Annotated in this window: 86 protein-coding genes and 5 pseudogenes; 56 read left to right on the top strand and 35 right to left on the bottom strand. The window is 62.3% G+C overall.

Annotation, left to right across the window (positions count from 1 at the left end; translation table 11 throughout):
* From P3G66_RS28695 to P3G66_RS28640, 12 genes are all read left to right on the top strand, one after another.
* The coding region (locus tag P3G66_RS28695; RefSeq protein WP_276117453.1) for a molybdopterin cofactor-binding domain-containing protein at nucleotides 1–820 on the top strand (820 nt) is incomplete at its 5' end.
* Nucleotides 821–838: 18 nt separating this feature from the next.
* Complete coding sequence (locus P3G66_RS28690; RefSeq protein WP_346349166.1) at nucleotides 839–1,909, top strand: FUSC family protein; 1,071 nt, start codon at nucleotides 839–841, stop codon at nucleotides 1,907–1,909.
* A gap of 36 nt (nucleotides 1,910–1,945) precedes the next feature.
* Nucleotides 1,946–3,454 carry a YhjD/YihY/BrkB family envelope integrity protein gene (locus P3G66_RS28685; protein WP_276117452.1) on the top strand — a complete coding sequence of 503 codons (1,509 nt, stop codon included), beginning with the start codon at nucleotides 1,946–1,948 and terminating at the stop codon, nucleotides 3,452–3,454.
* Nucleotides 3,451–3,696: a DUF3618 domain-containing protein gene (locus tag P3G66_RS28680; RefSeq protein ID WP_276117451.1), complete on the top strand. Its 246-nt coding sequence runs from the start codon at nucleotides 3,451–3,453 to the stop codon at nucleotides 3,694–3,696. Before P3G66_RS28685 ends, P3G66_RS28680 begins: the two co-directional genes overlap by 4 nt.
* A 192-nt stretch (nucleotides 3,697–3,888) precedes the next feature.
* Nucleotides 3,889–5,037: a glycosyltransferase family 1 protein gene (locus P3G66_RS28675; RefSeq protein ID WP_276117450.1), complete on the top strand. Its 1,149-nt coding sequence runs from the start codon at nucleotides 3,889–3,891 to the stop codon at nucleotides 5,035–5,037.
* Nucleotides 5,034–6,128 carry a glycosyltransferase family 4 protein gene (locus P3G66_RS28670; protein ID WP_276117449.1) on the top strand — a complete coding sequence of 365 codons (1,095 nt, stop codon included), beginning with the start codon at nucleotides 5,034–5,036 and terminating at the stop codon, nucleotides 6,126–6,128. Before P3G66_RS28675 ends, P3G66_RS28670 begins: the two co-directional genes overlap by 4 nt.
* Nucleotides 6,125–7,132: a glycosyltransferase gene (locus P3G66_RS28665; protein WP_276117448.1), complete on the top strand. Its 1,008-nt coding sequence runs from the start codon at nucleotides 6,125–6,127 to the stop codon at nucleotides 7,130–7,132. Before P3G66_RS28670 ends, P3G66_RS28665 begins: the two co-directional genes overlap by 4 nt.
* 124 nt (nucleotides 7,133–7,256) lie before the next feature.
* The gene (locus P3G66_RS28660; protein WP_346349165.1) at nucleotides 7,257–7,979 is read left to right on the top strand and encodes a galactosyltransferase-related protein; all 723 of its coding nucleotides are present in this window, start codon (nucleotides 7,257–7,259) and stop codon (nucleotides 7,977–7,979) included.
* Nucleotides 7,980–8,055: 76 nt separating this feature from the next.
* Entirely contained in the window at nucleotides 8,056–8,244 is a 189-nt protein-coding gene (locus P3G66_RS28655) for a hypothetical protein (RefSeq protein ID WP_047272420.1), read from the top strand.
* A 47-nt stretch (nucleotides 8,245–8,291) separates the two neighbouring features.
* Complete coding sequence (locus tag P3G66_RS28650; protein WP_276117446.1) at nucleotides 8,292–8,861, top strand: type 1 glutamine amidotransferase domain-containing protein; 570 nt, start codon at nucleotides 8,292–8,294, stop codon at nucleotides 8,859–8,861.
* Nucleotides 8,862–9,040: 179 nt separating this feature from the next.
* Nucleotides 9,041–9,619, top strand: coding sequence for a DUF6230 family protein (locus P3G66_RS28645; protein ID WP_276117445.1), 579 nt, complete (start codon nucleotides 9,041–9,043; stop codon nucleotides 9,617–9,619).
* On the top strand, nucleotides 9,613–10,011 hold the full coding sequence (locus tag P3G66_RS28640) for a DUF6114 domain-containing protein (protein WP_047272425.1): 399 nt from the start codon (nucleotides 9,613–9,615) through the stop codon (nucleotides 10,009–10,011). Before P3G66_RS28645 ends, P3G66_RS28640 begins: the two co-directional genes overlap by 7 nt.
* A 195-nt stretch (nucleotides 10,012–10,206) precedes the next feature.
* Here P3G66_RS28640 and P3G66_RS28635 read toward each other — a convergent pair.
* From P3G66_RS28635 to P3G66_RS28620, 4 genes and pseudogenes are all read right to left on the bottom strand, one after another.
* Nucleotides 10,207–11,692: pseudogene (locus tag P3G66_RS28635) on the bottom strand (UDP-N-acetylmuramoyl-L-alanyl-D-glutamate--2,6-diaminopimelate ligase).
* A gap of 48 nt (nucleotides 11,693–11,740) precedes the next feature.
* Complete coding sequence (locus P3G66_RS28630) at nucleotides 11,741–12,265, bottom strand: CinA family protein (protein ID WP_276117444.1); 525 nt, start codon at nucleotides 12,263–12,265, stop codon at nucleotides 11,741–11,743.
* Nucleotides 12,266–12,567: 302 nt separating this feature from the next.
* Entirely contained in the window at nucleotides 12,568–12,876 is a 309-nt protein-coding gene (locus P3G66_RS28625) for a 50S ribosomal protein L11 methyltransferase (RefSeq protein WP_276117443.1), read from the bottom strand.
* A gap of 167 nt (nucleotides 12,877–13,043) precedes the next feature.
* Nucleotides 13,044–13,970 carry a LacI family DNA-binding transcriptional regulator gene (locus P3G66_RS28620; protein ID WP_047272429.1) on the bottom strand — a complete coding sequence of 309 codons (927 nt, stop codon included), beginning with the start codon at nucleotides 13,968–13,970 and terminating at the stop codon, nucleotides 13,044–13,046.
* 120 nt (nucleotides 13,971–14,090) lie between these two features.
* Between P3G66_RS28620 and P3G66_RS28615 the strand changes: the two genes are divergently transcribed.
* Complete coding sequence (locus P3G66_RS28615; RefSeq protein WP_276117442.1) at nucleotides 14,091–15,536, top strand: MFS transporter; 1,446 nt, start codon at nucleotides 14,091–14,093, stop codon at nucleotides 15,534–15,536.
* Nucleotides 15,537–16,538: 1,002 nt separating this feature from the next.
* Nucleotides 16,539–16,673, top strand: coding sequence for a hypothetical protein (locus P3G66_RS28610; RefSeq protein ID WP_276117441.1), 135 nt, complete (start codon nucleotides 16,539–16,541; stop codon nucleotides 16,671–16,673).
* A 329-nt stretch (nucleotides 16,674–17,002) separates the two neighbouring features.
* Here P3G66_RS28610 and P3G66_RS28605 read toward each other — a convergent pair whose 3' ends face one another.
* Nucleotides 17,003–17,299 carry a hypothetical protein gene (locus P3G66_RS28605; protein WP_020971354.1) on the bottom strand — a complete coding sequence of 99 codons (297 nt, stop codon included), beginning with the start codon at nucleotides 17,297–17,299 and terminating at the stop codon, nucleotides 17,003–17,005.
* 349 nt (nucleotides 17,300–17,648) lie between these two features.
* On the opposite strand from P3G66_RS28605, the gene P3G66_RS28600 reads away from it, so the two are divergent.
* The 14 genes and pseudogenes from P3G66_RS28600 to P3G66_RS28535 all read left to right on the top strand — a co-directional run bounded on the left by P3G66_RS28600 (nucleotide 17,649) and on the right by P3G66_RS28535 (nucleotide 31,717).
* Nucleotides 17,649–18,788, top strand: a complete 1,140-nt coding sequence (locus P3G66_RS28600) for a glutathione-independent formaldehyde dehydrogenase (protein WP_024487877.1) — start codon at nucleotides 17,649–17,651, stop codon at nucleotides 18,786–18,788.
* A gap of 85 nt (nucleotides 18,789–18,873) precedes the next feature.
* Nucleotides 18,874–19,005 (top strand): annotated as a pseudogene (locus tag P3G66_RS28595) (DJ-1/PfpI family protein); the annotation flags it as partial.
* Nucleotides 19,002–19,415 carry a heme-binding protein gene (locus tag P3G66_RS28590; protein WP_064074379.1) on the top strand — a complete coding sequence of 138 codons (414 nt, stop codon included), beginning with the start codon at nucleotides 19,002–19,004 and terminating at the stop codon, nucleotides 19,413–19,415. The pseudogene P3G66_RS28595 and the gene P3G66_RS28590, both read left to right, overlap by 4 nt.
* 1,063 nt (nucleotides 19,416–20,478) lie before the next feature.
* Entirely contained in the window at nucleotides 20,479–22,353 is a 1,875-nt protein-coding gene (gene dnaK / locus P3G66_RS28585; protein WP_276117440.1) for a molecular chaperone DnaK, read from the top strand.
* A gap of 8 nt (nucleotides 22,354–22,361) precedes the next feature.
* Nucleotides 22,362–22,886, top strand: coding sequence for a nucleotide exchange factor GrpE (locus P3G66_RS28580; protein WP_007735553.1), 525 nt, complete (start codon nucleotides 22,362–22,364; stop codon nucleotides 22,884–22,886).
* 6 nt (nucleotides 22,887–22,892) lie between these two features.
* Nucleotides 22,893–23,828 carry a J domain-containing protein gene (locus P3G66_RS28575; protein WP_276117439.1) on the top strand — a complete coding sequence of 312 codons (936 nt, stop codon included), beginning with the start codon at nucleotides 22,893–22,895 and terminating at the stop codon, nucleotides 23,826–23,828.
* Nucleotides 23,825–24,136, top strand: a complete 312-nt coding sequence (locus tag P3G66_RS28570; RefSeq protein WP_276117438.1) for a chaperone modulator CbpM — start codon at nucleotides 23,825–23,827, stop codon at nucleotides 24,134–24,136. The genes P3G66_RS28575 and P3G66_RS28570 overlap by 4 nt, the downstream gene beginning before the upstream one ends.
* Nucleotides 24,136–26,769 (top strand): ATP-dependent chaperone ClpB, encoded by a 2,634-nt coding sequence (clpB, locus tag P3G66_RS28565; RefSeq protein ID WP_276117437.1) that lies wholly within the window; start codon nucleotides 24,136–24,138, stop codon nucleotides 26,767–26,769. The genes P3G66_RS28570 and clpB overlap by 1 nt, the downstream gene beginning before the upstream one ends.
* A 16-nt stretch (nucleotides 26,770–26,785) precedes the next feature.
* A complete protein-coding gene (gene trxA, locus P3G66_RS28560) occupies nucleotides 26,786–27,238 on the top strand; it encodes a thioredoxin (protein ID WP_007735549.1) in 453 nt (150 codons plus the stop codon).
* Nucleotides 27,235–27,501 carry a UBP-type zinc finger domain-containing protein gene (locus P3G66_RS28555; protein ID WP_007735548.1) on the top strand — a complete coding sequence of 89 codons (267 nt, stop codon included), beginning with the start codon at nucleotides 27,235–27,237 and terminating at the stop codon, nucleotides 27,499–27,501. Before trxA ends, P3G66_RS28555 begins: the two co-directional genes overlap by 4 nt.
* Nucleotides 27,479–29,206: an FAD-dependent oxidoreductase gene (locus P3G66_RS28550; RefSeq protein WP_276117436.1), complete on the top strand. Its 1,728-nt coding sequence runs from the start codon at nucleotides 27,479–27,481 to the stop codon at nucleotides 29,204–29,206. The genes P3G66_RS28555 and P3G66_RS28550 overlap by 23 nt, the downstream gene beginning before the upstream one ends.
* A 13-nt stretch (nucleotides 29,207–29,219) precedes the next feature.
* Nucleotides 29,220–29,660 (top strand): DUF1931 family protein, encoded by a 441-nt coding sequence (locus P3G66_RS28545; RefSeq protein WP_024487875.1) that lies wholly within the window; start codon nucleotides 29,220–29,222, stop codon nucleotides 29,658–29,660.
* Between the two features lie 1,065 nt (nucleotides 29,661–30,725).
* Nucleotides 30,726–31,187, top strand: a complete 462-nt coding sequence (locus tag P3G66_RS28540) for an Hsp20/alpha crystallin family protein (RefSeq protein ID WP_031331396.1) — start codon at nucleotides 30,726–30,728, stop codon at nucleotides 31,185–31,187.
* 179 nt (nucleotides 31,188–31,366) lie between these two features.
* On the top strand, nucleotides 31,367–31,717 hold the full coding sequence (locus P3G66_RS28535; protein WP_276117435.1) for a hypothetical protein: 351 nt from the start codon (nucleotides 31,367–31,369) through the stop codon (nucleotides 31,715–31,717).
* A gap of 253 nt (nucleotides 31,718–31,970) precedes the next feature.
* Here P3G66_RS28535 and P3G66_RS28530 read toward each other — a convergent pair whose 3' ends face one another.
* Nucleotides 31,971–33,071 (bottom strand): hypothetical protein, encoded by a 1,101-nt coding sequence (locus tag P3G66_RS28530; protein ID WP_276117434.1) that lies wholly within the window; start codon nucleotides 33,069–33,071, stop codon nucleotides 31,971–31,973.
* A 519-nt stretch (nucleotides 33,072–33,590) separates the two neighbouring features.
* Between P3G66_RS28530 and P3G66_RS28525 the strand changes: the two genes are divergently transcribed.
* Nucleotides 33,591–33,857, top strand: a complete 267-nt coding sequence (locus P3G66_RS28525; RefSeq protein WP_276117433.1) for a nitroreductase family deazaflavin-dependent oxidoreductase — start codon at nucleotides 33,591–33,593, stop codon at nucleotides 33,855–33,857.
* Nucleotides 33,858–34,535: 678 nt separating this feature from the next.
* The gene (locus P3G66_RS28520) at nucleotides 34,536–34,724 is read left to right on the top strand and encodes a hypothetical protein (RefSeq protein ID WP_276117432.1); all 189 of its coding nucleotides are present in this window, start codon (nucleotides 34,536–34,538) and stop codon (nucleotides 34,722–34,724) included.
* Between the two features lie 657 nt (nucleotides 34,725–35,381).
* Here P3G66_RS28520 and P3G66_RS28515 read toward each other — a convergent pair.
* A pseudogene (locus P3G66_RS28515) lies at nucleotides 35,382–35,592 on the bottom strand (toxin).
* 32 nt (nucleotides 35,593–35,624) lie between these two features.
* A pseudogene (locus P3G66_RS28510) lies at nucleotides 35,625–35,760 on the bottom strand (ribbon-helix-helix protein, CopG family); the annotation flags it as partial.
* Between the two features lie 203 nt (nucleotides 35,761–35,963).
* Here P3G66_RS28510 and P3G66_RS28505 point away from each other — a divergent pair.
* Nucleotides 35,964–36,491 carry an AAA family ATPase gene (locus tag P3G66_RS28505; RefSeq protein ID WP_007735561.1) on the top strand — a complete coding sequence of 176 codons (528 nt, stop codon included), beginning with the start codon at nucleotides 35,964–35,966 and terminating at the stop codon, nucleotides 36,489–36,491.
* Nucleotides 36,492–37,007: 516 nt separating this feature from the next.
* Here the strand turns inward: P3G66_RS28505 and dnaB are convergent.
* From dnaB to rpsF, 5 genes are all read right to left on the bottom strand, one after another.
* On the bottom strand, nucleotides 37,008–39,665 hold the full coding sequence (dnaB, locus tag P3G66_RS28500; protein ID WP_276117431.1) for a replicative DNA helicase: 2,658 nt from the start codon (nucleotides 39,663–39,665) through the stop codon (nucleotides 37,008–37,010).
* A gap of 508 nt (nucleotides 39,666–40,173) precedes the next feature.
* Nucleotides 40,174–40,629, bottom strand: a complete 456-nt coding sequence (gene rplI / locus P3G66_RS28495; RefSeq protein WP_007735531.1) for a 50S ribosomal protein L9 — start codon at nucleotides 40,627–40,629, stop codon at nucleotides 40,174–40,176.
* A gap of 18 nt (nucleotides 40,630–40,647) precedes the next feature.
* Nucleotides 40,648–40,890 (bottom strand): 30S ribosomal protein S18, encoded by a 243-nt coding sequence (gene rpsR / locus P3G66_RS28490; RefSeq protein WP_003941245.1) that lies wholly within the window; start codon nucleotides 40,888–40,890, stop codon nucleotides 40,648–40,650.
* A gap of 39 nt (nucleotides 40,891–40,929) precedes the next feature.
* On the bottom strand, nucleotides 40,930–41,454 hold the full coding sequence (locus tag P3G66_RS28485) for a single-stranded DNA-binding protein (protein WP_276117430.1): 525 nt from the start codon (nucleotides 41,452–41,454) through the stop codon (nucleotides 40,930–40,932).
* Between the two features lie 64 nt (nucleotides 41,455–41,518).
* The gene (gene rpsF, locus P3G66_RS28480) at nucleotides 41,519–41,806 is read right to left on the bottom strand and encodes a 30S ribosomal protein S6 (RefSeq protein ID WP_003941237.1); all 288 of its coding nucleotides are present in this window, start codon (nucleotides 41,804–41,806) and stop codon (nucleotides 41,519–41,521) included.
* Between the two features lie 210 nt (nucleotides 41,807–42,016).
* Between rpsF and P3G66_RS28475 the strand changes: the two genes are divergently transcribed.
* From P3G66_RS28475 to P3G66_RS28465, 3 genes are read left to right on the top strand one after another with little or no spacing between them, the layout of a single operon-like run.
* Nucleotides 42,017–43,372 carry a hypothetical protein gene (locus P3G66_RS28475; RefSeq protein WP_276117429.1) on the top strand — a complete coding sequence of 452 codons (1,356 nt, stop codon included), beginning with the start codon at nucleotides 42,017–42,019 and terminating at the stop codon, nucleotides 43,370–43,372.
* Nucleotides 43,372–43,956: a GNAT family protein gene (locus tag P3G66_RS28470; RefSeq protein WP_003941251.1), complete on the top strand. Its 585-nt coding sequence runs from the start codon at nucleotides 43,372–43,374 to the stop codon at nucleotides 43,954–43,956. Before P3G66_RS28475 ends, P3G66_RS28470 begins: the two co-directional genes overlap by 1 nt.
* Nucleotides 43,957–44,001: 45 nt before the next feature.
* Complete coding sequence (locus tag P3G66_RS28465; protein WP_003941240.1) at nucleotides 44,002–44,781, top strand: DUF4190 domain-containing protein; 780 nt, start codon at nucleotides 44,002–44,004, stop codon at nucleotides 44,779–44,781.
* Nucleotides 44,782–44,787: 6 nt separating this feature from the next.
* Here the strand turns inward: P3G66_RS28465 and P3G66_RS28460 are convergent, their stop codons facing one another.
* A complete protein-coding gene (locus tag P3G66_RS28460) occupies nucleotides 44,788–48,630 on the bottom strand; it encodes a helix-turn-helix domain-containing protein (protein ID WP_276117428.1) in 3,843 nt (1,280 codons plus the stop codon).
* Nucleotides 48,631–48,816: 186 nt separating this feature from the next.
* Here P3G66_RS28460 and P3G66_RS28455 point away from each other — a divergent pair, with 186 nt between their 5' ends.
* On the top strand, nucleotides 48,817–49,116 hold the full coding sequence (locus P3G66_RS28455; RefSeq protein ID WP_003941253.1) for a LuxR C-terminal-related transcriptional regulator: 300 nt from the start codon (nucleotides 48,817–48,819) through the stop codon (nucleotides 49,114–49,116).
* Between the two features lie 2 nt (nucleotides 49,117–49,118).
* Here the strand turns inward: P3G66_RS28455 and P3G66_RS28450 are convergent, their stop codons facing one another.
* From P3G66_RS28450 to P3G66_RS28440, 3 genes are all read right to left on the bottom strand, one after another.
* Nucleotides 49,119–50,696, bottom strand: coding sequence for a glycosyltransferase 87 family protein (locus P3G66_RS28450; protein WP_065456454.1), 1,578 nt, complete (start codon nucleotides 50,694–50,696; stop codon nucleotides 49,119–49,121).
* Nucleotides 50,697–50,735: 39 nt separating this feature from the next.
* Nucleotides 50,736–52,883, bottom strand: coding sequence for a transglycosylase domain-containing protein (locus P3G66_RS28445; RefSeq protein ID WP_007735524.1), 2,148 nt, complete (start codon nucleotides 52,881–52,883; stop codon nucleotides 50,736–50,738).
* A gap of 562 nt (nucleotides 52,884–53,445) precedes the next feature.
* Nucleotides 53,446–53,865, bottom strand: coding sequence for a DUF5318 family protein (locus P3G66_RS28440; RefSeq protein ID WP_042448217.1), 420 nt, complete (start codon nucleotides 53,863–53,865; stop codon nucleotides 53,446–53,448).
* A 128-nt stretch (nucleotides 53,866–53,993) separates the two neighbouring features.
* Between P3G66_RS28440 and P3G66_RS28435 the strand changes: the two genes are divergently transcribed.
* From P3G66_RS28435 to P3G66_RS28410, 6 genes are all read left to right on the top strand, one after another.
* Nucleotides 53,994–54,833: a DUF1707 domain-containing protein gene (locus P3G66_RS28435; protein ID WP_276117427.1), complete on the top strand. Its 840-nt coding sequence runs from the start codon at nucleotides 53,994–53,996 to the stop codon at nucleotides 54,831–54,833.
* A gap of 9 nt (nucleotides 54,834–54,842) precedes the next feature.
* The gene (locus tag P3G66_RS28430; RefSeq protein WP_276117426.1) at nucleotides 54,843–55,664 is read left to right on the top strand and encodes a DUF1707 domain-containing protein; all 822 of its coding nucleotides are present in this window, start codon (nucleotides 54,843–54,845) and stop codon (nucleotides 55,662–55,664) included.
* Nucleotides 55,665–55,673: 9 nt separating this feature from the next.
* Nucleotides 55,674–56,444 (top strand): DUF1707 domain-containing protein, encoded by a 771-nt coding sequence (locus P3G66_RS28425; RefSeq protein ID WP_054827438.1) that lies wholly within the window; start codon nucleotides 55,674–55,676, stop codon nucleotides 56,442–56,444.
* A 116-nt stretch (nucleotides 56,445–56,560) separates the two neighbouring features.
* Nucleotides 56,561–57,124 carry a PadR family transcriptional regulator gene (locus P3G66_RS28420; protein WP_003946014.1) on the top strand — a complete coding sequence of 188 codons (564 nt, stop codon included), beginning with the start codon at nucleotides 56,561–56,563 and terminating at the stop codon, nucleotides 57,122–57,124.
* Entirely contained in the window at nucleotides 57,117–58,220 is a 1,104-nt protein-coding gene (locus tag P3G66_RS28415) for an inositol-3-phosphate synthase (RefSeq protein WP_003945979.1), read from the top strand. Before P3G66_RS28420 ends, P3G66_RS28415 begins: the two co-directional genes overlap by 8 nt.
* Nucleotides 58,221–58,364: 144 nt before the next feature.
* Nucleotides 58,365–59,423, top strand: a complete 1,059-nt coding sequence (locus tag P3G66_RS28410) for a 2-oxoglutarate and iron-dependent oxygenase domain-containing protein (RefSeq protein WP_223304565.1) — start codon at nucleotides 58,365–58,367, stop codon at nucleotides 59,421–59,423.
* Between the two features lie 7 nt (nucleotides 59,424–59,430).
* On the opposite strand, the gene P3G66_RS28405 is transcribed toward P3G66_RS28410, so the two are convergent.
* Together P3G66_RS28405 and P3G66_RS28400 are read right to left on the bottom strand one after the other, a co-directional pair.
* Nucleotides 59,431–61,548, bottom strand: coding sequence for an FAD-dependent oxidoreductase (locus P3G66_RS28405; RefSeq protein ID WP_276117425.1), 2,118 nt, complete (start codon nucleotides 61,546–61,548; stop codon nucleotides 59,431–59,433).
* Nucleotides 61,549–61,607: 59 nt separating this feature from the next.
* Complete coding sequence (locus tag P3G66_RS28400; RefSeq protein ID WP_003945997.1) at nucleotides 61,608–62,993, bottom strand: PLP-dependent aminotransferase family protein; 1,386 nt, start codon at nucleotides 62,991–62,993, stop codon at nucleotides 61,608–61,610.
* A gap of 97 nt (nucleotides 62,994–63,090) precedes the next feature.
* Here P3G66_RS28400 and P3G66_RS28395 point away from each other — a divergent pair, with 97 nt between their 5' ends.
* Nucleotides 63,091–63,798: a pyridoxamine 5'-phosphate oxidase family protein gene (locus P3G66_RS28395; protein WP_162114429.1), complete on the top strand. Its 708-nt coding sequence runs from the start codon at nucleotides 63,091–63,093 to the stop codon at nucleotides 63,796–63,798.
* A gap of 65 nt (nucleotides 63,799–63,863) precedes the next feature.
* On the opposite strand, the gene P3G66_RS28390 is transcribed toward P3G66_RS28395, so the two are convergent.
* The 4 genes from P3G66_RS28390 to P3G66_RS28375 all read right to left on the bottom strand — a co-directional run bounded on the left by P3G66_RS28390 (nucleotide 63,864) and on the right by P3G66_RS28375 (nucleotide 67,311).
* On the bottom strand, nucleotides 63,864–65,102 hold the full coding sequence (locus tag P3G66_RS28390; RefSeq protein WP_276117424.1) for an HNH endonuclease signature motif containing protein: 1,239 nt from the start codon (nucleotides 65,100–65,102) through the stop codon (nucleotides 63,864–63,866).
* 58 nt (nucleotides 65,103–65,160) lie between these two features.
* The gene (locus tag P3G66_RS28385; protein WP_050656912.1) at nucleotides 65,161–65,976 is read right to left on the bottom strand and encodes a slipin family protein; all 816 of its coding nucleotides are present in this window, start codon (nucleotides 65,974–65,976) and stop codon (nucleotides 65,161–65,163) included.
* On the bottom strand, nucleotides 65,973–66,443 hold the full coding sequence (locus tag P3G66_RS28380) for an NfeD family protein (RefSeq protein WP_007735511.1): 471 nt from the start codon (nucleotides 66,441–66,443) through the stop codon (nucleotides 65,973–65,975). The genes P3G66_RS28385 and P3G66_RS28380 overlap by 4 nt, the downstream gene beginning before the upstream one ends.
* 118 nt (nucleotides 66,444–66,561) lie before the next feature.
* A complete protein-coding gene (locus P3G66_RS28375; RefSeq protein WP_030537941.1) occupies nucleotides 66,562–67,311 on the bottom strand; it encodes an IclR family transcriptional regulator in 750 nt (249 codons plus the stop codon).
* Nucleotides 67,312–67,558: 247 nt separating this feature from the next.
* On the opposite strand from P3G66_RS28375, the gene P3G66_RS28370 reads away from it, so the two are divergent.
* From P3G66_RS28370 to P3G66_RS28330, 9 genes are all read left to right on the top strand, one after another.
* Nucleotides 67,559–68,611 carry an NrtA/SsuA/CpmA family ABC transporter substrate-binding protein gene (locus tag P3G66_RS28370; protein ID WP_054187223.1) on the top strand — a complete coding sequence of 351 codons (1,053 nt, stop codon included), beginning with the start codon at nucleotides 67,559–67,561 and terminating at the stop codon, nucleotides 68,609–68,611.
* 4 nt (nucleotides 68,612–68,615) lie between these two features.
* Nucleotides 68,616–69,473: an ABC transporter permease gene (locus P3G66_RS28365; protein WP_003946011.1), complete on the top strand. Its 858-nt coding sequence runs from the start codon at nucleotides 68,616–68,618 to the stop codon at nucleotides 69,471–69,473.
* Nucleotides 69,470–70,312, top strand: coding sequence for an ABC transporter ATP-binding protein (locus tag P3G66_RS28360; RefSeq protein ID WP_204855189.1), 843 nt, complete (start codon nucleotides 69,470–69,472; stop codon nucleotides 70,310–70,312). Before P3G66_RS28365 ends, P3G66_RS28360 begins: the two co-directional genes overlap by 4 nt.
* The gene (locus P3G66_RS28355; RefSeq protein WP_007735503.1) at nucleotides 70,296–71,336 is read left to right on the top strand and encodes an ABC transporter substrate-binding protein; all 1,041 of its coding nucleotides are present in this window, start codon (nucleotides 70,296–70,298) and stop codon (nucleotides 71,334–71,336) included. Before P3G66_RS28360 ends, P3G66_RS28355 begins: the two co-directional genes overlap by 17 nt.
* Complete coding sequence (locus tag P3G66_RS28350; RefSeq protein WP_050656907.1) at nucleotides 71,333–72,442, top strand: LLM class flavin-dependent oxidoreductase; 1,110 nt, start codon at nucleotides 71,333–71,335, stop codon at nucleotides 72,440–72,442. The genes P3G66_RS28355 and P3G66_RS28350 overlap by 4 nt, the downstream gene beginning before the upstream one ends.
* Nucleotides 72,439–73,593 (top strand): LLM class flavin-dependent oxidoreductase, encoded by a 1,155-nt coding sequence (locus P3G66_RS28345; RefSeq protein ID WP_003946051.1) that lies wholly within the window; start codon nucleotides 72,439–72,441, stop codon nucleotides 73,591–73,593. The genes P3G66_RS28350 and P3G66_RS28345 overlap by 4 nt, the downstream gene beginning before the upstream one ends.
* On the top strand, nucleotides 73,590–74,297 hold the full coding sequence (locus P3G66_RS28340) for a class II aldolase/adducin family protein (protein WP_054187225.1): 708 nt from the start codon (nucleotides 73,590–73,592) through the stop codon (nucleotides 74,295–74,297). The genes P3G66_RS28345 and P3G66_RS28340 overlap by 4 nt, the downstream gene beginning before the upstream one ends.
* Nucleotides 74,298–74,339: 42 nt before the next feature.
* Nucleotides 74,340–75,281, top strand: coding sequence for an ABC transporter substrate-binding protein (locus P3G66_RS28335; RefSeq protein WP_003946000.1), 942 nt, complete (start codon nucleotides 74,340–74,342; stop codon nucleotides 75,279–75,281).
* Nucleotides 75,282–75,521: 240 nt separating this feature from the next.
* On the top strand, nucleotides 75,522–76,772 hold the full coding sequence (locus tag P3G66_RS28330) for a reverse transcriptase family protein (RefSeq protein WP_276117423.1): 1,251 nt from the start codon (nucleotides 75,522–75,524) through the stop codon (nucleotides 76,770–76,772).
* Between the two features lie 13 nt (nucleotides 76,773–76,785).
* Here the strand turns inward: P3G66_RS28330 and P3G66_RS28325 are convergent, their stop codons facing one another.
* From P3G66_RS28325 to P3G66_RS28315, 3 genes are read right to left on the bottom strand one after another with little or no spacing between them, the layout of a single operon-like run.
* Nucleotides 76,786–77,172, bottom strand: a complete 387-nt coding sequence (locus tag P3G66_RS28325; RefSeq protein ID WP_003946047.1) for a RidA family protein — start codon at nucleotides 77,170–77,172, stop codon at nucleotides 76,786–76,788.
* Between the two features lie 42 nt (nucleotides 77,173–77,214).
* Entirely contained in the window at nucleotides 77,215–78,027 is an 813-nt protein-coding gene (locus P3G66_RS28320) for an alpha/beta hydrolase (RefSeq protein ID WP_007735499.1), read from the bottom strand.
* Nucleotides 78,028–78,029: 2 nt separating this feature from the next.
* On the bottom strand, nucleotides 78,030–78,806 hold the full coding sequence (locus P3G66_RS28315; RefSeq protein WP_007735498.1) for a helix-turn-helix domain-containing protein: 777 nt from the start codon (nucleotides 78,804–78,806) through the stop codon (nucleotides 78,030–78,032).
* Nucleotides 78,807–79,001: 195 nt separating this feature from the next.
* Between P3G66_RS28315 and P3G66_RS28310 the strand changes: the two genes are divergently transcribed.
* From P3G66_RS28310 to P3G66_RS28290, 5 genes are read left to right on the top strand one after another with little or no spacing between them, the layout of a single operon-like run.
* Nucleotides 79,002–80,006, top strand: coding sequence for an ABC transporter substrate-binding protein (locus P3G66_RS28310; RefSeq protein ID WP_054187227.1), 1,005 nt, complete (start codon nucleotides 79,002–79,004; stop codon nucleotides 80,004–80,006).
* Between the two features lie 10 nt (nucleotides 80,007–80,016).
* Nucleotides 80,017–80,799: an ABC transporter permease gene (locus P3G66_RS28305; protein ID WP_180279665.1), complete on the top strand. Its 783-nt coding sequence runs from the start codon at nucleotides 80,017–80,019 to the stop codon at nucleotides 80,797–80,799.
* A gap of 2 nt (nucleotides 80,800–80,801) precedes the next feature.
* Nucleotides 80,802–81,584: an ABC transporter permease gene (locus tag P3G66_RS28300; RefSeq protein WP_218959922.1), complete on the top strand. Its 783-nt coding sequence runs from the start codon at nucleotides 80,802–80,804 to the stop codon at nucleotides 81,582–81,584.
* Nucleotides 81,584–82,393 carry an ABC transporter ATP-binding protein gene (locus P3G66_RS28295; RefSeq protein WP_276117422.1) on the top strand — a complete coding sequence of 270 codons (810 nt, stop codon included), beginning with the start codon at nucleotides 81,584–81,586 and terminating at the stop codon, nucleotides 82,391–82,393. The genes P3G66_RS28300 and P3G66_RS28295 overlap by 1 nt, the downstream gene beginning before the upstream one ends.
* Before the next feature lie 22 nt (nucleotides 82,394–82,415).
* Nucleotides 82,416–83,426: a YdcF family protein gene (locus tag P3G66_RS28290; protein WP_276117421.1), complete on the top strand. Its 1,011-nt coding sequence runs from the start codon at nucleotides 82,416–82,418 to the stop codon at nucleotides 83,424–83,426.
* Between the two features lie 6 nt (nucleotides 83,427–83,432).
* Here P3G66_RS28290 and P3G66_RS28285 read toward each other — a convergent pair whose 3' ends face one another.
* The 9 genes and pseudogenes from P3G66_RS28285 to P3G66_RS28245 all read right to left on the bottom strand — a co-directional run.
* A complete protein-coding gene (locus P3G66_RS28285) occupies nucleotides 83,433–84,266 on the bottom strand; it encodes an NmrA family NAD(P)-binding protein (RefSeq protein ID WP_003945973.1) in 834 nt (277 codons plus the stop codon).
* Nucleotides 84,267–84,280: 14 nt separating this feature from the next.
* Entirely contained in the window at nucleotides 84,281–86,224 is a 1,944-nt protein-coding gene (locus tag P3G66_RS28280; RefSeq protein ID WP_276117420.1) for a hydantoinase B/oxoprolinase family protein, read from the bottom strand.
* Nucleotides 86,224–88,323, bottom strand: a complete 2,100-nt coding sequence (locus P3G66_RS28275) for a hydantoinase/oxoprolinase family protein (protein ID WP_007735491.1) — start codon at nucleotides 88,321–88,323, stop codon at nucleotides 86,224–86,226. Before P3G66_RS28275 ends, P3G66_RS28280 begins: the two co-directional genes overlap by 1 nt.
* Nucleotides 88,324–88,604: 281 nt before the next feature.
* Nucleotides 88,605–89,276 (bottom strand): carbon monoxide dehydrogenase subunit G, encoded by a 672-nt coding sequence (locus P3G66_RS28270; RefSeq protein ID WP_007735490.1) that lies wholly within the window; start codon nucleotides 89,274–89,276, stop codon nucleotides 88,605–88,607.
* Nucleotides 89,273–91,795 (bottom strand): aerobic carbon-monoxide dehydrogenase large subunit, encoded by a 2,523-nt coding sequence (cutA, locus tag P3G66_RS28265; RefSeq protein ID WP_019746089.1) that lies wholly within the window; start codon nucleotides 91,793–91,795, stop codon nucleotides 89,273–89,275. The genes P3G66_RS28270 and cutA overlap by 4 nt, the downstream gene beginning before the upstream one ends.
* Nucleotides 91,792–92,436, bottom strand: a complete 645-nt coding sequence (locus P3G66_RS28260; RefSeq protein WP_003946048.1) for a (2Fe-2S)-binding protein — start codon at nucleotides 92,434–92,436, stop codon at nucleotides 91,792–91,794. Before P3G66_RS28260 ends, cutA begins: the two co-directional genes overlap by 4 nt.
* A 2-nt stretch (nucleotides 92,437–92,438) precedes the next feature.
* Entirely contained in the window at nucleotides 92,439–93,341 is a 903-nt protein-coding gene (locus tag P3G66_RS28255) for an FAD binding domain-containing protein (RefSeq protein ID WP_276117419.1), read from the bottom strand.
* A gap of 89 nt (nucleotides 93,342–93,430) precedes the next feature.
* Complete coding sequence (locus P3G66_RS28250; RefSeq protein ID WP_276117418.1) at nucleotides 93,431–94,870, bottom strand: solute carrier family 23 protein; 1,440 nt, start codon at nucleotides 94,868–94,870, stop codon at nucleotides 93,431–93,433.
* A 292-nt stretch (nucleotides 94,871–95,162) separates the two neighbouring features.
* Nucleotides 95,163–95,314: pseudogene (locus P3G66_RS28245) on the bottom strand (aspartate aminotransferase family protein); the annotation flags it as partial.

Here is a 95,314-nt window from a genome sequence, read left to right as displayed (position 1 = left end):
CATGGCGGCGGCAACCTATCCGGCAATGACCAATCCTGGTTCGAAAGCGCGCATCGTCTTCGGAACCGATCGAATCTACACCGTCCAGATCGGCGCGGCGGACATCGGTACGGGAACCTGGACAGCTCTGACGCAGATTGCCGCCGATGCTCTCGGATGCCGTATCGAGGAAGTGCGGCTCGAAATCGGCGATACCAAGCTTCCTTTCGCGACAGTTGCCGGTGGATCCGCCGGCATCTCGTCGTGGGGCTCTACCGTCGTTGCAGCTGCCCGCCAGTTCCGCACGAAGCACGGCTCAACTCCCGCTGCCGGCGCGGAGACGACAACTGAAACGCCGAAGAATCCGGATGAGGACGATTACTCCATGCATTCGTTCGGTGCTCACTTCGTAGAGGCCCGCGTCCATCGCGACACCGGCGAGATCAGGATCCCCCGGATGCTCGGTGTGTTCTCGATCGGACGTGCAATCAATGCGAAAACGCTTCGCTCGCAACTCATCGGCGGAATGACAATGGGATTGTCGATGGCGTTGCACGAGGAGAGCTTCCGGGACAACAGATTCGGCCACGTGATGACTCACGACTTGGCGAGTTACCACATCAGCACAAACGCGGATGTGCAAGACATCGAAGCCTTTTGGCTCGACGAGGTCGACACACACGTCAACCCGATGGGATCGCGGGGTGCCGGCGAGATCGGGATCGTCGGGGCTGCAGCCGCAGTGGTCAATGCGATCTACGATGCTACCGGCGTGCGAGTACGCGACCTGCCGGCAACAGCGGACAAGGTTTTGTTCGGACGAAGTGTCGGACAACCGTAGAAGGCTAAGGAGCAAGGAATTCTCGAGCATCCCCTGATCCGGCGATGTGAAAGCATAGGCCTGGTCACAGCTCTGAAAGGCGCAGTAGCCGTCGTCATCGCGTGGGTGATCGCGAACAGCGTCTTTCACAGTCCTGAAGCATTTCTCGCCCCGTATGCTGCACTCTTCATCATCGGGAACACGGTGCGCAACTCGATGCGGGTAGCCGCCCGCCAGGTGAGCGTGGTCGTCCTCGGTGTGGTTGTGGCCGCCATTGCAGCGGTGACACTCCCGACCGTTGCCGCGTTGGCCCTCGCAACGGGTGCAGGAATACTCGTCGGCCGCATTCCGCGGTTGTCACCTGACGGGATCTGGGTGGCCGTCACCGCCGTACTGGTTCTTCTGTACGGAACCGCGACGAATCCGTACCTCGTCATGCACCGTATAGGCGACGTGGTGCTCGGAGTGTTCGTGGGCATCGCCGTCAATGCCGTGTTGGTCCCGCCCGACCATCTCTCCGATGCCAGAGACCTTTTGGTCTCGCGTACGCATGAGGTCTCGGACATTCTCCGACAAATGGCCGAGGACGTGAAAACTGGTGCTGGAGCTAGCGATCTCTGGCGTCGACGGGCACTCTCGGTGAACAAGTCCGTCGCTGCGCACGCCGCAGTGATGGAAGGTGAAGCCAGCCTGGTCGGAAACTTTCGCAAGCGCGGCTGGTTGCGCGTCGGTGGCTCCGATCTGTTTCGTCCCGCCGCCGAAGCACTCGACCGAGCGACGTTACATCTCATGGCGCTGATCCTTGCCGTCGAGGACAGCGACTTCGCCGAGAACGAGACCTTGCAAGGAGCCGTCTCCGACTTGCTCGAAGCGATGGCCGGAGCATTTGCCGATGCGGGAAAAGGCCCGGTACACGATCCCACCGACGATCACGCGGTCACAAGTTTGCCTCTCGCCCAGCGGAGGTTGAAGGAACTCGAAAAACTGTTGCAGCAGGGAAAAGTCACAACGGCCGCCGCGCCTTCGATAATCTTGTCCAGCCGCGGGCTACTCGCGGCGCTCGCTGTCCTCGACCGAGAAGAGTACAAAACCGAGACTGCTCACGACTGAGTTTCGACAGCGGACCATTGGGGTAGCAACCCGAGCATGGCGACACACACGGTTGATGCGGACGACCCGCACAAGCCTTCTGACCCGACCGATCTGACGGCACAGTCGTGGAAGTTCGTAGCGCGGCGCTCGGCCCGCGAGTTCACGCGCGATCAATGCACAGATCTAGCAGCGGCATTGACGTATTACGCTGTGCTGTCACTGTTCCCAGCACTCCTGGCACTCGTCTCCCTGTTGGGCGTTGTCGGCCAGGGACGTGCCAGCGTCGACACGGTGATGGAGTTGGTCGCCGCTGTCGGCCCGGACTCGGCGGTGGACACGATGCGTGGCACCGTCGAGCAACTCGTGGCGGCCCCCACGGCCGGTTTCGCCTTAATAGTCGGCCTCGCGGGCGCATTGTGGTCGGCCTCCGGTTATGTCGGCGCGTTCGGGCGTGCGATGAACCGCATGTACGAGGTGGACGAAGGGAGACCGGTCTGGAAACTTCGTCCTCTGCAACTGGCCGTCACCCTCGCCGGCCTTTTGCTGGTTGCTGCGGTGATTCTGATGCTCGTCGTCAGCGGCCCTGTCGCCAAGGCGCTGGGCGATCAGTTGGGAATCGGCGACGGCGCTGTGACAACCTGGAACATTGCGAAGTGGCCCGTCATTCTGATCTGTGTGACGCTGGCCGTGGCCGTGCTGTACTACGTGACTCCCAATGTGAAGCAGCCGAAATTTCGGTGGATCAGTGTCGGAGCAGCACTCGCTATTGCAGTGTGGATCGTGGCGTCCGTCGGATTCGCTTTTTACGTGAGCAATTTCGGTAGTTACAACAAGACGTACGGTTCGTTGGCCGGGGCGGTCATCTTCCTCCTCTGGTTGTGGATCACCAACCTCGCGTTGTTGTTCGGGGCAGAAGTTGATGCGGAACTCGAACGCGGCCGGCAACTGCAGGCCGGGATCGAAGCCGAAGAATTCCTCCGCTTGCCTCCGCGGGACACCAGCGTTTCGGACAAGAACGCTCGTCAACACGCACAAGACATCGCCGCGGGTCGCGAGCTTCGCGAAACGCACGGCGGCGAAGACAACGAAGGGATTTCGACCATGACCGAGCGATCCGATACCCGGGCACCCGTTACCAGCACCTCTCCGCCGAAACATGTCGACGCCGATGCGGTAGACCCGCATTCCCTCTCGACCGTACAACTCGTCGAACGCCTCACCGAGCAGATGTCAGACCTCGTACGCGCCGAGATGTCGCACGCCGTAGCCGAAGTGAAGACGAAGAGCACCCGATTGGGTGTGGGACTCGGTATCTCCGGCGCGGGCGCTTTGCTTCTGCTGTACGGATTCGGAGTACTGCTTGCGGCAGCAGTACTCGGGTTGGCGACAGCACTCGAACCGTGGCTTGCAGCTCTGATAATCGCGGCAATCGTGATCGCTGTAGGTGCAATCACCGCACTCGTGGGTGCCAAACGAGCGAAGTCCGCGGCGCCGCCTGTTCCGGAAGAGACGGTCGAAAGCGTCAAGGCTGACATCGCCACTGCAAAGAAGGGACTGAAATGAGCACTGCCACAGACGGGCCCGACGAGAATGTTCAAGGGCAACGTGAAGCCCTGGCCGCGACCGTGGGCGCACTCGCCGAAAAGGCCGACGTCCCGGCCCGCGTGAAAAGCGAAGTGTCACGGGATATCGAACGTGTGAAGCAGCAACCAGCAGCCGTTGCGGCCGCGCTCGGCTTCGCGCTGGTGTTCGTGCTCATCCTCCGTCGCCGCAAGCGACGTTCCCGCTCCGCCAAGGGCAACTGAGCCAGGCGCCTCCGATGTTTGTGGAAGCTAGGCCGTGGGCATCTGCCCTCTGCATCCTGAGAAAGGGTGTGGTGGATCGGCGCTGGTGGGCTTCCCGATTCACAGGACCGTCGCCTTGTGCTGCAGGCTGGGCTGCCGCCCGTCACAGGGCGACGGTCCACACGACGCCACCAACCGAATACAAGGAGAGAGATGAACTGGGAAGCCAGTCCCGGGGAACCGCTGACGACCTCGACGGGCATCGACTCCTCCACGAGAGCTTCCGTCATTCGTGTCGCGTCAGTGCCCGCATCGCACGTGTACGTCCGGCACTTGGCACCACCGTCGGGAAACGACAGCACACCCGAGCCGGGAACCGACAGCATCATTCGCCTCGACGATCCCATCCCCGAGGACGGCCGCAAGGTTCCCGGCGGATGGTGGCCACCGGTGATGCTGGATCCTGCGTGGATTCGGGACCATCACCACCTGTTCGATCTCTTCCACGTTCACTTCGGTTTCGACGCGATCGCACCACGCGTGATGGAGGACATCGTCCACGAATTACGCAGCCACAGAGTTCCTCTCGTTTACACGGTGCATGATCTGCGCAATCCGCATCAGCCGGAACCCGAGCAACATCGCGAATTGTTGGACGTATTGATTCCCGCAGCGGATTCGCTGATCACCCTGACGCCGGGTGCGGCGGCGGTGGTCGCGAACAATTGGGGCCGGGAATGCACAGTGCTGCCTCATCCCCACGTGATCGAGTTGGAGAACTTCGATCGGGAGCGACCCCCGGCAACGGATTTCACGGTGGGAGTCCACGTGAAAAGCCTGCGTCCCAACATGGATCCCTTTCCGGTGTTGGACACGCTCTGCGCGACGATTGCGACGTTGCCGGGAGCGCGATTGGTCGTGAACGTCCACGACGAGATCTTCGATCCGGATAATCATTGGTATGCACCCCAGGCAGCGAACAGGCTGACGGAGTATGCGCGTCGACGGGACGTCGACGTAGTGGTACACCCTTACTTCAGTGATGACGAGCTGTGGACTTACCTTATGTCCCTGTCAGTTTCGGTGTTGCCATACCGCTTCGGGACGCATTCTGGATGGCTGGAGGCGTGTTACGATCTCGGCACAGCTGTCATTGCGCCCAGTTGTGGGTTCTACTCGGAACAGCAGGACTGCAAGGTTTACGGGTTCGACGAGCATCATTTCGATGCCGAGTCGCTCGATCGATGCGTCCGCAAATTGTATTCGGAAGAGCCGGTGCGTCTTTCCGCCGCAATGCGTACCAGGCAGCGCCGATTGTCAGCTTCTGCCCACCGCGAGATCTACGAGAAGGTTCTCGCGTGAGGGCTCTACGCATAGCTCTGATCGCTTCGAGTCGTTATCCAGTCATCCAACCATTCGCCGGCGGTCTCGAGGCCCATGTATGGCATCTGGCTGCGGCACTGCGAAAAGCCGGCCACGATGTCACCTTGTTTGCCGGACCAGGATCGGATCCGGAACTCGCTTGTGAGCTGATCGACGTCCGTCCAGCCCCGATCAGCACGGCTGCCCGATCTGATATCTCCATGCCGGCAGAGCATTTCATGCAAGAACATCATGCCTATCTCGACCTCATGCTCCGCCTGTCGCGAGACTACGCGGAGAGCTTCGACGTCATCCACAACCACAGCCTTCACTATCTGCCGGTGGCCATGACGTCGACGCTGAACACTCCCGTGCTCACCACTTTGCACACGCCACCGACGCCCTGGCTGGAATCAGCGATCGCGGCCGGCGGGTCCCCCGGCCGGTTTGCCGCCGTGAGTCGCTACACCGCCGAAGCATGGAGACACGCTGCCGGAGATGTCGATGTCGTACACAACGGAGTCGACACGGATCAATGGCATCAGGGCCCTGGCGGGCACCGTCTGATCTGGTTCGGTCGAATCGTGCCGGAAAAGGGTGCCCACCATGCGATTACCGCGGCCAGGGCGGCCGGTATGCCGTTGGTACTCGCCGGCCCGGTCAGTGACCATGCCTATTTCAGGGAACGAATCGAACCCGAACTCGACGGTACCATTCGCTATCTCGGCCATCTGGTGACCGACGATCTGGTCTCTGCGGTAGGAATGTCTGCGGTTGCTCTTGTCACTCCGCAATGGGACGAGCCGTACGGTTTGGTGGTGGCCGAGGCTCTTGCCTGTGGCACACCGGTCGTCGCCTACGGCAGGGGCGGCATACCGGAGATCCTCACGCCCGACTGTGGACGTTTGGTCCCGGCCGACGACGTGATCGCACTGACTGCCGCAATCGGCGATGCGATGCAGTTGGCTCGGCCGAGCGCACGTGTGCGAGCGGTAAGCCACTGCTCGGAACGGCGGATGGTGGACCGCTACCTCGAGTTGTACGACGAAATTGCCTGTGCGTCGACAACTACGCGACGAGCAAGTTTATGATCGGTTACTACATCCACCATCACGGCCGAGGGCACCTCACTCGCGCCGCGTCGATCGCAGCGCATCTCTCCTCCGACGTCACTGCGCTCACCAGTGCCGATTCGGTTGCCGTGCAGGACTTCGACGACCATGTTCAGTTGCAACTCGACAACGACGAAGACCACCGGCTCAACCCGGCCGCGAACGGGGCATTTCATTGGGCGCCGATACACGAACCCGGGCTTCGCTCTCGAATGGCTCGCGTGGCGGACTGGATAGCGACCACGCGCCCGGAGGCCGTGGTCGTGGACGTATCGATCGAAATTGCGACCTTTGTTCGCCTGATGGGCGTCCCGGTCATCGTCTTGGCGATGCCAGGAGACAGGACCGACGCCGCGCATCAATTGGCGTATCGCCTTGCAGATCACATTATTGCGGCCTGGCCACAGGAGGTTTACGACCCGCACTGGCTCCACCCGTATGCGGACAAGACCACCTATGTGGGCGGTATCAGCCGATTCGACGGCCGGGCGTGCTCATCTCAGTCGGTCGGTAATCCCGCAACACCCCGCGTCGTTGTGCTGAGCGGCGCCGGTGGGTCAACGGTAACCGCTGCCGACGTACAAGCTGCTGCGGCACAGCATGATTCCTTTCATTGGAAGGGGCTCGGCTTACCAGGAGGGACGTGGGTTGCAGATCCCTGGTCGGAAATCTGTGCGAGCGATGTCGTGGTCTCCCACGCGGGCCAGAACGCGATTGCCGACATCTCGATCGCCGGCAAGCCGGCTATCGTGATTGCGCAGAAACGTCCGTTCGGAGAACAGACTGCGACCGCCGGCGCATTGTCGATGCACAATCTCGCAGTGACGTTGCCGGGCTGGCCGGCGCTCGACAAGTGGCCCGAATTGATTTCAGAGGCAAAAGCTCTCGATCGTGGAGGTTGGACAAAGTGGCAGAGTGCGGGTGCCGCTGCTCGGGCAGCGAGAATGATCGAGTCGGTCGCGAAACGGCATATGGACCGCTGACATGAAAACAGCCGTGATCACGATCGTGCGCGGTCGCCACTCACACTTGAGAATGCACGTCCGTGGCCTCGCTGTCGACACAACCACACCGTTCTCACATTTCATCGTCGCCATGGGAGACCCTATGGTCAAAACTGTTTTGGCGCAGGAAGAAAGCGCTGCCCGCACAATCGAGATCGACGTTCCCGCGGGAAGCGCGCTTCCGCTGGCTCGCGCGCGAAATATCGGGGCCGCCGAAGCTCTACGCCATGGTGCCGAATTGCTCGTGTTTCTCGACGTCGATTGTATTGCAGCGCCGCTACTTCTGACGAGGTACCTCGTAGCCGCAAGTTCGGAGGCTTCCACTCCCGCATTGTTTTGCGGGCCGGTCACCTACCTGCCCCACCCCGTCGCCGACTCGACCAGTTCGGACTCGTTGGCATTGCTGCACAACCCGCATCCAGCGAGGCCGGTGCCCCCAGACGGAAAAATCTTGGACGGGAACGACTTCGATCTCTTCTGGTCGTTGTCCTTCGCGGTCACTGCTCCGACGTGGCGTGCACTCGGTGGATTCTGCGAGGAGTACCTCGGGTACGGCGGGGAAGACACCGATTTCGCACGGGCGGCCCGAGACAAGGGTGTGAAACTGGCCTGGGTCGGTGGCGCAGACGCATACCACCAATTCCATCCGGTATCGGATCCACCTGTCGAGCACCTTGACGACATTCTGATCAATGCACGAGTGTTTCACCGACGATGGGGGGAGTGGCCGATGCAAGGATGGATCGATGCATTCGAAAGTGCTGGCCTCATCGCGTATCAACCAGACCATGGTTGCTGGGAGCGGGTACGGCCAAGCGTCGTGTAAGTCGCGCTGGCCAAGAATCTTTCACCACCGAAACGAAGCATGATTAGAGAACCGCCACTTTGGGAAGCCGAACCGAATGGCTACTTACAGAGTGATCAATCCCGCAGGCGACGTTACTGACACGCGCGACATCGAGAGCGCCGACGACGCACATGCTTGGTTTGTGGACACCCGTGCCGACAATTCGGAACTGGGGTGGCGAATGGAAGTTCGTCACGACGACGAATGGTCGTTCTTCGACGACACCGAAGGCGCCTCCAGCTGAGCAATTGCTCAGCGGTCACGATGACAGTCCAGGAAGGACGATCAAGCATGAGCCAGAAACTCGCAGGAAAGAAAGTTGCATTCCTCGTCGCGTCGGAGGGCGTCGAACAGGTCGAACTGACGGATCCGTGGGACGCCTTGCTCGCGGAACACGCTCAGCCGTCGATTGTTTCGACAGATCCGGGAACTGTGCAGGCATTCAACCATCTCGACAAAGCTGACGTCTTCGACGTGGATGCGGTACTCGGATCGGCGTCGTCGTCCGATTACGACGCTCTGGTACTTCCTGGCGGGGTGGCCAACCCCGACTTCCTCCGAATGAGTCCTGAAGCGGTGGCTTTCGCCCGTAGTTTTTTCGACGACGGGAAGCCTGTAGCAGTGATCTGCCACGGGCCGTGGACGTTGGTCGAAGCCGGGGTGGTTGCCGGTCGCACTCTGACTTCGTGGCCGAGTCTGCGCACGGATATCACCAACGCGGGCGGCACTTGGGTAGACGAAGAGGTGGTCGTCTGCACTTCCGGACCGAATACTTTGGTATCCAGCCGTAATCCCGGTGATCTTCCAGCATTCTGCGCCAAGCTGATCGATACAGTGGCTACTGTCCGGAGACAGCGTTAGATCCTGCGGCGTCTCAGCAAAGCTCGGCGACTTGGTTACGCCGGCAGCACTTCTCGCGGTCGGGATAGTGCTTTACGCACTCTCTCGCCGAACCACGAAGATGGACACTACGAGCCTCAGTGCGTGACCTCAGTGTGAACTACCGAAATGCAGGACACAGCAATGAGAGGCGCAGACCAGTGAGTTCGGTTCACAAGGGGCGCTTTGTGGTCATAGTCGGTCTGGGTCTGTTGGCCGTCGTGACTCTGGGTGGCGGCATCGCGCAGGGAAAACTGCCCATGAATATCGTGGTGTCCGGGCAGCGATTCACGGGAAGCGTTTCCGCTGTCGAAGCCCAAGGCATTCAGGTTTATCCCCGAGCTGCGGAGACTGCCGCAGACGCATCTGCGAGCATCGCCGTTCATATCCAACAGGTTCGCCTGACCGATCTGTGCTTGTCGACTGTCGCTCACGGAGTACCATTCCTGGGTGACGTCACCATGGGCATTCGTGCCCCCGGCGACGGAACGACCGCTTCCGGCATCACTTTGGACGCAGCGTCTCTCGGCGGCGCCATCACTGCACACGATGCACGATTGGGTGCTGAAGTCTCTGCACTCGGCGAGGTATCCGAACTCGATCCGCCTCACGCATCAGCCATAACCGCCGGCGACTCGAGTTTGGCACCGGCTCGTGTCGAGATCATTTCCTTGACTGCAACACAAGTCGCCATCGACAAGCTGGCCATGAGTGTCGAGAAGGGGGCTGTCGGATGTTGACGAAGCGAGCTGCCTTCGCCGCATGGCGAAGGCAGCGGCCTTTTGCCGGATCAATTCTGCTGGGAGTTTCGGCCGGCTTTCTGTTGCTACCCGCCGTCGTGTCCGTGCGCCTGGGCGACGTTCTGATTTCCATCAGTACCATCGCCGGGGTTTCCACACTGCTGTTGGCCGCGCTCATGGCCCTGTGCGCAGCTTCCGCGCTACTACGCGTCGACACCCGGCTACCTGCTGGGGTCTGTGCGATGATTCTCTCGCTGGTGGCCCTCCCGGCAGCGAACTTCGGCGGTCTGATCATGGGAACCTTGACGGGGGTCGTGGGCTCGGCTTTCGTATTAGCTTGGATACCAGTAGATTCGACTGTCGTTTCGAGCCCCGACAGCAGATCTGACTAGGTTTGACAGAAATGAGAGGATTGACCGACCAACCCAGTGCCACCGCAGAAATACAGCACCGCTCGGTTAGGTTCCCGGCGGGCGCCGACAGGTCTCCCAGTCGGTTTTGTCGTTCCAGACGCCCAGGTCCCCTACAGCTTTGAAGGTAAGCGAGTCCATGATCGTCGAAGGCACGGCCAAGTCCACCTTCAAGAGCTACACGCGCTCGATCACCGCGCGTTCGAGCGCGTCGCGATCGTCGAACGGTATCTCAACTCCGCCGTAATTCATCGAGTGATCATGTCCTCTACCGGCGACGAGGACGATATCGCCTGATCGTGCCCGCGAGACGGCAAATTCAATAGCCTCACTGCGGTCTGGAATGATAACCGTTTCAGCATGTTTCGATTCACGAGACCCTGAAGCAACATCGTTTCTCAGACCAGCAGCATCATCGTGACACGGACCTTCATCGGTCACGATGACTACATCTGCAAATGTCCCGGCTATGTACCCCAACGGCTTACGCTTTCCTGAGTCCCGACCTCCGGTGGCACCGACGACGACGATCAATCTTCCGGTTGTCAGCGAGCGCAAATAGGGAAACAGTCGGCTTTGAGCCGATGGATTGTGTACGTAGTCGACAAATGCTAGGTAGTTCTGTCCGAGGTCTACACGTTCCAGCCGTCCGGGAACGGCATCGAGTTCCTCGATACCGTCGAGAGCCGTCGCCATGTCCACCCCGCCCAGTCGCAGAGAAGCAATTGCCGTCAAGGCGTTGTCGACTTGGTGACCGCCGAGCAGACGTAGTCGGATTCGCCTACTCCACTCCTCGAGGTGCACGGTGAAGGCAGTGCCCGTCCGACCTGTGTCAATGGCGGTCGCGAAGACGTCTGCAGCGCCACCACACGAAGAAACGGTCAAGTGAGGAACCGTGACACGGGCAGCCAAGGTTCTTCCATAGGCATCGTCGATGCCGATTACGGCCGCGGCGCACCACTCGTCCGTGAAAAGCGTTGCCTTCGTCTCGAAGTACTCCGCCATCGTGTGATGGAAGTCGAGGTGATCACGCGAAAGGTTGGTGAAGGCGGCGACTCGGAAGTACGTGCCGTCGATTCGGTGTTGCGCCAGGCCGTGACTGGAGACTTCCATTGCAACTCCGTCGACCCGATCGCGGACGAATGCTGCCAGTTGTCTGCAATTCGCTTGCTTCAGGCGTGGTGTGCCGCGCCCGCTGCGACCCTTTCGGTCCACGAACACACACCCCGCTGACGAGGCCCGCCCGTTTGCCTGCCGCACGCAGCCCGGCCTCGACCATGAACGCAGTGCTGGTCTTCCCATTCGTGCCGGTCACTCCATACATGTCAAGCAACGAGGACGGCTGTCCGTGCATCCAGGCCGCCAACGGACCCAATGCTTTTCGGGGGTTCTCGACCACCAGCGTAGGCAGAATCTCGGTGGGGCGATCGCTGACCACGGCCACGGCGCCCCGAGCAGCTGCTTCGGCTACGAACTCACCGCCATGATGCTCGACGCCCGGCAGCGCCGCATAGACGTCGCCCGGCCGTACCTGCCGTGAATCCTGGCAGATACCGGTCACCACCGGGGTGTTGGATCTGAAGGGTTCGTAGTCCACACCGAGAAATTCGGATATGGCAGCTAAAGACCAGTTTGGCTGCGCGTCAATACTGTTCGACGTCATTCATGGCCCGCCAGGAACGAAGAGCTTTCGAAAACGGAGTCCTGAAGATCACGATGTAACTCGACCGGATGTGGCGTCTGCTGAGGCGTGCTGCACGAGAAGTCGAATCGCGTGTTCGATCGTGTGGGCAAGGACATCCTCCGGATCGCCTGAGAAAACGCGCTTCTCGGTCTCCGCCCGTCCATGATCGACAACTCCGAACCACACCGTCCCCGGGGCCACGTCCTCCTGAGTCTGGGGCCCGGCCTCCCCTGTGACGGCGAGAGCCAGCGTAGTGCCCATCAGGGTTGCGATGCTGTGCGCCATGACGCGTGCGGCTTCTTCGCTCACAACGGGGCCGTCGGGAACATGAAGCACGGACTGCTTGACCTCCCGGTTGTAGGCGACGATCCCGCCGCTGAACCACGAACCAGCGTCAGGGGCCTTCCCGAGTTGGGCGGCGATATTTCCCGCCGTCAGCGACTCTGCCGTTGACACTGTCAATCCGCGTTCGGCTGCAACGGATGCCAGCTGCCTGCACATCTCGTCGACGTTGGTGTCGACCGGCAGTTCAGGCCGGGGGTGGTCACTCATTTCCAGTCCTTTCCAACGTGTGTCGAGCACTCGGATCGTCTTGGTTCAGGAACGATCGGGCCAGGGGCCCGGCACTGATCCTCACTACATGTGAAATGTTCTCCGGTAAGTGTTTTCGCAAGTAGTCCGCAACTTCGCATCCCACGTATTCGATCTGCAGACTCACCTCGATCCCGCTGTTGCATGGATCGAGCAGGACGAGGACGCGTCCTTCCGGTACCAGAGTGAAAACCTGTCCGATTCCGACATCAGCTCGAGCGGGAACCGTATTCCTAATTCCGAATCCCATTGCGAGCAGCAATTCACGCAGCTTCCCGACGGTGTCGAAATAGAACTCCGTGTACTGCTTCAGTGAGGTCTCCGCGACGTGCCTCGACGCGTGCCTTGTTGAAAACCCCGTTGAGTCTCACGTTCAAAATCGCGCGGCGCGAGATGTCGATCGCGAGGACGCGGCCTGCTCCTGCTTTGGCTGCCGCAATCGAGAGTGCTCCCGTACCGGAGCACAAGTCGAGCACGCGCGAGGCCGCTGTGACCGTTTGACTGGACAGTGCGTCGATCAACAACGACGTATCTTCCTGCGGTTTGTAGACACCTGGCAAAGAAACGATCATCGTCGACTCCTGAGTTCGAGGGGGTTGAGCCCCGGACAGGGTTACTTACCCGAAGGGCGGTGAAAACATGCAGGAGGACTCAACTGACGAAACAGAACGGCACCTGGCCGGAAGACAACTCTCGTGACGCACTGCGAGGCGATAGTGCCATGACCGGCAGCGGAACCTCACGCTGTCGCCCTCTCAATTACCCGCCCGGGGATGAGATCTACGTCCGAGATATCGATCCCGAGGGCACCGCGTGCTGCGAGACGCCCGTGGGCTTCGGCGTCGGTGTGGACGGTTGTCAGTGGTGGGGTTGCGAGTGCCCCGTATTCGGTGGCGTCGAACCCGATGACAGCCAGGTCTCGAGGCGCTGTGAGTTTCAGATCTCGCATCGCTGCCAGAGTTCGCAGCGCGACGTCGTCGTCGAAAGCCGCGACCGCTGTCACTGTGGGGTTGGACGCGCGAAACTCCTGCAGTGCATCGGTTCCGGCGTCCCTCGGTGACGGCATCGTGAAGGATGTGAGCGGTGCCAAGTCGAGCGCTGCAGCGGACTCGCGTGCGAACCGTAGACGGACGTCACGCAGGTCGGTGCCAGGACTGGGCAGTGCCATAGCGATGTTGGTGTGGCCGCGGCTGGCCAGATGGTTGATCTGTAGCGCAGAAGTCGCGGCCAGACCTCCTGTCCAACTGCCATCGTCGCGTTCGTCGCCGTTCAGATATGCCTCCCCGAATGTCAGGACGGCGCGCGGTGTTATCGCGTCGACAACCTGCCGGGTCGATTCCGCGGAGGAGTGCCCGAATTTGACAAGCAGAACGTGCTGGTGGGCGGCGAGTTCGTCGTCGAGGCCGCGAATGTAGCTACGTGAATAGTTGCTCTCTCGTCCGATTGCGATGTTGAGGACGACGATGCGGGACGACCCCTCGCGGAGAGCGCGAGCGGTCCCATGTGGCACGTAGCCGAGGTCGCGCGCGGCTTTCTGGACGCGCTCCCGTGTGGCGATCGGGATGGTCTGCTTCGGATTGTTGTTGAGCACGAAACTCACAGTGGTCACTGATACTCCACTGGCCGCAGCGACGTCACGCAAGGTCGTCCGCGTCGTACTTCGCATTTCCAGCTCCTATCGGCAACCCTCACTGTATCGGTCTGCGGCCGACCCATCTGTTACCTTTTCACTATATCGATTTACTATATCGATTTAGTTCGCGTCCGAGAAGGAGTCACACCCTCAATGTCGTCATCCACCGCCGAGCATGCGGAAGACATGTCCGGGACTATCGACGAGCACCGCAGCCGGGAAATGACCATCGGTCTAGCCGTGCTTGGCGTGTTCGTCACGTACGTCCCGATCACTGCTGTCGCCGTTGCGCTCACCACTATCGGCAACGCCACCGGTGCCAGTACCTCAGACCTCCAATGGGTCTCCGACTCCTACGTCATTCCCATGGCCGCCGCAGTCCTGTCAGCCGGAGTCTTCGGCGACCTCTACGGACGGCGACGCATCTACCTCATCGGTATGCTGCTGACGATCCTCGGAGCTGCCATAGCGGGAGTCGCGGGAACCTTGGCCGACGTCTCGACTATTCACCTCCTGTGGGCCGGGCAAGCCGTATCCGGGCTGGGCGCAGGTATGTTGCTGCCCACCACGCTCGCGCTCATCGGGCACGCTGTACCCAACCCTCGTGAACGTGGCAAGTTCATCGGAATCTGGGCTACCGGCATGATGCTTGGCCTCGCACTCGGGCCACTGGTGGCCGGCGGCATCCTGGAGTTTGCAGAGTGGGGATGGATCTTCGCTCCGACTGCGGTTCTGGCAACCGGAGCGGGCGTGTTCGCGATCGCCAAACTGCCTGAATCCCAGTCACCCGAGGGTCGCCACCTGGACTGGCCCGGACAGATCTCGGCGACGATCGCGATCGCTTCCTCGATCTACGGCATCATCGAGGGTGGCGCGAGCGGGTGGACCTCACCTCACGCGATAATCGGCCTCGGGGTTGCAGGGGTCGCCTTCGCTACATTCGTCATCATCGAACTCCGTGCCACCACGCCGCTGATGAATTTAGCGCTGTTCCGTGCGCCCACGTTCTCGGCAGCGGGCTTCTCAGCGTTCATCGCGCTGTTCTCGATTGTCGGCAGCATGTTCCTTCTCAGCCTGTTCCTTGGGTCCGTTCAGCAGCTCTCGCCGCTCGAAATAGGCTGGCGGCTACTGTTTGTCACCGGCGTCGGCGCCCTGATCAACCCTCTTGTGGGCTTGACGATGCATCGGTTCAATGCAATGACACTCCTTGCAGGCGGACTGGCTTTGGCTGCGGTAGGAATGCTGCTCCTGACCGTAGTCGACGAGTCGACCGGGTTTGTCGACCTCGCGTGGCGCCTTGCGATTTACGGCATTTCGGTTGCCGTCATGATGACCTCGGTATCAACTGCAGCAATCAACGCTGTGCCTTGGCACCTCGCAGGCATGGCTGCAGCCGCGAATACCGCCATGAGACAGTACGGCGGGGCACTCGGACCGGCCGTTCTCGGTGCCGTCTTCGCGATCCGGGTCAACGGCGGCGCCAATCCGGCGGGCGCGTTTCATACCGCATTGATCCTGACAGCAGTCTTACTGGCCATTGCTGCCATCGGCTGTTTAGTCGCTTCCCGCAGTTCCGCCAATCCCACCAACCATCTCTGAGTGTTCTGCCCGGACCGGCGCTCCGCATTTACCCGATGTGGAGCGCCGGCCCACCATGCAGGAGAGATAACGCGGCTCGGCACTCAGGGCCCAGTAGACGCGTCGAACACGAAAAAACGGCCTGAAACCAACCCCTTCACACAGAGTGTCGAGTGTCCGCCAAGAACACGAAAGTGCCACGGCAGGTCGAACTCATCGGAATCGGCCTTTCACGTAGTACCCACGGGTGGTGCAAGGAGGAAAGCGATTTCAAACCGCCGGGATCGGGCGACCGCGCACATCCTCGCCGTCAACCGGATCCGGGGCAGAGACGAGGGCCCGGACATCGGCACAGACTTTAATCCTCCACCGCGAGCGGACGAAAACCATGGGTACCACAGCTGCCAGCTACGCCGCACCTTCCGACACCCCTGGCAGCGACCCCACAGGTAACCATCGCCATGGTTCGACGACAACGAATGTGACCGCGACTTCCCCTAGCCTTCCGAGCACCCCTAAGGGCACCACTCACCCGTACACATTTGCCCGCAAAGATCGTCCATGTCGTATCCAAGTTCAGCTGTCGCTGATGTAACGAAACAAACACTGACGCTTTGCGACAACGACATCATGATGTGTTCGGCAACACACCAATCCGCAAACAACCAAAAAGAACGACGAAAATATCACGGCTGCAACAATATTCAGCCCACCGAAATCGGAGCACACCGCTCCGACGCCAACCCCGCATGGACGTGTCATCACCGCTTTTCAAACCTGAAACAGCCATCCGAAATCCAATCCTTCGCTTAGGGTTTCGATGCGCTCAACAAGAACACGAACGAACTGCGGCAGGTCGAACTCATCGGTTTCGCCGCCGGGATGATGACGTACTCGATCGCAAGTGGTCTCATCCTGGCCGGACCGATCGCCGGGTAGATCGACAGTTCACTGGCGACCGGCCGTGTAGTGGGGAGTCTTCACCTTCCCGATCGGAATCGGGCTTGCAGTCAGTACCTATGAATGACGCTGGGAAGAAAGCGATTCCGGGCCATCGGTATCGCAGCGACTGCAGAAATTTTCGCCGTCAACCGCATCCGGGACCTCAACGAGGGCACCTCTGCCATCGTCTACGACCATCTTTTCCAACAGGACTAGCACCAATCGTCCTTGCTCGATGATCCGTGGTGCTCCACTAAGCCCTCCTCCAAGAACAAGGAGTCCTACTTCACTCCAGGCAGGTCACTTCAAACTCGAAACACTTTGCAATGAAACGAGTTTGAAATGCTCTTTCTACACGGGTAGCGAGTTGGCTCGACTGAGTGCCCTGCTCGTGATCTACCGATACCTGGGCCGAAGCGAGCGACGGACAGTACGCCACAGCCGCACACGCCGGCAAAGCTACCGTGATTCGGGCATGGCTGTGGCACAACTGTATTCACAACCGAATGTGACCGCCATCGACAAGACATTTTCCAGTCGGCTGTTCAGACTTTTTCAGCGAGAACGTCAAGGTAGCTGATTTCGGGCGGCGCAGCGAAGAGTTCGTCGGCGCGTTCGCCGAGGGCCTTGCCGACCGGACCATTGAGATGTGTCTCGCGGGCAGCTTGGTCCGGGAATGCGTCGATGATGCCGAACGACGAGGGCCCGAACCGCACCGCGAACCAGGGTTTCGTGCCGGGCTCCTGCTCGACGAGCGGCAGTGCCGATCGGAGGAATTCCTCGACCGCTTCTTCCTTGCCGGGCTTCGCTTCAAGTCGGACCAGCAGCGCCTTGGTGGCCATATCGGATCTCCTCTTCGAGGTGGTGAACACTGTCAAGCATCACACCATCCATCGGTTAATGGAAGGTACCCAGACCCACCGTTCGAGGAAACCGATCCCAACCCCTAGCGATCGTAGAGCCGAAGGAGGAGACTCCATGGTGAGGGAATGCGATGCCTGAATGCAGCCGCAGTTGCGTCGATGGCAGGAAAAATGTTGGTGCGCCGACATTTTGGTGCGGTCTTCACTTCCGCGCGCCGTGGACCTTCCCCGAACAGCACGATTCATTCGGTCGGTCGCTCACGCGTGGACGCCTGCGGCCGGCGAGATCAACCGGAAAGCCGCAGCTACAAGACAAGGGAGTGCCGCGATGAAAGCGCTTGTATACGACGGGCCTCGAGAGGTCCACGTCAAGGACGTGCCCGATGCGCGGATCGAGAATCCGACAGATGTGCTGGTGAAGATCACGAGCACCAACATCTGCGGGTCGGATCTACACATGTACGAAGGCCGCACCGATCTGGAGCCCGGAATGGTCCTCGGTCACGAAAACTTGGGCATCGTCGCCGAAGTCGGCAATGCAGTGGTCAAAGTATCGCCAGGGGATCGAGTGTGCTTGCCGTTCAACATCGGCTGCGGCTTCTGCCGAAACTGCGAGGAAGGGTTGACCGCATTCTGCCTGACGGTGCACCCCGATCCGAAGATGGCCGGCGCTGCATTCGGTTTCGCGGGGATGGGCCCGTTCTGGGGCGGACAGGCGGAATATCTGCGAGTGCCGTTCGGCGACTTCAACTGTCTGCGACTGCCCGAGGATGCCCAGGACAAGGAAACCGACTACGTGATGCTGTCGGACATCTTTCCCACCGGATGGCATTGCACCCGCCTGGCCGACATGCAACCCGGCGATTCGATGGTGGTCTACGGCGCTGGCCCAGTCGGTTTGATGGCCGCGTATTCGGCGATGATCCAGGGAGCGAGCAAGGTGATGATCGTCGACCGCCACCCCGACCGACTACGCCTGGCCGAAGAGATCGGCGTCGTCCCCATCGACGACTCGAAGGGCGACCCCGTCGAGCAGGTCCTCGAGCAAACCAACGGGAAAGGCGCAGACAAGGGGTGCGAGTGCGTCGGCTATCAGGCACACGACCCGCAAGGCCACGAGGACGCCGCCATGACGATGAACCGGCTCGTGGATTCGGTGCGCTTCACCGGCCACATCGGGGTGGTCGGCATCTTCCTTCCCCAGGACCAGAACGGCCCCGACGAACTCGAGCGCAACGGCAAGATCGCCTTCGACATGGGCAAATTCTGGTTCAAGGGCCAGAAGATCGGCACCGGACAAGCGAACGTCAAACACTACAACCGGCAACTGCGCGACCTCATCCACGAGGACCGGGCAAAGCCCTCCTGGATCATCTCCCACGAACTCCCGCTCGCCGAAGCCGAATCCGGCTACCAGCACTTCGACGCTCGCGACGACGGCTGGACCAAAGTCGTCCTGCATCCCTGACACGGCCAGAACCGAGAGGAGCACAACGATGCCAATGCCACTGCAGGGCAAGCAGATAGCGATATCGACTGCCGACGGGGCCGGAGGAGCAGAAGTCGTAGACGAACAGGTCGCGATCGACGGGAACCTGATCTCGAGCCGCTCGCCCGACGACCTTCCTGCGTTCCGTCAGGCCATCGTCGAGCAGTTCGCGAAGCTCGGGGCAGGTGCGTCATGACCGTGAACCAGACCTCGGTGTCCCTCGACGATGCGCAGCGGGTCATCGCCGCAGGACAGGCCAAAGCCACCGAGATCGAGTCGCCGTCGAACATTGCGGTGGTCGATGCCGGCGGCAACCTCGTGGCTCACGTGCGGATGGACGGTGCCTGGATCGCCAGCATCGACATCTCGATCAACAAGGCGTTCACCGCGCGGGCATTGGACGTCTCGACCGAGGACCTCGCGGCCAACGCGGGTCCGGGCGAGCAGTTCTACGGGATACACGCCTCCAACGCCGGGCGCATCATGATCTTCACCGGCGGTGTGCCTCTGCGGCACAACGGCCAGGTCGTGGGCGCTGTCGGCGTCAGCGGCGGCACCGGGGAGCAGGACAAGACCGTCGCCGAGGCGGCCGTGGCGGCGCTGTGAGCGGTGGACTGCGTCGTCAGGTCAGAGAACGCATCGACAGGGCAACGTCGAACATTCCGACGTTGCTTTAAAGCTAGTCGCGGCCCCGCGACTGCGACTGGACCGAAGTCGTCCCGCATCCTTGACGCGGCCAGGACCGAGACAAACATAACGACGAGCGGACGTGCACATCCGCGCGCCGCGTCAGGGGCAAACCGAGCCCTCGGCCGAATGATGCCGCAAGGAATAGACGATAATTACGCAAGTCCAGCGATATCGGTGTCCAAAAAATGTTGATTTGCAATAAATTCCGCCTGAGCGGTCTGTTGACCAGCCACAGAACGGGACGTTGAACCGTGCAGCACGCGGGTGTGCGCCACCTACTCGCAACCAATTGGAACCGGCCAGCGGTGGCTCATTACCTTTCTGTCACAAGGAGATTCGATAGAACTACAATGAATCTCGTCCGGGTTCAACGGAGCTGCTGTTCACTGACTGTGACGATCTTTCGCAAAGGGAGTTCTCCTTTTGCATGCGCCGCGGTAGTGTGGACGTACCGCAGTAACGGCCGACACTCGAGTTTTCGTGTAGCGGCCGACACTCGGAGTTTCGTGCGATGGCCGCGGCGATCGGGTTCGGGCGGGCATCTTCGACCAAGGGCAGGCGTGGTCACCGCTGCCCCGTTTCACACCGCCCATCAGGCGAATGTTGTTGACGCCCTTTAGGTGGACGAAAAGACTCATCATGGCTGGGTGGTTCGTGAGCTCAACCGGTTGACCGGCGATCGGGCCCTGTCAGTACGCACACGCCCGGCGAACCCCACAACATCAACGCTGAGGGGCGTGATGTCAAAACTCAGCGATGTCAAAGCGCAGTCGCGGAAATCCTCGGCTGCTGTCAAGCCTCACGCCCGCCATCCACGGATTGGTGTCGGGCGCCGTTATCGGCGCCCTGCTCGGTCTCCGTGACTTCACCCAATCCACTCGCCAAAACCAGGGAACTACGAAGTCCTTGCCGACATCGAGCGAGTTGCGGGCGGAATCGCACTTGCTCAACGGCCGGGCCGATCGAAAGGAATTGAGTCATGACAACTGCTGTAGGCATCGACTTGGGCACAACCAACTCGGTCATCGCAAGCTGGCAAGGCGGCGAGCCGGTGGTGATCTCCAATGTGGAGGGAGCACGGACGACGCCTTCGGTGGTGGCGTTCACCGAGAACGGTGAGCGTCTGGTGGGCCAGCTTGCCCGACGGCAGGCGATCTTGAATCCGAAGGGCACGATCTACTCGGCGAAACGCTTCATCGGACGTCACTACGACGAGATCTCCGAGGAAGCCAAAGCGGTCAGCTTCGACGTCGTAGCGGGTGACAACGGTGAGGCCCGCTTCGACGTGCGCGGCAAGAAATACGCACCAGAGGAGATCAGCGCTCTCGTGCTGCGCAAGCTCGTCGACGACGCGAGCAAGTTCCTCGGTGAGAAGGTGAAGGAAGCGGTCATCACTGTTCCTGCCTACTTCAACGACGCGCAACGAAACGCCACCAAGGACGCCGGCCGTATCGCAGGCCTCGAGGTTTTGCGGATTATCAACGAACCGACCGCTGCGGCACTCGCGTACGGCATGGACAAACAGACCCATGAAACCGTATTGGTCTTCGACCTCGGCGGCGGAACCTTCGATGTGAGCCTGCTGGACGTCGGAGAGGGGGTAGTCGAGGTTCGTTCCACGGCCGGCGACTCCCACTTGGGCGGCGACGACTTCGACCGACGCATAGTGGACTACCTCGCCGACGAATTCCAGCGCGCGGAGAACATCGATCTGCGTAAGGATGCGCAGGCGTTGCAACGACTGTTCGAAGCCGCGGAGAAGGCAAAGGTTGAGCTGTCCTCGGTGACCCAGGCCCAGGTAAACCTGCCTTTCGTCACCGCTGACGCGAATGGTCCCAAACATCTCACCACTACGATCATGCGATCGAAGTTCGATGATTTGACTGCCGATCTGGTGGAACGGTGCCTCGGCCCGGTGAAGCAGGCCATGAGTGACGCCAAGGTCGCCGCCAACGACATCGACGAAGTGATACTGGTCGGCGGTTCGACACGTATTCCGGCTGTACAGGCGCTGGTTCGCCGGCTGACCGGCGGCAAGGACCCCCACATGGGCGTCAACCCGGACGAGGTCGTTGCCCTCGGAGCCGCAGTCCAGGCAGGCGTGCTCAAAGGCGAGGTTTCCGATGTGTTGTTACTCGATGTCACCCCACTGTCCCTCGGAGTCGAGACGCAGGGCGGGGTGATGACGAAGATCATCGAGCGGAACACGACGATCCCGGCACGGCGCAGCGAAGTGTTCTCCACGGCGGAAGACAATCAGTCCGCCGTAGACGTCGTGGTGTTGCAGGGCGAACGCGAACGTGCGGCCGACAACCGGGTGCTGGGCCGGTTCCGGCTGGAAGACATCCGCCCCGCGCCACGTGGCGAGGCCCAGGTGGAAGTCATTTTCGACATCGACGCCAACGGCATCCTGAACGTCACCGCTCGCGACAAGGATACCGGCAAGGAACAGAGCATCACGATCAGTGAACAGGGCAACCTGGATCAGGGTGAGGTCGAGCGCATGTTGGCGGAGGCCGAACGGAACCGGGGTGAGGACGAGGCGCTGCGCAAGGCGGTCGACGCGCGCAACGGGCTCGATTCGGTTGCGTATCAAGTGGAGCGGCGACTCGCCGAACTCGGTGACAGTGCCCCGCCGCATGAGAAGGCGCGGGCCGAGATGCTGGTTGCCGACGCCCGAAAGGCCGTGCAGGACGGCGCTTCACCCGCGGAGGTTCAGCCACTCACCTCGGAGCTGCAACAGCTGCTCTACGGACTTGTGCCGGACCAGTCGGACGACGGCCAAGCAGGCGGCGCTGATGCTGCGTCGTCGAATGACGGCGACGTGATCGACGCCGAATTCGATCGAAGCTGAGGCGCACGATGGAAATGTCTGCAGATCATTCGACGACTGAGCCGACTACCAACAGCGCCGACACGGATCAAAGCAAGACCGAGTCCGATCGCGCCGAGACGGCAGACGAGCTGTCTCAACTCGAGGACCGTTGGCGCAGGGCCGTCGCAGATCTGGACAACCTGCGCAAGCGATACGCCAAAGATCTGGACCGTGAACGCGCCGCGGAAGTAGCGAAGGTTTCGGCGGCGTGGCTGCCGATACTGGACAACTTGGAGCTTGCGCTTGCACACGCAGGCAGCGATCCGCAGGCCGTCGTCGAAGGTGTGAAGGCGATCCGGGACCAGGCGGTACAGGTGCTCTCACGACTCGGCTTCGAGCGCCACGACGAGGCCGGTGTGCCGTTCTCCCCGGAACTCCACGAAGTGGTCAGTGTGGTAACCCGACCCGACCTTCCGTCCGGGACCGTGGTCGAGGTCTTGCGCCCGGGTTATGGAGAGGACGGGCGACAGTTGCGGCCCGCCGCGGTGGTCGTCAGCCGCCCAGAGGGGTGAGCACCGATGGCCCGTGACTACTACGAAGTACTCGGCGTACCGAAGGGCGCCGGCACCGACGAAATTCAGCAGGCGTACCGCAAGCTGGCCCGCAAGTACCACCCCGATGTGAACAAGGATCCCACTGCGGAGGACAGGTTCAAGGAGGTCAACGAGGCCTATCAGGTGTTGTCCGACCCGGACACCCGGAAACGCTATGACCGATTCGGTGACGACTTCCGGCATGTACCCGAGGATTACGACGAACGGGTGCGGGCAAACGCCGCCGGGTACGGCGGTGGCGGGTACGGCGGTGGCGGGTACGGCGGTGGCGGAAGAAGGGTGCACTTCGGCCACGGTGTCGGTGGTGAGGGTGCCGTCGACTTCGAAGACCTCTTCGGGCAGATGTTCGGCGGAGGCGGTGGGTTCGGACCGATTCCCGGTGCCGACCAGGAAGCCGAACTGGAACTGGCTCTGGAGGAGGCCTACCAGGGCGGGAAACGCACTCTCAGACTGGACGGACGGCAGTATGACGTCGACATTCCAGCCGGCGTCCTGGACGGCCAGCGAATCCGGTTGGCCGGGCAAGGCGGCCGAGGCAACGGTGACGCGCCGCCTGGGGATCTGTACCTCGTGGTGCGGATCAAACCGCATTCACGGTTCCGCGTACAGGGCCGGGACATCTACGTCGATCTGCCCGTATCGCCATGGGAGGCGGTGCTCGGGTCGACAGTCGTCGTTCCCACACCGGGCGGAGAGGCGAAAGTCAAAGTGGTGCCTGGCTCTTCGACTGGTAGGAAGCTGCGCTTGCGCGGAGAGGGTATGCCGAATCCGCGCGGCGCCAACGGCAACCTCTACGCCGAGATCAAGGTGATGGTTCCGTCGAAACCAACAGCACGCGAACGTGAACTGTTCGAACAGTTGGGTGCCGAATCGAACTTCAATCCGAGGAAAGAGACATGAGCACCTCAACGCCAATCACTCAGTACGTATTGGTTCGCCGTACCGGATTGTCGCCGGACGCCTTCGCCGAACGTACTGGGCTGCACCCGGATCTGGCACGAAAACTCGTGGCTCTCGGGCTGCTCGACGCCAACCACTACGCCGGCGGTGAGATGTCGTTCGACCCATCCGAAGTGACCCACGCCGCACGCATCCAACGGCTGCGGACAGGTCTGGGCCTCAACTACACGGCAATCGGGCTCGTGCTCGATCTGTTGGATCGAATCGAAAAACTCGAAGCAGCGGCCCACAGAAGGAGGACGTCCTGATGGACACCGGCAGCTTGACTGAAAAATCACGAGAAGCCTTGCAGGAAGCCCAGAATGTAGCGACCAGAATGGGCCACACCGAGGTAGACGGAGAGCATCTGCTGCTCGCATTGGTCGATCAGCAGGATGGGTTGGTGCCCCGACTGCTCGAACAGGCCGGCGCGAACGTCGACGCACTGCGATCCGATCTGGATCGTGAACTGTCGCGTAGGCCGAAAGTCAGCGGCCCCGGCGCAACTCCCGGTCAGGTGATGATCACCCAGCGTCTGGCCAAGCTGCTCGACGCCGCAGAACGGGAGGCGAAGAGACTCAAGGATTCCTACGTCTCGGTGGAGCATCTTGTGATGGCACTCTCCGAGGAAGGATCGGCCAGCGCGGCCGGGCGGGTCCTCGCCAGTCACGGGGTCACACGGGACGCCTTCCTCACAGCGCTGACGAAGGTGCGCGGCAATCAGCGTGTCACGTCGGCAACCCCGGAGGGCGCTTACGAGGCATTGGAGAAGTACGGGCGCGACCTCGTCTCCGAGGGGCGGGCAGGCAAACTCGATCCGGTCATCGGTCGGGATGCCGAGATACGCAGGGTAACTCAGATCTTGAGCCGAAAAACGAAGAACAACCCGGTGCTGATCGGCGACCCCGGTGTAGGTAAGACTGCGATTGTCGAGGGTCTCGCCCAGCGGATCGTCCGCGGCGACGTGCCCGAGGGCCTACGCGACAAGACGATCTTCTCGCTCGACATGGGTTCTCTGGTGGCCGGTGCGAAGTACCGCGGCGAGTTCGAGGAGCGACTGCAGGCCGTGCTGTCCGAGGTGAAGGCTGCCGAGGGGCGCATCCTGTTGTTCGTCGACGAGTTGCATACCGTGGTCGGAGCGGGCTCGGTCGGCGGCGAGGGGTCTCTCGATGCCGGCAACATGCTCAAACCGATGCTCGCACGCGGCGAACTGCACATGATCGGTGCCACCACTCTCGACGAGTATCGCAAGCACATCGAATCCGATGCGGCACTGGAGCGTCGATTCCAGACCGTTCTCGTCGACGAGCCCAGTGCCGAGGATGCGATCTCGATTCTGCGCGGACTTCGAGAACGCCTCGAGGTGTTCCACGGCGTGAAAATTCAAGACGGTGCATTGGTGGCCGCCGTGACCCTCTCGCACCGGTACATCACCGACCGCTTCCTTCCGGACAAGGCGATCGATCTCGTAGACGAGGCATGCGCTCGGCTCCGCACCGAAATCGATTCGATGCCTGCCGAACTCGACGAGCTCACCCGGAAGGTGACCCGTCTGGAGATCGAAGAGGCCGCACTGTCCAAGGAAACGGACGCGGCCAGCAAGGCGCGCCTCGAAGAATTGCGCAAGGAGCTGGCCGACCTGCGGGCCGAGGCAGACGCCCGGCACGCTCAATGGGAGGCGGAGCGGCAGGCGATCCGGCGGGTGCAAGAACTGCGAGGAGATTTGGAACGGTTGCGCGTCGAGGCCGAGGCCGCCGAACGCAACTACGACCTCAATCGGGCAGCCGAGTTGCGATACGGCGAGATCACCGAGCTCGAACGCCGGCTCGAGGCGGCGGAGGAGCAACTGGCCACCAGACAAGGCCGAAATCCGTTGCTGCGTGAAGTGGTCACCGAAGACGAGATCGCAGAGATCGTGGCCGCATGGACGGGTATCCCGGTCGCCCGGCTGCAAGAAGGTGAGCGGGAGAAGTTGTTGAAGCTCGACGAGATCCTGCACGAGCGGGTCGTCGGTCAGGACGAGGCGGTGCAACTGGTCGCGGACGCTGTGATCCGGGCGAGGTCCGGTATCCGTGATCCTCGTCGACCGATCGGTTCGTTCATTTTCCTGGGCCCGACGGGCGTCGGAAAGACCGAGCTTGCAAAGACATTGGCCAGCGCCCTATTCGACAGTGAAGACAACATGGTGCGCCTCGATATGAGCGAGTACCAGGAACGGCACACGGTGAGTCGGCTCATCGGTGCACCTCCCGGATACGTCGGGTACGACGAAGGTGGCCAGCTCACCGAGGCGGTGCGGCGTAAGCCGTACTCCGTGGTGCTCTTCGACGAGATCGAGAAGGCCCACGCCGACGTCTTCAATACCCTGCTGCAGGTGCTCGACGACGGCCGGATCACCGATTCTCAAGGGAGGCAAGTCGATTTCCGGAACACGGTGATCATCATGACCTCCAACATCGGATCCCAGCATCTCCTCGACGGGGTCACAGCCGACGGCGAAATCAAGCCGGACGCCAGGGAACGGGTGATGGCAGAACTGCGCGGGCATTTCCGCCCCGAATTCCTCAACCGGGTCGACGACATCGTGCTGTTCTCCCCACTCACCCTGCCCCAGATCGAGTACATAGTGGAACTGCAACTCACCGACCTTCGAAACAGGTTGTCGGAGAGACAGATACACCTGGAAATCACGCCGGAGGCACGCCGACTGATCGCCGAACACGGGTTCGACCCTGTCTACGGTGCGCGGCCGCTGCGCCGATACATCGCACACGAGGTCGAAACCAAGATCGGCCGTGCACTGTTGCGCGGCGAGATCAAACCGGACGGCACCATCAGCGTCACGGTGGACGGCGGCGAGCTTGCCGTCGCGTATGCCGAACCCGCCTTCGCGGCGGCCTGAGAAGAGGTAACTGGTCATGGGATCCGAAAAGGTGAAGTGCCCGAACTGCGGCAAGACCAACAACATCCCGGCAGCAGGGGAAGGAAAACCTCGCTGCGGCAACTGCCACGAGCCGCTGCCCTGGATCGCCGCGGCGGGAGACGGTGACTTCGCGGAGATCGTCGAAAAATCCTCGGTGCCTGTGCTCGTGGATCTGTGGGCGACGTGGTGCGGCCCGTGTCGCATGGTCAGCCCCGCGCTCGAGCAGCTCGCCAGAGAACACGCCGGCCAGATCAAGCTGGTCAAGGTCGACGTCGATGCTGCACCCCGGACGGCTGAACGATTCACCGTCCGCGCCGTGCCGACTCTGCTGGTGATGGACCGGGGTGAGGTTCTCGCTCGCCAGTCGGGCGCAGCTCCGGTCCCCCAGCTGCGCACGTGGCTCGATCAGGCGCTCTCGGAAAATGCCGGCGAGGAGGCGAAGTCATGAGTCCTGTCCATGCGGACCCACATGTAACCGCGATCCGGGCCGTGGTGCCCCGTACCCCGCAGGGCTGCGAGGAATGTCTTCGCCTCGGCACCCCGTGGGTGCATCTGAGGCTGTGCCTGACGTGCGGACACGTCGGTTGCTGCGACTCTTCGCCGGGCAGGCACGCGAGTGCTCACGCTCACGCCATCGGGCATCCGATCGTCCAGTCGATGGAGCCCGGCGAGGATTGGCGGTGGTGTTATGTCGACCAGAACTTCGTCTGAGGGCGCCTCACCCATCGGGTACAGCCCGCCGGTCGACGACGAGACCCCGGACGAGGAGGGCGCGTTCCCGCGGCTGACGGACGACCAGGTCGCGAAGCTCGAGGTCGGTGGCTCGCGTCGACCGGTTCACGCCGGCGAGGTGCTGATCCGAGAAGGCGCGCCTGACAACGATTTCGTCGTCGTCCTTTCCGGAAAGATCGCAGTCGTCGACGAAGGCGACGCGGACGGCGAGCGCCGGATACTGCGCGTGCACGGTCCTGGGCGTTTCCTGGGCGAGCTCGGACTCCTGGAAGGTCAGGTGGCGTTCTTCACCGCCGAAGCGATCGAAGACGGCGAGATACTCGTCGTCCCGGCCGAGCAGGTACGCGAGCTGATTGCCCACGATCCCGTGCTCAGCGATTTGATCCTGCGCGCCTACCTTGTGCGTCGGCACTTGCTGATCGGGCTCGGCTCCGGATTCCGGATCATCGGCTCCTGCTTCTCCCCGGATACGTTGCGGCTTCGCGAGTTCGCGATGCGAAACCGTTTGCCCCACAAGTGGTTCGACTTGGAACAGGACGAACGAGTGGAGCAGCTGCTACGCAGCCTGAACGTCGCACCCGAGGACACACCCGTCGTGATCTGGCACGGCGAGAAGGTGCTGCGCAATCCGACGAATGCGGAACTCGCACGCGTCGTCGGGCTTCCTGTCCCGGCATCCGTCGCGGACGCAGCCAAGGACGTCTACAACCTCGTCGTCGTGGGTGCCGGACCGGCCGGCCTGGCCGCATCGGTGTACGGCGCCTCGGACGGGTTGAACACGGTGACGTTGGAGCGGATCGCTGCGGGCGGCCAAGCCAGTACCTCATCCCGGATCGAGAATTATCTGGGATTCCCCGCCGGGGTCTCCGGCTCCGAATTGGCCGAGCGAGCCGTGCTCCAGGCCGGGAAGTTCGGCGCCCGCATCCTGGTGTCGGCAGAAGTGACCGGTTTGGGATCCGAGGCCGGGAACCATGTGCTCCGACTGGCGGACGGCGGGTCGGTGCACGCCCGGGCCGTTGTGCTCGCCGCCGGGGCGCGGTACCGCAAGTTGGCCGTTCAGGGGATCGAGGCGCTGGAAGGAACAAGCGTGTACTACGCCGCAACGCATCAGGAAGCGCGGATATGCGGCACCGACCCGATAGCCATCGTCGGTGGCGGCAACTCCGCCGGCCAGGCCGCCGTCTTCCTCGCCGAGCACGTCTCACAGGTGCACCTGCTCATCCGCGGCGATGACCTCGGGAAGAGCATGTCCCGATACCTGGTCGACCAGATCGAACGCCATCCGCGGGTCACCGTGCACCGGCACACCGAGATTCGTGCGGTCCACGGCGAGAAATACCTCGAAGCAATTGCGGTCGAGGACAATCGCACCGGCGACCAGGACACGATTCGGGTGCGCGCCCTGTTCGTCTTCATCGGGGCGGTACCGCACACCGGGTGGCTTGCCGACGCGATCGCACTCGACGACCACGGCTTCGTCCTCACCGGCATGGACGCGATCCACGCCCGAGCAGACGGCAACCTGCATATCAACGGCGGCCTGTCCAGGACGCTCGAAACCAGCCTGCCCGGCTTGTTCGCGGCGGGCGACATCCGCCGCGGTTCGGTGAAACGAGTCGCATCCGCCGTCGGTGAAGGAGCGATGGCCGTACGCCAAATCCATGAATACTTCGAAAGGAGCTGACGACATGCCAGTAATGGGCACCGTGAAATTCCAGCGGTTCTTCAGGGCAGCGGCCGGACTGCAGGTCGACCGGAACGATCTCAAGCGCTATACCGATTTCATCGACGACAAGATCTACGACGTGATCCTGATCGGGAAAGCCTCCGCGAAAGCAAACTTGCGCGACGTGATCGAACCGTGGGACCTGCCGATCACCAAGGGATTACAGGAGAGCATCCACCGGTTCGAAAAACTCGACGAGGAGATCGAACTTCAACCGCTGCTCGATCAGCTCACGGCCCGCCCGCCCTTGGACGTGGCCCTCTCAGAGGAGACAGAGCAACGACTGCCGCTGATCGCAGGAGGGTTGAGCGTAGCGCTGGCGCAAACTTTCGCCACGGTCGAGCCGGACCGCAAGAACCCCGGCACAGCCCAATGGACAGTCGCCTTCGACATCTTCCACCTACTTCTGTGATTACCACCCGTCCCGGCTGACAGCGCGTCCGAGTTCGAATATGCTGTCCGGCTGCGAAAATGCCGGTGCGATTCAGAACTGCCTGTCAGTTGGCGTCGACGACGGAGGATTTCCGGCGAGAGGTGCGGTTTCCGCGCTCGATTCTCGAGCAACGAGAACTCCAGTGAGGGACTCGATTACAGCCCTCAGATCTTCTGCCGTGAGCGAGTTCGGCTTACACGCCGAACCTCTGACACCGATAGTCCGCGTGGCCAGGCGGCGAGCAGAACTTGTCGATCGCCGATCGCTCCTTCGGCTCATCTGAGAACCTTTCGTCTTCGCTTTCTCGATCCCCGCATCGGGCGGGCCCTGAGCACTTCTGGGCGCCCACAGCTCAAGGCCCGGCAAGGAGACCAGTGAGGGTGATATGGCCTTGCCTTGACGAACACCCGCCCGATTGTTTGCCCCCTCGAAAGGAACGGGTGCCCCCGACCCGACGAAGGTTATTGCGCACTGCTTGTAGACGACAGGGTCGAAAGTCCCAGTTCCATTGTGATGAGCAAGCTTTGACGGTGGCCGAAGTGTTCTCCCTTACAGCCGGTTCGGTGTGTGCACGAACACCGACATCGGTCGCAGCGACTCCGACGAACCAGCACCCGCGATGTTCGATGCCCGATCCACCCGCAAACATCGGGAAAAGACCTATTGTGCAAAAGCATTCGGAACAGCATCTGCAAACCAAATACCAGGCACGGCCACCTTTCCAGCCGCCACGGCTACTGCGCGGCTAGCGTGACCACTTCTTGGCATCGAAGGCGACAGAGCCGGCGGCTCCATTACCGCACCGCCACTACTGACGAAGTGCCGTACCGCGCCGCCCGCTTCGAATCGAGGCCGAAGGCGGCCGCTTTTGTCGGGACCAGACAAAGCAGCGATCTTCAGGGACCGAAACACTTCCCCAAAGCTTCTGGCACTCTCGGTTGCAGAGTGCTAATTCGTGTGGTTATCATGTTCTCGCACAGTGAGTTCGGTCAACCGCCACAGTGGCGGTGACCTTTCTTTTCACGACATGGGAGGTGTGTTGCTGTGCTTCGTTTCGATCCTTTCACCGACATCGACGCGATCACCAAGTCCGTACTCGCCGCGGGAACCGGCAACGGACGCAGTCCACGGTTCATGCCGATGGACCTCTACAAGGTCGAAGACCAGTACGTCCTGCACGCCGATCTTCCCGGCGTCGATCCAGGCTCGGTGGACGTTCACATCGACGGCTCGACTCTGACGTTGACCGCGCATCGCACCGCTCTTTCCGAAGAGGGTGTGAGCTGGCTGGCGAGTGAGCGTTTCGCTGGAACATACAGACGGCAACTGTCCATCAGCGACGACATCGACGCCGAACAGATCGTCGCCTCATACGACAACGGCGTGTTGACGGTGACCTTGCCGATCGCGGAGAAGGCGAAACCGCGGCGGATCGAGGTCTCCTCCGGACCGCCCTCACGTACCGAAACCATCGAAGCGACAACTCAGGTCCAGGTCGAAGCCTGATCCTACTGGCCCGGACAAGCGTTCCACGGTGGGGTGAGTTCCGAAGACACGCGATGCGTGCTCGGGACTCACCCCACCGCCCTTTCGATCCCCACCGCCGTTCGGTCCTCTCTGCACCCGTATGGCCGATCGGCCCATCCACCACACGAAAGAATCAGCACGAGAACCCTTTAGCTGTCATGACTGCATCCACCATCCCCCCGCACGAACAATCCGACAACACCGGCAACGCCGAATCCCGAGCGCACACCCCACCCGATTGGTGGGATCAGCACCGTCCTGTCACCAGCGACGAATACAGCGACATGGCGTTGATGTTCGGTGCCCTCTCGATACTGACGTTCTGGATGTTCGGCCTCGGCATCCTCCTCGGTGCCGCCGCCATCGGAACCGCCCTGGCAGCGCGTCGACCCGACACCCCCGGACACGATCCGGGAGACAGCAGCGCCGGTATCGTCGGGATCCTCACCGGCATTGCCGGAATCGCCTTCGGCGCCGTCTTCCTCACCGCAGCACTACCCCACCTGTAGACAACCCGAATTCGGCGCTCGTGAAATCGGATTCGGTTGGGCCGTCACGTGATCACGGTACGCGCTGGCCGGTGTCGCGGTCCGAGCCCCGATCGCTGTGGTCCTCCACTTCGTGCTGCGTTCGATCATCACGAGAGGATGAGGACTGCACTGGTCAGCCGCACATTCCCATCACGAACCGTCGGCAGGGATCACGACGTCGCCCGCGGTCGCGAACGCCACCGGCAGTAGCACCTACGAAGCCCTCTCGCGATCATTCATCCGCCTCGTTCGACCGCGTTCGGGTCTCCTTGATGCGTTGCCGCTGCCTGACCCCGTACGTCGCTTCCGTGACGGCGTCGTCGTCCTCGAGACCCGACCCGAGAGCACCACCTATCGTGGCGATCGACGCCAGCAGCCAGGCGAGCGTGAGGTAGTCGGAGAAGTTCACCCCGTGTCCGAGAGTGCGCGCCAGCAGTTCCGGGGGAAGTGTGAGACACGCAGTGAACAACAGTAGACAGAACAGGGCCACGTGGAGGACAGTCACGCCGATAAACAGGGTGACCACGGTCGAAATGTTGTACAGCACCGATCGATCGCGCTCTTCCGACGACTTCGGCCGCTCCCACAGTTCGTGATCGACGATCAGCCAGAGAATCATCGCCACGATCGACAGGACCGTAGCCGCGCTCATACGCCAAGGGCCCATCGTGTCGGCGAACAACCAAATCGTGCTCGTAGCCAGCGCGATCGCACCCGTGGCGAAGGCACCGACGAGCACCTTCGACAGTCCGGCGACCAGCCGCCACGGACGGTTCGCCCGCACCATCCCCGACAACAGTCGTAACCGCCGCAGTCCTGATGGCGCGAAGTAACGGCTGCCATTCTCCGTCTGCACACACGGGAACCGTCGCGCCGCGCCCTGCGGCATGAGTTCCGGTTCACCAAGGATGCGGGCTATCGCGAGTTCGGTAACAGCGCGGACGCGGCGCTCGATGTGGATCGCACCCACCCCGGCGACAGAGACAAGCGCGAAGCAATGGTCGGGGCTGACGTCGGCCACCACCGGCAGCGTATCTTCGCGGCGTGGTAGATCAGTGAGGTATACGACGATGTCCTCCCCTTCGGAGGACGGATCGACCGCCTCGATGACGTCTGCGAAGTCTGTTTGCTCATCCGAGAGGTAGGGCTTGCTACGTACACAGGTCGTCCACCGGCGCTCGAGGCGGTCACGGCTTCGCAGCCGTTGCGGCAGATACTTCGCGATGCGTTCGGCGAGAGCCGCAGCTTTGCCCGGTTCCGCGATCAACAGCACCGAGGCCCGCTCACCTGCGGCGCCGGATCGCTTTCCCTGGAAGTGTTCATTTGTCTTCACCGCCTTCACCTACCCGCCCGGAGTTCCCCCAAACTCCTCGAATCCGTTGTCACTCCGAATCAGTGTCGGGCGGGAGGTCGACCGCCGGATGTACCAGGGGAAGCGTCATTGGCCGGGGCAACGAGACACGCCGCGCACCAAGACACACGTGATCATCCCGAGTCGACACCAACCCGCCAATCCCCAACTACAACACTCCGCAGCGGTCCGCCGACCGAGCGCATTCAGTAGGCGGTGTACACAGAGAAGCGCCGGAGAGACAATCAACTATGGACACCAACGCTTTCCCCGATATTCGGTGGGGTCACGATCGGCGATTGCTCAAGAAGCCACTCAATGCCTTCGTATCGTCGCGGATCGGGTCTTGGTATCTCCGGAAGTTGACGCCGATCGACCGAAAACTGCTCGCGCACAGCAAAGGCCGACGAACGATCTTCGGTCCGATGGGGGTACCGTTGCTGTTGTTGACCACGACCGGAAGGAAAAACAGGGCAGCCCCGGACGACGCCTCTCACCTACATGCGCGAAGGGGACCGATTATTTCTGGCCGGTAGTAATTTCGGGCGACCCCATCACCCCGCGTGGTCCGAGAACCTGTTGGCCAATCGGGAGGCGACGGTGACAATCGGAGGGGCCGAGATCCCTGTGAACACAACCTTGTTGACAGGGCAGGAGGCGGACAGCGCCTTCGAACAGTTCGTCGAAAACAACCCTACGTACTCGGTGTACAAGACTCGCACTGCACGAAATCTTCGTGTGTTCGCTCTCGAACGGCGCCTAACCTGATTCCCCGCAACGAGGGCACTGTGACGGCCTTAGCGATTGCGGAAGGTCTCGAAGTACTCGAACGTGGAGTCGGCCAATTCGGTCCTCGTTTTCCGCCGTTCTCGATTCATGCGTTCGATTGCATTCTGCCCCAAAAGATTCGATCACACCGTTGTCATAGCAATCGCCGATCGATCCCATCGACGGGACCAGCCCTGAGTCGTGCGGGGTACATCAGTCCCCGGAAACTACGGTGCGATTCAGTGACACGGGTGCCGACGGTGATGGAGGCGGCGGCCGCGGAGCGGTGTGTGTGTGTGTGGCTCATCGGTTGGACGTGTGCGTGCTGCCCGATGAGCCGTGCGCCCGTGGCCGGCAAGGAGTGAGCACCCGAACAGCATGAAGGACCGGCCGTCCGTGTTGTGCGGGCTGTCAAGGGCTAGCTAGAAGTGTTGTGCAGCCGGCGAAGCGAACGCATCGATGTCGACGGGGGACCGAGTGGGTTGAGCAGCGGATCATCCGGCACGCGCTATTCGACTCTCGTCGTGCTTGTGTTCGGATCGGATTCCGGCGAGCCTCGATAGCTGGAATAGTCCCAGGTAGTGCGATTCGGCGTCTCCATGTCGTACAACTTCACATGCTTCACGTTTCCAACGAACGTGATCTGGGTAACAAACCGAGGTCGATGAGGAGACAGTGATGGATGTAGTTGTGTGGGCTGAATCCGAGGAACGTGAGCGGTGGTGGCGACAGGTCATGGGCGTCGGGCCGGTAGGCGAGCGTGACGTGGGGATGGAGCCCAGAAAGTTGACCACAAGTGGTTTTTCGGCGATGCCGAGGACACGCGAAGCAATAGTGCGATCAATTCGTGCCGTGGCGGCTGCCTGAGCACAGCCGCCGGGTGCGCATGCTCGGCATGCTTCTGAGAATTGCATCTTGTGCTGTGTTGTTCTGTGCGAGTGAGTAATTCGGTTTCGGAAGGAGTAGTGAGACGTTGGTGAACGTGGTTTTGTTGCTAGTTATGCTGGGTGTGAGTCTGATCGTCGTGATGTACCTGGACTTCCAGTGGCTCCGAACGTCCTCGCGTGGCGAGCGTCGGCGACATGCTCGGCATACGCGGGGGGAATTGGCGAGCTGTAGACCTTCCCGTGGAACCTTGCGCCGATAGTCGGTCGTCTCGTGGTTGCTGGCGTCTTTCCTGCTGCAGTAGCTTTCTCGGGCGTGCCCAACTGAATCCTGGGTCCGGTGAGCGATTTTTTGTGAGAGTGCGGGTTTGAAGTTCGTTCGTGGACCGGCGGTTATTGGGACGCGGCGAATACAGTCCGAGCCTGCATTTGGCGTTGCGAATTGCCGCGTACTTCGAGGTAGGGGTTGTGTTCTCCACCGAGCCCTTTCCCGAGCTGGGGTAGGCCTCCGATACCGCATGTCACCATCCGCAGCCCTAACCACAAGCGCACCGTTGTGTGCCTCGCCGCTGTGTGGGAGCGCGGCCAGTCAGCGATCACCGAGCGACGGGGCGGTGCCCCTCACCGCGAACGAGGTCGATTACAGGAGATCAACGTATTGAGATCGGGCCTTCATGGCGTGTATGAGTAGCTCGTTTCCGCTGTCGAAGCGCAGCACAACCAGCTACCAGCTCCGGGAGACGCCCGTTCGGGTCGACGCCCAGCCGGAACTAACGGGCAGGATTGTCGTGGTCCAGGTCGGCGACATAGACGTGGTGCTCTGCGGCGTAGATGCCGGTGTCTTCGCTGATTCAGTGTTTAAGTGCCGACTTATGTGCTTACACGCGGCCTGGTTCCAGGCACGCACTGCTTCTCGGATCGCTTCGGACCGGGAGACGCTCTTGTTCTGCGCGCGCGTTCAACGCCGCGAGTAACGCGGCGTCCATTCGTACGGGCACTTCGGCGCCGGGTTCGCCATCTACGAGCACCACTGATCTTCCCGCACGTGGTGAACTGTCGGTATCGTCCGCAACCTCGGCGGCCCCACTTATGACTGTCGACTCTCCAGGTGCAAGGAGAATTGGTGGCGGGCCCAGGCGTCCAGGGGTCGGTATCGAGCCGGCGGTCGACGGGTGCTCAACTGACGGGTAGTTCCGTAACTTTCTTCGAGAGGGCCCCACTAATGCGTATTGGAGTGTCCGGCCCGCACGGGACCGGCAAGAGCACGCTGGTCGACGAGTTGTGTGGCCGCCTCGCGGGGCACATTCGGGTCGATGAACCGTATTTCGTGCTCGAAGAGGAGGGGCGCGAGTTCGAGTTTCCGCCCTCGGCTGATGATTACCGTGCGCAGCTTCGTCGTTCACTGCGCTTGCTGACTACACCTTCTTCTGGTGTTGTATTCGATCGCACGCCGCTCGACTTCCTGGCGTACTTGTCGGCGTGTGGTGTCGATCCGGAGGCAGAAGTCGAGGCGGCGATTGTGAGGTCCGCGCTGTGTACTCTCGACGTGCTGGTTGTGGTGCCGATTACCGTCGAAACAGTGCAGAAGTTGCCTGCGGTGGGGATGCCGGAGCTGCAGCGCGCGGTGAACGACGCGTTGCTGGATTTGGTGTACGCCGATCCGATGCAGGTGTGTGACTCCCTGGTAGTTGTCGAGCTTGACGGCCCACTCCGTGGTCGGGTCGACACGGTTCTCTCGGCTTTGCAGTGACACCGGAATCGTCGAGCTGGGTGCGTTCGAAAGATGCTGGCACTGATCGTTACTCGTGAAGATCGACCTGATGAAACTTCGGTTTATGGCTGGCCGGTCTCTAAAATCGCAAGGGATGTACGACTTCTCGGGTGAACTGGTGCTGCCGCCCCTTCAGTTTGCCGCCCCGCAGAGCGCTGCTCACCAACGCGCGTTCCCGGACTCACTCTCTGGCGGAGGGTATCGAAAACAGGCATCTCGTGGCTGAGAGGAATTCTGAGAGCCGGTTGTCCTGGCGATTTTCGCGAAACCGAGGAAACGGAGTCCAGCGTGGCAGTCGCCGCGTACCCATCCTTTCTGTTGCGATTCTCGCTACGGTCGCACTTTTCGTGGCCGGATGTTCGTCGGGCTCCGAGACTGATTCGACAAACACCGTAACCGCCCGGCAGCCGCCCAACATCGACATAATCGCTGGTGCTCACCCCGAATCTCACGAAGACCGATTCTTGTCCCACCTTCAGGCGATGGCGGCAGCCACTATCCCCGGGCCATGTCGACAAACTTGGAGAGGTGAAGCTGGTGCGCCACAGTGATTGTCGCGGTCGGGCCGTTACGGTGCTTACCCAGAATCAGGTCGGCTTCACCGCCACGGGGATCGTCTCGCTCGGTCGCGTCGGGGCGGTACAGCAGAATCACCATGTCGGCGTCCTGCTCGAGCGATCCGGACTCACGAAGGTCGGCGACCTGCGGACGCTTGTCGGTTCGCTGCTCGGGACCACGGTTGAGCTGACAGATCGCGACAACCGGAACTTCGAGCTCCTTCGCCAAAAGCTTTAGGCTACGGGAGAATTCGGAGACTTCCTGCTGACGGGACTCGACCTTTTTACCCGAGCTCATCAGCTGGAGGTAGTCGATGACGATCAGGCGAATGTCGTGTTTCTGCTTGAGCCGCCGCGCTTTTGCGCGGATTTCCATCATGGTGAGGTTGGGGGAGTCATCGATGAATAGCGGCGCCTCACTGATCTCACTCATGCGACGCGCGAGCTTGGTCCAGTCGTCGTCAGTCATCTTTCCGGAGCGCATGTCGCCGAGCTTGATCTTTGCCTCTGCGGACAGCAGACGCATGACGATCTCGGTTTTGCTCATTTCCAGGGAGAACATGACGCTGGCCATGCCGTGCGTGATGGAGCAGGAACGCAGGAAATCCATTCCGAGCGTGGAATTGTGCGTCGGGACCATCGAATGACCGGCCAGGTACATGTGGTCGGCGTTGTCGACCTCGACGCAGCGAACCGGAACACTCGCAATTGGTCGAACATCGACAATGTAGCGCGATCCGCTGCGCGCAGTGCTTTTACTCGCTCGACGCTCCTTGTGCAGCATCGCTTTCCGCGTAAGACCGAACACTTCGTCATCAGTCGAGAAGGTCAAGGTGAATGCAGTCGACGAAGCCTCGGTGCGACCGTTGACTCGCTTTGTGCTCATTTGGCAGCGATAGCCAAGACTGACCACTAATTCCTGGGCGTCGCGGACGAGGCGCTCGTTGGTTACCGAAAACTGAACGGAGCCACCGGCAGTCACAGTTCCATCAGTGTCGAGAAGCCCGGCAAGAACCGCACGACGCTGTGCCTCGGACCCACGGAGATACTGGACAGGGATGTGCTTGTTGCCCAGAACACCGATCGTACGTAGGCGTCCTTGAACCGTGCCGTACTCATTGCGGCACTTCTGGCACAGTCGCAGCCCGATCGAAGGTCCACCACAGTGTGAACAGGTTGGCGCAGGTACAGGGTCAGACATGAAACGTGCTTTGCCGCCGCATGATTGACCGCACGTTCGCACTTGACTGGTGAACGGCACGAAGCTCTTTCCGCACACAACGCAATCGCGCGGAGCGACGGGATCTTCCGGGGCTAATTGAAGGCTGTAGCGCAAATGCGCCGACTTGGACGGAACTGCAACCAGGCCTTCGGCCTCGATCAACATGATGATCTCGGGATCAGCAGTGGTGAATTGTGCGCAGGCAGTAGAACCGTCACCTAGCCAAGCGCCAAGTGTGTAGGGCGGGACAAGGAGATCCTGCGTTGGTAGGTCGAGCGGCTTGGCATTCACGACAGAGTGATTAACGCGGCCATCCGCCGTTGCGCATCGCACCGTCGATGCGATCTCCGCCGTGGTTCGGACCTCGGCGAATGTCTTTTGATTCTTATAGCGGTTGTAACCTGTCTTGGCGTTCTGCGCTGAACGGCGCGAAGCACGCGTCTCCGTCAACCACTGATGCTGCTCGTCGGCCACCAACACAGTTCCATCGGAAAACTCGACCTCGTAGCAAGGGCGGTCAACCATCACGTCGGTAGCGGCAACAACCCGCGTCGGCTTGCCGTGGTTGTCGATCAACAGATCGCCGACAGCAACGTCACCCATCGTGGTCCAGCCACTGGGCGTCGCGAGGGGAGTATCGAGGGCAAGCGCCTTGCCCACACCAGGACGGGCCGCGACGATAATCATCTGACCAGCGTGAAGGCCGTTGGTGATCTCGTCGAGATCCTTGAATCCGGTGGGCACACCGAGGGAAATTCCGCCGCGGCTGGCGATGGAGTCGATCTCGTCCATCGTGGGCTGGAGGAGCTCGGTGAGGGGTACGAAGTCCTCGGTGGTTCGACGCTCGGTGACCTCGAAGATCTCGGCCTGCGCGCGGTCGACAACCTCGGCCACGTCCTGGCCCTCGGTGCCGGCGTAGCCGTACTGGACGATGCGAGTACCGGCGTCGACCAGACGACGCAGCACGGACTTCTCGGCCACGATCTCGGCATAGAAGGCGGCGTTGGCGGCTGTGGGCACTGTCTGGGTCAGAGTCACCAGGTAGGCAGCACCGCCGATACGGCGGAGCTCACCTCGACGGTCGAGCTCGGCGGAGACCGTCACCGGGTCGGCGGGCTCGCCACGGCTGTAGAGGTCCAGGATCACGTCGTAGACGGACTGGTGGGCGGGCCGGTAGAAGTCACCCGGACGCAGTACCTCGAGGACGTCAGCGATGGCGTCCTTGCTCAGCAGCATGCCGCCGAGCACCGACTGCTCGGCAGTCATGTCCTGAGGTGGCTGGCGTCCGAACTCCTGGTCGGGCTCGGCCTCGGGAGGGCCCGGGTAGTCCGGCCCTGAGAAGTCGGAAGGTCCTCGATCATCTACAACAGCCACAAGCGAGACCTTCCCGTAAAACACTCGACGACACTGCCAGAAACCGCAGCGCCCTCATCATTTGTACCTGCCCCCACCGACATCCCCTAGCCGCATTCGGCCGGGCTGTAGATAGACGCCGAGATGACGTTAGGGACTAGTAGGTCCGCATACAAACCGGACTGTGGATAAAGCTGTGGATGCTTTGTGGAAACTCCCGCCCCACGGTGTGCACCGCCTGTGGAGCATTTGGGGACTACTTTGCATAGTAACTACATAAGACCAGGTAGATGGCTATCCACAATTTCACAGGCCTGTTGATGAAAATAGTTTTTCCACAGTCGGCGCGTCGGCGTGTCGGGCGTGTTGCCTCGCCCGATTCGTCACTGATCACCAAGTCGAACATCACAGTGTGAGAGTTATCCCCAGGTCCGATTCGGGACGCTGTCAGGGGGCACATCGCACCCCGAAACAAAACGTCGGGCCCCACACACCGAAGTGTGCGGGGCCCGACGAGACGAACAGTCGACTATGCGCCGACGACGTTCAGGTTGAACTTGGCAACCACATCGGGGTGCAGGTTCACGACCACGGCGTGCTTGCCCGTGTTCTTGATGTGAGCCTTCGGCAACACGATGGAGCGCTTGTCGACAACCGGTCCACCGGCAGCCTTGATCGCAGCAGCGACGTCAGCGACGGTAACCGAACCGAAGAGCTTGCCCGAGCCACCGGCGGTCTTGACCGTCAGCGTTACGGACTCGAGGCCCTCGATAGCTGCCTTGAGCTCCTTGGCGTGATCCAGGCCGCGCACAGCGCGCGCTTCCTGTGCACGACGGATGCCCTCGACCTGCTTCTCGGCGCCACGGGTGGCGACGATTGCCAGTCCGCGGGGGAGCAGGTAGTTACGGCCGTAGCCGTCCTTGACCTCCACGGTGTCGCCAGGCGCACCGAGGTTGTCCACGTCAGCGGTGAGGATGAGCTTCATGTTCTTTCCTCCCTTTCCTTAGCGAGCCACGGTGGCGTAAGGCAGCAGTGCTACCTCACGTGAGTTCTTGACGGCAATGGCAACGTCGCGCTGGTGCTGGACGCAATTGCCGGTGACACGGCGAGCACGGATCTTTCCGCGATCGCTGACGTACTTACGAAGCAGCGTCGTGTCCTTGTAGTTGATCTGCGTGTTCTTCTCTTTGCAGAAGGTGCAGACCTTCTTCTTCATAACCTTGTCGCGCAAGGGCGGCTTCGGCATGTCTTTGCTCTTTTCTGGATGTTCCTGATCAGGTACGGATCAGAAGGGCGGTTCGTCGCTGCCCGCACCACCGAAGGAGCCCGAAGCCTGAGGCGCACTGCCCCAAGGATCGTCTCCACCCGAAGGTGCAGCGCTCGAACGTCCGCCACCCGATCCGCCGGAGGAACCGCCGAAGTTGCCGCCTCCACCGCCGCCACCACGGTTGGCCTTGTTGACCTTTGCCGTGGCGTACTTCAGTGAAGGACCGATTTCATCGACTTCGAGCTCGACGACAGTTCGCTTTTCGCCCTCGCGAGTTTCGTACGAACGCTGCTTGAGCCGGCCGCTCACGATTACTCGTGAACCACGGGTCAAGCTCTCCGCGACGTTCTCGGCTGCTTCGCGCCAGATGTTGCAACGCATGAACAGCGCATCGCCGTCTTTCCATTCATTGGAATTACGGTCGAAGGTGCGGGGCGTGGAAGCAACCGTGAAGTTTGCAACCGCGGCACCCGCCGGGGTGAAACGAAGTTCAGGATCAGCCGTCAGGTTTCCGATGACGGTGATGATGGTGTCGCCAGCCATGTGGTTCCTCCTGCATTGATGTAAGACCGTTGGGCGCGAGAGTAGAGCTCGCTACCGACAGTAATTACTTGTTGTGGCGCAGAACCTTCGTGCGCAGAACCGACTCGTTCAGACCGAGCTGACGATCGAGCTCAGCGACGGTGGCGGGAGTGGCGTTGATGTCGATCACCGCGTAGATACCTTCAGCATGCTTCAGGATCTCGTAGGCGAGACGACGCTTACCCCAGACATCGACCTTGTCGATCGTGCCGCCGTGCTGGCGCACAACATTGAGGAACGTATCCAGTGAAGGAGCGACAGTGCGCTCGTCCAGGCTGGGGTCAAGGATGACCATCAATTCGTAATGACGCATAAGACCTCATCACCTCCTGTGGACTAAGTGAAAACGGCCACGGACTATCCGTGGCAGGAGGGTCGTTGCGTCAGCAACCCTCGTAGGTTACACGAGGGGCCTTGACCAGGGAAATCGTCCCGGTCCTCCGGGAAGACCACCAGATCGATGCGCGACGCGTGGCGCAGACGCATCACCCCGCGAGCCACTGCGCCCCCTAGGGTGAGAATCATGCGAACAGACCGCAAGACCCCGGCGTCGATCCTGGCGTTGGTCGTCGGATTGTGCGGGCTGACGATGGCGCTGGGCTATTTCAACAAGGCCAGATGCGGCGGTGCACCGTTCGCGCCCGACGGCCGAAGCCTGAACTTCGACGTCAACAAGAACATCGACGTCTGCTACTCCGATATCCAGTTGCTCTGGCTCGGACGAGGAATCGATCAACATCTGTTCCCCTTCGTCACCGGAGGGATAACGCCCGAAGGATTCCTGACCGGCGGAACCGTCGAATACCCGGTGCTCAGCGGAATTCTGATGTGGCTGGGCGGTATCGGCTCACACACCGACACCGATTTCCTTCTGCACTCGGCCCTGATCCTGGCTCCTTTCGGACTGCTCACGGCGTGGATGCTCGGCAAGATGAGCGGCGCGTACGCGCTCGTGTGGTCGGCGACTCCGCCTCTGGTTCTGTACGCATTCCACAACTGGGAGCTCCCGGTGGTGGCCACCAGCGTCGGCGCGATCTTCCTGATGACGTTCGAGCGGATCCCGCTGCGAACTCGCGCGGTTCTGGCGGCCGTCATCCTGGCGATCGGTTTCTGTTTGAAGCTGTACCCGGGAATGTTCGTGCTGCCGCTCATGGCCTACGTGCTTCTACGCGGCACCGAAGGCAAGCGCTACGACGTTCGTGGGGCGCTGATGACGGCGGGCGCGGCGATCGTCACCGTCGTCCTCGTCAACCTGCCGTTCGCCCTCATTTCCTACGAAGGCTGGCGCGCGTCGTTCAGCTTCCAGGAGAAGCGAAGCGCGGACATCACCACCAACTCGGTGTGGTTCTGGGGTTTGCGCCCGTTCTACGGTTTCGGAGTTCGCGAACTCAACGCCGACTACGACGCACTGGTGAGCATCCTGTCTCCGGTGATGATCCTGTTGTCGTTCGCGCTCGCGATGTATCTGGGTGGGCGCCGCTACGTCCGCGACGGCTACTTTCCGTGGATTGCGGTCAGTGCCGCGATGCTGTGCGGATTCGTGTTGCTGCACAAGGTCAATTCACCGCAGTACACACTGTGGATCCTGCCTTTCCTCGTGCTGTTCAAGATCCGGTGGTTCTGGATCGTCGCCTATCTGATCGCCGACGCAGCGTTGGGTATCGGCATCTTCCGGTACTTCTACCAACTGGACATGAATCTCGATCCGAGCAAGTATGAGGCCGTCGTCCAGGCGAGTGTGTGGGGCCACGTCGTCCTGCTCGCCGTGTTCTTCTTCTTGTTCCTGCGAGTCCCGTTGCGGTATCCGCTTGCCGGTGGGACCGATCAGATTGCGAACTCCGACAACAACCTTCCGACTCACTCACGGGAGCACGCCTGATGACTGCATCATGGTTCGAATCACCGACGCTGACCGGTGATCGTGTCCGACTCGAACCCCTGGGCGTCGCGCACACCGACGCTCTGCTCGCTGCTGCCGACGACCCGGCGATCTTTCGTTGGACCGCATCGCCCATCACCGATCGGGAACAGGCACAGAAGTACATCGCTGCAGCAACCGACGACCCTAATCGGATCGCCTTCGCGCAGGTGAACATCGCGACGAACGCCGTGGTCGGCACCACGTCCATGTACCAGATCGACCCGGTAAACCGCAGTCTTGCAATCGGATACACGTGGTTGTCGCGATCGGTTCAGGGAACCGGGATCAATCCCGAATCGAAGCTGCTCCTGCTTCGTCACGCCTTCGACCAGCTCGAAGCCGTACGCGTCGAGTGGCACACGGACGAGTTCAACGAACAGTCCAGGGCCGCGATCGCAAAGCTCGGCGCTCAGTTCGAGGGCCTGCTGCGCAAGCACCGACGCCGCGCCGATGGCAGTTGGCGTACAACAGCGCTGTTCGCGATGACCGACGACGATTGGCCGACCATCGCACCTCAGCTCGAGACACGTACCCGAAACTAGCGATCACCTGCACTCTTCGGCCAAGTCCATGCCAAGATTCACCTCATGAGCGATCAGGGTGGGTACGGGTACCAGGGCAATCAGAATTGGCAGCCGTCTCCGTACGGGCAGCCCGATCCGTACGGCAGGCGGCCGACGAACACACTCGCGGTGCTCGCCCTCGTCTTCGCGTTCCTCATCGCGCCGTTGGGGATCGTCTTCGGGCACATCGCTCGCGGCCAGATCAAACGGACCGGCGAAGAAGGCGACGGACTCGCCCTTGCCGGACTGATCATCGGCTACATCTTCACCGCACTCGGCATCCTGGCCGTGATCGTGTGGATCGCGTTCTTCGGGCTGCTCGCCGCCGCTTTCGGCAACGCCGCCAATGAAGCGAGTTCGCGGAGTCTCACCTATACGACGCCGTACTCGTACTCCACGACCACGACTCGGGCGCCGAGTGCACCCACCACAGCGCCGAAAACGACGACGCCCCCACGCGTCACAACCTCGATCGGACCAGCGCCGACCGTCTCGGGCACCAACCGTCAGGGCTTCATCTCCGGCGGCCCCAGCTGCAACTCCACCAATCCTGCCGTCGCCATCGCCGTCACGACCGGATCACGAATCGTCATCTGCGAAACCGGAGTCGGGCGTTACTACTACAAGGGTCAACGGCTGAGCGACGGCGCCACCATCGAACTCGACGATCCGACGCCCACCGGCAACGGATTCACCGTCACCAACAAGGACGTGACGTACAAGCTCACCTCCGCCGGACTGGTGATCACCGGCAGCGGAGGCGAGCTGGGTCGGGAACCGGCGCTCGAGTTCTGGATGAACTGAAGCGCGTCAGCCGGCACACGGATCCTGATAGGGAACACCGGGCAGGTACCGCTCCCATTCGGCTTCCGTGATGGGAGATCCTGCGGTGCGGCACAATCGATCAACGACGCCGTCGGGGTCGATTCCCCACAAGCGAACGGTCTTGTCCGACCCGCTACCCGCGATCATGTCACTCTCGCCGGCGAACTGAGCGTCGTTGACGCGACCCGGGTAGGCGGACAGCGTCGCAAATCGTGTTGCCTGCGAGGGAGTCTCGATGTCCCAGAGCCAGACGGTTCCGTCGCCGACACCGGCAGCGAGCCGATCACCGGCGCGGTTGAACGAGATCGAATAGATTGCGCCCTCGGGGCCGACGAGACGAGCGAGTTCCTCGGGTGCCGACGGTGTGCGTACGTCCCACACGGCGACACCGTGATCCGCACTTCCAGCGGCCAACAGCGTTCCGTCGGCGCTGAAAGACACTGCTAATGCGTAGCTTTCGAATCCACCCACCGTCGCCGCCACCCGGGGCGACGCTGCGTTCGACACGTCCCACAGATCCACTTCGTTCTTGGCGTTCGCGATCGCCAAGATGTCGGTGCCCGGTTGAAATGCCATCATCTGCGGGTAAGAGCCGACATCGGTCGACGACAGCAGCTTCGGTTCCGATGGATCGGAAACGTCGACCAACGCAATGCTGTTGTCGTCCTGCGAGGACACCGCCAGCAGATCTCCGGCGGGATTCAACGCGACGACCGCCACGATGCCCTTCACGTACACCGCGGGTTCGCTGTAGATCCGTGGCGACGCCGGATCACTCAGGTCCCAAAGATAGGCACCGCCGCCGCCGGTGCCGCTCACAGCCAGGTTCCCGTCTGCCGACACCGCCGATGCACCGCTGAAAGAGTCGGCCCCTTGCGGTTTCAACTCCGGCATCACCGCGGGGCGATCGAGATCCTCGGTGTTCCACGCCAACATCGCGCCACCCCTGGCACCGACGCCGGCCACCAGACGCGAGCCGTCCGCGGCAAAGGGACTGGTGAAGATCGTGTCCCGAGCTCCCGCCCAGACCGGACCCGGAAGAGCCCACACGCGAGTCACACCGTTGAGTCCCCCGGTGACCAGATTGCGGCCGTCATCGCTGTAGTCGACGGTGGTCACCGCCCCACTGTCCGGAAGTGTTTCGATCAATGCCCCGGTTCGGGGGTCCCACACGCGCACGGAGTTGTCGGAACTTCCTGCGGCAAGACGTGTTCCGTCTTTGCCGTAGTTGAGTTCGTTGACGTAGCTGGAAAATCCCGTCAGTGCCGGCAGGGGAGTGGGGCGCGCCGGATCGCTCATGTCCCACCGAACCACCTCCCTGCCAGTGGTTCCCGCCGCGAGCTCGCGTCCGTCCGGACTGAAGGCGACGCCGAGGTAGTGGACGGTGGTGCCGTTGGGCTCGGTCGCGAAGATCGGCGCCGATTCCTCACCCCACTTCGCGACGTCCCACACGCGCAGAGTCGCTTGACGCCCGCCCGCCACGAGGAAACGTCCGTCGGGGCTGAACGTCGCGGTGACAATGCCGTCAGCTGGATGCGGAAGAGCAGGCAAAGCAACGGCATTCGTGGAGGTGTCGATGTTCCATCGCAGAACGTCGGGCGTCGAGGTACCGGCGACCAGCTTGGTTCCGTCTGGGCTGAACTCCATGTCCTGCACTACGCGTTCACCGTCGACGGGAAGTGTTCCACGGACCGGATTCTTCGGGTCCGACACATCCCAGAGTGCAGCGCCGCCGGCACCACCGGTCGCAAGGAGCCGTCCGTCCGGGCTGTAGGCGACGGCAAAGAGGGCCGTGCCCTCCGAGACTCCGAGGAACTCCGCCTGCGGAACAGCTGAGGCAACACCGTCCACCATCGGATAAAGCCTGACTTTTCCGTCCGAACCACCCACCGCCACAACAGTTCCAGCTGGGTTGATCCGGGCCTTCATCGCGCCGGGCGGCCCGATGATGCGGGTAGCCGAATGAACGCCCGACGCATCCAGCAACGCCGAGCGGGCTTCGGTCGTTTCGTTGACCGCAAATGCCGCCAGAGCAAGCTGCGACGCCAGCGACGGATCCCGCTCACGCATCCTGATCGACTCGGTGGCCACCTGACGCGACATCGCCTCGTCGCGCGCGGTATCTGCTTGGACACGTTGACGATTGGCGCCGATACCGGCGACGGTGGCAACCACCGCCAACACCAGAGCGATCACCGACGCGGCTGCCAGCGCAGTCACGAGCCGTCGTAGCACGCGTGTACGTCGGCGATCGGCAAATTCCTGCTGATCACGATGCTCGATGCTCGCGGCGAGGTACTCCCGCTCGGTGGCATTGAGGTCGGCGGCGCGGGTCCGACTCGGTTCCAGTGGGAGCCCGAGTTCGCCCGAACGCAGCCATTCTTCCGTCAGATGAAGACGTGCGGGTCCGAGCAGCGCACCGGGGTCGCGTCCACTGTCTTCCCACACCTGCGCCGCGTAGGTGAACCGGCGATGCACCGCCAGGCCGGCGCGGTCCGAGTCGATCCAATCGCGAAGCCGACTCCACGCGGACAGCAAGACCTCGTGCGAAACCTCGACGGTCTCCTCGTCGACGGTGAGAAGGCGGCACAAGGCGAACCGGTCGATGACGGTATTCACGTCGTCGACGTCGTCACCGAGGAAGAGTTCGGTGCGCGGTGCCCGCCGACGCGTCTGCGTCACTTCGTCGACGTTGACCAATCGCAGGAAGATCCTGCGCGCCAACTGCTGCTGCCTCTCTGTGAGCTCGCCGTACACTTCCTCCGCGCTTTGCTGGACAGCTCCGGCGATCCCGTCGGTGGCGTAGTAATCCGAGACGGTCAGAGTTTTACGCGTCGACCGTTGCCAGGTCCCCAACAGTGCGTGTGACAGCAAGGGCAAAGCTCCGGGGTCGCTCGCCGTGCGCGAGCCGCGTGGTGTCAGCTCGGAGACCAGAACCTGAACCAATTCGCTCTGCACGGTCATCCCGGCCTTGACCGCCGGCTCGACGATCACCTCGCGCAATTGTTCGTCGGTCAGTGGCCCGACCACCATCGGCGAATCGTCGAGCAGCGGCACCAAAAGCGGTTCCTCCGCCGCGAGCCCGTAGAAGTCGGCGCGCATTCCGATGACGGCGATGGTGTTCTCACCGAGTTCCGCGAGTGTCCGCAGTATTTCCTCGCGCCGATCACCATCGCACTGCGTCCACAGTTCCTCGAACTGGTCGAGGATCAAGACCGTTGGTTCGTCGGAAATCGACGACGGGATTCCTCCTGTACCCGGCTGCAGGGTTTCCACCCGCCAACCGTCGAACCGTGGATCGTCCCCGGCAACCTTGGGGGCGAGCCCGGCCCGCAGCAAAGACGACTTACCCGATCCGGAAGCACCGATCACCATGAACTGACGGCGGCCGACACCCCGTATCGCCGACGCCACCCGCTCGACCAAGTTGGCAGTGAGTTCGTCTCGACCGAAGAACCACTCGGCATCCTCCTGCCGGAACGACTCGAGACCTCGATACGGAACGGTGGCGTCGCCGCGTCGTCTGGCCGTCAGCTGTCTCACTCGTTGCACCGCACTGATCCAGCGCTCCCGCTCATCCTCGGAATCGACGCCGCAGGCCTCGAGGAGCGCGAAAAACATCGGGGTACTCGCCGGCGTCGGCAGGTGTTGGCCGGCAAACCATCCGCTGACGGTTCCGTGCAAACCACCCGAACGCTCGACGGCTTCGCGGACCGTCAGTCCGGCTGCGTTCCGCAGTGCAGTGAGCGTCTCAGCAAACTGCCCACGCGACTCGATCCGGGCGGGATCGACCTGATTGTGCGTACCGGCTTCCGCCTTCGAGTTCATAGCGACGCACTCTATCGGAGCAGGTAGGGGATTTGTCCGTTGTATGGACTCTGTATCGAGAGAGTTGCACCCGTTCCACTGAGACACCTCGATCGAAATACTCGTCTCAGTCGCACCCTGAGCCAGCAGCCCTTCTGCAAATACGGCAGTCGACGCCCATCCCCTCCGTCGAAAGGCGCTACTCGCATGTCTTCAATCGGCATTTCTCCGAAGATCGAGGCAAACGTGTCCCGAGTCGGCAACCCCAAGCACGGCAAGCACAAGCCGAAGCTGAGCGTCCGTGAGATCGAAGTACTTCTTGCCTGGCTACGTTCGGATTCCAAGTCCGAGGTCGCCGAGACACTCGGCCTACGCGTCTGCACCGTCAACACACACATCACTCGGATCCGCACGAAGTACAGCGACGTCGGGCGGCCGGCTCCCACGAAGGCAGCGTTGTTCGCCCGCGCGGTTCAGGACGGGTACACCACCCTCGACGAGTGGTGACCTCAGACCGCGACGGTTTCCGGTTCCTTCGCCTTGGACGGCTTCAACCAACCGGGTAGCCAGGCGGGTTGTTTGTCCGGTGCTTGATCGAGAACACCGCCCGCCGGATCGTCGATGAACCCGTACCGCACGAGATCCTCCGACGGCCGGTAGATCTGCCGGAGCACCAGCGCGCACAGAACGAGTACCGCGATGTCCCGGATCACGACGGTTCCGGTGAACCACTGCTCGGGCAGCCCCTTGTTGGACACACCGAGGTAATACATCATTCGTGGAACCCAGACCAGGGCGTCGATGGTCATCCACGCGAGCAGGAGTCTGCGGTGCGGCAAGGCCAACACGGCCAGCGGCACCAGCCACAGAGAATACTGCGGGCTCCACACCTTGTTCGTGAGCAGGAAGCCCGCCACCAACAGGAAGCACAGCTGCGCAACTCGCGGACGACGCTGCGCCGTCAGGGCGACGTATCCGACACCGATGCAGACGGCCACGAACAAAAGCAGAGAGACGGCGTTGAGATTCGACGGCGACTCACCCTGTGCGAGAGGACCGTCGAGGCCCTTCCACGACGTGAACGACGCGATCACGTTGTAGAGCGAATCCGGATCGGCCCCGCGTTCGGAGTTGAGCCGGAAGAACTCGTACCAACCATGGGGGTACAGAGCGGCAATGGGCAGGTTCACCGCAAGCCATGCCGCGACCGCGCTGAGAGCGGTCACCAGCCAGTCCCTCGTCTTGCCCGCGCGCAGACACAGGACCAAGAGCGGTCCCAGTAGGAGCAGCGGGTAGAGCTTTGCGGCGCCGCCCAGGCCGAGCAGGATTCCCGCGAGCACGGGCCGCTTGCGTGCCCACGCCAACAACCCACCCGCCGCGAACGCCGTCGCCAGAGGATCGAAGTTCGTGAACACGTGCACGATCACCAAAGGGGAGCACGCGATCAGAGCGCCGTCCCACACTCGTCGTCCGGCCAGCAGGGTGCTCGCCCACACGGTGACCAGCCACGCCAACGCCAACCCGAACGCCACGACGTTGAAATAGAGCGCCACCTGAATCGCGCCCGGCAGCCAGGTGATCGAATCCCACGTCTTGGCGACTTTCATCGCGCCGTACTGATAGAGCCCCGAGATGACCGGATACTCCATGTACCGCATCTGGATCGAACCGTCGCCGCGTACTTCTTCCCACGACGTCTTGTACGGGAATGCTCCCTGATCGAGGCGCTCGGCTCCGTACAGCGGAACGGTATCGGAGTAACACATCGCCACGTACTGACGGCTGCCACTCCAGTCGAGGCCGACCTGCCCGCTCTCGCCGACCGGCGCCTGCTGAATACAGCCCGCCTTGGCGAACCAGCCGAAAGCCAAGAACACCACGGCGAGCAGAAGGATCACTCGCATCGGTGTGAAGAAGCGAGTGCGCCCGATCAGTGCGTGACGACCTACCGGACCGCCGACGGTTCCCGACAGCGCAGACACCATCGCGTCGTTGCGACTGGGAACGTCCCGCCAATCCGCCGAACGAAGATCTTCGGCCAGCGGAGCGGGGGAGGTCGGTTCGGCATCATCAGCATTCGCGGCCACTCCGCGAGGTTACCGTCTTTCGAACCGACCACCCTCCAACTACTGGCCGGGGCTCACACCTGCCGGTTCTTCCTCGGTGGTCTCGCCTGCCCCTGGTACCTGTGGCGTGGTTGTCGTCGGCCGGGAGATGCCCGGAATCGGGATCGTGATGCCCGGCAGAACCTCGACCTGCGTCGTTGTCACCACGGGCGGCGGAGTGGTTTCCGTCGTAGTCGGCGCAGTGGTCGGCGGCGCCGACGTCTTGGGCGGTGCGGGAGCCGTGTACTCCGGAACACCACCGGCTTGACCGTTGATCTTGCCCGGCGTCGGGAACTTCTCGTTGTCGGTGCCCTCGAGGGCGCCGTCCATCGTGTCCTTCCAGATGTCCGAAGGCAGACCCGAGCCGTAGATCATCGCGCCGCCCGAGTTGGTGATCGCTTCACCGTCGGGAGTTCCGACCCAGACCGCGGTCGAGAGAGACGGCGTGTAGCCGACCATCCACGCGTCCTTGTTGGCTCCGGTGTCACCGAGCTGCGCAGTACCTGTCTTCGACGCCGACAGACGTCCGCCGGCCAGGTTGTGGCCGCGCGAGTACGCCGCGATCGGCTGCATCGCAGCCGTCACGTTGTCCGCCACGGCAGCGTCGATGCGGTCTTCACCGGCGGGCGCGCCGCGGTCCAGCAGCACGGTGCCGTCGGCCGCGACGACCTTCTGCACGAAGTGCGGTGCGTGATACGTACCGGACGCGGCGAGTGTCGCGTACGACGACGCCATGTCGAGCACGCGGGCCTGGTACTGGCCGAGCACGATGCCGTTGTTGGGGCCGGAACCGTCGGCCTCGGTGAGCGACGGGCCGACGCCCGGGATGTCCTTCGGGATGCCTGCCTTGTGAGCGATGTCCGCGATTTCCTGCGGGCCGTTGCCGTCGAGGCTGAGCATCTGACGGTAGAAGCTGGTGTTCAGCGAACGCTTGAGCGCCTCTGCGATGGTGCAGGTGCCGCAGCTTTCACCTTCGACGTTGCCGATGGAGATGCCGTTGACGGTCAGCGGTGAGCTGTCGTACATCTGCGAGAGCGGGATTCCCTGATCCAGGGCGGCTGCGAGGCCGAACACCTTGAACGAGGAACCGGTCTGAAGTCCGGCATTCGCGAAGTCGTATCCCGCGCCGTCCTCACCGCCGTAGTACGCCTTGACGGCTCCGGTCTTCGGATCGACCGAGACAACTGCGGTACGCAGGTTCTCCGGCTCACCCTCCATGTTGGAACGGGCTGCCTCGACCGCTGCGGCCTGAGCCTGCGGGTCGATGGTCGTGGTGATCTGCAAGCCCTCGGTGTTGAGCAACTGCTCGCTGATTCCAGCGTCGCCGATCTCCTTGAGCACCTGACGCTTGATCAGGCCTTCGGGTCCGGTCGAGCCCTGGCTGCTGTTGTCGACCTGGGCGAGCGGGATGTAGGCGGGGTACTGCATCGGCGTGCGCGCGGCCTGATCCAGCGTGCCGGCGGACACCATGCCGTCGAGCACGTAATCCCAACGGGACTTCGCGCCTGTCGGGTTGGTCTCGGGATCGAGGAGCGACGGAAGCTGGATCGACGACGCCAGGACGGCGCCTTCTTCGATGGACAGCTGGTCGACGGGCTTACCGAAGTAAGCCTTGGATGCTGCGCCGATGCCGTATGCGCCGCGACCGAAGTAAATGGTGTTCAGATACGCGGCGAGGATGTCGTCCTTGGACCACTCGTTGGCCATCTTCGAGGAGATGACGAGTTCCTTCATCTTTCGCGTCAGCGAACGCTCCGAGCCGACAAGCGCCTTCTTGACGTACTGCTGCGTGATGGTCGAGCCACCACCGGCGCTGTCGCGACCGAGGACGTTGTCTCGGGCCGCGCGTGCGAAACCGGAGATCGAGAAGCCCGGGTTCGAGTAGAAATCGCGGTCCTCTGCGGCCAGAACAGCGTTGCGAACGTGCGGCGGTACCTGATCGAGCGAGACCTCGACGCGGTTGCCATCTGGCGGGACGACAGTGCTGATCACCGTGGTGCCGTCGGCGGCAAAGACCGTCGCCACCTGATTGGTCTTGAGGTCACCGGGCTTGGGGACGTCCTGCACGATGTACGCCGCCATGAAGGCAAGGACGGGCAGAACAAGACCGAGCGCCACCAAGACGTAGGCCGAGCGGCGAACTGTGCGCCACTTGGACTTCTTCTTCACGGTGCTCTTTCTTCCCTTCGGGGGTTGTCCGTCGTTGCCACCGCCACCGGAGCCACCTGTCGGTGGCTTCGTCGGTGGAGGTCCGACCGGCGGGCGGGTGCCCGCGTTGCTACGGGTGGTCGCTGCTGCTGCCGCGACGCGCTGGGTCGGTTCGTTCGCCTGAGCGCCTACGGCGCGATCTCGAGGCGGCGGGCCGGCAGGTCGGCCTTGCGGCGGACGACCCTGAGGAGGGGGACCGGCGGGGCGGCCCTGAGGAGGCGGGCCCGAAGGTCGGGCTTGCGGCGGACGACCCTGGGGCGGGGGTCCCATCGGACGACCTTGCGGCGGACGACCCTGAGGGGGCGGACCCATCGGAGGGCGTCCCTGCGGTGGTGGGCCCATGGGACGTCCCTGCGGCGGACGACCCTGAGGAGGTCCGGCGGGACGGTTGGGACCGACGGGACGGCCACCCGGGTTGTTGCCGCCCGGGTTGTTGTTGCTGGGGGAACTCACGAATCAAATCTCCAGTGGTCACGGACCGATCACGTGCAGACTTCGATCGGGCCCTTCTTCGGGTGTGGCGTTACTCGCTGGCGGTGCGCCGGCTTGGTGGGCGTGCTCGCCGCGGTCGCGGCGGCGCAGGTACTGCGCCGAGCACATAGGACTGCACCAAGTGGTTCCAACTGCAGGTACGGCACACCTCTACAACGTGCACCGTGAACTCCTCTGCTGTTTCCGCAAGCCGAGCGAGCTCGTCCGAGGTTCGGGCCGATCCCGAAACCTGACCGAGCTTGTCGCCGAACACCCAGGACACGAGCGTCAACTGTTCCTTGCGGCAAATGGGGCAGACGACGTCGCTGCCCCGGCCGTGGAACTTCGCGGCTCTGAGTAGGTACGGATCGGCGTCACACACCTGCTTGACGTCGGTCCGACCCGCAGACACTTCGGCCAGCACAGACCGACGCGCGAGCGCGTAGTCCACAACTTGCCGCTGTATCCGCACCTGACCAGCGTACGTGCGTCCGTGCCGCGACGGACGGTTCGGGAGGGTCACGATGAACACATTTCGGGGGCTGGGGGCATGGCGACCAGCCATTACGATCACTTCCTGTGAAGTCTTCTCGTTCTCCGATGACGCGTGCTCGTGATCTTGATCGCGTCGAAACGTGCAATGTGTTGGACGCCGCGTACGCCGAAGGGCAGTTGAGCGCGGAGGACTACTTCGACCGGACCGAGAAGGCGAAGTCCGCGAAGACCCTGCTCGCACTCGCACGCCTGGTCAACGATCTGCAGGTGCCGAAGATCGAGACCAAAACGGTGCCTCGGACGTCGACGACACGAAAGGCCGTGTTCGTCGGTGCTGCTGCTCTGATCGTCGTCGGAGCGATCGCAGCAGTGGCGTGGAGTCGGTCACCGTTGACGCCCTCGGAAGACATCACTGCCAGTTATGCCAGCACTACTTCCCTCGCTCCGCCGTTGCCGACCACCACCCCGGTGCCGGAGCCGACCGTCGAACCGATCCTGATCGCACACATCGACACGTTGACCCCGGAAGGAATCGGCGCATTCATCGAGAGGTATCGAGACGAGTACGGCGACATGTTCGTCGACAGCGCGAGCTTCCACGAGAAGCATTCTTCGGTCCAACGCGCAGCACCCGGTGCACCGGCTCAGACCCAGCGCATCAGCTTCTGGGGTGGATTCCAGATCGAGCCGAACAACACCCCTCGCAGAAGCGATCAGCCGACGTTCGACCTCGGCTCCATCGAGATCGACAAACTCACGCCGTTCATGGAAAACATCGGCGAATTCATCAAAGTGCCGGACGCGACGATCACCGCCGTGATCCTCGACGCGAACTACGGTGTCCCGGAGATCGCGATCTACGCGGAGAACATCCGCGGCGAGGATGGACGCATCGAGGTCACCCCGTGGGGCGAGATCTCTCGTTCCTACCCGTACGGGAGCTAGGGTGAGCCGGTGAGTGGGTCCCCGACTACTACCTCTACGCGCACCCGCGCGCGCGACGTCGACCGTTCCGACACCTGCGCCGTTCTCGACTCCGCCCTGTCCGACGGACAGATCACGGCGGACGAGCATGCAAACCGAACGGCATCGGCCATGACCGCGACCACCCTCGGCCAGCTCGATCTGCTGGTCCGCGATCTGCAGAAAGCAACGCTGCGCAACGCCGTCGCCAAAGTTCGCCGTATCGACAAGATCTGGTACCTCGCAGCCGCATCGACTATCTTCGCCGGCCTGATCGGGTACCTCACCTTGTCCGCCGACCCTTCACCCCCACCGCCTCCACCGGCTGCAGCCGAACCGGTCGAACCGCTTGCCCCCATTGTGAGTTCGACGCTGAACACGGTCACTGCAAGCGGGATCGGGGAATTCATCACCAGATACAGCGCCAAGTACGGCACGACGCTGATCGATTCCGCCAACTTCTACGACGGCCATGCAAGCGTCACTCGCGCCGCCGCTGTCTCGCCGAATCTGGAGGAGGACATCGACTTTCGTGGAGGTTTCACACCAAGCGAGAGCTCCACATCCCGGGCGGCCAGCACGACTACCTTCGACCTCGCCTCGGTCGACATCGACAAACTCGCCGGATACCTGGCCGGAGCGTCCGCCAATCTCAACGTCCCCGACGCCAAGGTCTCACACATCAGCATGAGTTCGTCGGGCCAAGATCCACGTATTTCCATCTACGTGGACAACGAACTCGGCGCGAGCGGTTCGATGGAGCTGACCCCGGATGGCCGCCCGATCCGCTTGTCTCCCTTCACTCCTCGATAGGCCCCGGACATGCCGAACGATCTGACCAGGACCACCCGCGCTCGCAATGCCGATCGCGAGGCTACCTGCGCAGTGCTGGACTCCGCCTTCGCCGACGGACAACTCACGGCGACCGAGCACGACGAATTGACCGAACTCGCCGCGGTGGCAGTCACTCTCGGCGATCTCGAAGATTTGACGTCCGATCTGCAGACCGAGGCGTCCCTACCCATTCTTCGGAAAGAACCTTCGCTCGACACGCGTTGGATCGCCGTTGTGATCATCGCGCTGTCACTGGTCTCGGCTGTCGGTTTCGGAATCAAATACGCCGCGTCCGACGTCACGATCTTCTCGAGCCCCGAGCCACAGTTACACACCGTCGACGGCCTGGGGGCGATGTTCCATGCCATCGAAACGGAGTACGGCAGCGGACTGGTCGACGAGATGACCATCTATCCCACTTATGCACGCGTAACGCGCGCCGATCCTGCCGCGCCGCGCAAGAGCCTGGACAGCTACTACCGAGGCGACCTCGAGGACACGACTTCAGGAGGATCACGCGAACCCGACGTGACACAGATCGACGTCAGACAGCTCGATCCTCGCATCGTGATCGCCCTGCTCGACGGCGCCGGAACAACGACGTCGGTGCAAAATCCGACCACTCGGTACGTCTCTGTCGACAGCACCGAAAATGTTCCGACCATCCAGATTCACGTCGGCAACGACCTCGACGAGAGCGGGTACCTGACCGCTGCCCTCGATGGCGAAATCATGTCGATCTACCCGTTCACCCCCTGATCTAGCCGTGACACCTTGGTACACGTATCGGGCCGCAGTGTGGTTTTATATATCGGCGCGATATAGTTGGTTATCGCATCAAGCGGTTAGGTTCAACGACTCGGGAGGTTTGTCAGTTGCTCGAACTCGCAATCCTCGGGCTGCTCCTCGAGTCACCGATGCACGGATACGAGCTGCGTAAGCGGCTCACTGGTCTGCTCGGCGCATTCCGCGCGTTCTCGTACGGATCGCTGTACCCGGCATTGCGGCGCATGCAAGCCGACGGATTGATCTCAGAAGACGTCGACACTGCCACCGGCACGCTCAAGCGTCGGGCGCGTCGCGTCTACCAGCTCACTCCGGAAGGTCGGCAACGGTTCACCGAACTGGTCGCCGACACCGGGCCGCAGAACTACACCGACGACGGTTTCGGCGTTCACCTCGCCTTCTTCAGCCGCACCCCCGCAGAAGCGCGGATGCGGATCCTCGAAGGCAGGCGACGCCAGGTCGAGGAGCGCCGTGAGGGGCTCCGCGAGGCCGTCGGTCGGGCCAGCGGATCGCTGGACCGCTATACCCGTCAGCTCCATCAGCTCGGACTCGAATCGAGTGAACGCGAAGTGCGTTGGCTCAACGAATTGATCGCAGCCGAGCAATCGACAACAGGAACATCCCGGAAAGAAGGAGAACCCGACCATGGGTGAGAACAGCACCGCGGTGCGCGTAGCCATTGTGGGCGTGGGTAACTGCGCCTCGTCCCTGGTTCAGGGCGTCCACTACTACAAGGATGCCGACGAGACCCAGACGGTCCCCGGCCTCATGCACGTCAAGTTCGGTAAGTACCACGTCCGCGACGTGCAGTTCGTCGCTGCGTTCGACGTCGACGCCAAGAAGGTCGGCTTCGACCTCTCCGAGGCGATCCTCGCGAGCGAGAACAACACCATCAAGATCGCCGACGTCCCGCCCCTGGACGTTCCCGTTCAGCGTGGCCCGACCCTCGACGGCATCGGCAAGTACTACGCCGAGACCATCGAGCTGTCCGACGCCGAGCCCGTCGACGTCGTCAAGGCACTCAAGGACGCTCAGGTCGACGTCCTCGTCTCCTACCTGCCCGTCGGTTCCGACGACGCTGACAAGTTCTACGCACAGTGCGCGATCGACGCAGGCGTGGCATTCGTCAACGCTCTGCCCGTCTTCATCGCTTCCGACCCGGAGTGGGCTGCCAAGTTCAAGGACGCCGGCGTCCCGATCGTCGGTGACGACATCAAGAGCCAGGTCGGCGCCACCATCACCCACCGCGTGATGGCGAAGCTGTTCGAAGACCGCGGCGTCGTGCTGGACCGCACCTACCAGCTCAACGTCGGTGGAAACATGGACTTCAAGAACATGCTCGAGCGTGATCGCCTGGAGTCGAAGAAGGTTTCCAAGACCCAGGCCGTGACGTCCAACCTGACCGGCGCACTTGCCGGCAAGGTTCACGACCGCAACGTCCACATCGGTCCCTCGGACTACGTGGAGTGGCTCGACGACCGCAAGTGGGCATACGTCCGCCTCGAAGGCCGCGCCTTCGGTGACGCTCCCCTGAACCTGGAGTACAAGCTCGAGGTCTGGGATTCGCCCAACTCTGCCGGCATCATCATCGACGCCGTCCGCGCAGCCAAGATCGCCAAGGACCGCGGCATCGGTGGACCGGTTTACCCGGCTTCCGCTTACCTGATGAAGTCCCCGCCGGTCCAGATGGCCGACGACAAGGCTCGCATCGAGCTCGAAGCCTTCATCATCGGAGCCGACGAGGCCTGATTTAGGTTCACGCTGATTCGGGGTCTTGCGCCAACGGCGCAAGGCCCCGATTCTGTTATCCGCAGGGTGTTTCCGCATCCGCGCGGGTAATCACGCCTGCGGCTGCCGAATTGCCGTGCGGGTCCGGGTGCCGCTCAGCGTGGAATGATGGACATCAGAACCATCACACGGATCGAGGACCCCATGTCGATTACGTCGCTGCCAGTGCTCGATCTGTCGCTTGCGCAGAACCCCGACACCGCCGAGCAGTTCCGCACTCAGCTCCGCGAGGCCACCCACGAGGTCGGATTCTTCTACCTGGTCGGCCACGGAATTCCCGACGAACTGCAGCGACGCCTCCTCGACGTCGCCCGCGAGTTCTTCGCGCTTCCCACTGCCGAGAAGCTCGCGATCGAGAACGTCCGCAGCCCGCACTTCCGTGGGTACACCAGGCTCGGCGGCGAACTGACCGAAGGCAAGCAGGACTGGCGCGAGCAGATCGACATCGGGGCCGAACAGCCCGCGGCCGAGCGCACCGACACCTCACCGGCCTGGGAGATCCTGCAGGGCCCCAACCAGTGGCCCGACGCCCTTCCCGAACTTCGCGACGTCATCACCGAGTGGAACGACACGCTCACCTCGATCGCATTGAGCCTCTTACGCGAATGGGCGGTAGCCCTGGGCCAGGATGCGAACATCTTCGACGACGCGTTCGCTCACGATCCGTCGATCCTCATCAAGGTGGTGCGTTACCCGGGCCGCCCGAAAGGTGCCGGCTCCCAGGGCGTCGGCGGACACAAGGACGCGGGTGTGCTGACTCTGCTCTATGTCGAACCGGGCAAGGGCGGTCTGCAGGTCGAGCACGACGGCGACTGGATCGACGCGCCGCCGATCGACGGGGCGCTGGTGGTCAACATCGGCGAACTGCTCGAGGTCGCTACCGGCGGATACTTGAAAGCGACTGTGCACCGGGTAGTTTCACCCGAGGGCGACGGCGAACGTATCTCGGTGCCGTTCTTCTTCAACCCGAACTACGCAGCGCAGATCCCGGAGTTCGACCTACCGCCCGAGCTGGCGGCGCGCGCCACCGGCGTCACCGTGGACGCGAACAACCCGATACACGATTCCTACGGGGCGAATGCCCTCAAGAGTCGACTACGTGCGCACCCCGATGTCGCGGCCCGCTGGTGGCCGGACATCGTTGCGGCACAAAGCGCTACCTGATGCTGAACTACAGATCCATCGCGACTTTCCACGCCGTGTGCATCGCGCCCTCGATGTAGTCGACGTTCACCGCGTCACCGACCACATGTACGTCGGACACGACACCGATCAGAGAATCGGCCAGTGGCGCCTGCGCCGACACTCCCGACGCGACGACAACCATGTCGGCTGGAGCGGTCCGTGTCTTGTCACCGGAACGGAATTCGACGTGCTCCTTGGTGATTCGCTGCACCGTTGAATTGCGGTGAATGTCCACACCGACATGCTTGGCGTGGCGCACCGCCGTCCAGCGGCGCGGCATCGCCATCGGAATACCCAACTGCTGGCCTTCTTCGATCAGCGTCACATTGCGACCTCGCTCGGCCAGGAACTCCGCAAGCTCGAGTCCGACAAGCGAACCACCGATCACGACAACGTCTTTACCCATGGGCAGGAACTTGCGGGTCACAGCTCGGATCGCCGCGGGGCTCTTGGTAATACCGGACAGCTTGCCCAACTTGGCCATCGTCCGCAGGAACGGCGGTACCTGTGAGACGTCTCCAGCTCCGGTCATCAACGCGCGCAACGAATCACCGGTGTGCACGTGCGGCAAGTCGCCGCCCGGAACACTAGGCCGCTCACGGACTGCACCGGTGGCCACGACTACGGCGTCGGGGTTCAGTGCCCGGATCGAAGCAACCGAGACTTCGGTCTTCAGTCGAACATCGACACCGAGACGCTCGATTTCCACTTTCAACCAGCTGAGCAGACGCCCGTTGTCCGGGGTAGTGAGGCTCGAGAACCACAGGGTGCCACCGAGGCGATCGGACTTGTCCAACACCGTGACTCGGTGCCCACGTTCAGCGGCCACGCGGGCCGTCTCGAGACCACCGGGGCCCGCTCCGACCACAACAACGTGTTTCGGAGTGCTGGTCCGAACGAAGGGGAGAAGCGCTTCGTTGCCGAGCGCGGGATTGACAGCGCACAGCGGCGTCTCGTCCCAGAAGTTCTCCTGCACGCAGACGTAGCAATTGATGCAAGGCCGAACCCGCTCGGGTGCACCGTCTTTGAGTTTGTTCACCAACTGTGGATCGGCCAGGAGCTGACGGCCCATTGCGGCGAAGTCCGTGCGACCTTCCGCGATCATCTTCTCGCCAACCTCGGGGAGCATACGTCCGACCGTGATCACGGGGATCGATATCGCCTGCTTGATTCGCGTTGCATTGTCCGTGTAATAGCCGACCTTGTCGGGCAGGGGGCCGTCGGTGAAGTTGGCAAAAGCATTCAGCGCGGTACCGGTGACGTGAATGGCGTCAGCGCCGGCCTCTTCGAACATCTTGGCAGCCGCAGCAGCCTCGTCGACGGTCAGCCCGTCGGTTTCGCCGTACTCTTGACCGGCCAGACGCACGATGACGGCGAGCGCACCGCCGACCTCCTCCTTGACCGCTCGAATGACCTCACAAGCCAGGCGAGCACGGTTCTCCATGGAACCTCCGTACTCATCGCTGCGCTGATTCGTGTATCGACTCAGGAACGCTCCGAGGACGTAGTTGTGGGCACAGTGAATCTCGACGGCGTCGCCGCCCGCCGCCTTCACCCGTCCGGCAGCCTCGGCGAACATGCGAACCAGCCAATCAAGATCTTCCTTGGTTGCCTCGTGGTACGTAGCCCTCTTGCCCTCGTTGATGGCAGCCATCTTGCCCAGTTCTTCTGGCGTGCAATCGGCCATCGCGCTCATGTCACCCGGCGGCTTCGGCGTGGACGGGACCAACTGCGGTCGGCCGTCGAGGGTATCGATGCGCGCCACCTTGCCGTGGTGTGTCATCTGCACACAGAGCTTGCTGCCTGCGTCGTGCACCGCGTCGGCCAGCGCTTTGAGTCCGGGGATGAACCGGTCTTCGGAGAGCCCCGGTTCCTTGCGGCTGGTGCAGCCCAGCGGGTACGCAACAGCGCAGCAACCGGTGATGATCAGACCCGTTCCACCGGCCGCACGAGACACGAAGTGGTCGATGTCGCCCTTTTCGATTTCCCCGTCTTCACACAGGTTCATGTCCATCGCAGGGAGAACCACGCGATTGGGCACGGTCATCGGGCCGATGGTGCCTGGTGCGAGCAGGTGCGGAAAGGTCTGGCTTCGGATCGTCACGAGCAGACGCTAGAACTGGACCACGCCCATCCGTTGCCGCACTCCCGATCAACGAGACTTCAAGCGCTGTGACGTGCGAGGCACTCGGCTATCACCTCGAGCGCATATTCGAGGTCCGCGGATTCCACCCGTCCGTAGCCGATGACCAATCCGCCGGGGTCTCCGTGCGTTCGGGTGGACTCGACCAGGGTGGGCACTTCGACGCCGTGTTCAAGTGCCTCGCGAGCGACGGTGGCTGCCAGATCCGCGTCGAGCATGAGCGTCGTGTGCATGCCGGCGCCGAGACCCCGCAGTTCACCGAACGATGACAGTGCCTCCTCGACCGCCCGATCGCGCTCGCGGTACCTGCGCCGGGCGGTACGTACCGCTCGATCCCATTCGCCGTCACGGAGCAGGGACAGGAGTGCTTGCTGCAGCGGAACCGACGGGAAGTCGCCGATTCGCTTGCGGTGTACTGCTATGCGGTCGACCAGGTCGAGGGGAGCTACCAACCAGCCCAATCGAATTCCGGCGCCGAGCGTCTTGGCAACCGTTCCGAGATACACCACCCGATCAGGAGCCAACTGGGCAAGCGCAGGCAAAGGCGCTACGTCGTAACGGAATTCGGAGTCGTAGTCGTCCTCGAACAGGACGACGTCGCGGACGCGGGCGAACTCGATCAACTGGTTGCGCCGACCTACCGGAAGCAGCCCACCCGTCGGATACTGATGGGACGGTGTCACATACACGCCACGGACGCTCTCCGACGCAGTTTCGAGTTGGTCGACACAGAGACCATGAGCGTCGACGGGCACGTCGAGCAGCGACCATCCACAGGCTGTAGCGGCCGAGGACGCATACCGGTATCCGGGATCTTCCATCGCCAGAACAGCACCACGGGTACGCAGAGCCGACAGGGCGAGGCCGAGACCATGCGTGGCACCTGAGGTGATCAGGATTCTCTCGGGTTCAACCGACATTCCGCGGGCTCTTGCCAGTAATTCCGATAGTGCCGAACGCAATTCGTAGTCACCCGCAGGATCGGGATCCTCGAAAGGTGGCGGTTTGGACCCGACGTCACGCCACGCCCGCCGCCACGCTGCCGATGCACGCGGTGGCGTCCACGGCACGCCCGGCCGGAGCTGCACCCTGGGTGACATCTTGTCGGCGGCCTTCTTCGGTGTAGTCGTGGGAGTGACCATGGGGGAGGGCGCCTCGGCAACGAAGGTGCCTGAGCCGTGCACAGCGACAAGCCAACCCTCGGCGATCAACTGCTCATACGCCCGTTCCACGACGCCCCGCGCCACCTCGAGCTCCGCCGCCAGCTTCCGGGAACTGGGTAACCTCAGACCCACTGCCGCCTTACCACTGCGGATATCAGCTCTGAGGTGGTCGGCAATCTGGACCGGGAGCGCCCGCCGATCTGTCCGGTCGAGGACGACGGCTACCGCCGAAGGCAGAAACATTCAGAACCCTCCCGGAAGTGGCAAATCGCAGTGGCCTATCGAAGTCTCCACTGATTGGACCATGACTTGAAGCCACTTTGCCACCAGCATTGTCTGCATGACAGATTCCGTTGTCTTTGCTGCCCCTGCTCCTGCCCCCACTGCACCTATTCCGCTGTCCCCGACAGCACGTACGACGCACAAGCGCGCCCGCCACCACGGCGTCGCAGAACGCGCGGCACTCGTCGACGTCTTGCAGTCCGCGAAGCTGTGCCACATGGGTGTGACCGTCGGCGGAGTTCCCATGGTGTTTCCCACCGCCTACGGGTTCGACCTCGACGGCCCCGACCGCGGCGGATCTATTTATGTTCACGGTTCAGTCGCTTCACGGAGCTTGGCTCCCGACAGCGAAATCTGCATCACCATCACGATCCTCGACGGGCTCGTGTTGGCTCGGTCGGGCTTCCACCACTCGATGAACTACCGCAGCGGCGTCATCATCGGATCACCTCGAGTCGTGACCGACGGCGACGAGCGCGTGAAGGCTTTGAATCTGATCGTCGACCAGGTGGTTCCCGGACGTTCCCAACACCTTCGGGATCACACGCGCAAGGAAATGGCGGCAACCATCGTTCTTGCACTGCCGTTGTACGAGGCTTCCGTCAAGGCCCGCACCGGCGGCCCCGGTGACGATGCCGCCGACATCGGTATCGAAACCGTTTGGGCTGGAGTAGTTCCCGCAGCTACGCACTTCGGTGAACCGATCCCGTCCGAGGATCTCGACTCCGGTGTCGCGCTGCCGGAACATATCTCGACGATGCTCTGACCGCACACGCCGTACACACCGGGGCATGGCTATGCCCCGGTGTGTACGTATTCAGTTGCGCCCGTTCAGGCTGCTGTGGGTGGGCTGTTCCCGCCGATCGGATGCTGGTGCGGATCAACAGACATCGGCGGATAGAACACCGATTTCCGATCCGGCCCGATCTCCACCCGCCATTCGGTGTGGTGCATCGTCCGGTGGTGATGACCGCACAACAAGATCAGGTTGTCGAGATCTGTTGGGCCACCATCGTTCCAGTGAACAATATGATGGGCATCGCACCACCCCGACGGAGTCCCGCATCCCGGAAACGCACACCCACCATCACGAACCGCCAACGCCCGCCGCTGGGGTACCGTCGCGGTCCTTGCTTCTTTGCTGCAGTCGAGCGGAACACCGTTCTCGTCCAGGAGGATCCGGGTGACGGTGCAGTCGCACGCCAGCATCCGCGCGGTATCGATACTGATCGGGCCCACCCAATCCGCCCACGCGAACCCCAACTCCTCGGTCGACGGCAGCAAGTCCTTCAACGCTTGGAGGTCGGTCATGTCTTTCGCCGACGCGGTCACCGTGATGTGCGGTTTCACTCCGCCCTCGATCGGACCCAACCCCGCCCGCTCGTACCGCCGCAGTAGTTCGCAAAACCCATCCGCCCGCCGTAGTGCCGGAGTACGCGTGTCCTTCACACCGTCCTTCTCCGGTGTCGGCGCGGACAGGCTCGACAGCAACGTGATCAGACGGGCCCCATTCACAGCATCCAAGTCACCCTTCACAGACACACGCCCGTACAAGCCTTTCGAGGCGTAGAACTCGTTACGTTCGGAATCCTCGCCGACCGGAACACCGTCCTCACGCTTGCCGTACTGCTTCTCGATCCGCCGAATCGCTGCCCGCACCGCATCACAATCGGCGATGTTCTTCGACGCCAAACCCAACAGAATCCCGCGAGCCTTGTCCACATCCGCCAGGGTCATGTTCTTCGGCGGATGCTGACAAAACGACGCCACCTGACGGGCTTTCAACGCGTCCACGTCACCACGGTGAAACGCATCGCCGACAACGGGTTCGAGCATCAACAACCGCGCCAACCCGACCAGCAGACTGCACTCACCGATCTCCAGATTCGTCGAACCATGCAACCACTGCGCGATCGCCCGAAAACCCTTCCCACCGAGAACCTCCCGGGAAAACATCTCCACGATCAGCAACACCATCCGCGACTGCAACTCGTGCCGGACACGCACCAGATCCAGAACCTCACCCTTGAGGTCCTCGCCATCCAGTTGCCACGCATCCCGACTGTCCATGCTCAAAGTTTAATCGAACAAAGTTTCGAATACAAGGGATGGTAACCGAAACTATATGCTAATCAACAACTTTCGCATTCCAGACGAAACGGGCAGGTTCTTGGGTCGCGGGAGTTGCCGCAACTCCGCCACCGATAAAGGGCCGGACAAGATCCAGCGGCAAGGGGAAGACAACGGTGGAGTTGTTCTCACTACCGATCTCGTGAAGCGTCTGTAGATAACGCAACTGCAGGGTGGTCGGATTGCGGCTGATCACCTCGGCCGCCTCGGCGAGCTTGGCCGAAGCCTGAAACTCGGCGTCGGCGTTGATGATCTTGGCTCGCCGCTCTCGTTCGGCCTCTGCTTGCCTGGCGATGGCGCGCTGCATGTTGGCCGGAATCTCGACGTCCTTGATCTCGACGGTCGTGACCTTGACTCCCCACGGCTCGGTCTGCTGATCGATTACCTTCTGCAAGTCCTCGTTGAGCCGTTCACGTTCGGAGAGCAGCGAGTCCAACTCAGCTTTACCGAGAATGGAGCGCAGTGTGGTCTGGGCGATCTGTGAGGTGGCGGCCAGAAAATCCTCGACCTCGACTATCGAACGGTCAGCGTCGACGACCCGAAAGTACGTGACGGCGGTGACCTTCACGGGGACGTTGTCGCGAGTGATCACTTCTTGGACCGGTATCTTCAGCGTGACGGTTCGCAGACTGACCCGCTCCATGCGATCGATCGCCGGCACCAGAATCACCAGACCAGGACCCTTCAAGGTGATCAGTCGACCGAGGCGGAACACCACCGCGCGCTCGTACTCGCGCAGAACTCTCACCGACATGCCCACAAGGACTGCAATCAGCACGACAAACACGGACAACACGACAAGCACGGTGGTCATAGCGGCAGCTCCCACGGTTCACGACGGCGCACTTTCAGAGTCAGGCCTCGAACCTGCTCTACGACGACGGATTCGCCCACGGCAGGCACAGAATCGTCGTACCCGAATTCCATTCGAGCACGCCATAATCCGCCGTCGAGCTCGACCTGACCCTGCGCACCGGTCCAACTGCGAACGGTCGCGTCCGAGCCGACAAGAGATTCCGTCCCCGTACGCACGGGAGCGCGGCGCGCGGTAAGCGCTTTTCGACTCGCTACCGCCACCACGCCCAGGCCGACTACCGCGACCCCCGCCGTCACAGGGATCGCGATCAATTGGCCGATACCGTCGGATGTGAAGAGCATCCAGACGCCGGCACCGATCATGAGTGCTCCAAGCGCACCGAGCACCCCCGCGGTTGGGGCATGCGCCTCGACCACAATCAACAGGACGCCCAGCAACAGGGCAACGACACCGATCGTCGTCATCACTCGTCTCCACGCTCGCGAGGACGCGGTCACGTCGCGTAGCCATTGTGCGATCGCGCCCTCGACTTCAACGGTAATCACGTTCGGCCGGATCTGCCACAAGCGCTTTCACATCACGTCAGAGAAGGACCTCACCGATCTGTCGTGCAGTCACCTTGGCAAGGTCCGCGAGAAACGGAATCCGTTCGTCGATCATCAGCTCGACCGGACCACGAAGCCCGAGAGCGTAACGCACAGTGCCGGATCCATCGATGATCGGAATTCCGATCGTTCGGAAATCCGGGGTCAACTCCTCGTCGTTGAATCCGTATCCTCGCTCACGAGTCAGTTCCAGTTCCCGGCGGATACCGGCGACATCGGTGATCGCACGCTGAGTGGTCGCTTCACGTGGCAGCGCAGCCAGCTCGGAATCGTCGACATCGGACCAAGCCAGAAAGGCTTTCCCCAGTGCGCTCGCATGCAAGGGAAGGCGGACACCCTGCAGCACGTGCCCGTCGGCCTCGCGCCACCGACTGAATCCGAGCAACACCACCTCACTTCCGCTTCGCACTGCCAGGGAGGCGGATGCTCCTGTCGTCGCGGCCAATTGCTCCAAATAGGGCTCGGACAGATAGATCCGATGCTGCCGGTAGGAGACCTGTCCGTAAGCCGCCAGCGCCGCGCCGATGCGATACCGACTGGTTGCGTCGTCCTTCTCGAGAAATCCCGCGTCGACGAGCGACTGCAGCAATCGATGCGTGGTGCTGACCGCAAGCTCTTGTCGCCGCGCAACTTCCGAGACTCCCAGTTCTTCGCCACTGCGAAAACATGTGAGCATGGTCAGGGCACGGGTTACCGTCTGAACTCCCGCGCCGCGTGCGTCCGTCACGAACGATCCTTTCGCTGTGGCCTGATCGACCTGAGAATCGGACGCTAACACGGACCCAGCAGTCCGGCCATCCTTTCCATCAGATGGAAAGCAACCGAACGTGGACTTGCAAAAGCCCAGATGAACAGACTTCCGATGTTGTCAAGATTTCCAATCTCCAGAAAACAAACGGGGGCAAAACGGACAGGCACCCAATAGCGTCATCGTCGTCAGTTCTGACGATTCAACGCCTGAAGGAGCCACATACATGTCCCGCTTCCGCCGACTGCCACGAGCTGCCGCTGCGCTCGCCATGATCCCGCTGGCCGGGTTGGCGGTGGCGTGTGGGTCTTCCGATTCCGACAGCGCCGCAGGCAATTCCAGCGCAGACTTCACGCTCAAGGTCTTCGATCCCGGAAACTCCGGTGCCATCGCCGTCGGCAAGCGTGACGGAACCTACGACGAGGCTCTGGCACCGCTGGGCGCAAAGATCGAATGGGTCAAGACCACACCGGGATTCAGCTCCAACCTCAAACTCTTCAACAGCGGTGAACTCGACATCCAAACCGGCGCATACAGTCCCGTCGTCGGCGCACTGTCCAAGGACGTGGGTGTCCGCATCTTCGCCACGTCCGACCCGTACAACAAGGACCAGGCCGGCATCATCGCCACTCCGGAGTCCGGCATCAAGACCGTCACAGATCTGGCCGGCAAGCGCATTGCCGTCAACCCTGCAGGCAAGGGCGAGTACATCACGCTCAAGGCCCTGACGCAGGCCGGAGTGCCGATCGATTCCGTCGAACGTGTTCCGCTGCAACAGGCTGACGCGGCGTCGGCGTTCTCCACCGGGCAGGTCGACGCCTGGGCATCGTTCCTGATTCCGTATCAGGAGGCCAAGGCCAAGGGCGCGGTCGAGATCGCAACCGAGGCGAGCATCGACTCAGTGGACAGCACCATCATTGCCGGCCGCACCGTAGTACTCGAAGAGCATCCCGAAGTGGTCCAGAAGTTCCTCGAGGTCACCCAGGAACTCACCGCGAAGCAGCAGGCCGACCCGGCAGCATTCGAGAACGTCTTCGAACAGACCGGTCCGCGCGCACTCTCCGGACAGCGACTCGACGACGCGATCACCCTGGGCGGCCAGATCACCAACTTCCGCTACCCGACTGCAGCCGACGCTACCGACCTCGAATCGATCTCCACGTTGTTCGCCGACAACAAGGTGATCCAGCAGCCGATCAAAGGCAGTGACGTGATCTTCGACCTCCAGGGTGCTGTGGCAGGTTCGGCAGCGGCAGCACCCACCACTGAGGGGAAGTGACCCGATGGTGACGCTGACCCGGCCCGCACGAACTGCGTCGCCGTCAGTGGAGCATCCGCAACTCGAAACGCCCCGCTACCGCCGCAATCGCAGCAGGCCCAAGTGGGTCTCGATCCCACTCCGCTTCCTCGTGCCCGCGCTGCTGGTTGCCGGATGGTGGATCGGATCCGCTACCGGACTGATCCGCGAAGAGATCCTGGCCGGACCTCCGGCGGTATGGACGGCATTCGCCGAGCTGTACCAGTCGGGTCAGTTGGTCGACTTCGGTCTCGCGTCGCTTCAACGTGCCGCACTCGGTGTTTCGGTCGGTGTGATCGTCGGATTGGTGCTCGGGGTTCTGTCCGGTCTCTCCTCGCTCGGCGAAGAACTGATCGACTCGACCATGCAGATCAACCGCGCGGTTCCGTTCCTCGCGCTCGTTCCGTTGTTCATCGCCTGGTTCGGTATCGACGAAACCTTCAAGGTAGTCCTGATCGCCGTCGCGACCGTCGCCCCCATGTACGCGTACACCTACCTGGGAGTGCGCGGAGTCGATCGCAAGATGGTGGAAGCGGCACAAGGTTTCGGCTTGACGGGTTGGCGACTGGTGTTCGGAGCGATTCTTCCGACCGCCCTCCCCGGTGTTCTGATGGGGCTTCGAATCTGCCTGTCGCTCAGCATCACTGGATTGATCGCCGCCGAGCAGGTCGGCACACGTGAGGGCATCGGATATCTGGTCACCCTGGCGCAGGAATACAACCGCACCGACTACATGGTTCTGTGCATCGTCATGTACGCGGCACTGGGACTCATCTTCGACGCAATCGTCAGACTGATCGAGCGGTACTCCATGCCGTGGCGGAGATTGTCGGTGGCGCGATGACGAATACAACCATCGGCTCGCTGCCAACCACCGAAGCACCTCTGCCGCCGTTGGCAGCCCGTGAGCGGACCGGCACCACTGCGGCCGAGCGACGTGCCGGATCACCGGTAGCGGTCTCGCTCACCGGAGTGCGTAAGTCGTTCGGTGACAAGACTGTTCTGGGCGGTATCGACCTCGAGATCACGCGCGGCGAGTTCGTCGTTCTCCTCGGCCCCAGCGGTACCGGCAAGACGACCCTGTTGCGAGTGCTCTCCGGTTTGGAAGCACCGGACAGCGGAGAGGTGCTGGTTCCGCGCGACCGCACGGTTGTCTACCAGGAACCGCGACTGATTCCGTCGAAGCGAGTTCTGGCCAATGTCACAGTCGGACAGAAGCGGTCACGTCAGGTGACCGACAATGCACGCAACGCACTCTCCGAGGTCAACCTCGCGGACAAGCACCGTGCCTGGCCGGCCACCCTCTCCGGCGGCGAGGCCCAACGCGTCGCATTGGCTCGCGCTCTCGTTCGCGAACCTGAACTATTACTGCTCGACGAACCGTTCGCAGCCCTCGACGCTTTGACCAGACTCCAAATGCAAGACTTGGTAGGCGATCTGGTCGCCCGCCACCGTCCGGCAGTACTGCTCGTCACGCACGACGTCGACGAAGCCGTACGACTTGCCGACCGCGTGCTCATCCTCGACAAGGGCGGGTTTGCCGTGGACGTCGACATCGACCTGCCACGCCCCCGCGATCGGAACGATCCCGAATCTTTGCGCTACCGAGCGAGTTTCCTGAAGGAACTCGGTGTCGGCCGCACCTTCCCCGACGGACAGGACAGTCATGACATTGATCGCTGATTCCGCAATCGACACACTCTGGTACACCCGCTGCCCCGTTCCCACCGCCAGCGGTCTCGCCAACAGTCTCGGTTGGCTCGACCGGACGGCAAACGAATCCGGAGTGCGCTTCGGCGTACTGCAAGATGCCGGACCGGAATTGGCAGTGCGCCATTTCGATCACCATCTCTCCGGACTCATTCGCGAAGGCGGCAACGTCCCTGCACTGGCTGCGCGTGCCAGTGGTTCTCCGACGAGGCTCATCGGGCTCACCTGGATCGACGAGGCCCAGGCAATCCTGGTGCGCGGAGACTCCGACATCCGCGAAGCCGGTCTTCTGGCCGGCGCTCGGATCGGTATCCCGGCCTGGGCGGCAGATCAGGCCAGGAGCTTTCCTCGTGCCATGGCCCTGCACGGCTTCGCCTCCGCACTTCGACTCGGCGAGTTGAGTTTTGCCGACGTCACCCTCGTCGAGGTTGCGACGACGGCAGCCCCCGAGGTCCGCACCGCCTCGTCCACCCGCAACACGACGTGGGGCGTCGAATCCCTGCTACGCGGCGACGTCGACGCCATCTACGTCAAGGGTGCCCGCGCCCAGGAAGTTGCCCGCGAACACGGTCTCGCGGTGGCCGTCGATCTCGATTCCACTGCTTCCCTGCGTGATCGCGTCAACAACGGCACCCCACGACCGATCACAGTTCACGCCGATCTACTCGAACAGCGCCCGGACATCGTCGTGGGTTTCCTTGCCGAGAGCCTGAGAGCGGCGGACTGGGCCGCAGCCAACATCGACGAGGTCCGAGCCGTTCTGCAAACCGAAACACAGTCGGGGCCCGAAGGTGTGGTGGCAGCGTACGGCGAGAACTTCCACACCGGACTGCATTTGAGCCTGTCTGACGAGCGTGTGGACCTGCTCGGCGTGCAGAAACAATTCCTGTATGCGCACGGCTTCCTTGCCGCCGACTTCGACCTGCAGTCCTGGGTGGCGCACGAACCACTGGAACAGGCACGCAACCTTGTTGCGCAGAAGGGCACAGCAGAATGACGGACGTCTACTGGGAGCTACCGTCTCGCGGTGACGGACGCCGGGCGGTGGCCGCACTGAACAGTCGCGGCGGCTTCGGGCCGCAGCGACCGACTACCGTCGCGACCGATGTTCGTCCCGGAAACTTCGGGCCCTTCGACGAATTGGCACAGATCGTTCTCGCCGCCGAACTGTCGGGCGTCGACGGCGTTGTCGCACCGTACGATCCGAATGGCGAAGAATCCTGGATCGTTGCAGCCGCCGCCCTACGTCAGACGCGTCATTCGCGAGTGGTCGTGGAGTTTCACCCCACTTTCGGCACCCCCGTCTACGCCGCCAAAATGTCGGCGACACTTCAGCGCCTGTCGGCAGGTCGTCTCGAATGGCGAGTGAAGGTAGAGACGGACCCCGAAGACGCCGCTGCTCGCGGCGACGTGGTTCGAGGAGCCGACCGCTACGCGCGCGCCGCGGAGTTCCTGACCGTGGCCCGTGGCGTATGGAACGAGGAGCAGATTCTCCCTGGCGGATTCGGCGGTACGGGTTACGACTTCGACGGCGAATACTACGACGTACTCGGCGGCGGATTCCGAGGCATCTTGTCGGGACTCCGTTTTCCCCGAGTACATCTGACCGGGGACTCGCCGGAAGCTCTGGAACTCTCGGCCCACCATGCCGATGTCCATCAGTTCACCCTTGCCGGCGACGAGTTGTCGACACGGATCACCACCCTCGACGACCGAGCATCCGAACTCGGCAGGACCGTCGAGAAGGTCCTGCGCATCCCGATCATCGCGAGGGAAACAGCGGACGAAGCCTGGGCTCGCGTCGAACGGCAACTGAGAGAAGCCGATTCCGCTGCACTCGAGATCGATCGGGGCGGCATCCTGTGGTCCGGATTCGACCGCATCGGCTACGAGCACAGTATCGGCCTCGTCGGAAGCTACGAGGAGGTGGCGCAGCGATTGTCGTCGTATCGCGATATCGGCGTGGACGGTTTCGTCTTGTCCGGTCGGCCACACATCGAAGAGCTGCACCGGGCGGGCGAGCATCTCCTGCACCTGGTCGATCCCGAGGGTCGGATTCGCAAGGAAGAGAAGGCCACCACAGAAGAGAAGGCCACCGCATGAGCATCGATTTCTATTGGCGGATCGGGATGGAAGGCGACCACGCGTCGCTGCGTACTCCGCGTCGCTACAACCGCGGCGATGCCGGTGGATACGGGCCGGGCAACATTGCTCCCGCGATCCGCGGCGGCGAATTGGACGGATACAGCTACATCGACCACATGGCCGCGGTGGCAAAGGCTTCCGAGTCCGCAGGGTTCCTCGGTGGACTTCTGCCGTCTTTCCCGATGACCGAGGATCCGTGGGCGACCGCAGCAGCGTTGGCCGCCGAGACCACCACATACCGTTTCATGGTCGCGTTCCAACCGGGGTTCCTTCACCCGGTACAGGCAGCGCGGATGTCGGCCAGTCTGCAGCGAGCAACCGGCGGACGTCTGGTTTACAACATCATCAGTGGTGGAGGTGGAGCGCCTCAGCTGTGGTGGGGCGACAAAGTCGACCACGACGATCGCTACACCAGGACGTCCGAGTTCCTCGATGTCCTCAAAGGTGTGTGGGACGGTGAACCTTTCGACTTCGACGGTCGCTTCTTCCAAACCCACGGCGCTGCACTGCCACCCGGGCTTGCCGGCCAACCGTTTCCCGAGGTGTACTTCTCCGGATCTTCGGCCGCAGCCGTCGCCGCCGCCGGACTGCACTCCGATTACTACCTTTCCTGGCTGGAACCGTACGCCGATCTGAGAGCCAAGATCGACGGCGTGCGGGAGAACTCGGCCAAACTGGGACGCACGCCGAAATTCGCCGTACGCATCGACGTCGTAGCCCGGCACACCGAAGAAGCCGCGTGGGCCGAGATCGAGAAAGGCTGGGCCTTCGTCGACAAGGGGGCCGCCGACCGTGCAGCCCAGGGTGACTCGGTGGGCGCCGCCCGCATCAAAGGCTGGGTACCCGAACACATCACCGGCTACCGAGATCTGGAAGTGCAACCCAACGTGTGGTGCGGCTTCAGCCTCATCCGCGGCGGACCGGCGTTCGGACTGGTCGGCAGTTACGAGCAGGTCGCCGAAAGACTCGACGAGCTGCGCGAACTGGGCGTCGACGCCTTCATCCTCGCCGGTAACCCGCATCTCGAAGAGGCATACCGCGTCGGCGAAGAAGTTCTTCCCCTCCTGCAGCGCACCCCGATCACACCTTCTGGACTGGAGACTCGATGACCACCACCGAAACTCGACTCGACACCGAAACCGCAGCATTCGTCGAAGAAGCGCGCAAAGCAGCAGACAAAGCATTCGACGTCTTCCGCAAGACCGGAACCGTTGCAGCCAACGGGACCGTCAACTTCGTCGAACGAGTACCCGGCACCGAAATCGCGGTCGCCCTGAACGATCCGGGACCGTGGGCGAACGATCCGTCGGTGTCACCGGTTGTCGCCACCTTCGATGGAGAGGTGCTGTCCGGCAACGGATCGGCCGGATTTGTCACCGGCTACGCATCGGTCTTCCGTCAGCATCCGGAAATCACCAGCGTTGTCCACATCCACACACCGTGGCTCGGCGGTTGGGCACAGACACATCGGACGCTACCCATCCGCTATGCGGCTTCGCAGAGGCTGACGCTCTCCCGAGAGATTCCGCCGCACATCGATCGGTCCCGTTCTGCAGGCGATTTCATTCTCGAGCGTCTCGAACACGATCCCGATCTGGTGGCGATCTTCGAAGCCAACGGCGGGGTCAACGTCATCGGCCGCAGCGGGTTGCTCGACCTCGCGAAGTTCGTCGTCCTCCTCGAGGAAGGCGCCCAGTTCCAGGCGATCGCCGAATCCCTCGGCGGTTCGGTTGAATTCGATCCATCCAACCTCGTCGTGCAGTGGGGCCGTAGCGGACTCGCCGACGAGGCGCGTCGACGCGGCCTCATCTAGCCACCCCCAATCACTGATTCAGAACAGGAAACCGTAGATCTCATGACCGTTCGCGTCGGATACTTCCCACACAACAATTCGCTGTTCGTACTGCGCCACACCGGAATCCTCGAACGCCGTCTCCCCGATGTCGAGTGGGTGGACCTGCGTGAGCTTCCCGCCAAGCCTGCAGTGAACCCGGAAAACGCCTTGCCGACCCTGCACTCGGACTGGCTGTTCGAGGAGGGCGGATACGACGTGATCGGAACCGGATTCACGCCGCCCGTCACCGGATTGGCCCAGGGCCGCGATCTCGTCTACATCGGAATCTCCGGCCCCCGCGTGGAGAACGGGCGCCTGGTAGTCAAGGCAGAGTCCGAGATCAACACGGTTGAGGACCTGCGTGGCAAGCGCGTCGGCATCGCGCACGGATCGTGGCAGACCACACTTCTGTTGTTCGCCTTGGATCAGGCGGGGCTGACCTGGTCCGACATCGTCCCTGTCGACACCGACGTACGCGGTGGTGGAGCGGACCTCGTCGACGGCACCATCGATGCCTGGGTTGGCGCGTACCCGGGGCTGACGGACATCGAAGCGAACCACGAACTGCGCACGCTGATCGCCACCGACGGACTCTTCAGCCACCCCTCACTGTGGTTCACCCGGCGCGATTTCGCGGATACCAATCCGGAGGCCCTCCAGGCGATCATCGAGGCCCTGCAGGAATCCGACGCCTGGATCGAAGCCAACCCCCGCGAAGCCGCCCAGGTCTTCGTCGACGACGTCGAGAAGCGTGGCGGGTCCGCGAGCCTCGATGCCTGGGAAGCTGCACTGCGCGGACGTCCTTTCGGTGTCAACCCTGTCACCGACGAGTTCCTGGACGAGCAGCAGCGCGCGGCCGATCTCCTGCTGAGCAACGGACTACTGCCGAAAGCGGTCACCGTCCGCGAAGCAGTCGTGCCGTGGATCAGCGAGTTCGTCGGTTCGGATCGTTCGTCGATCTGAGGACCCACTCCTGACAGATCCGCTTCACACGTGACAGATACCGAACGGTCTGCCATTGTGAAGGAATGCGGCGGCGCGTGGGTGAGAGTTGGTCCACGCGACCAGTCTCAGGGGTAACCCCTGGGTCGGCCAGAAGAATTGGATACTGCGTCCACCGGCGTTCGGCACGCTCCGCGTGCTTGCCGCCGCACCGGACAAAGGATTTGGTCACCCCGCCCCGTCGCATCCCGGAGTCGAATCATGCGTGACTTCGAGCTCGATCCCGAGTTGGCGCGTCGTCTGGCCGTTGCGGCCGCTGACGCTCCGTGGACCCTCAGCGGCCTCGAGGAGGCATTCGGAACCGTCTTCGGCGTTTCCCCGACGCTCCTGGCCGTGCGCGTTCTCGACCTCATGCCCGCTCCACCGTTCGAACCGCAGACTCTGTATCGATTGCTTCGCGAACTACCTCGCCTGCGGCCTGTTCCTCTCTCACTGGACACCAATGAAACCTCGGTGTGGCGGTTCGACGTTCCCCGCTACAACACCAGTGTGGACCTGGCTCGTTCACTGGATCTGACGATCTCCGAACTCGAGTGGTTCGCCGACCGAGGGGAATGGCTCCGCACGAAACCCCGACCGCTACGCCACTACCGGCCGATGCAGATCAGCAAGAAGGCCGGTGCTCGCCTCCTCGAGGTACCGAAACCCCGATTGCGCGAAATTCAGCGGAAGATCCTGCGCCGCATCCTAGACCTGGTGCCCCCGCACGACGCGGCACACGGATTAGTCCGTGGTCGAAGCCCTCTGACTTTTGCAGCGCCGCACGCACAGTCGGAAATCGTGATCGGCGCGGACCTCGCGCAGTTCTTCCCTTCGATCAGCGGCAGCCGCGTTCATGCCGTCTTCGCCGCCCTCGGCTATCCACCCGCAGTGGCAGGCGTTCTCACCGGATTGTGCACTGTTGCAACACCTGCCGATACCCTGCGCGGCCTACCGTATGCACAGGCATCACAGCTACGCACCGCGCATCTTCCGCAAGGCGCACCCACTTCTCCTGCACTGGCGAATCTCGTCGCACGCAAACTCGACATCCGCTTGAGTGGACTCGCACAAGCGAACTGGCTCACCTACACCCGATACGCCGACGACCTCGCGTTCTCCGGAATCGAAGTAGCCGACGTCGGCACCCTCCTCTGGACGGTCGAGCAGATCGCCAGAGACGAAGGGTTTGCCATCCATCCACGAAAGACCAAGGTGATGCGCCCTCATCGACGCCAACACCTCACCGGGCTGGTGATCAACGACCAACCCTCGTATCCGCGCGACGACTACGATCGCTTGCGCGCCCTGCTGCACAATGCCGCCAATACCTCGGCGCAGGAACAGAATCGGGACGGTATCGAGAACTTCCGCGCCCACATCTACGGCCGGATCGCGCACATCGGCGAAACCAGCACTACACGCCGACGCACATTGCTGCGCCTGGCTGAACGTGTGGATTGGGACGGTTAGTGCCCGCGAGCAGTCAGACCCGCGGGGTGTAGGCCATGCATTCGACTTCCATGTGCGCACCCAGCGCCAGTCCGTCTGTTCCGAACGCACTGCGGGCCGGCAGTCTCGACGCCGGGAAGTACTCGAGGTAGACCTTGTTGAACTCCTGCCAACGTGACATGTCGTCAAGCATGACAGTGCATTTGAAGATCGCTTCGACACCGGAACCGTAGGCGATCAGCGAAGCCACGATATTCTCCATCGTCTGGCGAGCCTGCGCTTCGAAGCCGTCTGCCAAGGTCCCGTCGGGAAGCATGCCGATCTGACCCGACAGATACAGAACGTCTCCGACGCGCACTCCGGTGGAGAACGGCGTATCGAAAGCGGGTGGGATGAACTCGACGGTCTGAGATGAATCCATTAGATCTCCTCGGAGTTGGAATATGCGTGACGAGTTGGCGTTTCAGTGCACTGGGCGCGCACGAACATCGGCCAGGAAGTGCGCCACCAACTCGTTCCACGCGTGTGGGTCCTCGAAGTAGGGGGAGTGGCCGCGGTCGGCAAGCTCGACCACTTCGGCGTGAGGCAGGAACTCGGCGGCGCCGCGAATCCGCTCGGGTGTCATCAAATCGTCCAGCTCACCTGCGATCAGGAGAACCGGCGCAGCCACCGCCGCGAGTTCGGCCACCGAATAGTTGTGGGCCTTGAGAATTCGGAAGAACTCGGTGTCAGGTGGGCGATGGCCGAAGGTGCCGAGAGCTTGGTACAGGTATGCCCTCGCCATGTCCAAGCTCGGCAACCGTCCGCCCACAGCGGGATGCTCCCCCAGGGGCCGCGCGGTGACGGGTGCTGCGGTGAGGGGAGGTGCGCTGTCCGGACCGAATCCGACGGGAATGCCGCCGGTCGTGCAGGCCAGGACTACCGACTCCACCCGGTCCGGAACAGCGATCGCGGTCCCCAATGCGGCCCAACCGCCCATCGACTGGCCGACCACGTGCGCTCGATCAACCGCCAACAGGTCCATGATTTCGATCAGATCAGAGACTGCCGCTACCGGGCCGTGGTTGCCGTTCTCGTTGGTAGAGCGGCCGAATCCTCGCTGATCCCAGCTGATCACCCGATAGTGCTGAGCGAAGTAGGGCACCTGCTGGTACCAGACGGCCGCATTTCCGCCGAGACCGTGCGTGAGAATCAGATCCGGGCCCTCGCCGGCAGTCTCGTACCAGACCCGTTCGCCGTCTGCGACGGTGATGAAGCCCTCGGTCCGTGAAATCATCCTTATTCTCCTGTGTCGGACGGGCGCTTGCCCGAAGTGTGGTCAGTGAGGAGTTGCTGCACTTCATCGGTGGCCCGCAGCAGGTGTTCTTCGACCATTCGCGTCGTTTTCGCATCGAAGTCGGTATCGAAACCGATCACCGTCAACGCACAGAGCGGAGACCCCTTGCGGGAAGACACTGCACGCGAGACCGAACCGATGATGTCCTGAGATCGTTTGTGGACAACGGCGAATCCGGTTTTCTGCGTCTCGGCGATGTCGGCGAGAAAGCCGGTGGGTCCTTCCAGTGGATAGCCACTCTTCTCCACCATCGCCAGGTAGGGCGCCCGGGTGTTGTCCTCGAGTGCCGCCACCAACGCGAGCGGACCCGCGAACCGGTGCGGCGGAAGCAGATCCCCGAGCATACGAGTGATCATCTTGAGTCGCTCGGGACGCAGCGCCGCGATGATCCGCGTCCCGCCGCTCTCGAGAACCTGCAGATTCACCATCATGTCCGTGCTCTCGGACAGCACCCGCATGGTCGGATCGCACAAGGCCGCCAACGAATGCGCTGCCGCTTCGTGGGAAACCTGCAGTGCAGCCGGGCCGGGGAGATAGCGACCGTCGTAGCGGAAGACCCAACCACGGTTCGCGAGTTCTCCGAGCACTCGGTGCGCAGTCGGGCGGAGCATCCCGACTTCTTCTGCCAGTTCGCTGAGCTTCATCGGCGTGGTCGAGCGCGCGATGGCCTCGAGTAGATCCAGCGCTTTGTCGACGGCGGACGCAGAACCCTTCGTCATCCGATCCCCTCCCGGTGCCGTGGATGTACCCGGCGATCCGAAATCTCGTGTTCTTGGAAAACCCTTGGCATTCGCCTAGGAAATTACTATAGTCACAACAATCGTTCCGGCATACGGAATTCTTTGAGCGTCTTCACCTTCCCACCGGATTACCGGCAAGGAAGTCATATCTTTCCCAGCGAGAGGTTTTCGGACATGACGGTTGGACTTACCCTTCGGTCGGCACCACGGTTCAGAGTTGTTGCCCTAGCCGCGGTCGCGACCGCGGCATTGGCACTGACAGGCTGTTCGAGCGACGCCACGGCCTCCGACGACGGGGGCACCCAGACCACCACGATTCGAATCGCACCTCAGCCGATCGCGGACTTCGCACCGATTTGGCTCGGCATGGAGCAGGGGTACTTCACCGATGAGGGACTCGACATCCAACTCGTGGAGGGCGGCGCTAGTTCCTCGGCTCAAATTCCGTTGCTGCTCAGCGGAAATGCAGATATGGCAGCCACGACTGCCGCTGCCGCAATTCAAGCACGGAGCCAGAACATGCCCGTCACCATTGTCGGCGGGCTCACGAATTTTGCCGCAAATGACAGCGTCGACCAGTCCGGTCTCGTGGTCGCCAAGGACAGTTCCATCAGCGGCTTCCGTGACCTCGAAGGCAAGACCGTCGCGATCAGCGGTTTGAAGTCCGTCAGCGAAGCAGTCATCTCTGCCGCGGTGGAGAAATCCGGCGGAGCAGCGAACAAGGTCTCGTTCATTCAGGCGCCCATGCCCAACCTCGGCGACCTGGTTTCCACCGGCGGGGCCGACGCGGCATTCCTCATCGATCCGTTCCTGAGTAAAGCAACCGACTCGGGGCTGAAGATCCTCGGCCACCCCTTCCCCTTGGCCGCACCCGGTGTGCCAGGGACCTCGCTGGTCGCTTCGGAATCGTTTGTCAATGCGAACCCTGACTCACTCGCGAAATTCCGTACCGCGCTTGCCAAATCAGTTGACTACGCCAATCAGAATCCGGGCGCGGTCAAGGCTGCACTCTCGACGCAAGCCAAGATTCCGCTCGAAATGCTGGCCAACAGCAAGAATCCTCAGTTCGTCGCAGTAGTGGAACCGGGTGCTCTCGGCACGGAGATCGAACTGCTGGTCAAGTACGGGGTACTGACGGATTCGGTCGAGGCCGAATCCCTGCTGACCCCGGCCAACTGAGTTGTCCGCCTTGACAACCCTGCAGACTCGCCGCAGGCAGGTTCTGCTCGGTCGGCTGCTGACGCTCTTCGCGTTGGCAGCCGTCTGGCAGATCTTCGGAATGCTCGGCGACGAGGACGTCAAAGGTATTCCGAAGTTCAGCGACGTGGCAGTGGCCTTTGTGAACGAACTCGGCACGTCCTCGTTGTGGACATCACTGGGACAAACGGTGACCACCACGGCGATCGGATTGGCGCTGTGCCTGGTGATCGGAATCCCGGCAGGGCTGCTGCTCGCCGCGCACCCGTTCCTGACGGTCTCCTCCCGCTTCGTCATCGACTTCTGCCGAACCGTTCCGCCGCTCGCAATCATTCCGCTCTTTCTGCTGATCATGGGCCCGACGCAACGGATGGCGGTGGCACTGATCGTGGCAGTAAGTGTGTGGCCGATTCTGCTCCAGACGATTCACGGTGTGCGCAACGTCGACCCGGAACTGCTGGCCACCGCACGATCCTTCCGACTTCCACTGTGGCGCAGGCTCGCTCTCGTCGTCGCACCGGCGTCGATGCCCTACATCTTCACCGGGATTCGCATCTCGGCAACACTGAGCTTGCTGCTGACCATCGGTGCAGAATTGATCGCCGGCGTGCCGGGACTCGGTAAGGAGATCCTGCTGAGCCAATCCGTCCCCGATCGAATGTTCGCACTGATCATCGTCGCCGGACTACTCGGAATGCTGCTCGCCTTCGCCGTGATGGCGATCGAGAATCGTTTACTTGCCTGGCATTACATCCCGAGGAGGATGACGACGTGAAGATGATGTCAGGACTTCGACTCCTCGCGTGGGAGTTGTGGCTGCCGATCTTGATCGTCGTCGTATGGTACTTCGGTTCGGAGTCGAGCAAGTCGCCTTACTTCCCGCCGCTGTCGCGTATCTGGAAAGCGTTTGTGGACAACTGGTTCGGTCCGGGATTCGCCCACGATGTCGTACCGAGCTTGACCAACCTTGCCTTCGGTCTCGCCGTGGCACTGGTGGTCGGCGTCGGCGCCGGTCTCCTGCTGGCACTGTTCCCGCTGGCTGCCGACATTGCCGATCCGTTTCTCCAGTTCTTCCGCGCTATTCCGGCGCTGGCCGTATTACCCGCTCTTTTCATCGTTTTCGGAACCGGTTCGACGGGTAACGTTGCCGCCATCGCCTTCGGCGCGGTCTGGCCGATACTCCTCAACACCCTCGACGGCATTCGCTCCATCGACCCGAGTATCCGATTGGTGGCGCGCAGCTACCGGATCCGTACACCCCTCCTGGTGACGCAGGTACTCCTCCCCGGAGCGATGCCGCAGATAACAGTCGGTATCCGCACCAGTCTCGCGATCGGTGTCGTCATCATGGTCGGAAGCGAAATGTACGTCTCCACTGCAGGAATCGGTCACTTCGTGATCGTCGCGCAACAGACCTTCGCGATCGCCGACATGTGGTCCGGAATTCTCCTGCTGGGAATCATCGGATACGTGCTCAACCTCGGATACGGCGTGATCGAACGATGGTTGCTCAGATGGCAGCCGCGGACCCACGACGCTCTCGCAGTGAAAGGAAACTGATGTCATCCACAGAATCTGCGGCATCGATACCCGCAGTCGAACTGAGCGGCCTCGGGGTGACCTACGGCGGTCCCACCGGCCGCGAAGTGCTCCGCGGCATCGATCTGTCCGTTGCACCCGGAGAAATCGTCTGCATCGTCGGCCATTCCGGCATCGGCAAGAGCACGCTGATTCGTTGCATCGCCGGTCTGCAGAAGCCGACCACCGGTGAGGTCCGCATCGCCGGGATCGCGATCGATGCACCGCCGGCCACGCTGGCTCTCGTGTCACAGGACTACGGACGCACACTGATGCCGTGGCTTCGAGTGGGCGAGAACGTTCGCCTGCCGCTACGGGGCAACGGTCTGGCGCGGAAGGTTCAGAACGAGAGGGTTAGCGATGCACTTGCCGTTGTCGGTCTAGGCGGTGCTGCGCGTTCCTACCCCTGGCAGTTGTCCGGCGGAATGCAGCAGAGAGTGGCGATAGCTCGCGCTCTCGCCTATCGGCCGCAGGTACTCCTCATGGACGAACCCTTCGCGTCGGTCGATGCGCAGACCCGCGCGGAACTCGAAGACCTGCTACTGACGCTTCAGCGTGATCTTGGCATCACCGTCCTCCTCGTCACCCACGACGTCGACGAATCGGTGTACCTGTCCGATCGAGTGGTCGTCCTCGGCGGAACTCCGGCATTGACGCAGGACATCGTCGACGTCCCGTTGACCGGAGCTCGAGATCAACTGACCACCAAGGCAGACCCACTGTTCATCAAGTGCCGTACCAGGGTCCTGTCCGCGATCCAGCAGTCGAAGGTGGTGGCGTCCGTGTCGTAAGCGCCTCGCCTAGGCTGGCTCCGTGATCCTTCTCCTCATCGGCCTCGCGCTGCTCGGATTCTGCGGCTACCGGTTCAGGCAGGATCGACGGAGGCTGAGCAACGGCGTCTACCTACTTCTCGGACTGATCTTCACCGGTCTGTGGATGTTGCAGTCGGGTGCGCCGGGAACCGAGGTCCCGTCGTTCGTCATCGCGACGATCGCTCTGCTCTCGCCGTTGCTGGTGCTCCTGCTTGCAGGATTCCTGATCGTCAACGGAGTCACGATGCTGCGGCGCGAGGGATTCAGCGTCGCGAATCTGCTCTCACTCGTCGCCGGACTCGGCCTGCTCGTTCCCTACGTGTTGCTCGCATCAGCGCTGCTGACGCAGAGATATTGGCTCGCAGTCGTTCTCGGTTCGTTCAGCCTGGTCGCGTCGTACCTGGGGTTTCTGTTCACGAGCTTTCTGCTCTACTCCTACGTCTACGGACGCCAGAAGTACCAGCCCGGGATGGACGCGATAGTGGTTCACGGCGCCGGGCTTTCGGGCGCCGACGTGACACCCCTGCTTGCCAGCCGTCTGGACAAGGCGGCCGACGTCTTTCGCGCCGAGGTCCGCGAAGGACGTTCACCACTGTTGGTCGTGAGCGGCGGGAAGGGTTCGGACGAGGTGGTCAGCGAGGCGGAGGCAATGTGCGTCTACCTCGTCGATCACGGGATACCGCGCGAGAGCGTGATTCTCGAGGACCGCTCGACCACCACGCTCGAGAACCTCGAGTACACCAGGGACCTTCTCCGTGCCAACACCACGAAGCCTCGAATGGTGCTGGTCACCAGCAACTTCCACATCCTCCGAACTGCGACGTTTGCCCGAAGCCTCGATCTGGATGCGGAAGTCATCGGTTCCCACACCGCCCGGTACTACCTGCCGAGCGCCATTCTGCGCGAGTTCGCCGCCGTCACGGTGGAGCACAAGTGGCTCAACGGAACGGTCTGCCTGATCCTGGCCGCCCTGCCCCCACTGGTGGTCTGGGCGGTCGGAGGCATTTCGTAGCCGGATTCAGCGAATCAGGCTCTCGACGGCCATCGGTCGGCGACCCAAAAGCAGTTCGACGGCCGCGCTGCCGGCAAGAAAATCGTGGTGGTTGTAGAACTCGAACATCGCCGCCAGACGCGAGCTGGCGTTGACGTCAAGGCTGCTGCCGATCTGTTCGCGCCATTGATCCACGCTGATCTGATCTATCGCGACGGTCCGTGACGTCTGCTTTTCCACCATCTGTGCCACCTCCATGACGCTCAGAGCTTGCGGGCCGCCCACCTCGTACGTCGCTCCGTGATGTTCACCCGAGCCCTCGCTCAGTACGACCGCGGCAACAGCCGCCACGTCCGCCAGACTCACGAACGAGAACTTCGTTTCCGCGCTGTAGGGCAGGACGATGGTGTCAGACCGACCAGTGAGTACCGCCTCGAAATTCTGCGCGTACGCACATGGTTGCAGCACAGTCCATTTCAAGGGTGAACGGTGCAGTTCGTCCTCACACCTGGCTTTGTCCAGGTGATGCGGCATGGACGGGCTGAACGGCCACGCGACGGAGTGATAGACAAAGTGCTCCACTCCCGCCGAAGCCGCTGCCGTCAGCGCATTGCGAAGCAGTGCGGGCTCGTCGGGATGGACGTTCGGGGCAATGAAGTACACGCCTCGGCACCCGGCGAGCGCCTTGCGCAGTCCGCTTCCGGTTTCCAGTTCTACCTCGAAGTCCCCGTCGACACGCGCCTTTCGCACCAGTCGCCGAACTGTCACGCTCGGCGGCAGTGCGGCGACGACGGCCTCACCGGTCTTACCCGCGGCGCCGATCACCGCGATGTCGGCGCCGCGAGCAATTCCGTTCTCCATGAGAGTTTTCCGTCCTAGACGTAGTCGTAGATCGCTGAGGTGGCGCCACCCGAAAGCTGCGCGTAGCCCGGACCCCGATCGAAGAAGGGCTCGTTCTCACCGCGTTCCGAGCGCAACTGATCCCGCAACTCCGCGGTAGCAGCCTCGTCGACGGTCGGCTCGTCACCCTCGATCATGACGACAACGCCGTAGTCGTCGCGTGCACCCTCGACGGAAACCTTGCGCCACTGAATGTCTCGCAAGACCTCTTCGGTCGGGCGCTCCAGTGGATCTCCCCAACCGCCACCACCGGTGGTGCGAATCCGTACGACCTCGCCGGCCTTGATCGGCTCGGCATCGGTCAGCGCGTCGAACTCACGCTCGTTCGGTCCACCCGGATCCAGGACGACGGAGAACGGCCGACCGGCCTTGCCGCCCTTGACTCCCCAGCAGGCGAGGATCGAACGGTCCGCGATGGACATGAAGTGAGCATCCTTGAGCATGCGGATGTGCTTCTCGTATCCCAGGCCGCCCCGGTAGCGTCCGGCTCCGCCGGAATCCATGGCCAGACCGAGCTTTTCGACGATGAAGGGGAAACGGCTCTCGGTGAATTCGGTCGGCAGGTTCCGTGAATCGGGAACGACGTGAATCGTGTCCTCGCCGTCGGCGTAGTAGCGTCCGCCGGAACCGCCGCCGAGCACCTCACGCATGAGGTACGAGTGACCCTCGAAGTCCTCACCGTAAACGCCGGTGTACCTGATGGTCTCCTGATCGGCGGGCATGTTGCCGTCCACAGCCTTGGCGACGACGCCGGCCAGCACTCCGAGCAGACGGAGGATGACGAACGTGCGCGCGTTGGTGGGGGCAGGGAAGATCGGGGTGATCAGTGTTCCCTTTTCGGGGAACTTCATCTCGATCAGCGGTACGACGCCCTCGTTGACATCCAGTTCGGCCATGCGCTCCGGGGTGTCCGCGAGGTTACGCAGAATCGGGGCCAACCACTTGATGAGGAAGTTTCCGTCCGCGTAGTCACCGCAGTGGTTGATCGGGCCCTTTGCCTGCGGTCCGGTTCCGTTGAAGTCCAGGATGAGTCGCTCGCCGCCCTCGTCCTCCGGCCGCGTCTTCGTGAGCGTGATGCGCTGGATGTGGAGCATCGGCTCGTCGACGCCGTCGTGCTCGGCGTAGTCCTCCCACGTGTACTCACCGACCGGGATCTTGCTGAGGATTTCGCGGCGGTACGTCTCGGTGGTCGCGTCCATCATCGCGTCGAAGCACGACTCGACGGTGTCGACGCCGTAGCGCTCGAACAATTCGGTGAGTCGACGCGCACCCATCAGGCACGCCGAGCACTCGGCGTCGAGGTCAGCTGCGAGGGCGTCCGGCATGCGGGAGTTACGCGTCATGATGCGCAGCGCCGCCTCGTTGGGAACTCCCTGGTCCCACAGTTTGATCGGCGGAACCATCAGTCCCTCTTCGTACACCGTGGTGGCGCCGGACGGCATGGAGCCGGGGCAGCAACCGCCGATGTCGTCGTGGTGACCGAATGCCTGAACGAACGCAACAACCTTCGGTTCGGCATCGGGAGTGACGCGGGCGAAGACAGGCACCGTGACGCAGAGGTCGGGGAGATGGCCGATGCCACCTTCGGACAGGTAGACGTCGTTGTGGAAGTACACGTCTCCCGGCTTCATCGTCTCGAGTGGGAAGTCCCGGGCGATCGGATGCACCAGCGCGGAATACGAACGGCCCGTGAGCTTGCGGAGGTTCCGGTCGTGAATACCGGCGCGGAAATCGTGAGCATCACGGATCATCGGTGAGCGCGAGGTGCGCGAAATGGAGGTCTCGACCTCCATTTCCACGCTGGCGAGGTAACCGGCGACGATCTCGACCAAAATCGGATCAGGTGACGCGCCGTCGGTAGCGGTGAGTCGGTACGGCTTGGCCGCGGTGGCAGCAGCAGCATCGAGAATGGCGGTCATCACTTCACTCCGTTCGAGTCGGAAGACTTCGAGATACGAATGTTCCCGAAGGTGTCGATACGTGCCGAGAATCCGGGATGGATCGGGACAGTCGAGCTGAACTCCTCGATCACGGCCGGTCCTTCGATGACGTCACCCGCACCGAGCAGTGTGCGATCGTAGGTGGCCGTTTCGACCCAGCTGTCGAAATACGATTGACGCGAACCGGTTCGAGCGGTGTCGGCGCCGGTGCCGGCCGGGATCTCCTTGAGCGTCGGACGCTTGATCGGGCCGATGCCACTCACGCGCAGGTTGACCCATTCCACGTGCTGCGACGGGTCTCCCCGGAAGTCGTAGCCGTACAGCTCGCGGTGCGCCTGGTGGAACGCCTCGGCCGCGTCGTCCATGATCTGCGTCGTGACGGTACCTTCCGCCACCGGGACGCGTACCTCGAAGGCCTGACCGAGGTAGCGCAGATCCGCAGTGCGAGAGTACTTGCGCTGCGTCTCGTCGAAACCCTCTTCGGCAAGCGCGATCTCGGCTTCGCCGGCCAGCGCGTCGAACTGGCTCTGCAGGTCTTCAGCCTTCAACCGGTCGTGACGACTGACGTGCGTCTGGACGTAGTCGTTGCGGACATCGACCGTCAGCAGACCGAACGCGGAGACGTTACCCGGATTGAGCGGGACGAGAACGTCTTTCAGACCCAGGATGTCGACGAGACGGCAGGCGAGCAGGGAGCCGGAACCGCCGAACGTCACGAGGGTGAAGTCGCGAACGTCGAGGCCACGCTTGACGGTGATCTGACGCAGGGCGTTGGCCTGGTTCCACGCCGAGACCTCGAGGACGCCGACCGCGCACTCCTCGAAGCCCAGACTGAGCTGTGTTGCAAGCTCTTCGAGGCCCTTGCGTGCCAATTCCGTGTCGAGAGGAATCTCGCCACCGAGCAGGTGGGGTGGGATGCGACCGAGCAGGACGTGCGCGTCGGTGATGGTCGGTTCGCTGCCGCCCTTGCCGTAGCACAACGGTCCGGGATCGGCGCCGGCCGACTGAGGGCCGACTCGGAGGGTGTGTTCCGGCGTCATCCACGCGATCGACCCACCACCGGCGCCGACGGTCACGACGTCGATCATCGGGATCTTCGACGGGTAGTTGCCCACTCGCCCTTCGGTGGTCAGCGCGGGCTCGCCGCGAACCACGACGGTGACATCCGTCGACGTTCCGCCGCCGTCACAGGTCAACACCTGCTCGACGCCGGCGGCGTCGGCGATCAGCGCAGCACCGAGGGCTCCGGCGGCCGGTCCCGACAGGACTGTCGTAATAGGCTGGTGAACAACCTCTTTGGCCGACAGGACACCGCCGTTGGACTTCATGACGTAGAACGGGATGTCGCGGGGTTCACCGTCGGTGGTCGAGAACTCACGCAGACGATTCGCGATGTTGTTCACGTAGTTGCGGATGTTCGGCTTGACCGCGGCGTCCACGAGTGTGGTGATGGACCGCTCGTATTCGCGGTACTCACGCAGCACCTGGCTCGAGATGCTCACCGTCGCATCGGGGAAAACTTCGAAGAGGATGTCGCGTACGCGCTCCTCGTGCGTCGGATCGGCGTACGAGTGCATGAGGCAGACGCCGATGGTCCGGATCCCGCGGTCCTTGAAGAACTGCGCTGCGCTGCGAACGCTCTCTTCGTCGAGCGGACGAATCTCGCTGCCGTCGAAGGAAAGGCGTCCACCGACGGTGCGTACACGATCGGCGGGGACGATGCGTTCGGGCTTGACCCAGAAGTACGAGTTGCCGTAACCGTCCGGCACCGACTGACGAGCGATTTCGAGAACGTGCTCGTAGCCCTCGGTGGTGATGAAGCCGAGGTTCTCGACCTTGCCTTCGAGCAGTTTGTTCGTCGCTACGGTCGTACCGTGGCTGACCGCACCGATCGAGTCGCCACTCTCACCGAGCTTGGCGAGTACCTTCTCGATACCGGCGAGAAAGCCCTCGGCGGGGTCCGCCGGGGTGGACGGGGTCTTGGTGGTGACGATGGCGCCGGTTTCGTCGTCCACTGCCACGATGTCGGTGAACGTTCCGCCGGTATCGATACCGACCCGAATCTTCCTGGGTTCCACGCTTCCTCCTGAGATCTTTGGCTCGTCTCGTCTGGTACCGATCGACGGTTGCGGCCTAGCCGGTAAGTGGCTCGTACCTGACGTGTAGAGCTATTCCACAGGTTCGGAAGAGCGGATTCTTTGTCACAATTCGCCGAATCGGGGGACCAAGGTTCGGCGCACGATCACGAGCGGATCTTCGCCGGCGCCCCCGTGGGTTACGCGGACGTGAAAAACGCCCCGAACCTGGTCGGTTCGGGGCGTTTCCCTCATCGTGAATCAGCTGTTGACACCTACGCGAACTACTCGCGACAACCAGAACGCGCCAGGAATCCGCCTATAGCAACACCTGACAAAGCAATGGCTGCGCCGACGACGGCGCTGACCATCACCGTGCGAGCATCTGTGCCGCCCGCTGTCGGTGCAGCGGCCGGAAGAACCGCCGGTGCCGCGACAGCTCCGGAAACTACCGGCGCGCCTTCGACCGCCACTGCCGGTACCGCCGCCGCCACGGCGGCAGTGACTTTCTCGGGAATGCCGTTGGCAATGACGCCGTCGATGCTCTTGAAGAACACCCCGGCCATCTTCTTGGCTACACCGGTGATCATGCGCTGCCCGACGCCGCCGACCATCCCGCCGACCACGGCGTCGGCGTCATACGAAAGCAGCGTGCCACCCTCGTTCTCCGTCAAGGTGACCGTGACGTCCGCCTTCACCGTGCCGGGAGCACCCGCCCCCGAAGCCGTCATGACAAACGAATTGGGCCGATTCTGTTGCGACAGAACAACCTCGCCGTCGTAGACGCCCTTGATCGACGCAACTCCCGCCATGATGGAGAGCTTGTAGTGATTGTCCGTGAGCTGCTCGAGCGACTGCACACCGGGAATGGTCGCGGCCAGTACACGACCGTCCTGGAGCTTGTCGTAGACCTCTTCGCGAGGTGCCGTCAGCTGCGCGGTGCCGGCGATTCTCATGCATTCTCCTCTGATGACGAACCCGCGTGTGCGAGTCGAAGTTCGAACAGTTCGGACGGTGAAATGGGCATGGACGTGATCGAGATTCCTTCGGCGTCCTCGATGGCAGCCGCGATGACGGCGCTGGTGGGGATCACACCCGCCTCACCGGCACCCTTCATTCCGAGTGGGTTGAGTCCCGACGGCGTGACGGTGTGATCCATCTCGAGCGAATCCGGCATCTCGGTGACGAACGGCATCAAGAAGTCCATGTACGACGCGTTGAGCATCTGCCCGTGCTCGTCGTAGACGATCCGCTCGTAGAGTGCGCCGCCGATACCTTGCGCGACGGCGCCCATGACCTGACCTTCGACGATGCGGGGGTTGATCACGTTTCCGCAGTCGTGGATGACAACGTAACGACGGACCGTGATCTCGGCTGTCACGGGATCGGTTTCGACGATCGCCGCGTGCACTCCCGAAGCGAAGGTGGAACTGGGCGGCGAGTAGTAGCCGGTTGCTTCCAGACCGGGCTGCTCACCCTCGGGAATCGGCGGCTTCGACATGTCCGTGTCGGTCTTGGCGAAACCGGTGGCCAGCTTCGACTCACGGTCGAACGCATATCGTAGCGGGTTCGACAGCACGGCAACAACACTCAGCGGTACGGACGTACCCTCCACTCCGGCTTCGGTGCCGATCTTGCACACGTGGCCTTCACGGAGTTCCAGTTCGGTTTCCGGCAGATCCAGGATTCCGGACGCGATCTTCTTCGCCTTCTCCGCGACCATCTGCGCTGCGACGTGGAAGGCCGAACCTGACATGACCGCACCACGCGAGGCGAAAGTGCCGACGGCATAACCGAACCGGCGGGTATCACCCGTGACGATCTCGACGTCGGAGACCTTGACTCCGAGGTCGTCCGCAACGATCTGGGCGAACGCGGTCTGGTGGCCCTGACCCTGCGTCGTCAGGCCTGTTGCGGCCTTGACCTTTCCGGACGTCTCGACCACGACGTGCGCACCCTCGTAGGGTCCGGGTCCGGTTCCCTCGACGTACGCGCCGATACCGATGCCGACCGACCGACCTTCGGCACGAGCCTTCCTCTGGTACTCGGGAAATCCGTCCCAGTCGATGAGCTTCTTGAGCTTGTCGATGCCCGCCTGGTAGTCGCCCGTGTCGTAGATCAACGGGCGTCCGTCCTGGAACATCAGGCCGAAGTCGTACGGCATGTCCTCGGGGCGAATGAAGTTCGCCTCCCGCACCGCGATCTTGTCCTTGTTCAGGTACTTGGCGATGGCGTCCATGGATCGCTCCATCGCGAACACGGCCTGCGGACGTCCGGCGCCGCGGTACGGGGTCACGATCACGGTGTTGGTGTACAGCGAATAGGCGTTGACCCGGAACGACTTCGGCTTGTACGGCCCGAGAACCTGCGTCGCGGTGTTGATCATGACGATGATCCCGTACGGCAGGTAGGCACCGTTGTCGTGCCAGAACGTGAAGTCGAACGCCAACAGACGACCCTCGTCGTCGAATCCGATGTCGACCTTCTGGATCTGCCCGCGCTCGTGTGCGCTCGAGATGAAGTGCTCACGGCGATCCTCGACCCACTTCACCTCGCAGGAGATACCGGCCTGGCCGAGGCGTCGAGCGGCCCACGTGATCATGACTTCTTCGGGCCACGGGTGAACGATCTTGACGCCGAATCCGCCGCCGACGTCAGGAGCGATGCAGTGAACCTTGTTCAGCGCCATCCCCAATCGCGCGGCGATTGCGGCGCGGGCGGACGTGGACGTCTGGGTGGAGGTCCAGAACGTGAGGGTGTTCTCGTCACCGTCCCAACGTGCGTAGACGCCCTTGCCCTCCATCGGCATGGAAGCCGAACGCTCGATTTCGAGATCCAGCGTCAGTCGGTGCGGCGCGGCGGCCAGTTCGGCATCCAGATCTCCGAACCCGTGCTGCAGGTGAGCGGCGACGTTGTCCGGAACGTCGGCGTGGACGGCGTTGGCGGCGGTGCGAGCGACGTCGATCCCCACTACAGGCTTCAACGCCTCGTAGGTGACGTCGATCTTCGCGCAAGCGTCCTCGGCGATGTACCGGTTGTCGGCGACCACCATGGCGATGGCTTCTCCGACATGCTTCACCTCGTCCTTCGCGAGGGGATACCCGTTGCGCGGAGCGATGATTCCCGGATGAGGAATGAGCAGTGGCAGGTTCTCCGCCATTTCCGGCGTGTCCGCGAGGAGATCTTCGTAGGTGTAGATGGCATGTACGCCAGGCACTTCCAGCGCCTGATCGATGTCGATGTCGATGATTCGCGCATGGGCGTGCGGCGACCTGACGAATGCCGCGATCAGCGCGTTGTGGCCCAGATCGTCGAGGTATCGCCCCTGACCGCTGAGCAGACGCGTATCTTCCTCGCGCGGAATCGGTTTACCGAAGAACTTGCCGTCGTCGGCAACCGAATGATCGGCCGTCGAATGATCGGAAGCGGGGTGCTTCGCCCCGTTGCGCTTTGCTGGTTTGACCGGAGTACTCATGCCTTACCCGCCCGTCCTCCGACAGGATTCGTTGTTCCCCGCACCTTGCGATCCAACGCCTCCCGAGTGGACGCGTCGTCGATTCCGAGCGGGAACTGCCCGGCCCGTTCACGCTTGATCTCGGCTGCGCGCAAAACCGAGGCCCTGATGTTCTGGTACCCCGTACAACGGCAGAGGTTTCCCGCTATCGCGTCGGTAGCTTCCTCCCGCGTGGGGTTGGGGTTCTCCTCGAGAAATGCCGCGATGGTCGTCACGAATCCCGGAGTGCAGAATCCGCACTGCAGACCGTGACAATCCTTGAACGCCTGCTGAACCGGATGCAAAGTGCCGTCCGGCTCGACGAGGCCTTCGACGGTGGTGATCGATCGACCTTCGAGGCTGGCCGCGAGGACGAGACAGGATCGAACAGGCTTTCCGTCGAGCAGCACGGTGCACGCACCACACACGCCGTGTTCACAACCCACGTGCGTGCCCGTCTTACGGAGGTGGTGACGAATGGCATCCGAAGCCAGAGTGCGGGAGGGAAGAACGACGGTGTTCGTCACCTCGTTGAGCGTGAACGTGACAGCTACATGGTGCTCACCGGTGTCTGCTGCCAACTCGGCAAGTTGATCATCGATGGAGCGATCGTTTTTGGACATTGTCACCACTTTCCTGCCAGTACTGCGTTCTCACTGAGAGCATCCGTTGCCGCCGCGAAGCCGACCCGCGCCGTGAGCGCGGACACCAACTGCGAGCGGTACGCCGCCGTCCCGTGAATGTCTGCCTCGGTATCTATCTGCGCGCGGGCGCATTCCCCGAGGGTGCGCCACCGCGGGTCCCGCTGATCCGTCGCGGACGCCCCCGCCAGTACGTCCGTGTAGTCCACGACCTGCCCCAGCTCTCCGGCGGACACGTACGTCATGTGCGCTTCGGTCACCAGACCGTCGACCACGCGAATCTGGGCGACGACGCCGACCAGTGCATAGTCACCGTGACGACGCGCGATCTCGTCGATGGCGGTTCCCACGCCGGGTTCGGCGGCGGGCACCGACACCGACACCGCGATCTCGTCTGATTCCAGGCTCGACTCGAGAGGGCCGGCGAAGAGATCCGTCGACGCGATCTCGCGGGTGCCACGCACCGACTGGACGGTCACGCTGCCCCCGAGCAGCGTCAGGACTGCCGGCATCTCCGCCGACGGATCGGCATGGACGATGGAGCCGACGCTCGTCCCGCGGTTACGGATCGTGGGGTGCGCTACCAACTGCAGAGCACGGTTCAGCAGAGGCTGGACTCGACGAGCACCTTCGTCGGCCGCCAGCACCGAGTGCGTGGCCAGGGCCTGGAACCGCACTCCTTCGTCTTCGGACGAGGTCACCGAGGCGAGGTTCGGGATCGATCCGATGTCGACGATGTGGGCGGGCGCGGCGAGGCGCATGGACAGCAGCGGCACAAGCGATTGCCCACCGGCGAGCACCTTCCCCTCGTGAGAGACCTCGGAGAGGATTCGGCACGCGTCCTCGACCGAGGACGGTCGGTGATAAGTCAGCGGCGACGGTTTCATTACTCAATCCTGCCTCTATGAGTCACTTCACGTTTTGTGCAGATGTGACAACGGTCACGGGTCATACCTGGCATACATTCAACTTGGCATCACGTGAGCTGCGCCACGGGCTCTTCGCGTTCGTCATCTGACGCATTCGCCCCCGGCGTTGCGCCCGGCCGCCTGCCGGACTTCGGCCTGTTCAGTTCAGGGTTCCAGGACCCTACGAGCCGGCAGAGGTGGTACATCACGATCAAGACGATGGTGCCGAGCGCGATACCTCCGAGCGAGAACGTGTCACTGAACTTCAGCGCCGTGTCGCCGATACCGATGATCAGACCGGCGGCAATCGGCATCAGATTTAGCGGGTTCCCGAAGTCGACGCCGTTCTCTTTCCAGATCTTGGCGCCGAGCAGACCGATCATGCCGAACAGAACCACAAGAATTCCGCCCAGGACGCCGCCGGGCGTCGCCGCCATGACTGCTCCGAACTTAGGCGAGAAGCCGAGCAGGATCGCGATGAAACCCGCAATCACGTACGCGGCGGTCGAGTACACCCGCGTGGCAGCCATGACACCGATGTTCTCGGCATGAGTCGTCGTAGGGGAGCCGCCTACTGCGCTGGCGATGGCGGTGGCAAAACCGTCACCGGCAATGGCGCGTCCGATGTACGGGTCGAGATCGTCGCCCGTGATTTCGGCGACCGCCTTGACGTGTCCGGCGTTTTCCGCGACCAGTGCGATGACACCGGGAAGCACCAGAACGATGAATGTGAGGCTGAACGAGGGAGCATGAATACCGACGATCCCGTTGGCTTCGTCCGAGAACGGCGGCAACCCGAACCAGGACGCCGAGTGCACCGAATCCCAGTTGACACGAAAGTGCTCGGTGGGTGCGCCGCTACCACTGGCGGACGTGATCGGACCGGAGAGCCGGTCGAGGACCCACGAGAAGATGTAGCCGAAAACCAGCGCGACGAGAATGGCGATACGTCCCAGGAAGCCGCGTAGCGCAACGCTCATCACGATCAGTGCAACCATCACGATCAGTGCCACCCACTGATCCTGCGGCCAGTACAACCCCGCGACAACGGGCGCCAGGTTGAAGCCGATCAACATCACCACAGCGCCGGTGACCACCGGCGGTAGCGCTTTACTGATGACGCCACCGCCGAGAAAGTGGATGGCGATGCCGACGAATCCCAGAACCAACCCCGACACCAGAATCGCACCGGTCACTTCGGCCGTCGTTCCACCTTGGGCACGAATGGCGGCAACGCCACCGACAAAAGCTGCGGATGTTCCGAGGTAGCTGGGGACGTGCCCCTTGACCACCAGCAGGAAGAAGAGCGTACAAAAGCCTGACATCATCACGGCAAGTTGAGGATTGAGGCCCATGATGATCGGGAAGACGAACGTCGCGCCGAACATCGACACGACATGCTGGCCGCCCAACCCGATGGTTCTCGCCCAAGTGAGTCGCTCGCCGGGAGCGACCACTTCGCCGGCTCCGATGTTCTTTCCGTCTCCGTGCAACGTCCAGATCGGCATGACGAGACCTTTCGCAAAGGAGGAAGGTGTTCGAAATGCTTTGTGCCCCAGCTCACAAACACCGTGTCTGGAGTGAAACGCTAATGCAGGACCGAGATTTGGACGTGATGACAATCTGCCAGAACCCACTCACCGAGATTGGCAACAATGGTGGCAGATGATGCGGGCAGGGGTCATCGTCAGTGTTGGAGGCAGTTTCGACCGAAATGAGGACCACGCCACGAAGGGCCCAAACATTTTCTTCGGCTTAATGATTCCGTAACACGATGTCTGTCAACGGAAAACGACAGTCCTAGCCGAGGGCTGCGAGGATTCCCGCTGCCATCTCCGCGACCTGATCATCGGTCATCACAAACGTCGGCGAAATCTGCATCGCACCCTGACCCGCCGCGCGACCCGAAATACCGTGCTCACGAAGCGTCTTCACAAACGGCAACGCCTCCG

The organism is Rhodococcus sp. C3V, assembly GCF_029269915.1.
In the GTDB taxonomy this organism is placed as follows: domain Bacteria; phylum Actinomycetota; class Actinomycetes; order Mycobacteriales; family Mycobacteriaceae; genus Rhodococcus_F; species Rhodococcus_F qingshengii.
Note: the sequence above shows the minus strand (reverse complement) of the source record. Positions and strands in the feature narration are given on the sequence as shown.

Coding starts and splice junctions, on each gene's coding strand:
- P3G66_RS28685 (WP_276117452.1), top strand. CDS start 1,946: ATGGCGACACACACGGTTGATGCGGACGACCCGCACAAGCCTTCTGAC.
- P3G66_RS28680 (WP_276117451.1), top strand. CDS start 3,451: ATGAGCACTGCCACAGACGGGCCCGACGAGAATGTTCAAGGGCAACGT.
- P3G66_RS28675 (WP_276117450.1), top strand. CDS start 3,889: ATGAACTGGGAAGCCAGTCCCGGGGAACCGCTGACGACCTCGACGGGC.
- P3G66_RS28665 (WP_276117448.1), top strand. CDS start 6,125: ATGATCGGTTACTACATCCACCATCACGGCCGAGGGCACCTCACTCGC.
- P3G66_RS28660 (WP_346349165.1), top strand. CDS start 7,257: ATGGTCAAAACTGTTTTGGCGCAGGAAGAAAGCGCTGCCCGCACAATC.
- P3G66_RS28655 (WP_047272420.1), top strand. CDS start 8,056: ATGGCTACTTACAGAGTGATCAATCCCGCAGGCGACGTTACTGACACG.
- P3G66_RS28650 (WP_276117446.1), top strand. CDS start 8,292: ATGAGCCAGAAACTCGCAGGAAAGAAAGTTGCATTCCTCGTCGCGTCG.
- P3G66_RS28640 (WP_047272425.1), top strand. CDS start 9,613: ATGTTGACGAAGCGAGCTGCCTTCGCCGCATGGCGAAGGCAGCGGCCT.
- P3G66_RS28630 (WP_276117444.1), bottom strand. CDS start 12,265: ATGAGTGACCACCCCCGGCCTGAACTGCCGGTCGACACCAACGTCGAC.
- P3G66_RS28625 (WP_276117443.1), bottom strand. CDS start 12,876: ATGATCGTTTCTTTGCCAGGTGTCTACAAACCGCAGGAAGATACGTCG.
- P3G66_RS28620 (WP_047272429.1), bottom strand. CDS start 13,970: ATGCGAAGTACGACGCGGACGACCTTGCGTGACGTCGCTGCGGCCAGT.
- P3G66_RS28615 (WP_276117442.1), top strand. CDS start 14,091: ATGTCGTCATCCACCGCCGAGCATGCGGAAGACATGTCCGGGACTATC.
- P3G66_RS28610 (WP_276117441.1), top strand. CDS start 16,539: ATGACGCTGGGAAGAAAGCGATTCCGGGCCATCGGTATCGCAGCGACT.
- P3G66_RS28605 (WP_020971354.1), bottom strand. CDS start 17,299: ATGGCCACCAAGGCGCTGCTGGTCCGACTTGAAGCGAAGCCCGGCAAG.
- P3G66_RS28600 (WP_024487877.1), top strand. CDS start 17,649: ATGAAAGCGCTTGTATACGACGGGCCTCGAGAGGTCCACGTCAAGGAC.
- P3G66_RS28590 (WP_064074379.1), top strand. CDS start 19,002: ATGACCGTGAACCAGACCTCGGTGTCCCTCGACGATGCGCAGCGGGTC.
- dnaK (WP_276117440.1), top strand. CDS start 20,479: ATGACAACTGCTGTAGGCATCGACTTGGGCACAACCAACTCGGTCATC.
- P3G66_RS28580 (WP_007735553.1), top strand. CDS start 22,362: ATGGAAATGTCTGCAGATCATTCGACGACTGAGCCGACTACCAACAGC.
- P3G66_RS28575 (WP_276117439.1), top strand. CDS start 22,893: ATGGCCCGTGACTACTACGAAGTACTCGGCGTACCGAAGGGCGCCGGC.
- P3G66_RS28570 (WP_276117438.1), top strand. CDS start 23,825: ATGAGCACCTCAACGCCAATCACTCAGTACGTATTGGTTCGCCGTACC.
- clpB (WP_276117437.1), top strand. CDS start 24,136: ATGGACACCGGCAGCTTGACTGAAAAATCACGAGAAGCCTTGCAGGAA.
- trxA (WP_007735549.1), top strand. CDS start 26,786: ATGGGATCCGAAAAGGTGAAGTGCCCGAACTGCGGCAAGACCAACAAC.
- P3G66_RS28555 (WP_007735548.1), top strand. CDS start 27,235: ATGAGTCCTGTCCATGCGGACCCACATGTAACCGCGATCCGGGCCGTG.
- P3G66_RS28550 (WP_276117436.1), top strand. CDS start 27,479: ATGTCGACCAGAACTTCGTCTGAGGGCGCCTCACCCATCGGGTACAGC.
- P3G66_RS28545 (WP_024487875.1), top strand. CDS start 29,220: ATGGGCACCGTGAAATTCCAGCGGTTCTTCAGGGCAGCGGCCGGACTG.
- P3G66_RS28535 (WP_276117435.1), top strand. CDS start 31,367: ATGACTGCATCCACCATCCCCCCGCACGAACAATCCGACAACACCGGC.
- P3G66_RS28525 (WP_276117433.1), top strand. CDS start 33,591: ATGCGCGAAGGGGACCGATTATTTCTGGCCGGTAGTAATTTCGGGCGA.
- P3G66_RS28520 (WP_276117432.1), top strand. CDS start 34,536: ATGGATGTAGTTGTGTGGGCTGAATCCGAGGAACGTGAGCGGTGGTGG.
- P3G66_RS28505 (WP_007735561.1), top strand. CDS start 35,964: ATGCGTATTGGAGTGTCCGGCCCGCACGGGACCGGCAAGAGCACGCTG.
- rplI (WP_007735531.1), bottom strand. CDS start 40,629: ATGAAGCTCATCCTCACCGCTGACGTGGACAACCTCGGTGCGCCTGGC.
- rpsR (WP_003941245.1), bottom strand. CDS start 40,890: ATGCCGAAGCCGCCCTTGCGCGACAAGGTTATGAAGAAGAAGGTCTGC.
- P3G66_RS28485 (WP_276117430.1), bottom strand. CDS start 41,454: ATGGCTGGCGACACCATCATCACCGTCATCGGAAACCTGACGGCTGAT.
- rpsF (WP_003941237.1), bottom strand. CDS start 41,806: ATGCGTCATTACGAATTGATGGTCATCCTTGACCCCAGCCTGGACGAG.
- P3G66_RS28475 (WP_276117429.1), top strand. CDS start 42,017: ATGCGAACAGACCGCAAGACCCCGGCGTCGATCCTGGCGTTGGTCGTC.
- P3G66_RS28470 (WP_003941251.1), top strand. CDS start 43,372: ATGACTGCATCATGGTTCGAATCACCGACGCTGACCGGTGATCGTGTC.
- P3G66_RS28465 (WP_003941240.1), top strand. CDS start 44,002: ATGAGCGATCAGGGTGGGTACGGGTACCAGGGCAATCAGAATTGGCAG.
- P3G66_RS28460 (WP_276117428.1), bottom strand. CDS start 48,630: ATGAACTCGAAGGCGGAAGCCGGTACGCACAATCAGGTCGATCCCGCC.
- P3G66_RS28455 (WP_003941253.1), top strand. CDS start 48,817: ATGTCTTCAATCGGCATTTCTCCGAAGATCGAGGCAAACGTGTCCCGA.
- P3G66_RS28435 (WP_276117427.1), top strand. CDS start 53,994: ATGACGCGTGCTCGTGATCTTGATCGCGTCGAAACGTGCAATGTGTTG.
- P3G66_RS28425 (WP_054827438.1), top strand. CDS start 55,674: ATGCCGAACGATCTGACCAGGACCACCCGCGCTCGCAATGCCGATCGC.
- P3G66_RS28415 (WP_003945979.1), top strand. CDS start 57,117: ATGGGTGAGAACAGCACCGCGGTGCGCGTAGCCATTGTGGGCGTGGGT.
- P3G66_RS28410 (WP_223304565.1), top strand. CDS start 58,365: ATGATGGACATCAGAACCATCACACGGATCGAGGACCCCATGTCGATT.
- P3G66_RS28400 (WP_003945997.1), bottom strand. CDS start 62,993: ATGTTTCTGCCTTCGGCGGTAGCCGTCGTCCTCGACCGGACAGATCGG.
- P3G66_RS28395 (WP_162114429.1), top strand. CDS start 63,091: ATGACAGATTCCGTTGTCTTTGCTGCCCCTGCTCCTGCCCCCACTGCA.
- P3G66_RS28390 (WP_276117424.1), bottom strand. CDS start 65,102: ATGGACAGTCGGGATGCGTGGCAACTGGATGGCGAGGACCTCAAGGGT.
- P3G66_RS28385 (WP_050656912.1), bottom strand. CDS start 65,976: ATGACCACCGTGCTTGTCGTGTTGTCCGTGTTTGTCGTGCTGATTGCA.
- P3G66_RS28380 (WP_007735511.1), bottom strand. CDS start 66,443: ATGACGACGATCGGTGTCGTTGCCCTGTTGCTGGGCGTCCTGTTGATT.
- P3G66_RS28370 (WP_054187223.1), top strand. CDS start 67,559: ATGTCCCGCTTCCGCCGACTGCCACGAGCTGCCGCTGCGCTCGCCATG.
- P3G66_RS28365 (WP_003946011.1), top strand. CDS start 68,616: ATGGTGACGCTGACCCGGCCCGCACGAACTGCGTCGCCGTCAGTGGAG.
- P3G66_RS28360 (WP_204855189.1), top strand. CDS start 69,470: ATGACGAATACAACCATCGGCTCGCTGCCAACCACCGAAGCACCTCTG.
- P3G66_RS28355 (WP_007735503.1), top strand. CDS start 70,296: ATGACATTGATCGCTGATTCCGCAATCGACACACTCTGGTACACCCGC.
- P3G66_RS28350 (WP_050656907.1), top strand. CDS start 71,333: ATGACGGACGTCTACTGGGAGCTACCGTCTCGCGGTGACGGACGCCGG.
- P3G66_RS28345 (WP_003946051.1), top strand. CDS start 72,439: ATGAGCATCGATTTCTATTGGCGGATCGGGATGGAAGGCGACCACGCG.
- P3G66_RS28340 (WP_054187225.1), top strand. CDS start 73,590: ATGACCACCACCGAAACTCGACTCGACACCGAAACCGCAGCATTCGTC.
- P3G66_RS28335 (WP_003946000.1), top strand. CDS start 74,340: ATGACCGTTCGCGTCGGATACTTCCCACACAACAATTCGCTGTTCGTA.
- P3G66_RS28330 (WP_276117423.1), top strand. CDS start 75,522: ATGCGTGACTTCGAGCTCGATCCCGAGTTGGCGCGTCGTCTGGCCGTT.
- P3G66_RS28325 (WP_003946047.1), bottom strand. CDS start 77,172: ATGGATTCATCTCAGACCGTCGAGTTCATCCCACCCGCTTTCGATACG.
- P3G66_RS28320 (WP_007735499.1), bottom strand. CDS start 78,027: ATGATTTCACGGACCGAGGGCTTCATCACCGTCGCAGACGGCGAACGG.
- P3G66_RS28315 (WP_007735498.1), bottom strand. CDS start 78,806: ATGACGAAGGGTTCTGCGTCCGCCGTCGACAAAGCGCTGGATCTACTC.
- P3G66_RS28310 (WP_054187227.1), top strand. CDS start 79,002: ATGACGGTTGGACTTACCCTTCGGTCGGCACCACGGTTCAGAGTTGTT.
- P3G66_RS28300 (WP_218959922.1), top strand. CDS start 80,802: ATGATGTCAGGACTTCGACTCCTCGCGTGGGAGTTGTGGCTGCCGATC.
- P3G66_RS28295 (WP_276117422.1), top strand. CDS start 81,584: ATGTCATCCACAGAATCTGCGGCATCGATACCCGCAGTCGAACTGAGC.
- P3G66_RS28285 (WP_003945973.1), bottom strand. CDS start 84,266: ATGGAGAACGGAATTGCTCGCGGCGCCGACATCGCGGTGATCGGCGCC.
- P3G66_RS28280 (WP_276117420.1), bottom strand. CDS start 86,224: ATGACCGCCATTCTCGATGCTGCTGCTGCCACCGCGGCCAAGCCGTAC.
- P3G66_RS28270 (WP_007735490.1), bottom strand. CDS start 89,276: ATGAGAATCGCCGGCACCGCGCAGCTGACGGCACCTCGCGAAGAGGTC.
- cutA (WP_019746089.1), bottom strand. CDS start 91,795: ATGAGTACTCCGGTCAAACCAGCAAAGCGCAACGGGGCGAAGCACCCC.
- P3G66_RS28260 (WP_003946048.1), bottom strand. CDS start 92,436: ATGTCCAAAAACGATCGCTCCATCGATGATCAACTTGCCGAGTTGGCA.
- P3G66_RS28255 (WP_276117419.1), bottom strand. CDS start 93,341: ATGAAACCGTCGCCGCTGACTTATCACCGACCGTCCTCGGTCGAGGAC.
- P3G66_RS28250 (WP_276117418.1), bottom strand. CDS start 94,870: ATGCCGATCTGGACGTTGCACGGAGACGGAAAGAACATCGGAGCCGGC.